The 112,523-nt window shown below is 68.4% G+C and carries 108 protein-coding genes, 2 pseudogenes and 1 riboswitch; of the genes and pseudogenes, 68 read left to right on the forward strand and 42 right to left on the reverse strand.

All coding sequences use genetic code 11. The features are described 5' to 3' along the window. Positions 1-77 precede the first annotated feature (77 nt). Positions 78-3,434, forward strand: a complete 3,357-nt coding sequence (locus ABZ909_RS08920) for an error-prone DNA polymerase (RefSeq protein WP_356997152.1) — start codon at positions 78-80, stop codon at positions 3,432-3,434. 97 nt (positions 3,435-3,531) lie between these two features. On the opposite strand, the gene ABZ909_RS08925 is transcribed toward ABZ909_RS08920, so the two are convergent. Beyond that, complete coding sequence (locus ABZ909_RS08925) at positions 3,532-4,485, reverse strand: hypothetical protein (RefSeq protein ID WP_356997154.1); 954 nt, start codon at positions 4,483-4,485, stop codon at positions 3,532-3,534. A 168-nt stretch (positions 4,486-4,653) separates the two neighbouring features. Between ABZ909_RS08925 and ABZ909_RS08930 the strand changes: the two genes are divergently transcribed. Continuing rightward, positions 4,654-4,884, forward strand: a complete 231-nt coding sequence (locus ABZ909_RS08930; RefSeq protein ID WP_040855679.1) for a DUF167 domain-containing protein — start codon at positions 4,654-4,656, stop codon at positions 4,882-4,884. 59 nt (positions 4,885-4,943) lie between these two features. Here ABZ909_RS08930 and ABZ909_RS08935 read toward each other — a convergent pair whose 3' ends face one another. After that, positions 4,944-5,408, reverse strand: a complete 465-nt coding sequence (locus ABZ909_RS08935) for a tRNA (cytidine(34)-2'-O)-methyltransferase (RefSeq protein WP_356997156.1) — start codon at positions 5,406-5,408, stop codon at positions 4,944-4,946. 38 nt (positions 5,409-5,446) lie between these two features. Here ABZ909_RS08935 and ABZ909_RS08940 point away from each other — a divergent pair, with 38 nt between their 5' ends. Further along, positions 5,447-5,764, forward strand: coding sequence for a DUF3017 domain-containing protein (locus ABZ909_RS08940; protein ID WP_356997157.1), 318 nt, complete (start codon positions 5,447-5,449; stop codon positions 5,762-5,764). Between the two features lie 88 nt (positions 5,765-5,852). Here ABZ909_RS08940 and ABZ909_RS08945 read toward each other — a convergent pair whose 3' ends face one another. The 4 genes from ABZ909_RS08945 to ABZ909_RS08960 form a co-directional block, all read right to left on the reverse strand. Beyond that, the gene (locus ABZ909_RS08945; RefSeq protein ID WP_169336776.1) at positions 5,853-6,014 is read right to left on the reverse strand and encodes a hypothetical protein; all 162 of its coding nucleotides are present in this window, start codon (positions 6,012-6,014) and stop codon (positions 5,853-5,855) included. A gap of 180 nt (positions 6,015-6,194) precedes the next feature. Further along, positions 6,195-7,358, reverse strand: coding sequence for a homoserine O-acetyltransferase (locus tag ABZ909_RS08950; RefSeq protein ID WP_356997159.1), 1,164 nt, complete (start codon positions 7,356-7,358; stop codon positions 6,195-6,197). Then, on the reverse strand, positions 7,355-8,704 hold the full coding sequence (locus ABZ909_RS08955; protein ID WP_356997160.1) for a bifunctional o-acetylhomoserine/o-acetylserine sulfhydrylase: 1,350 nt from the start codon (positions 8,702-8,704) through the stop codon (positions 7,355-7,357). Before ABZ909_RS08955 ends, ABZ909_RS08950 begins: the two co-directional genes overlap by 4 nt. Before the next feature lie 96 nt (positions 8,705-8,800). Next, positions 8,801-8,912, reverse strand: a riboswitch (SAM riboswitch). Between the two features lie 12 nt (positions 8,913-8,924). Then, positions 8,925-9,635, reverse strand: coding sequence for a TetR family transcriptional regulator (locus tag ABZ909_RS08960; RefSeq protein ID WP_356997162.1), 711 nt, complete (start codon positions 9,633-9,635; stop codon positions 8,925-8,927). Between the two features lie 138 nt (positions 9,636-9,773). Between ABZ909_RS08960 and ABZ909_RS08965 the strand changes: the two genes are divergently transcribed. The 10 genes from ABZ909_RS08965 (at position 9,774) to ABZ909_RS09010 (ending at position 21,763) form a co-directional block, all read left to right on the forward strand. Further along, the gene (locus ABZ909_RS08965) at positions 9,774-11,267 is read left to right on the forward strand and encodes an MFS transporter (RefSeq protein ID WP_356997164.1); all 1,494 of its coding nucleotides are present in this window, start codon (positions 9,774-9,776) and stop codon (positions 11,265-11,267) included. 353 nt (positions 11,268-11,620) lie between these two features. After that, positions 11,621-12,838: an NADP-dependent isocitrate dehydrogenase gene (locus ABZ909_RS08970; RefSeq protein WP_354830238.1), complete on the forward strand. Its 1,218-nt coding sequence runs from the start codon at positions 11,621-11,623 to the stop codon at positions 12,836-12,838. 330 nt (positions 12,839-13,168) lie between these two features. After that, a complete protein-coding gene (locus tag ABZ909_RS08975) occupies positions 13,169-14,569 on the forward strand; it encodes an FAD-binding oxidoreductase (RefSeq protein WP_356997166.1) in 1,401 nt (466 codons plus the stop codon). 205 nt (positions 14,570-14,774) lie between these two features. Beyond that, complete coding sequence (locus ABZ909_RS08980; protein WP_356997322.1) at positions 14,775-15,971, forward strand: MFS transporter; 1,197 nt, start codon at positions 14,775-14,777, stop codon at positions 15,969-15,971. Positions 15,972-16,143: 172 nt separating this feature from the next. Continuing rightward, positions 16,144-16,791: a TetR/AcrR family transcriptional regulator gene (locus tag ABZ909_RS08985; protein WP_356997168.1), complete on the forward strand. Its 648-nt coding sequence runs from the start codon at positions 16,144-16,146 to the stop codon at positions 16,789-16,791. A 208-nt stretch (positions 16,792-16,999) separates the two neighbouring features. After that, positions 17,000-18,205, forward strand: a complete 1,206-nt coding sequence (locus tag ABZ909_RS08990; protein WP_356997169.1) for a lipid-transfer protein — start codon at positions 17,000-17,002, stop codon at positions 18,203-18,205. A gap of 37 nt (positions 18,206-18,242) precedes the next feature. After that, entirely contained in the window at positions 18,243-18,680 is a 438-nt protein-coding gene (locus ABZ909_RS08995) for an SRPBCC family protein (protein ID WP_356997170.1), read from the forward strand. A 19-nt stretch (positions 18,681-18,699) separates the two neighbouring features. After that, complete coding sequence (locus ABZ909_RS09000; RefSeq protein WP_356997172.1) at positions 18,700-19,569, forward strand: MaoC/PaaZ C-terminal domain-containing protein; 870 nt, start codon at positions 18,700-18,702, stop codon at positions 19,567-19,569. A gap of 10 nt (positions 19,570-19,579) precedes the next feature. After that, the gene (locus ABZ909_RS09005; protein WP_356997174.1) at positions 19,580-20,458 is read left to right on the forward strand and encodes an SDR family oxidoreductase; all 879 of its coding nucleotides are present in this window, start codon (positions 19,580-19,582) and stop codon (positions 20,456-20,458) included. A gap of 18 nt (positions 20,459-20,476) precedes the next feature. Next, positions 20,477-21,763, forward strand: coding sequence for an acyl-CoA dehydrogenase family protein (locus ABZ909_RS09010; RefSeq protein WP_356997175.1), 1,287 nt, complete (start codon positions 20,477-20,479; stop codon positions 21,761-21,763). 86 nt (positions 21,764-21,849) lie between these two features. Here the strand turns inward: ABZ909_RS09010 and ABZ909_RS09015 are convergent, their stop codons facing one another. Beyond that, positions 21,850-23,196 carry a family 1 glycosylhydrolase gene (locus tag ABZ909_RS09015; protein ID WP_356997177.1) on the reverse strand — a complete coding sequence of 449 codons (1,347 nt, stop codon included), beginning with the start codon at positions 23,194-23,196 and terminating at the stop codon, positions 21,850-21,852. 192 nt (positions 23,197-23,388) lie between these two features. Here ABZ909_RS09015 and ABZ909_RS09020 point away from each other — a divergent pair, with 192 nt between their 5' ends. Beyond that, positions 23,389-23,745 (forward strand): immunity 51 family protein, encoded by a 357-nt coding sequence (locus ABZ909_RS09020; RefSeq protein WP_356997178.1) that lies wholly within the window; start codon positions 23,389-23,391, stop codon positions 23,743-23,745. A gap of 53 nt (positions 23,746-23,798) precedes the next feature. On the opposite strand, the gene ABZ909_RS09025 is transcribed toward ABZ909_RS09020, so the two are convergent. Together ABZ909_RS09025 and ABZ909_RS09030 are read right to left on the reverse strand one after the other, a co-directional pair. Further along, complete coding sequence (locus ABZ909_RS09025) at positions 23,799-24,617, reverse strand: SAM-dependent methyltransferase (RefSeq protein ID WP_356997179.1); 819 nt, start codon at positions 24,615-24,617, stop codon at positions 23,799-23,801. 268 nt (positions 24,618-24,885) lie between these two features. Beyond that, positions 24,886-25,740 carry an alpha/beta hydrolase gene (locus tag ABZ909_RS09030; protein ID WP_356997181.1) on the reverse strand — a complete coding sequence of 285 codons (855 nt, stop codon included), beginning with the start codon at positions 25,738-25,740 and terminating at the stop codon, positions 24,886-24,888. Positions 25,741-25,809: 69 nt separating this feature from the next. Here ABZ909_RS09030 and ABZ909_RS09035 point away from each other — a divergent pair, with 69 nt between their 5' ends. The 9 genes and pseudogenes from ABZ909_RS09035 to ABZ909_RS09075 all read left to right on the forward strand — a co-directional run bounded on the left by ABZ909_RS09035 (position 25,810) and on the right by ABZ909_RS09075 (position 33,662). Next, positions 25,810-26,616, forward strand: a complete 807-nt coding sequence (locus ABZ909_RS09035) for an exodeoxyribonuclease III (protein ID WP_356997183.1) — start codon at positions 25,810-25,812, stop codon at positions 26,614-26,616. A gap of 921 nt (positions 26,617-27,537) precedes the next feature. After that, positions 27,538-27,867 carry a hypothetical protein gene (locus tag ABZ909_RS09040; RefSeq protein WP_356997185.1) on the forward strand — a complete coding sequence of 110 codons (330 nt, stop codon included), beginning with the start codon at positions 27,538-27,540 and terminating at the stop codon, positions 27,865-27,867. Further along, positions 27,848-28,360: a DUF6879 family protein gene (locus ABZ909_RS09045; RefSeq protein ID WP_356997187.1), complete on the forward strand. Its 513-nt coding sequence runs from the start codon at positions 27,848-27,850 to the stop codon at positions 28,358-28,360. Before ABZ909_RS09040 ends, ABZ909_RS09045 begins: the two co-directional genes overlap by 20 nt. Continuing rightward, positions 28,357-29,193 (forward strand): helix-turn-helix transcriptional regulator, encoded by an 837-nt coding sequence (locus ABZ909_RS09050; RefSeq protein ID WP_356997188.1) that lies wholly within the window; start codon positions 28,357-28,359, stop codon positions 29,191-29,193. Before ABZ909_RS09045 ends, ABZ909_RS09050 begins: the two co-directional genes overlap by 4 nt. Before the next feature lie 260 nt (positions 29,194-29,453). Continuing rightward, a pseudogene (locus tag ABZ909_RS09055) lies at positions 29,454-29,576 on the forward strand (exodeoxyribonuclease III); the annotation flags it as partial. Beyond that, the gene (locus ABZ909_RS09060; RefSeq protein ID WP_356997190.1) at positions 29,573-30,079 is read left to right on the forward strand and encodes a ribonuclease domain-containing protein; all 507 of its coding nucleotides are present in this window, start codon (positions 29,573-29,575) and stop codon (positions 30,077-30,079) included. The pseudogene ABZ909_RS09055 and the gene ABZ909_RS09060, both read left to right, overlap by 4 nt. Further along, positions 30,080-30,586: a barstar family protein gene (locus tag ABZ909_RS09065; protein WP_356997192.1), complete on the forward strand. Its 507-nt coding sequence runs from the start codon at positions 30,080-30,082 to the stop codon at positions 30,584-30,586. Between the two features lie 115 nt (positions 30,587-30,701). Beyond that, positions 30,702-32,396: an alkaline phosphatase family protein gene (locus ABZ909_RS09070; protein WP_356997194.1), complete on the forward strand. Its 1,695-nt coding sequence runs from the start codon at positions 30,702-30,704 to the stop codon at positions 32,394-32,396. Between the two features lie 132 nt (positions 32,397-32,528). Then, a complete protein-coding gene (locus ABZ909_RS09075; RefSeq protein WP_356997196.1) occupies positions 32,529-33,662 on the forward strand; it encodes a PQQ-binding-like beta-propeller repeat protein in 1,134 nt (377 codons plus the stop codon). A 154-nt stretch (positions 33,663-33,816) separates the two neighbouring features. Here the strand turns inward: ABZ909_RS09075 and ABZ909_RS09080 are convergent, their stop codons facing one another. Beyond that, positions 33,817-34,455 carry a TetR/AcrR family transcriptional regulator gene (locus ABZ909_RS09080; RefSeq protein ID WP_356997197.1) on the reverse strand — a complete coding sequence of 213 codons (639 nt, stop codon included), beginning with the start codon at positions 34,453-34,455 and terminating at the stop codon, positions 33,817-33,819. A 113-nt stretch (positions 34,456-34,568) separates the two neighbouring features. Between ABZ909_RS09080 and ABZ909_RS09085 the strand changes: the two genes are divergently transcribed. The 3 genes from ABZ909_RS09085 (at position 34,569) to yhjD (ending at position 37,731) form a co-directional block, all read left to right on the forward strand. Beyond that, positions 34,569-35,513 carry an oxygenase MpaB family protein gene (locus tag ABZ909_RS09085; RefSeq protein WP_356997199.1) on the forward strand — a complete coding sequence of 315 codons (945 nt, stop codon included), beginning with the start codon at positions 34,569-34,571 and terminating at the stop codon, positions 35,511-35,513. A gap of 141 nt (positions 35,514-35,654) precedes the next feature. Beyond that, positions 35,655-36,680, forward strand: coding sequence for a tryptophan--tRNA ligase (gene trpS / locus ABZ909_RS09090; RefSeq protein WP_356997201.1), 1,026 nt, complete (start codon positions 35,655-35,657; stop codon positions 36,678-36,680). A 37-nt stretch (positions 36,681-36,717) separates the two neighbouring features. Further along, on the forward strand, positions 36,718-37,731 hold the full coding sequence (gene yhjD / locus ABZ909_RS09095) for an inner membrane protein YhjD (RefSeq protein WP_356997203.1): 1,014 nt from the start codon (positions 36,718-36,720) through the stop codon (positions 37,729-37,731). 4 nt (positions 37,732-37,735) lie between these two features. On the opposite strand, the gene ABZ909_RS09100 is transcribed toward yhjD, so the two are convergent. Both ABZ909_RS09100 and ABZ909_RS09105 read right to left on the reverse strand, forming a co-directional pair. Next, positions 37,736-39,076, reverse strand: coding sequence for a serine hydrolase (locus ABZ909_RS09100; RefSeq protein ID WP_356997205.1), 1,341 nt, complete (start codon positions 39,074-39,076; stop codon positions 37,736-37,738). Between the two features lie 84 nt (positions 39,077-39,160). After that, complete coding sequence (locus tag ABZ909_RS09105; protein ID WP_356997206.1) at positions 39,161-39,832, reverse strand: SnoaL-like polyketide cyclase; 672 nt, start codon at positions 39,830-39,832, stop codon at positions 39,161-39,163. Between the two features lie 240 nt (positions 39,833-40,072). On the opposite strand from ABZ909_RS09105, the gene ABZ909_RS09110 reads away from it, so the two are divergent. Then, a complete protein-coding gene (locus tag ABZ909_RS09110) occupies positions 40,073-41,587 on the forward strand; it encodes an MFS transporter (RefSeq protein WP_356997208.1) in 1,515 nt (504 codons plus the stop codon). Continuing rightward, positions 41,577-42,194, forward strand: coding sequence for a TetR family transcriptional regulator (locus ABZ909_RS09115; protein WP_356997210.1), 618 nt, complete (start codon positions 41,577-41,579; stop codon positions 42,192-42,194). The genes ABZ909_RS09110 and ABZ909_RS09115 overlap by 11 nt, the downstream gene beginning before the upstream one ends. A gap of 16 nt (positions 42,195-42,210) precedes the next feature. Here ABZ909_RS09115 and ABZ909_RS09120 read toward each other — a convergent pair whose 3' ends face one another. Both ABZ909_RS09120 and ABZ909_RS09125 read right to left on the reverse strand, forming a co-directional pair. Next, positions 42,211-43,101: a phenylalanine 4-monooxygenase gene (locus ABZ909_RS09120; protein WP_356997211.1), complete on the reverse strand. Its 891-nt coding sequence runs from the start codon at positions 43,099-43,101 to the stop codon at positions 42,211-42,213. Positions 43,102-43,306: 205 nt separating this feature from the next. Beyond that, the gene (locus ABZ909_RS09125) at positions 43,307-43,777 is read right to left on the reverse strand and encodes a hypothetical protein (RefSeq protein ID WP_356997213.1); all 471 of its coding nucleotides are present in this window, start codon (positions 43,775-43,777) and stop codon (positions 43,307-43,309) included. A gap of 127 nt (positions 43,778-43,904) precedes the next feature. Here ABZ909_RS09125 and ABZ909_RS09130 point away from each other — a divergent pair, with 127 nt between their 5' ends. After that, the gene (locus ABZ909_RS09130; RefSeq protein WP_356997215.1) at positions 43,905-44,528 is read left to right on the forward strand and encodes a PadR family transcriptional regulator; all 624 of its coding nucleotides are present in this window, start codon (positions 43,905-43,907) and stop codon (positions 44,526-44,528) included. Positions 44,529-44,637: 109 nt separating this feature from the next. Here ABZ909_RS09130 and ABZ909_RS09135 read toward each other — a convergent pair whose 3' ends face one another. The 5 genes from ABZ909_RS09135 to sdhC all read right to left on the reverse strand — a co-directional run bounded on the left by ABZ909_RS09135 (position 44,638) and on the right by sdhC (position 48,703). Then, positions 44,638-45,126, reverse strand: a complete 489-nt coding sequence (locus ABZ909_RS09135) for a hypothetical protein (RefSeq protein WP_356997217.1) — start codon at positions 45,124-45,126, stop codon at positions 44,638-44,640. Positions 45,127-45,318: 192 nt separating this feature from the next. Continuing rightward, on the reverse strand, positions 45,319-46,086 hold the full coding sequence (locus tag ABZ909_RS09140) for a succinate dehydrogenase iron-sulfur subunit (protein ID WP_356997219.1): 768 nt from the start codon (positions 46,084-46,086) through the stop codon (positions 45,319-45,321). Further along, positions 46,086-47,855: a succinate dehydrogenase flavoprotein subunit gene (gene sdhA / locus ABZ909_RS09145; protein ID WP_356997221.1), complete on the reverse strand. Its 1,770-nt coding sequence runs from the start codon at positions 47,853-47,855 to the stop codon at positions 46,086-46,088. Before sdhA ends, ABZ909_RS09140 begins: the two co-directional genes overlap by 1 nt. A gap of 15 nt (positions 47,856-47,870) precedes the next feature. Beyond that, positions 47,871-48,302 (reverse strand): succinate dehydrogenase hydrophobic membrane anchor subunit, encoded by a 432-nt coding sequence (locus ABZ909_RS09150; protein WP_354830186.1) that lies wholly within the window; start codon positions 48,300-48,302, stop codon positions 47,871-47,873. 8 nt (positions 48,303-48,310) lie between these two features. Next, positions 48,311-48,703, reverse strand: a complete 393-nt coding sequence (gene sdhC / locus ABZ909_RS09155) for a succinate dehydrogenase, cytochrome b556 subunit (protein ID WP_356997222.1) — start codon at positions 48,701-48,703, stop codon at positions 48,311-48,313. A gap of 301 nt (positions 48,704-49,004) precedes the next feature. Here sdhC and ABZ909_RS09160 point away from each other — a divergent pair, with 301 nt between their 5' ends. The 4 genes from ABZ909_RS09160 to ABZ909_RS09175 all read left to right on the forward strand — a co-directional run bounded on the left by ABZ909_RS09160 (position 49,005) and on the right by ABZ909_RS09175 (position 52,385). Further along, complete coding sequence (locus tag ABZ909_RS09160) at positions 49,005-49,406, forward strand: cytidine deaminase (RefSeq protein WP_356997223.1); 402 nt, start codon at positions 49,005-49,007, stop codon at positions 49,404-49,406. Between the two features lie 97 nt (positions 49,407-49,503). Next, complete coding sequence (locus tag ABZ909_RS09165; RefSeq protein WP_356997324.1) at positions 49,504-50,790, forward strand: thymidine phosphorylase; 1,287 nt, start codon at positions 49,504-49,506, stop codon at positions 50,788-50,790. Positions 50,791-50,809: 19 nt separating this feature from the next. Next, positions 50,810-51,163 carry an excalibur calcium-binding domain-containing protein gene (locus ABZ909_RS09170; protein ID WP_356997225.1) on the forward strand — a complete coding sequence of 118 codons (354 nt, stop codon included), beginning with the start codon at positions 50,810-50,812 and terminating at the stop codon, positions 51,161-51,163. Positions 51,164-51,293: 130 nt separating this feature from the next. Beyond that, positions 51,294-52,385: an adenosine deaminase gene (locus tag ABZ909_RS09175; RefSeq protein WP_356997227.1), complete on the forward strand. Its 1,092-nt coding sequence runs from the start codon at positions 51,294-51,296 to the stop codon at positions 52,383-52,385. A gap of 59 nt (positions 52,386-52,444) precedes the next feature. On the opposite strand, the gene ABZ909_RS09180 is transcribed toward ABZ909_RS09175, so the two are convergent. The 5 genes from ABZ909_RS09180 to ABZ909_RS09200 form a co-directional block, all read right to left on the reverse strand. Further along, the gene (locus ABZ909_RS09180) at positions 52,445-53,695 is read right to left on the reverse strand and encodes a primosomal protein (RefSeq protein WP_356997229.1); all 1,251 of its coding nucleotides are present in this window, start codon (positions 53,693-53,695) and stop codon (positions 52,445-52,447) included. Positions 53,696-53,764: 69 nt separating this feature from the next. Then, on the reverse strand, positions 53,765-54,064 hold the full coding sequence (locus ABZ909_RS09185; RefSeq protein ID WP_356997231.1) for a YbaB/EbfC family nucleoid-associated protein: 300 nt from the start codon (positions 54,062-54,064) through the stop codon (positions 53,765-53,767). Then, positions 54,061-54,402: a hypothetical protein gene (locus ABZ909_RS09190; RefSeq protein ID WP_356997232.1), complete on the reverse strand. Its 342-nt coding sequence runs from the start codon at positions 54,400-54,402 to the stop codon at positions 54,061-54,063. The genes ABZ909_RS09185 and ABZ909_RS09190 overlap by 4 nt, the downstream gene beginning before the upstream one ends. A 60-nt stretch (positions 54,403-54,462) precedes the next feature. Then, the gene (locus ABZ909_RS09195; RefSeq protein WP_356997233.1) at positions 54,463-55,620 is read right to left on the reverse strand and encodes an NlpC/P60 family protein; all 1,158 of its coding nucleotides are present in this window, start codon (positions 55,618-55,620) and stop codon (positions 54,463-54,465) included. Between the two features lie 94 nt (positions 55,621-55,714). Beyond that, a complete protein-coding gene (locus tag ABZ909_RS09200) occupies positions 55,715-56,053 on the reverse strand; it encodes a type VII secretion target (RefSeq protein WP_356997234.1) in 339 nt (112 codons plus the stop codon). A 124-nt stretch (positions 56,054-56,177) separates the two neighbouring features. Here ABZ909_RS09200 and upp point away from each other — a divergent pair, with 124 nt between their 5' ends. Next, entirely contained in the window at positions 56,178-56,801 is a 624-nt protein-coding gene (gene upp, locus ABZ909_RS09205) for a uracil phosphoribosyltransferase (protein WP_356997235.1), read from the forward strand. Between the two features lie 13 nt (positions 56,802-56,814). Here the strand turns inward: upp and ABZ909_RS09210 are convergent, their stop codons facing one another. Together ABZ909_RS09210 and ABZ909_RS09215 are read right to left on the reverse strand one after the other, a co-directional pair. Next, the gene (locus tag ABZ909_RS09210; RefSeq protein WP_356997236.1) at positions 56,815-58,371 is read right to left on the reverse strand and encodes a phospho-sugar mutase; all 1,557 of its coding nucleotides are present in this window, start codon (positions 58,369-58,371) and stop codon (positions 56,815-56,817) included. A gap of 10 nt (positions 58,372-58,381) precedes the next feature. Continuing rightward, positions 58,382-59,185, reverse strand: coding sequence for a purine-nucleoside phosphorylase (locus ABZ909_RS09215; protein ID WP_356997238.1), 804 nt, complete (start codon positions 59,183-59,185; stop codon positions 58,382-58,384). Between the two features lie 210 nt (positions 59,186-59,395). Between ABZ909_RS09215 and ABZ909_RS09220 the strand changes: the two genes are divergently transcribed. The 3 genes from ABZ909_RS09220 (at position 59,396) to ABZ909_RS09230 (ending at position 62,809) form a co-directional block, all read left to right on the forward strand. After that, positions 59,396-60,100, forward strand: a complete 705-nt coding sequence (locus ABZ909_RS09220) for an enoyl-CoA hydratase/isomerase family protein (protein WP_356997240.1) — start codon at positions 59,396-59,398, stop codon at positions 60,098-60,100. Between the two features lie 244 nt (positions 60,101-60,344). Further along, positions 60,345-61,553 (forward strand): M20 family metallopeptidase, encoded by a 1,209-nt coding sequence (locus tag ABZ909_RS09225; protein ID WP_356997241.1) that lies wholly within the window; start codon positions 60,345-60,347, stop codon positions 61,551-61,553. 86 nt (positions 61,554-61,639) lie between these two features. Further along, on the forward strand, positions 61,640-62,809 hold the full coding sequence (locus ABZ909_RS09230) for a M20 family metallopeptidase (protein ID WP_356997325.1): 1,170 nt from the start codon (positions 61,640-61,642) through the stop codon (positions 62,807-62,809). A gap of 83 nt (positions 62,810-62,892) precedes the next feature. Here ABZ909_RS09230 and ABZ909_RS09235 read toward each other — a convergent pair whose 3' ends face one another. Together ABZ909_RS09235 and ABZ909_RS09240 are read right to left on the reverse strand one after the other, a co-directional pair. Continuing rightward, positions 62,893-63,306: a PPOX class F420-dependent oxidoreductase gene (locus tag ABZ909_RS09235; RefSeq protein ID WP_356997242.1), complete on the reverse strand. Its 414-nt coding sequence runs from the start codon at positions 63,304-63,306 to the stop codon at positions 62,893-62,895. A 121-nt stretch (positions 63,307-63,427) separates the two neighbouring features. Continuing rightward, on the reverse strand, positions 63,428-63,907 hold the full coding sequence (locus ABZ909_RS09240) for a gamma-glutamylcyclotransferase (RefSeq protein ID WP_356997244.1): 480 nt from the start codon (positions 63,905-63,907) through the stop codon (positions 63,428-63,430). Between the two features lie 303 nt (positions 63,908-64,210). Here ABZ909_RS09240 and ABZ909_RS09245 point away from each other — a divergent pair, with 303 nt between their 5' ends. From ABZ909_RS09245 to ABZ909_RS09260, 4 genes are all read left to right on the forward strand, one after another. Further along, positions 64,211-65,614, forward strand: a complete 1,404-nt coding sequence (locus ABZ909_RS09245) for an NAD(P)H-quinone dehydrogenase (protein WP_356997246.1) — start codon at positions 64,211-64,213, stop codon at positions 65,612-65,614. A gap of 198 nt (positions 65,615-65,812) precedes the next feature. Further along, a complete protein-coding gene (locus ABZ909_RS09250) occupies positions 65,813-67,006 on the forward strand; it encodes a hypothetical protein (protein WP_356997247.1) in 1,194 nt (397 codons plus the stop codon). Positions 67,007-67,127: 121 nt separating this feature from the next. After that, positions 67,128-68,318 carry a hypothetical protein gene (locus tag ABZ909_RS09255; RefSeq protein ID WP_356997248.1) on the forward strand — a complete coding sequence of 397 codons (1,191 nt, stop codon included), beginning with the start codon at positions 67,128-67,130 and terminating at the stop codon, positions 68,316-68,318. A gap of 153 nt (positions 68,319-68,471) precedes the next feature. Beyond that, on the forward strand, positions 68,472-69,653 hold the full coding sequence (locus ABZ909_RS09260; protein WP_356997250.1) for a PLP-dependent aminotransferase family protein: 1,182 nt from the start codon (positions 68,472-68,474) through the stop codon (positions 69,651-69,653). Positions 69,654-69,731: 78 nt separating this feature from the next. Here ABZ909_RS09260 and glpK read toward each other — a convergent pair whose 3' ends face one another. After that, positions 69,732-71,228 carry a glycerol kinase GlpK gene (gene glpK, locus ABZ909_RS09265; RefSeq protein ID WP_356997252.1) on the reverse strand — a complete coding sequence of 499 codons (1,497 nt, stop codon included), beginning with the start codon at positions 71,226-71,228 and terminating at the stop codon, positions 69,732-69,734. An 82-nt stretch (positions 71,229-71,310) separates the two neighbouring features. Between glpK and glpD the strand changes: the two genes are divergently transcribed. After that, positions 71,311-73,047, forward strand: a complete 1,737-nt coding sequence (gene glpD, locus ABZ909_RS09270; protein WP_356997253.1) for a glycerol-3-phosphate dehydrogenase — start codon at positions 71,311-71,313, stop codon at positions 73,045-73,047. Here the strand turns inward: glpD and ABZ909_RS09275 are convergent. The 3 genes from ABZ909_RS09275 to ABZ909_RS09285 form a co-directional block, all read right to left on the reverse strand. Then, positions 73,029-73,172, reverse strand: a complete 144-nt coding sequence (locus ABZ909_RS09275) for a hypothetical protein (protein ID WP_356997254.1) — start codon at positions 73,170-73,172, stop codon at positions 73,029-73,031. The two genes, glpD and ABZ909_RS09275, sit on opposite strands and share 19 nt — an antisense overlap. A gap of 139 nt (positions 73,173-73,311) precedes the next feature. After that, positions 73,312-74,079: a DNA-formamidopyrimidine glycosylase family protein gene (locus ABZ909_RS09280; protein ID WP_356997256.1), complete on the reverse strand. Its 768-nt coding sequence runs from the start codon at positions 74,077-74,079 to the stop codon at positions 73,312-73,314. A 6-nt stretch (positions 74,080-74,085) separates the two neighbouring features. Next, on the reverse strand, positions 74,086-78,933 hold the full coding sequence (locus tag ABZ909_RS09285) for an ATP-dependent helicase (protein ID WP_356997257.1): 4,848 nt from the start codon (positions 78,931-78,933) through the stop codon (positions 74,086-74,088). A gap of 141 nt (positions 78,934-79,074) precedes the next feature. On the opposite strand from ABZ909_RS09285, the gene ABZ909_RS09290 reads away from it, so the two are divergent. Further along, complete coding sequence (locus tag ABZ909_RS09290; protein WP_356997258.1) at positions 79,075-79,620, forward strand: histidine phosphatase family protein; 546 nt, start codon at positions 79,075-79,077, stop codon at positions 79,618-79,620. 4 nt (positions 79,621-79,624) lie between these two features. Here the strand turns inward: ABZ909_RS09290 and ABZ909_RS09295 are convergent, their stop codons facing one another. Then, positions 79,625-80,233, reverse strand: coding sequence for a TetR/AcrR family transcriptional regulator (locus tag ABZ909_RS09295; RefSeq protein ID WP_356997260.1), 609 nt, complete (start codon positions 80,231-80,233; stop codon positions 79,625-79,627). A 69-nt stretch (positions 80,234-80,302) separates the two neighbouring features. Between ABZ909_RS09295 and ABZ909_RS09300 the strand changes: the two genes are divergently transcribed. Together ABZ909_RS09300 and ABZ909_RS09305 are read left to right on the forward strand one after the other, a co-directional pair. Then, a complete protein-coding gene (locus ABZ909_RS09300; protein WP_356997262.1) occupies positions 80,303-81,262 on the forward strand; it encodes a patatin-like phospholipase family protein in 960 nt (319 codons plus the stop codon). Beyond that, positions 81,259-82,104 (forward strand): SDR family oxidoreductase, encoded by an 846-nt coding sequence (locus tag ABZ909_RS09305; protein WP_356997264.1) that lies wholly within the window; start codon positions 81,259-81,261, stop codon positions 82,102-82,104. The genes ABZ909_RS09300 and ABZ909_RS09305 overlap by 4 nt, the downstream gene beginning before the upstream one ends. Positions 82,105-82,111: 7 nt before the next feature. Here ABZ909_RS09305 and ABZ909_RS09310 read toward each other — a convergent pair whose 3' ends face one another. Continuing rightward, positions 82,112-83,617, reverse strand: a complete 1,506-nt coding sequence (locus ABZ909_RS09310) for an aldehyde dehydrogenase family protein (protein ID WP_356997266.1) — start codon at positions 83,615-83,617, stop codon at positions 82,112-82,114. An 82-nt stretch (positions 83,618-83,699) separates the two neighbouring features. Between ABZ909_RS09310 and ABZ909_RS09315 the strand changes: the two genes are divergently transcribed. The 6 genes from ABZ909_RS09315 to ABZ909_RS09340 all read left to right on the forward strand — a co-directional run bounded on the left by ABZ909_RS09315 (position 83,700) and on the right by ABZ909_RS09340 (position 90,011). Then, entirely contained in the window at positions 83,700-84,152 is a 453-nt protein-coding gene (locus ABZ909_RS09315) for an Lrp/AsnC family transcriptional regulator (RefSeq protein WP_040855781.1), read from the forward strand. Positions 84,153-84,254: 102 nt separating this feature from the next. Next, positions 84,255-85,595 (forward strand): L-lysine 6-transaminase, encoded by a 1,341-nt coding sequence (lat, locus tag ABZ909_RS09320; RefSeq protein WP_356997268.1) that lies wholly within the window; start codon positions 84,255-84,257, stop codon positions 85,593-85,595. Between the two features lie 324 nt (positions 85,596-85,919). Continuing rightward, the gene (locus ABZ909_RS09325) at positions 85,920-86,948 is read left to right on the forward strand and encodes a YncE family protein (RefSeq protein ID WP_356997270.1); all 1,029 of its coding nucleotides are present in this window, start codon (positions 85,920-85,922) and stop codon (positions 86,946-86,948) included. A 246-nt stretch (positions 86,949-87,194) separates the two neighbouring features. After that, positions 87,195-88,832, forward strand: coding sequence for an acyl-CoA carboxylase subunit beta (locus ABZ909_RS09330; protein ID WP_356997272.1), 1,638 nt, complete (start codon positions 87,195-87,197; stop codon positions 88,830-88,832). 213 nt (positions 88,833-89,045) lie between these two features. Beyond that, positions 89,046-89,363, forward strand: a complete 318-nt coding sequence (locus ABZ909_RS09335) for an acyl-CoA carboxylase epsilon subunit (RefSeq protein WP_356997327.1) — start codon at positions 89,046-89,048, stop codon at positions 89,361-89,363. 6 nt (positions 89,364-89,369) lie between these two features. Then, positions 89,370-90,011, forward strand: coding sequence for a Maf family protein (locus ABZ909_RS09340; RefSeq protein ID WP_356997274.1), 642 nt, complete (start codon positions 89,370-89,372; stop codon positions 90,009-90,011). On the opposite strand, the gene ABZ909_RS09345 is transcribed toward ABZ909_RS09340, so the two are convergent. Continuing rightward, positions 89,955-90,647 carry a transcriptional regulator gene (locus ABZ909_RS09345; RefSeq protein ID WP_356997275.1) on the reverse strand — a complete coding sequence of 231 codons (693 nt, stop codon included), beginning with the start codon at positions 90,645-90,647 and terminating at the stop codon, positions 89,955-89,957. The two genes, ABZ909_RS09340 and ABZ909_RS09345, sit on opposite strands and share 57 nt — an antisense overlap. Positions 90,648-90,920: 273 nt before the next feature. Here ABZ909_RS09345 and ABZ909_RS09350 point away from each other — a divergent pair, with 273 nt between their 5' ends. From ABZ909_RS09350 to ABZ909_RS09375, 6 genes are all read left to right on the forward strand, one after another. Further along, positions 90,921-91,820, forward strand: a complete 900-nt coding sequence (locus tag ABZ909_RS09350; RefSeq protein ID WP_356997277.1) for a sulfurtransferase — start codon at positions 90,921-90,923, stop codon at positions 91,818-91,820. Positions 91,821-92,020: 200 nt separating this feature from the next. Beyond that, positions 92,021-93,814: an acetyl/propionyl/methylcrotonyl-CoA carboxylase subunit alpha gene (locus ABZ909_RS09355; RefSeq protein ID WP_356997278.1), complete on the forward strand. Its 1,794-nt coding sequence runs from the start codon at positions 92,021-92,023 to the stop codon at positions 93,812-93,814. 66 nt (positions 93,815-93,880) lie between these two features. Beyond that, a complete protein-coding gene (locus ABZ909_RS09360) occupies positions 93,881-94,306 on the forward strand; it encodes a DUF1707 domain-containing protein (RefSeq protein WP_356997280.1) in 426 nt (141 codons plus the stop codon). Next, on the forward strand, positions 94,306-94,650 hold the full coding sequence (locus ABZ909_RS09365) for a hypothetical protein (protein WP_356997281.1): 345 nt from the start codon (positions 94,306-94,308) through the stop codon (positions 94,648-94,650). Before ABZ909_RS09360 ends, ABZ909_RS09365 begins: the two co-directional genes overlap by 1 nt. A gap of 256 nt (positions 94,651-94,906) precedes the next feature. Continuing rightward, positions 94,907-95,239 carry a hypothetical protein gene (locus tag ABZ909_RS09370; protein WP_356997282.1) on the forward strand — a complete coding sequence of 111 codons (333 nt, stop codon included), beginning with the start codon at positions 94,907-94,909 and terminating at the stop codon, positions 95,237-95,239. Between the two features lie 86 nt (positions 95,240-95,325). After that, positions 95,326-96,126, forward strand: coding sequence for a biotin--[acetyl-CoA-carboxylase] ligase (locus ABZ909_RS09375; protein ID WP_356997283.1), 801 nt, complete (start codon positions 95,326-95,328; stop codon positions 96,124-96,126). A gap of 60 nt (positions 96,127-96,186) precedes the next feature. On the opposite strand, the gene ABZ909_RS09380 is transcribed toward ABZ909_RS09375, so the two are convergent. Beyond that, complete coding sequence (locus ABZ909_RS09380; protein ID WP_356997284.1) at positions 96,187-97,626, reverse strand: protein kinase; 1,440 nt, start codon at positions 97,624-97,626, stop codon at positions 96,187-96,189. Positions 97,627-97,685: 59 nt separating this feature from the next. Beyond that, a pseudogene (locus tag ABZ909_RS09385) lies at positions 97,686-98,206 on the reverse strand (acyl-ACP desaturase); the annotation flags it as partial. A 77-nt stretch (positions 98,207-98,283) separates the two neighbouring features. Here ABZ909_RS09385 and ABZ909_RS09390 point away from each other — a divergent pair. From ABZ909_RS09390 to ABZ909_RS09415, 6 genes are all read left to right on the forward strand, one after another. Then, positions 98,284-98,829, forward strand: coding sequence for a PH domain-containing protein (locus tag ABZ909_RS09390; protein WP_356997285.1), 546 nt, complete (start codon positions 98,284-98,286; stop codon positions 98,827-98,829). Between the two features lie 9 nt (positions 98,830-98,838). Further along, a complete protein-coding gene (locus ABZ909_RS09395) occupies positions 98,839-99,516 on the forward strand; it encodes a response regulator transcription factor (RefSeq protein WP_354830111.1) in 678 nt (225 codons plus the stop codon). 82 nt (positions 99,517-99,598) lie between these two features. After that, on the forward strand, positions 99,599-100,909 hold the full coding sequence (locus tag ABZ909_RS09400) for a HAMP domain-containing sensor histidine kinase (protein ID WP_356997287.1): 1,311 nt from the start codon (positions 99,599-99,601) through the stop codon (positions 100,907-100,909). Positions 100,910-101,022: 113 nt separating this feature from the next. Beyond that, entirely contained in the window at positions 101,023-101,424 is a 402-nt protein-coding gene (locus ABZ909_RS09405; RefSeq protein WP_356997288.1) for a hypothetical protein, read from the forward strand. A gap of 38 nt (positions 101,425-101,462) precedes the next feature. Then, a complete protein-coding gene (locus tag ABZ909_RS09410) occupies positions 101,463-102,155 on the forward strand; it encodes a response regulator transcription factor (RefSeq protein ID WP_356997289.1) in 693 nt (230 codons plus the stop codon). Next, positions 102,152-103,474 carry an ATP-binding protein gene (locus ABZ909_RS09415; protein ID WP_356997290.1) on the forward strand — a complete coding sequence of 441 codons (1,323 nt, stop codon included), beginning with the start codon at positions 102,152-102,154 and terminating at the stop codon, positions 103,472-103,474. The genes ABZ909_RS09410 and ABZ909_RS09415 overlap by 4 nt, the downstream gene beginning before the upstream one ends. Here the strand turns inward: ABZ909_RS09415 and ABZ909_RS09420 are convergent. Next, complete coding sequence (locus tag ABZ909_RS09420; RefSeq protein WP_356997291.1) at positions 103,440-104,009, reverse strand: GtrA family protein; 570 nt, start codon at positions 104,007-104,009, stop codon at positions 103,440-103,442. The two genes, ABZ909_RS09415 and ABZ909_RS09420, sit on opposite strands and share 35 nt — an antisense overlap. A gap of 146 nt (positions 104,010-104,155) precedes the next feature. On the opposite strand from ABZ909_RS09420, the gene ABZ909_RS09425 reads away from it, so the two are divergent. The 4 genes from ABZ909_RS09425 (at position 104,156) to ABZ909_RS09440 (ending at position 107,958) form a co-directional block, all read left to right on the forward strand. After that, positions 104,156-105,331 carry a 5-(carboxyamino)imidazole ribonucleotide synthase gene (locus tag ABZ909_RS09425; protein WP_356997329.1) on the forward strand — a complete coding sequence of 392 codons (1,176 nt, stop codon included), beginning with the start codon at positions 104,156-104,158 and terminating at the stop codon, positions 105,329-105,331. Beyond that, entirely contained in the window at positions 105,324-105,827 is a 504-nt protein-coding gene (purE, locus tag ABZ909_RS09430) for a 5-(carboxyamino)imidazole ribonucleotide mutase (RefSeq protein ID WP_356997292.1), read from the forward strand. Before ABZ909_RS09425 ends, purE begins: the two co-directional genes overlap by 8 nt. Positions 105,828-105,919: 92 nt before the next feature. Then, entirely contained in the window at positions 105,920-106,630 is a 711-nt protein-coding gene (locus ABZ909_RS09435; RefSeq protein ID WP_356997293.1) for a TetR family transcriptional regulator, read from the forward strand. 170 nt (positions 106,631-106,800) lie between these two features. Next, entirely contained in the window at positions 106,801-107,958 is a 1,158-nt protein-coding gene (locus ABZ909_RS09440) for an acyl-CoA dehydrogenase (RefSeq protein ID WP_356997330.1), read from the forward strand. A gap of 97 nt (positions 107,959-108,055) precedes the next feature. Here the strand turns inward: ABZ909_RS09440 and ABZ909_RS09445 are convergent, their stop codons facing one another. Then, positions 108,056-108,595, reverse strand: a complete 540-nt coding sequence (locus ABZ909_RS09445) for a hypothetical protein (protein ID WP_356997295.1) — start codon at positions 108,593-108,595, stop codon at positions 108,056-108,058. 311 nt (positions 108,596-108,906) lie between these two features. Between ABZ909_RS09445 and ABZ909_RS09450 the strand changes: the two genes are divergently transcribed. Further along, positions 108,907-109,227: a hypothetical protein gene (locus ABZ909_RS09450; protein WP_354830095.1), complete on the forward strand. Its 321-nt coding sequence runs from the start codon at positions 108,907-108,909 to the stop codon at positions 109,225-109,227. Here the strand turns inward: ABZ909_RS09450 and ABZ909_RS09455 are convergent. The 3 genes from ABZ909_RS09455 to ABZ909_RS09465 form a co-directional block, all read right to left on the reverse strand. Beyond that, a complete protein-coding gene (locus ABZ909_RS09455) occupies positions 109,224-109,514 on the reverse strand; it encodes a GNAT family N-acetyltransferase (protein WP_356997297.1) in 291 nt (96 codons plus the stop codon). The two genes, ABZ909_RS09450 and ABZ909_RS09455, sit on opposite strands and share 4 nt — an antisense overlap. Before the next feature lie 45 nt (positions 109,515-109,559). Continuing rightward, positions 109,560-110,879, reverse strand: a complete 1,320-nt coding sequence (locus ABZ909_RS09460) for an FAD-linked oxidase C-terminal domain-containing protein (RefSeq protein WP_356997332.1) — start codon at positions 110,877-110,879, stop codon at positions 109,560-109,562. Positions 110,880-110,986: 107 nt separating this feature from the next. Further along, positions 110,987-112,450: an MFS transporter gene (locus ABZ909_RS09465; RefSeq protein WP_356997299.1), complete on the reverse strand. Its 1,464-nt coding sequence runs from the start codon at positions 112,448-112,450 to the stop codon at positions 110,987-110,989. Positions 112,451-112,523 lie beyond the last annotated feature (73 nt).

Below are 112,523 nucleotides of genomic sequence, written 5' to 3' on the forward strand. Positions count from 1 at the left end.
CGTGCCGCTGTAGAGACCAATCGGTTTCGAATGTATGTTCGACATCGAGACCGGTCGGATTGTGGAGGAGGTGCGTCATGGGCTGGCACAACGGCCCGCCTTCGTGGGCCGAGATGGAACGGGTGCTGTCCGGACGGCCCGATCCGGCGCGCAAGCCGGTCGACGGCGACGGCGGCGACAGCCCGGCCTGGTCACGGAAGCGGGAGAAGTACGAGGCCGGGGAACTCGGGCGGGTCGCGCGATCGGCGGTGCCGTACGCCGAGCTGCACACGCATTCGGCCTACAGCTTCCTCGACGGCGCCAGCCAGCCCGAGGAGCTCGTGGAGGAAGCCGTGCGACTGGGCCTGGAGGCCCTCGCGCTGACCGACCACGACGGGTTCTACGGCGTGGTGCGGTTCGCGGAGGCGGCACGGGAATGGCGGATGCCCACCATCTTCGGGGCCGAGCTGTCCATCGGCACCGCGGCTCGCGCCGGTGCGCACCTGGCGCCCCGCGGGCGCCGGCGCGGCCGTGAATCCGAGTCGGACGCACTGAATTCCGAGCCGCGCACCGGCACACCCGACCCGGCCGGACCGCACCTGCTGGTGCTGGCGCGCGGACAGGAGGGGTACCGGCGGCTGTCGCGCGAGATGGCCGCCGCGCACATGGCGGCGGGGGAGAAGGGCATCCTGCGCTACGACCTGGAACGGCTCACCGCCGCGGCGGGCGGGCACTGGCACATTCTCACCGGCTGCCGGAAAGGGACGGTGCGACAGGCACTTCAGCAGGGTGACGCGGCGGCCGAGGCAGCGCTGCGCGATCTGATCGAACGGTTCGGACGCGAGCACGTGAGCGTGGAGCTCACCCACCACGGCATCCCCGAGGACGATGAGCGCAATGCCCGGCTCATCGCCCTCGCCGACCGGGTCGGGCTGCCCGTACTCGCCACCACCGGAGCGCATTTCGCGGCCCCGCCGCACCGGCGCAGAGCCATGGCGCTGGCCGCCATCCGGGCCCGCTCCAGCCTCGACGACATGGCCGGCTGGCTGGCCCCCACCGGCGGCGCGCACCTGCGCTCCGGCGACGAGATGGCGCGGCTGTTCGCGGCCTGCCCCGAGGCGGTGGCGAATGCCGTTGCGCTGGGCCGGGACTGCGCGTTCGACCTGCGGCTGATCGCGCCCCGACTGCCGCCCTTCGACGTGCCGGACGGCCACGACGAGAACTCGTGGCTGCGCGAGCTCACCCTCCGCGGCGCGGGCCGCCGCTACGGGCCTTGTGCCGGTAACCCGGACGCCTACCGGCAGCTGGAACACGAACTGGACGTGATCGCCACCCTGAACTTCCCGGGCTATTTCCTGGTCGTGCACGACATCGTCAGCTTCTGCCGCGACAACGACATCCTCTGCCAGGGCCGGGGTTCCGCGGCCAATTCGGCGGTCTGCTACGCCATCGGCATCACCAATGTGGACCCGGTCGCCAACAAGCTGCTGTTCGAGCGGTTCCTGTCGCCGGAGCGGGACGGGCCGCCGGACATCGACGTGGACATCGAATCGGATCGGCGCGAGGAGGCCATCCAGCACGTCTACGCCAAATATGGGCGCGAGTACGCGGCACAGGTGGCCAATGTGATCACCTATCGCGGGCGCTCCGCCGTGCGGGATGCCGCACGCGCCCTGGGCTTTTCGACCGGACAGCAGGACGCCTGGAGCAAACAGGTGAGCCGCTGGACGGGCGTGGCGGAAGAGCGGCACACCGACATCCCCGACGACGTGCTCGCGCTGGCCGGTGAATTGGAGGGGCTGCCGAGACATTTGGGCATCCACTCCGGCGGCATGGTGATCTGCGACCGGCCCATCGCCGACGTGTGCCCGACCGAATGGGCGCGCATGGCCGATCGCAGTGTGCTGCAGTGGGACAAGGACGACTGCGCGTCGGCGGGACTGGTCAAGTTCGACCTGCTCGGGCTGGGCATGCTGTCGGCGCTGCACTACATGATCGACCTGGTGGCCGAGCACAAGGGGCACACCATCGAACTGCACCGGCTGGACCTGGGCGAGGAAGCCGTCTACGACATGCTGTGCCGCGCCGACTCCGTCGGCGTCTTCCAGGTGGAGTCCCGCGCGCAGATGGCGACCCTGCCGCGCCTGAAGCCGCGAAATTTCTACGACCTGGTGGTGGAGGTGGCGCTCATCCGGCCGGGACCGATCCAGGGCGGGTCGGTGCACCCCTACATCCGTCGCCGCAATGGCAGGGAGAAGCCCGAATACGACCATCCGGCACTGGAGAACGCGCTGGAACGCACCCTCGGCGTGCCGCTGTTCCAGGAGCAGCTCATGCAGATGGCCGTGGACGTCGCCGGATTCACCGCCGCCGAGGCCGATCAGCTGCGCCGCGCCATGGGATCCAAACGGTCACCGGAGAAGATGGAACGGCTGCGGGCTCGCTTCTATCAGGGGATGAAGGACCTGCACGGCATCACCGGCGAGGTGGCCGACCGCATCTACGAGAAGGTGTACGCCTTCGCGAATTTCGGTTTCCCGGAAAGCCATTCGCAGAGTTTCGCCTCACTGGTCTTCTACTCGGCGTGGTTCAAACTGCATCACCCGGCCGCGTTCTGCGCCGGACTGCTGCGCGCCCAGCCGATGGGGTTCTACTCACCGCAGTCGCTGGTAGCCGACGCGCGACGGCACGGGGTGGTGGTGCACGGGCCCGACATCAACCACAGCCTGGCCGAGGCGACCCTGGAGGCACAGGGCTTGGAGATCCGGCTGGGGCTGGCCGCGGTCCGGCACATCGGCACCGAGCTGGCCGAACAGATCGTGGCCGCCCGCGAAATCGGGCTCTACACTACATTTCTCGACCTCACCGGGCGCGTGGAACTGAGCGTGCCGCAGGCCGAAGCGCTGGCCACCGCGGGCGCGCTGAACAGTCTCGGCGGCACCCGCCGCGAGGCGCTGTGGGCGGCGGGCGCGGCCGCCGGGGAACGACCCGACCGGCTGCCCGGCACTGGCGCGGCCACCACCGCACCCGCCCTGCCCGGAATGAGCGCGCTGGAACTGGCCGCCGCCGACGTGTGGGCCACCGGCGTCTCGCCCGGCAGCTATCCGACCGAATTCCTGCGCGAGCGCCTCGACGCGCTCGGTGTCATCCCCGCCGCGCAGCTGCTCGACATTCGCGACGGCACAAGGGTTCTCGTCGGCGGCGCGGTCACCCACCGGCAGCGTCCGGCCACCGCGGGCGGGGTCACCTTCCTCAATCTGGAGGACGAGACCGGCATGGTGAACGTGGTCTGCTCGGTCGGCCTCTGGGCCCGCTACCGGCGCCTGGCCACCACCGCGCCCGCCCTGCTCATCCGCGGGCGGGTGCAGAACGCCGAGGGCGCGGTCACCATTGTCGCCGACCATCTGCAGCGCATGGACCTGCGCATCGAGGGCCGTTCCCGCGACTTCCGCTGAAGGCGGCCGCCGGCACCATATTTCGGTTGGGCGGCGCGCCCCGCACCCGGGTGAGATACAGGGCGCGCCAAAGGTTGTCGCCTGGATCGGCGAACGGCTAGAAGTCGCCGCCTCCGGAATCGCCGCCGCCGAAGTCGCCGCCGCCGCCGAAGTCGTAGTCACCGCCGCCTCCGCCCCACTCCTGGGGGCCGGGGTCGTAACCGCCGTAGCCGCCGGACTCCGGGGGCGGGCCGTATTCCGGGCCGCGGTCGCGCTCGTGTTCGCCTTCCATCCGGCCGAGTTCGTAGCCGAGCAGGCCGCCGCCCAGGGCGCCGCCGGCCGCGCCGAGACCGGCCGCTGCACCGGGGCTCATGCCGGGACGGCCACCGCCGTAGGGCGGCGGGGGCGGGGCGCCGTAGCCCGGCCCGCCGGGGGCGTAGCCGCCGCCGAAACCACCGCCGCCGAACGGGGCGGGCGGCGGCGGGGTGCCGCGGCGACGGCGGAAGAACGCGACGGCCGCCGCGATGATGCCGCCGATGACCAGGATCGGGCACAGCAGGCCCAGCCAGCCCCAGCTGCTGCTCTTGCTCGCGGGCTTGGCGGCGGGCGGGTGCGCGGGAACCGGGTTGCCGGCCTTGGCACTGGTGGGCGCGCCCTGATCGGCGGCCGTCTTCAGAGCGCCCAGCGCGGCGATGGTCGCACCCGTGTAATCGCCGCTGCCGAGGGCATTGCCGAAAGCCGTTCCCGCCGACGAGGTGTCGCGGATGTGCGAGTTCGCGCCGGTGCGGATCGACAGCCACTTGGCCTTGGTGTTGATAGCCAGCACCACGTCGGTCGGATTCTTGACGTGGGTCTGGGCCCTCGCATCGAATGCGGCGCGATCGTTGGCGAGCTGTTCGGTGGTGAAGATCTGCACCGGATCCGACAGTTGCAGTGCCGCATTCGTCACCTTGGCGACATCGAGCACCTTCGAGTCGTCGTGCACGTCGACAGGACCGGCCATGGCCGTTCCCGTCGCCAGCAGGATCACCCCGGCCACGGCCGACAGTAGTAACAGCAAACGCTTGACCATCCGAACTTCCTTCCCGGGCGCCCGCCTTGCTCGCCAGGCATCGCTTGCGACCCTACGACGTCCCGGCCTCGATCGCCGCCCCTGATCCTGTGTGCTGTATCGCAGGCCCCACCTGTTAACTCGAATCCCGTCCGAGACAATGGGACCAGGTTCGGGAAGGAGTGCGGCATGGCCACAGTGGTCCGGGCGACCATCAAACCGGGGAGCAAGAAGGGGCCCCTGGTCGAGATCCTCGACGACGGGGCGCTGCAGCTGTACGTGCGCGCCCCGGCGGTGGAGGGCAAGGCCAACAAGGCCGCCATCGAGCTGCTGGCCGCCCACTACGGCGTCCCCAAATCCGCGGTCCGCCTGACCGGCGGCGCGACTTCCCGCTTCAAGCGCTTCGAAATCGACGACTGAATCGGACCCGCGTCCGGAAACTCGGACCGCGCCCGGTAACTCAGACCGTGCCCGGTAACTCACACCGCGCCCGGAAAACCCAGCTGCCGCCAGGCCTCGTACACGGCGACGGCCGCGGCATTGGACAGATTCATCGAGCGACGGCCCGGCAGCATCGGGATGCGCAGCTGCTCGGTGACGTGGGGATCGGCGAGCACCTCCTCGGGCAACCCGGTCGGCTCGGGCCCGAAGAGCAGCACATCGCCCGAGCGATAGGCGACATCGGTGCTGTGGGTGGTGGCCGTCGCGGTGAAGGCGAAAACCCGCTCGGGCCGAATGGAATCCCACGCGGCGGCGAGACTCTTGTGCACGGTGACGACGGCCAGGTCGTGGTAGTCCAATCCGGCCCGGCGCAGCTTCGGCTCGGACAGGTCGAAGCCGAGCGGTTCGATCAGGTGCAGTTCGCAGCCGGTGCCGGCCGCCAGCCGAATGGCATTGCCGGTATTCGGAGGGATGCGAGGTTCGAAGAACACGAGATGGAACACGGGCTCCAGCATCGCAGAGGGCCGGATAAGCTCGTGCGGTGAGTCCAGCCCATGCCGTACCCGAGAGCCGTAGCAGTCGTGCGGGGGGATTCGTCCGGGACAATCTGCCCATACTGCTGGTAGCGCTGGTGCTGGTGGTGGCCGTGGTCTTCCTCGCCTGGGACCGCTGGCGGCGCGGCACCTTCTTCTTCGGCGGCGGGACGCTGCTGGCGGCGGCACTGCGGCTGATTCTGCCGACCGACCGGGCCGGCCTGCTCGCGGTGCGCAGCAAGGGTTTCGACGTCGCCTGGCTGACGGTGCTGGGCGGCGCGATCATCGTGCTGGCCGCGACCATCAGCAGCCTCGGCGTCACCTAGACCGCGCCGAGGTCGGGGCCGCGACCGGAGTCGCGGCACTGAATATTCGATCGGAGGGTGGCCGCGAACCCGCGGCGCTGGGGGATTGCTAGACCGAGGTCATGCGGCGGCCGAGTTCACGGCGCAACACTTCCTGGTCGGGGAGTCTGTGCAGGACACGGAGTATGGCCGGGCGAAGTTCACGCTGCTCGTCCTCGGAGAGCAGATCGACGAGATCGCGTAGATCCATGTCATCGAATGCGGCGGTCATGCCTGAATACATTACGTGTGCCGAGCCTTGCGCACACGCATTCCGGGCCGCCGGTTACGGAGGTGTCATGTGCGCGAAACCGGAAGCGTGTCATGGCAATTCGCGTGAAACGGACACGATACGCGAGGTAACGCGCCTCCGGGTGAGGCAGCGGGGTTACAGCGGACGGGCAGTGTTGTTTCAGCGGTCGGACCCGCGCTGGGCGCGGGCCAGATCCATCGTCTCGAGCATGAGCTTGCCGACCGCCTCGGTCTCGGTCAGGAACCCGTCGTGGCCGTCCCTGGACCGGATGATCTCCAGCCCCTTGGAACCCGGCAGCAGATCGGCCAGCTCCTGCAGGGTGTGCAGCGGGAAGAGCCGATCCGAGTCCACCCCGCCGACCACGCACGGCACCGGTGTGGACCCCAGCGCCGCCGCGATACCGCCGCGACCACGGCCCACGTCGTGGCGGTTCATGGCCTCGGTGAGCAGCACGTAGGTGGCCGGGTCGAACCGCGAGACCAGCTTGTCGGCCTGGTACTCCAGGTAGCTCTGCACCGCGTAACGCCCACCCGCCCACGGGTCCTCATCACCCTGGGCATGGTTCCCGAAGCGGTGGTCGAGCTCGAACTCGGTGCGATAGGTCAGGTGAGCGATGCGCCGGGCGATGCCCATGCCGGTCATCGGGGCGCGCCCGGTGCCGTGGTAGTTGCCGCCCTGCCAGTTCGGATCGGCCGTGATGGCCGCGATCTGGGTGGTCTGGGTGCCGATCTGGTCGGCGGTGCCGCGCGGGCCGACCGCCAGCACCAGGGCCGCGCCGACCCGCTCGGGCCGGGCGATCATCCATTCCAGCACCCGCATGCCGCCCATGGAGCCGCCCACCACGGCGGCCAGGCGGTCGATGCCGAGCAGGTCGAACAGCGTGATCTCGGCGGCCACCTGATCGCGGATGGAGATCTCGGGAAACCTTGCGCCCCAGGGCTTTCCATCCGGCGCCAGCGAAGACGGCCCGGTGCTGCCCTTGCAGCCGCCGAGCACATTGGTGGCGATGACGCACCACTCCCGGGTGTCCACCGCCGCGCCGGGACCCACGATGCCGTCCCACCAGCCGGCCTGGCCGTGGTGCACGTCGGCCGGACCCACCACGTGCGAATCACCGGTCAGCGCGTGCTCCACGAGCACCACGTTGTCCGCGTTCGGCGATAGTTCGCCCCACCGCTGCACAGCCAGCGTCACATCGGGAATGACGGCACCGGTCTCGAGCTCGGCATCCCCGATCGCGATGCTGCCGAGCGTCCCGTCGGGCGGCGGCAGCAGCAGCTCCGCCGCGTGACGGGAGGTGCTCGATTCGATGTTCACGGTCAACTTGCCGCCGCCGTCAGTCCAGCGCGCAGATCCGCCAGGATGTCGCCGATCCCCTCGATACCCACGGCCAACCGCACCAGACCTGGTGTGACACCGGAAGCCAGTTGCTCGGCGGGCGTCAGCTGGGAATGCGTGGTGGAGGCCGGGTGGATGACGAGCGAGCGCACGTCCCCGATGTTAGCGACGTGGCTGTGCAGCACCAGCGCCTCCACGAACTTCTTGCCGGCGTCCACGCCGCCGGCCAGCTCGAAGGAGACGATGGCGCCGACGCCCTTGGGTGCCAACTGTTTGCCCCGCTCGAACCACGGGGAGCTGGGCAGCCCTGCGTAGTAGACCTTCTCGACGCCGGGCTGCCCGGCCAGGAACTCGGCCACGGCCTGGGCATTGGCCACGTGCCGCTCGACGCGCAGGCTCAGCGTCTCGATGCCCTGCGCGATGAGGAAGGCGTTGAACGGCGACACCGCCGCGCCCAGATCGCGCAGCAGCTGCACCCGCGCCTTGAGCGCGTAGGCCGGCGCGCCGAGATCGGCGAACACGGCGCCGTGGTAGCTGGGGTCCGGGGTGGTGAAACCCGGGAAGCGGGACTCGCCCGCCGCGTCCCGCACGGTCCAGTCGAAGTTGCCGCCGTCCACGATCACGCCCGCGACCGCGGAGCCGTGCCCGCCCAGGTACTTGGTGGCCGAGTGCACGACGATGTCCGCGCCCAGCCGCAGCGGCTGGATCAGGTACGGCGTGGCGACGGTGTTGTCCACGATCAGCGGCACACCCGCGGCGTGCGCGACCTCGGCGATGCCCGGGATGTCGAGCACCGAGCTGCTCGGATTGGCGACCGTCTCCCCGTAGAACGCCTTGGTGTTGGGCCGCACGGCCGTGCGCCACTGCTCGAGATCGTCCGGATCCTCGACGAAGCTGACCTCGATGCCCAGCTTGGGCAGCGAGTAGTGCAGCAGGTTGTAGGTGCCGCCGTACAGGTGCGGGCTGGCCACGATGTGGTCGCCGGCCTGCGCCAGATTCAGGATCGCGTAGGTCTCCGCTGCCTGGCCGGAGGCCAGCAGCAGCGCGGCCACACCGCCCTCGAGCGCGGCGATGCGCTGCTCCACCGCGTCCTGGGTGGGGTTCATGATGCGGGTGTAGATATTGCCCGGCTCGGCGAGCCCGAACAGCGCGGCGGCGTGATCGGTGTCGCGGAAGGCGTAGGAGGTGGTCTGGTAGATGGGCAGGGCGCGGGCTCCGGTGGCCGGATCGGGAGCCTGTCCGGCGTGAATCTGCTTGGTCTCGAAGGACCAGCCGGCCGGATCCAGGGTGCCGTCAGCCGCAACGGCCGCGGGCGCGGTCGAGTCACTCATGTGTTCTGCTCCAAAAACAAGGTCGCCGAATGGCGGAAGTTTGACGTTATCGAGAGGCGAATGGGCTTCGACAACAACACATTTCGGTGGACCTCCTAGTTGCGCTTGCGTTCGGCCTTCGAACGCCCGGTCTGCACCCGGAGCACCCCACCGCAGCTGGAGGGTTGCCGATCAGCAAGCCGGGGCCTTATCGCTGATGCTCTTGACCTGTTGCGCGATTCTAGCGGGCGGACGCCGCTGTTTCGGAAGTGGGGCTGGCCACAGCGGGCCCCGCGCAGGTGCGCACGAATTCGTGGTACGCGGTGACCACGGCCTCCGCCATGCGACGCGGTGACGCGATCAGACGCTCGTCGGCGAAGCCGGAATCGAGGTCCGACTCGGTGCCGGCCCGCATGATGGCGTGGAAGGTGCCGAGCAGCAATCGGACTCGCAGATCCTCGACGGTGGTGCCGAGGCGTTCGGCCAGCACCTGCGCGGTCTGCTCGGTCTTGTTCTCGGTGGCGGCCATGCTGCACGCCCGCACCGCGGCGGTGGACCGGATGATGCGCTGCATCTGCTGGAACCAGCGGAAGGGCAGCGGTTCGTCGTGGTCGACGACGCGGTCCACGATGGCCAGGAAGCTGTCCAGCAGCGCTTTCAATTCGTTGCCGGTGTTCGGCTGCTCGCGCAGCGCGTCCGCGTGTGCCCGCGCCCAGTCGGCGATGGGCGCGATGACGATGTCTTCCTTGCTGTCGAAGTACCGGTTCACGGTGCGCGGCGAGACGTCGGCCTCGTCGGCGATCTGCTCCACGGTGGTGGCGTCGAAGCCCTGCTCGTCGCACAGCCGCAGGGCGACGTCGATGATCCGCGCCCGGGTCTGTTCCTTCTTCCGCTCACGCAGACCCGGCCGGTGACGTGCGATCACACCGAGGTGACTTGACAACTCCGACATGCCTCCATGGTAAGCGTTCGAGCGCTTCTCCTGTCCCATTATGCCAACTGTCGCAGTGCGACAAATTTCTCTTGACGCCAATTGGCCGCAGGGGTCAAGATTGTCGGGGGTGTCCCGGACCATCCGTGAGGAGACGACATGACCGCCGCGACAACAACACTCGAAGACGAATCACAAAGCTCGGACCAGCGCGGACCTGCGCGCTGGTGGGCCCTGGGCGTACTCGCCATCGCCCAGTTGATGGTGGTGCTGGATGCCACCATCGTCACCATCTCCATGCCGTTCGCCCAGCGTGACCTGGGCATCAGTGACGGCGACCGGCAGTGGGTGCTCACCGCCTACACGCTGATCTTCGGCGGCCTGCTGCTGCTCGGCGGCCGTCTCGCCGACTACCTGGGCCGCCGCCGCATGTTCCTGATCGGCCTGGTCGGCTTCGCCGGGGCGTCGGCGCTGGCCGGGCTCGCGCAGAGCGGCGCGGAACTCTTCGCCGGGCGCGGGCTGCAGGGCGCGTTCGCCGCCTTGCTCGCGCCGGCCGCGCTGTCACTGGTATCGGTCACCTTCACCGAAGCCAGGGAGCGCGCTCGCGCGTTCGGTGTCTTCGCGGGTGTGTCCGCGGGTGGCGCGGCCATCGGCCTGATCGTGGGCGGCGCGCTCACCGAATACGCCAACTGGCGCTGGTGCCTGCTGGTCAACACCCCGATCGCGCTGATCGCCTTCCTGGGCGCGCTCGCCTTCGTGGTCCGGGACGTGCCCGCGCCGCGGACCGGCGGCTACGACCTGCCCGGCGCTGTGACCGCCACACTCGGCCTGGTCTCGGTGGTCTACGGCTTCAGCCGTGCGGCCTCCGACGGCTGGACCGCGAGCACCACCCTGGCCCTGCTGATCGCAGGTGTCGCGCTGCTGACCGCCTTCGTCGCCATCGAGCGTCGGTCCTCGAATCCGCTTCTGCCACTGCGTATTCCGGGGGAGATCAACCGGGGCGGCTCGTTCCTCGTGGCGCTGCTGCTGCCGATCGCCATGTTCGCCATGTTCATCAACATGAGCTACTACTTCCAGATCACGCTGGGCTGGTCGGCGCTGAAGGCGGGGGTGGCGTTCCTGCCCTTCCCGATCGGCATCGTCGTCTCCGCGGGCGTCGCGAGCGGGCTGCTGCCGCGGATCGGGCCGCGGCCGCTCATGATCACCGGTTCGGTGCTGGGCACGGCCGGGCTGCTGTATCTGTCGCGGCTGAGCTTCGGCGACAGCTATGCCGGGGGCGTGCTGCCGGCGGTGATTCTGATCGCACTCGGCATGGGCGGGCTGTTCGTGGCCATGCAGACCACGGCGCTGCACCAGGTCGAGGAGCGTGACTCCGGTGTCGCCAGCGCGCTGCTCAATGCCGCCCAGCAGGTGGGCGGCGCGATCGGCACCGCGCTGCTGTCGACGATCGCGGTGCAGGTGGCCGAGCGGTTCGCGCGGAACAATCCGGGCGTCGACCATGTGGTGGCCCGGGCCGCGATTCATTCCTATGACATCGCGTTCCTGATCGGTGCCGGATTCTTCCTGGTGACAATTCCGATCATCGCGTTCATGGTGCGGGACAAGCCGGAGAATCTGCTCGAAGGCGCCGAGCACGTGCACGTGGGCGTCTGACCGGCCGACTGTTCACCCGCGGGTCGCGACAACATATATCCCGCGGTCCGCGGGTTTGGGGTTGCCGCGAGCCGCGGGTTTTCGCATCCTGGAAAGTGCGGAAAGTCACGCGAAAAGCTACTAATCGGTAACCGCACTGAATCCCGCACAGCGGGGGCCACCCGAGCGGTGAGATCGATAGCAGCAGTACGCTTGTCTTGCTTGACGCCACAGCGTACGTGGACTTGGCACCACAGGTCCCGTGCCGAGCGCCATGCGTATACGTTGTCTGTTGAACAGCTGGGGTCCGCTACAAGCGGTGCTCACCGGCCGTGCAATGGGAGCACCACCTTCCTAGGAGGACACGAAGATCCATGTCCAAGATCAAGGTTGAAGGGACCGTCGTCGAACTCGATGGCGACGAGATGACCCGGATCATCTGGCAGTTCATCAAGGACAAACTGATCAACCCGTATCTCGATGTGAACCTCGAGTATTACGACCTCGGCATCGAGTATCGCGACAAGACCGATGATCAGGTGACCATCGACGCCGCCAACGCCATCAAGAAGCACGGCGTGGGTGTGAAGTGCGCGACGATCACCCCCGATGAGGCCCGCGTCACGGAGTTCGGCCTGAAGAAGATGTGGCGGTCGCCGAACGGCACCATCCGCAACATCCTCGGCGGTACCATCTTCCGCGCGCCGATCATCATCTCCAATGTGCCGCGTCTGGTTCCGGGCTGGACCAAGCCGATCATCATCGGCCGCCACGCCTTCGGCGACCAGTACCGCGCCACCGATTTCAAGGTGCACCAGGCCGGCACCGTCACCCTGACCTTCACGCCCGAGGACGGCTCCGAGCCGATCCAGCACGAGGTCGTCCGCATGCCGGAAGACGGCGGCGTGATCATGGGCATGTACAACTTCAAGGACTCGATCCGGGACTTCGCGCGGGCCTCGCTGAACTACGGCCTGCAGCAGAACTACCCGGTGTACATGTCGACCAAGAACACCATCCTCAAGGCCTACGACGGCATGTTCAAGGACACCTTCCAGGAGGTGTACGAGACCGAGTTCAAGGACGAGTTCGACGCGGCCGGTCTCACCTACGAGCACCGCCTCATCGACGACATGGTCGCCTCCGCGCTCAAGTGGGAGGGCGGCTACGTCTGGGCCTGCAAGAACTACGACGGCGACGTGCAGTCCGACACCGTGGCGCAGGGCTTCGGCTCGCTGGGTCTGATGACCTCCGTGCTGCTCACCCCGGACGGCCGCACCTGTGAGGCCGAGGCGGCGCACGGCACCGTGACCCGGCACTACCGTCAGCACCAGCAGGGCAAGCCCACCTCCACCAACCCGATCGCCTCGATCTTCGCGTGGACGCGTGGCCTGGCCCACCGCGGCAAGCTGGACAACACCCCCGAGGTGATCGGCTTCGCCCAGACGCTCGAGGATGTCGTCATCAAGACGGTCGAGTCCGGCCAGATGACCAAGGACCTCGCGCTGCTGGTCGGCGGCGACCAGGGCTACCTGACCACCGAGGAGTTCCTCGGCGTGCTGGACGCCAACCTGGCTCGCGAGCTGCGCTAGAAAACCCAACTCCGGGTGGACGTTTCGACGTCCGAGGAGAGAACGCGCCGACGAACGTGAACAGCGCGAAGCGGTGGAGATGGCGGCCGGGACCACAGTCCCGGCCAGGACCATCCACCGCGCCACACGGGCACCTGCCCCCACCGGAACCGGTGGGTGGGCGGGTGCCCGAATTGTTTTCGGGGTTGTCCCGGCCGTGATCACGAAACGTTCATACGGTCCTTGCCAGCATGGCCGCGTGCCGACGGGTTGACGCACCCGACCGGACGGTCAATATCCCTGTGACAGACGGGGTTCGGCTGCGGTACGCGCGGCGGCGAAGGAGGAGCGATGGCGGCGATCGGTGGCGAGCTGCGCACTGTGGTGCGGGGCCGGGTGCTGGTACCCGGGGACGAGGGTTTCGAACAGGCGAGTACCCCGTGGAATCTCGCCGTGCGGCAGCGAGTTTCGGCGGTGGTGGAGGTCGCGGACCCGGCGGACGCCGCGGCGCTGGTGCGGTTCGCGGCGGCGGCCGAGCTGCCGCTGAGCACGCGGGCGACCGGGCACAGCCCCTCCTCGGCGGCGGACGGGACCGTCCTGGTGACGACCCGGGCGTTGGACGGGATCGAGATCGACGCCGCGGCGCGGGTGGCGCGGGTGCAGGCGGGGGTGGCCTGGCAGCCAGTGCTGGAGCGGGCCGCCGCGTACGGATTGGCCGGAGCCTGCGGCAGTTCCGCGGTGGTCGGGGTGACCGGGTACATGCTGGGCGGCGGTGTCGGCTGGTTCGCGCGCAGCCGCGGCTACGCCGCGCACGCGGTGCGAGCGCTGGAGGTGGTGACCGCGGACGGTGATCAGCGCCGGGTGACGGCGGACTCCGAGCCCGATCTGTTCTGGGCTCTGCGCGGCGGTGGTGGCGATTTCGCGCTGGTGACCGGCATGGAATTCGAATTGTTCGACGCGACCGAGCTTTTCGGCGGCCGCATATTGTGGCCGGCCGAGCGGACCGAGGCCGTGGTCGCGGCCTTCCGGCAGGCCACTGCGGAAGCCGAAGAGGGACTGAGCCTTTGGCTGACTCTCATTCAATTCCCGCCGTTCCCCGAGGTCCCCGAGATGCTGCGCGGCCGGGCGATGGTGGCCGTGGACGTGGTTGCGCTGGGCGCGGTCACCGGTCCGCTGCGGTTGTTCGACGAGATTCCGGGCGCGGTGCTGGATACCCGGCGGCCGCTGGATCCCGCGCAGGTCGGCGGTGTCTGTATGGAGCCGACCGACCCCAGCCCGGCCCGGGTGCGCGGTGAGCTGCTCGCCGAGTTCTCCGCGCGGGTGAGCGATGCGCTGCTGGCCGCCGCCGCGCCGCAGGGCGGAGTGGGGCCGCTCGCGCTGGTCCAGGTCCGGCACCTGGGTGGCGCGCTGACCCGGCCGTGCGCCGAAGCCGGCTGCGCGGGCGGGATCGCCGAGCCGTACCTGTTGTCGTTGCTCGGCCCCGCGCCGACCCCGGACTTCGAGGCGGCCGTCGCCGAGCGCAGCGATGCCGTGGTGGATGCGCTGCGTCCATACCTGAGTGGCCGGAAACCGTTCACCTACTTGGATTCCGGTGAGACCCCGGCCGCGGTCTTCGATCCGGTCACCCTGGCGCGGTTGCTGGAGATCAAGGACCGGTACGACCCGGATGGCTTGTTCCGCAGCAACTTTCCCGTCATCCCGCCGCTCGGCGAGGAAGATCCCAGCCGGGTCGCCGCACCGGTCACGGTCTGACCGGGGTCGCGCGGGCAGCCCGCCGGGACCAGCGTCCCGGCGGTCGCGTGGCGTGGGCCGGCCCAGGATCCGGGCCGGTCGGTGAGTGAAATCACCAGACCGGGCGGTATCGGGACGGTTCGCCACTGTGTTGCGCTTGGTTGTGCCCGAATCCGTGTCCGCAGCCACCACCGCATCCGCTCCCGACGAGATGAACCCCGACGGGATGGACCGTCCCATCGGGCCACGCGAGCGGTGGCATGTGCCCGCCATGCTGGCGCTGGCCCTGGGCGGGTTCGGGATCGGTACCACCGAATTCGTCACCATGGGTTTGCTGCCCGATATCGCCGACTCCATGAAGGTCTCCGAACCGACTGCCGGACACATTGTTTCGGCCTACGCGCTGGGCGTGGTGATCGGCGCGCCGGTCATCGCGGCGCTCTGCGCGCGGGTCCCGCGCAAGCGGCTGCTGATGGCGTTGATGGCGGCATTCGCGCTGGGCAATGCGGCCAGCGTGATCGCACCCAGCTTCGCGACGCTGACCGTGGCGCGGTTCGTCTCGGGCCTGCCGCACGGCGCGTACTTCGGGGTGGCGTCGCTGGCGGCCGCGTCGCTGGCGCCGGTGGGGCAGCGCGCCAAGGCAGTTGCCGCAGTTATGCTGGGTCTGAGCGCCGCCAATGTCGTCGGCGTTCCTGCGGCCACCTGGCTGGGCCAGAACCTCGGCTGGCGAAACGCTTTCGTCGTGGTCGCCGTGATCGGCATCGCGACCGTCGCCGCCATCTCCCGCTTCGTGCCGGACCTGCACGGCATTCGCATGACCGACCCCCGCACCGAACTGACGGCCCTGCGTCGCCCCCAGGTGTTGCTGACGCTGCTGGTCGGGGCGGTGGGCTTCGGTGGCATGTTCGCGGTCTACACCTACATCACCACCACCCTCACCGATGTCGCCGGCCTGCGGGTGGGTCTGGTTCCGCTGGTGCTCATGCTCTTCGGCCTCGGCATGGTGGCGGGCAATATCGCCGGCGGCGTGCTCGCCGACCGCGGCGTCGACCGCGCGGTGTTCATCTCCCTGCTGGCCATGGTGGTGATCCTCGCCGGATACGTTGCGGCAGCGCACAACCCGTATACCGCGGCCCTCGGCGCGTTCCTGGTCGGCGCATCCGGCGCGGCCCTCGCCCCGGCGCTGCAGACCCGCCTCATGGATGTCGCCCACGACGCTCAGACCCTCGCCGCCGCCCTCAACCACGCGGCCTTGAACATCGCCAACGCGGCCGGCGCATGGCTCGGCGGCCTGGTGATCGCCGCGGGCCTCGGTTATACCGCCCCGGCGGCGATCGGCGCGGGCCTGGCGGTCGCCGGCACCGCACTCTTCGCGGTGACGGTCGTGGTGGGCCGTCGAAATGTGCACGGCACACCGGTGTGAACCTCACATTCAGGATCAAGGACTCAGCGTCATGACCGACACCGGCTGGTTCTGCGACGCCTGTCTGTACAACTCCGAGACGTAGTCTCGCCCGCAGTCACGGTGCGGGCCGGACCCCGCCCGCACCTGCGGCGCGAACATACACGAGTGTATGTAAGTGTAAGATCCTCCCATGACCAGCTCCGCCGTCTCGAAACCCCCGCGCCGCACCCAGGAACAGCGCAGCAGCGAGACCCGGACGCGACTGCTGGACGCCACCATCGACTGCCTCGTCGAGTACGGCTACACCGGGACGACGACGCCGCGGGTGGCCGAGCGCGCGGGCGTGACCCGGGGCGCCCAGGTGCACCATTTCGGTTCCAAGAGCGAGCTGGTGGTAGCGGCGATCAGTCATCTGGCGCAGCGGCGCACCGAGGCGGCGATGAAGGAGATCCGGCGGGTCCGCATCGGGGACGATCCGATCGGCGCCGCCCTGGAGGCCATGTGGGAGCTGCATCAGGGCCCGCTGTTCATCGCGGCCATCGAATTGTGGGTGGCCAGCCGCACGGATCGGGTGCTCGCGGTCGAGATGGAGAAGGTCGAGCCGTTCGTGAACAACGCGGTGCTGCTGGCCGTCGCGCAGTTGGTGCCGAATGAGCTGGACCGCAAGAACGTTCGCGATTTCGCCTACACCGCGATGGACACGCTGCGCGGAATCCTGGTGACCAACTTCATTTCTCCCGATCCCGAGCGGGCGCACCGGCGCTGGCTGCGGGCCTCGGCGCAGTTGCGCCTGGCGGCCGAGGCGCGAATGCCCGACTTCCGGGTCGCCGACGAATAGCTGATCGATTCGGCCCGAAGGCCCTCGTCGCTGTGTGCGGCGGGGGCCTTCGCCGTTTGCGCGGGTGGGGTCACCGCATCGGCAGTATGTCCCGGTATACCGGCCGGAGCTGCCGATCTTGTGCTCGATGCCGAGAACACCGCCGCCCCCTTGCCTAGTTACATACAGCTTTGTATGTTTGTTTTCGTTCCCCTATGTGAGGAGTTCGATGACGAACAAGGTCTACGTCGTCGGCGTCGGCATGACGAAATTCGAGAAGCCGGGGCGGCGCAAGAACGAGGACGGCAGTGACTGGGACTACCCGGACATGGCCCGGGAGTCGGGGACCAAGGCCCTCGCCGATGCCGGGATCGACTACCGCGAGATCGAGCAGGCCTATGTCGGCTACGTCTACGGTGAATCCACCTCCGGCCAGCGCGCCGTCTATGAACTGGGCCTGACCGGCATTCCAGTGGTCAATGTCAACAACAACTGCTCCACCGGCTCGACCGCGCTCTACCTTGCGGCACAGGCGATCCGGGGCGGGCTGGCCGACTGCACGCTGGCGCTGGGCTTCGAGAAGATGCAGCCGGGCTCGCTCGGCTCCACCTGGGACGATCGCGAACAGCCCATGGCGCGCCACATCATGGCGCTCGCGGAGATCTCCGAGGTGCTCTTTCCGGTGGCGCCGTGGATGTTCGGCGCGGCCGGACGCGAACACATGAAGAAGTACGGCACCACCGCCGAGCACTTCGCCAAGATCGGATACAAGAACCACAAGCACTCTGTGAACAACCCGTATTCACAGTTCCAGGACGAGTACACGCTCGACGACATCCTGGGCTCGCGCATGATCTACGACCCGCTCACCAAGCTGCAGTGCTCGCCGACCTCGGACGGGTCCGGCGCGGTCGTCCTGGCCTCGGAGGAATTCGTGGACCGCCACGATCTGTCGCGGCAGGCGGTCGAGATCGTCGGCCAGGCCATGACCACCGACTTCCAGTCCACCTTCGACGGCAGCGCCAAGAACCTCATCGGCTACGACATGAATGTCCGGGCGGCGGAGAAGGTGTACGCGCAGGCCGGGCTCGGCCCCGAGGACTTCCAGGTCATCGAGTTGCACGACTGCTTCTCCGCCAACGAGCTGCTGCTGTACGAGGCGCTCGGCCTGGCGAAGGAGGGCGAGGCCGGGCACCTCATCGACTCCGGCGCGACCACCTACGGCGGCAAGTGGGTGGTGAACCCCTCCGGCGGGCTCATCTCCAAGGGACACCCTTTGGGCGCAACGGGTTTGGCGCAGTGCAGCGAGCTCACCTGGCAACTGCGCGGCGCCGCCGACAAGCGGCAGGTCGGCAATGTCGCCGCCGCCCTGCAGCACAACATCGGGCTCGGCGGCGCGGCCGTCGTCACCGCCTACCAGCGCGCCGACCGCTGATCCTCCCCCGCCATCCCGACTAGGAAGAGGTAATCCCGTGGGACACATCGAAGCTTCCAAGGACCTGACCGCCACCCCCGACGGCCTGTGGGCCGTGGTCTCCGACCCACAGACCTGGGACAGGTGGTTCTCCATCCACGAGCGCTGGATGGAGGAGCCGCCGGCCGTGCTGGCGCCGGGCGCGAAGCTGACCGCCAAGATCATGATGCTCGGCATGGCCAACAAGATCGAGTGGGTGGTCGAGAGCGTCGAGACCCCGAACAAGCTGGTGCTCAGCGGCACCGGCATGGCCGGTGTGAAGGTGCAGTTCGCCTTCGACATCACCCCCGAGGGCGCGGGCAGCCGCTTCTCGGTGTCCGGTGATTTCGAGGGCGCGCTGATCAAGGGAGCGCTGGGCAAGGCGGTGGAGAAGGATGGCCTCACGCAGCTGGACAAGACTCTCGCCGCGCTCGACGCGCTCGCCACGGCGGCCTGACGGCGAGCGGGTACCCGAGATGGCTTCCACCGCTGTCGAATTCAACGGGTCCGGGCTGGGCTCCTGGTCCGACGAGGAGGCGTTCGACGTCACGCGCGAGCGGATCGCCGAATACGCCGCGGCCACCAATGATCCCATTCCCGCGCACCTGAAAGGCGATGCGGCCCCGCCGGTCTTCGCCATCGTGCCGGTCTTCGAGGCCATGATGATGCCGGTCATCGAGGTGGCCCCGATGAACATCTTCGGGCGGGTGGTGCACGGGGAGCAGGACTTCCACTTCCACCGGCCCATCCGGCCCGGTGACAAGCTGGTGTCCCGGGCCAAGGCCATCGGTTTCGAGGGCAAGGACAACGGCTCGACCATCACCATCCTCATCGAATGCCGTTCCGAGGCCGGGGAACTGGTCAACGAGCAGTATCTGACCGCCTTCTTCCGCAATGTCGACGCGGGCAAGCGGGTGGGCGATCAGGCCCCGGCGCACCGGTTCGATCCGGCACTGCTGGAGCAGGAGCCGCTGGCCACGGTGGCCGCGCACGTGGACGCCGACCAGACGTACCGGTACTCCCCGGCCTCCGGTGATCCGGTGCCGTTGCATCTGGACGATCAGTTCGCCCGGGACGCCGGTCTGCCCGGCATCATCGCGCACGGGCTCTGCACCATGGCCATGTCGTCGTGGGGGGTGCTGACCCAGGTCGCGGGCTCGGATGTGGCTCGGCTGCAACGGTATGCGGTGCGCTTCGCCAAGATGGTGTTCCCGAACGACGACCTGGAGACGCAGATCTGGAAGGTCGGCTCGGCCGACGGGGTCACCACCTACGCCTTCCGCACGGTCCGCGGCGACGACATCGTCCTCAGCGACGGCCTCGCCGAAATTTCCGACAACTCTTAGGGAGACATTCATGGGTGCACTCGACGGACGGGTCGCCATCATCACCGGAGCCGGCCGGGGGATCGGCCGGGAGCACGCGCTGCTGTTCGCGCGGGAGGGCGCGGCGGTCGTGGTGAACGACCTCGGCGGCAGCAATGCCGGTGAGGGCGCGGACACCGGCCCGGCGCACGAGGTCGCGGCCGAGATCGTCGCCGCAGGGGGGCGGGCGATCGCCAACACCGACAGCGTGGCCGACTGGCAGGGCGCGAAAAACCTGGTGGAGCAGGCGGTGTCGGAGTTCGGGCGGCTGGATGTCGTGGTGAACAACGCGGGCATCCTGCGCGACGCCTTCGTGGCGGGCATGAACGAGTCGCAGTGGGACGCGGTGCTGGCCGTGCACCTCAAGGGGCATGCGGCGGTGCTGCGGCACGCGGCCGGGTACTGGAAGGAGCAGTCAAAGGCGGGCAATCAGCCCGTTGCGGCGGTGATCAATACCGCGTCGGCGTCGGGCACCACGGTCCCCAATGCCGGGCAGGCGAATTACGGTGCGGCCAAGGCCGGTATCGCCGCGCTCACCCTGGTGGCGGCCGATGAGCTGGCCCGCTACGGGGTGCGGGTGAACGCCATCGCGCCGATCGCTCGCACCCGGCTCACGCTGGCCACGCCGGGCATGGGCGAGATGATGGCCGCGCAGCAGGCCGGACTGGAAGAAGGCGAGTTCGATGCCTTCAGTCCGGCCAATATTTCGCCGCTGGTGGCGTATCTTGCCACCGAGAAGTGCCCGATCACCGGCAAGGTGTTCGCGGTGCAGGGTGGCGCGATCTCCGAACTGGCGGGCTGGCACGACGTGAAGACCATCGAGACCGAGGGGCCCTGGTCCATCGACGATATCGCCGGGCGACTGCCGTAAACAGGAAGGCGGACAACGATGTTCGAATGGTCCGAGACCGATGAGCTGATCCGCGGCGCGGTGCGAAGCTTCATCGACAAGGAGGTGCGCCCGCACCTGGACGTCCTCGACAGCGGCGAGATGCTGCCGTATCCGATCATCCGGAAGCTGTTCGCCGAGTTCGGCATCGACGCGCTGGGCTCGGAGACGGTCGCCAAACTGCTTGCCAGGCAGCGCAAGCGGGAGGAGGCGCTGGCCGCCGGGGAGTCGCTGCCGGAGAAGAAGGCGAAGCCCGGCGGCGACGGCGGCCCCTTCTCCGGGCAGGAATCGCTGATGGCGGTGCTCGTCAGCGAGTTGTCCGGGGTGTGCATGGGGTTGGTCACCGCTCTGGGTGTGAGCATCGGGCTCGGTGCGACGACCATCCTCTCGCGCGGCACCCTCGCCCAGAAGGAGCGCTGGCTCGACGACATCGTGACCATGAAAAAGGTTGCGGCGTGGGCGATCACCGAGCCCGACTCCGGGTCGGACGCCTTCGGCGGGATGAAGACCCATGTCCGCCGCGACGGTGACGACTACATTCTCAACGGGCAGAAGACCTTCATCACCAACGGTCCCTACGCCGACACCGTCATCGTCTACGCCAAGCTGGACGAGGGCGACGGCGCCCCGGAGTCCAAGACGATCGCGGCCAAACGCGACCGCAAGGTGCTGACCTTCGTGCTCGACAAGGGCATGGAGGGCTTCACCCAGGGCAAACCGTTCAAGAAGATGGGCCTGCACGCCTCACCCGCCGGCGAATTGTTCTTCGACAATGTGCGATTGAGCCGGGACCGGCTGCTCGGCGAGACCGAGCAGCACGAGGGCGGCGACGGACGGGAGAGCGCCCGCTCGAGTTTCACCGCCGAGCGCATCGGCGTGGCCTTCATGGCGCTGGGCATCGTCAACGAATGCCACCGGCTCTGTGTGGATTACGCCAAGACGCGCAAGCTGTGGGGGCAGGAGATCGGCCGCTTCCAGCTGGTCCAGCTCAAACTGGCCAGGATGGAGATCGCACGAATCAATGTGCAGAACATGGTCTTCCACGCCCTGGAACGCTCCCGCGCCGGTAAGCCGCCGACGCTGGCCGAGGCCTCGGCCATGAAGCTGTACTGCTCGGAGATCGCCACCGAGGTCGCCATGGACGCCGTCCAGCTCTTCGGTGGCAACGGCTACATGTCCGAGTACCACGTCGAACAGCTGGCCCGCGACGCCAAGTCGCTGATGATCTACGCGGGCAGCAACGAGATCCAGGTGACCCACGTCGCCAAGGGACTGCTCGCCTACTAGGCGCGCGGGAAGTCCGGGGCCGCCACCAGTCGCCGGCGGCGGCCCCGGACGCCGGGGTTCGGCACGGCGCCGTTCGACGTAGCGATCTACGGGACGGAGACCGGGCGCAGGCAGCTCTCCAGGGGCAGGATGATCGAGCACAGGGCAGGTTTGCGGGTGGGGCGGTAGTCGGCGGGGACGCCGCCCTGGGCGGTGATGGATTTGAAGGCGGCGACGGCGTCGGTGGGGCGGCGGGTGAGGGTCGGGTCGGTCTTCGCGTCGACGGTGTAGAGGCCGAATCGCGGTGAGTAGCTGCCCCATTCGTAGTTGTCGGTGAGGCTCCAGTAGTTGTAGCCGATCACGTCGATGCCGTCCGCCTTGGCGCGTTGCAGCCAATAGACGGTATCGCGCAGGTGGTCGGCGCGGTCGTAGCCGTCGCTGCGCGGGGCGGCATTGTCGGTGGGAAGTCCGTTCTCCACCACGTAGATCGGCAGGCCCGGGAACTTCTCGGTATAGGTGCGCAGGTCGTAGTAGATGCCCTCGGGCTCGATGGCGTTCTTCCACAGTTCGTCGCCCAGCAGCGCGGTGCTCGGCAGGTGCGTCAGCGAGGCGCCGTAATAGAAGTCGACGCCGATGAAGTCGAGCTTGCCGCGGATACGGTCGGCGAACAGCAGGTCGGTCAGGTTCTGCACGATCGGGTACTGCGCGATATTGCTGGTCACCCGCGCGCCGGGCTGGCGGCTGTGGATGTAGTCGTAGATCGCGGTGTGCGCCTGCACCAGCCGGTCGAACATCGGCAGCGCGTCGAGCACGCCGATGTCGCCGATCTTGATCGACTGTGCGACATAGCCCATGGGCTCGTTGATGGTCACCCACATCGGGTCGTCGGGCGCATATCGGTCGACCACCTTGCGCATATTGGTGAGCCAGTCCGACACCATGCCCTGGTTCTTCCAGCCCCCGCGATCCGCCTCCCACCCGGGGATCACCCAGTGGTCGAGGGTCAGCATGGGCCGCATCCCCGCCGCGCGGATCTTCTGGATGACCTGGTCGTAGAAGCGGAACCCGTTCTCGTCCCAGGCATTCGGCTGCGGCTGCACCCGCGCCCATTCGATGCTGAGCCGGTACACCTTCAGGCCCATCCCGGCCGCCAGATCGATGTCCTCGGCGTAACGGTCGTAGAAGTCGACCGAATTGCCGTACGGGTCGTGCGCCTTGCCGGAATTCGCGTACCGGCTCCAGTTGCTGTCCGGCGCATGGCCTTCGGATTGGAATCCCGCCATGGCCACGCCCCACATGAAGTCGGGGCCGAGTGACGGCACGCTGGTCGGCGCACCGCCGGCGCTCCCGGTCCCGGATCCGCTGGCGCTGCCCGACCCCGAGCCGCTGGAACTCCCCGACCCCGAGCCGCTGTCGGCCGGCGCCGCCCCGGCCACGGCAGACCCGCTGGTCACGATGGCCAGGGCAGACAGGACCGAACACAGAACCCGCGCAGTTCTCATCTCAGCGAAATCTCCCACAGTGCTTCGGACGCGGCCCCTTGCCGCGCGGCCGGGTGGCCGTCCAGACTTTACTGGTCACACGTCCAACATGAGGGTGTTTCACTCAATATCGGTTTGTCGGGGGTCGTGGCTAGGGTTCGGGGCGTGACCGATCGCGAGAGTTTCGCTCCACTGGTGTTCTTCGAATACGACCACAAGCCCGGGCACCACTGCCTGATGCTGTCCGACAACCACATGCTCGCCACCGAACCCGTCTTCGCCGAATTCGGTTACGACGGAAACGGTTACGACTGGGCGGGAGTGGCGCGGTCGGCGGTGGCGACGCACGAGCCCGGGCTGGGGGAACGGGTGAGCTTCGACCCCGAGGCGGGCACGTTCGTCGCGTACGGCCAGGACGCGCCGGCGCTACGGGCACTCGGGGCGCTACTGCGGGACGCGCTCGCCGATCCGGCCGTCCTGCGCGAACTCATCGCCGCGGGCGATCCGGAGTGGTTCGACTGAACACCCGCTGATCGCGTGCTGCGATCAGCAGGCGGCGCAAGGGGTTTCGGGGCTCAGGGCTTGCGGGAGAGGGCGGCGGAGATCAGCTGCTCCCAGACGCTGAGATCGTGGTGGTCGCCGCCGATGCGGGCCATGCCCTCGGCGGTGGGTTCGGGGCGCCAGAGGGAGCAGGGCACCAGGCCCGGCTCCAGGATTTCGAGATCGCCGAAAAGGCCCAGGATCTCCTCGTCGGTGCGCCAGCGGCCGCGGCCGAAGGTGGACTGCAACTTCTGCTCGGCGACCCGCGTCTGCTCGTTGAAGCCGGACCGGAAGTGGGAGATGTAGAGCATGCTGCCGGAAGAGATCTGGTCGGCCCAGTAGCGGACCACCTGCTCGGGCTTCTCGTCATTGTTGAGGTGATGCAGGATGGCGCTGAAGATCACGGCCACCGGCTGCGAGAAGTCGATGAGCCGCTCCACTTCCGGATGGTGGCGGATGCCCTCGGAATCACGCAGATCGGCCTGGATAACGGTGGTGAACTCGTCGGTCTCCAGGATCGCGCGGCCGTGCGCCAGCACGATGGGGTCGTTGTCGACATAGACCACGTGCGGCTCGGACTGATGCCGCTGCGCCACCTGGTGCACATTGTCGGCGGTGGGCAGGCCGCTGCCGATGTCGACGAACTGCTTGATCCCGGCGCGCGAGATCTCGCCGATGGCGCGCACGAGGCAATTCCGATTCGCGTACGCGATATCCACCGAACCCGGCAGATCCTTGATGAAGAAGTCCCCGACCTCCCGGTCGGGCGCGTAATTGTCCTTGCCGCCCAGGAGATAGTCGTACACCCGGGCGATACTGGGCTTGGACTGGTCCACCTGCGGTTGTTGCGTCATTTCTCCACACACCCTGTCGATATCGAATTTGCCCTCCGCTTCGCTCCGGGGCGGGTTCGCGGCCCTGGAGGTCTCGTTCTTCCTCCGTGCGTTTCCCCGCTTCGCTCCTCGGCTCCGCTCGGTCCAGAACGAGTGCTCCATCGACCTGCGCTTGGGCCGCGAACGTGGCGACGTGGATTCGCCGTAATCCTATGTAACTGAACGAGTTCCGGTGCACCGTTCCAGGTAACGCCGAGCGTGCCGGAGAACGTGGGTGATTCGGGGCTCGTCAGACCGCCCGCAGGCGGGTGCGGCTGGCGTAGACGTGCTCGGCGATCAGCGTCGCGATGCGGTCGGGCGCCTCGAGCATGGGGACGTGGCCGACGTCGTGGACCAGGATGCGGTCCGCCGATTCCGGTAGTTCCTCCAGGAACCGGCGGGCGTACAGGCGATTCGGGATGATCCGGTCGTTCTCGCACATGAGCAGCCGCACCGGGGTGCGCAGCGTGGCCAGGTGCTCGAGGGCCGGGAATCGCAGGCCGCTCACCAGCATCGGCAGCATCGCCTTGCAGTGCATGGCCGAGGTGATGGCCGCCTCGATGCCCGCTCGCGAGGCCGCCTCGGTGTTCTTGGTGAGCAACAGCGCCACCACCTGCCGGACGAGCCCGCTGTAGGCGATGGCGGTCGGCAGATGCTTGCCGATCTCCACGAAAGGCACCATCGACAGGAACTTCAGCCCGACTCGAAGTTGCAGCGTGGAGGGGGTTTGCCAGCCGCCCGCGGGCGCGATAGCGGTGAGGGTGCGGGCCCGGCCCCGGCGGGCCAGCTCGAAGCCGACCCAGCCGCCGAGCGAATTGCCCGCTATATGGCAGGTGCGCCAGCCCATCTCGTCGAGCTGGTCCTCCACGCGGTCGGCCAGGGCGCTGACGTCGAGGTACCAGCCCTCGAGCTCGGGACCGCCCCAGTGCCCGGTGAAGGCCGGAGCGAACACTTCGCAATGGCTCGACATGCGCTGTGCCACCTGCTCCCAGCAATGCGGGGACAGCATGAATCCGTGCAGCAGGAGCAGTGGTTCGCCGGAGCCGGTGTGGAGCGCGCGGATGGGCGCGGGCGGGGCGGTGGGCCGGGTGGTGCCTGACGTCATCGTCGTCACCCCTTCCTGGACCTCGATGTCCGTGAAGAGAGTCGGTAAGCCGCATTGTACGGTCGTAAAGTGGCGAAAATCATCAGTACGTGCAACGTGAACGGGGTGCGTGCCGCGGCGGGCAAGGGATTGCTCGAGTGGCTGGCCGCGACCGAGGCCGACATCGTCTGCCTGCAGGAGACTCGGGCAACCGATGAGCAAACGCGTAGCGCGCTGGCGCCCGCGCTGGACGCCGGATGGTTCCTCAGCCATGCCGAACCGGGCCTGAAGGGGCGGGCGGGCGTGGCGATCCTGTCCCGGCACCAGCCCGACGCGGTGCGTGTCGGCGTCGGCCTGTTCCGGGACAGAAGCTGGTCTCCCGTCGAGGAATTCGCCACGCTCGGCCGCTATGTCGAGGCCGACTTCAACGATCTCACCATCGCGAGCGTCTACGTCCACACCGGCGAGGCCGACACCCCGCTGCAGGACGAGAAGTACCGCTTCCTGGACGCCATCGGTGCGCGCATGCTGGCCCATCCGGGCGAGTTCGTGATCATGGGCGACTGGAATGTCGCGCACACCGAGCTCGACATCAAGAACTGGAAGGGCAACGTCAAGAACGCGGGCTTCCTGCCGCAGGAACGCGCCTGGGTGTCGTCCATGCTGGCCGCCGGCTACGTGGACGTGGTCCGCGAACTGCATCCCGGCGTGCCCGGCCCCTACAGCTGGCACTCCTACCGCGGCCGCGCCTTCGACAATGACGCGGGCTGGCGCATCGACTACCAGCTGGCGCGCGGCGAGATCGCGGCCCGTGCCAAGCAGGCCGTGGTGGAGAAGGCCGCGACCTACGCCGAACGCTGGTCCGACCACGCGCCGGTGACGGTGCAGTACCGATGAAGAAGCTCTCCGAGCAGCAGAGCGCTGGTCGGTTCATGCGCCGGTAGCCGTGGAGTTCCACGGCAGCATGATCGGTCTTGTTCCAGTCGGCAAGCGTCGCCGTTCGTTGACAACGAAGAGCCCCCAGCCTTCTCCTGTGGCTGGGGGCTCCTGAAGACCCCGGAACGGTTGCAATCGGGGGCCGGGTCTTCCCGTGAAGTGCGTTCAATCGGTTATCGCCTCACCTCCTCTCGTGGCTCCCGAGCATCGGAATGGCCTTCGGGCGCTGGAGAACCAGCACTCTCCCCGGTGCTGTCCAGCGCCAGCGCTTCGGCCAACTCGCTGCGTGGCACCTTGGTCCGCCAGTGATGACACGCAGCAGGTTCGACGGTCTGAAGTTCAGCGAAAGCCGTTACACGCCTTGGGTTTCCGCCGACATGCGCAAGGTTTGGAGTTATCACCACCGCACAGTCGATCCGGCGCAGGAGCCGGTACAGCATCCCCATTCGGTCAGCGTCCGAGTTGTCGGCCACCAGTACCCAGCACACCCGGAGCCCTAGTTTGTGTGCACGTTGACGGCAGTAGAACTCCGCCCAGTCCAGATCAGCCTTGGTCGTCAGCAACGGCCGGAAGATGTAGATCACTGCTTTGTCCGGCCCAGCCATGGAACGCGCCATCTCGATTGCTTCCGTTAGGGATTCAGGCAATCCGTCTTCCGGCATCTCCGCCCCTGTCGTCGCCTGGTTGGTGAGGCGCCCAGGACAGGGCCTCTCTCACCGGCCCTGGACGCCTATACCGACGCTACGAACCGGCAAGCGTTCAGGTCCATGCTCGTGCTCATTCGTGCACATTTGGATTTCCCCACTACACAGCCAGCCTTGCCGCGCAACAATCGAATGGCTACGTGCAACAACAAGCACGGATCAACAGGGAGGACTGATCATGTCGTTACGTTTTCTGGGCAAGGGCGGAAGCACCAACAACGGATGCCCTTCCCTGCTGGTGGACGACCAGCGCGGTTATGTGGTCCAAGCGTGGAAGACCGACCGTGTCGGTACCGTCGAGTTGCCTCACCTGCTACTCGGGTTCTTGGAGCCGGATACGTTCATCGGTGCGACCTTGACCGACACCGGCCGGGGAACGTTCACCCTCCAAGGGGCCCTGGTCGCGGACGCAGAAACGTTGGGACAGTTGGACATTGCCGATGACGAGACTGTGATCCTGGTTCCCAGGCGTGAAAGGACGTTCTACGGTGCGGCTCCTACCCGATGAGGGTTTCCCGGACCTGCTTCGGTCCTGCAAACGGGAAGCGTTCCACCTCGAGGTACTCGACTCCTACGCTGAACCGTACGAGCACGAACCGTTGAGGCGTTTCCTTGCAGGGGAGCCCGACGATTACGCGTGGTTTCAGTCGTGGACTGAGCTTGTACAGGAAACGACCGGCCGTGGCGTAGCGGTTACCCGTGTCCGCATCGTCACCGAACCTCACACCGACTACACGAGGTTCGCGCTGGCGATTGCTGAGCTGAACATCAGGGCCGGGGAAGACATCCGGTATCTGCCCCGGCATCTGGCGGGGGAGGACGTACCCCCGGATGACTTCTGGCTGATCGATGATGAGCTAGTGATCTTCTCTGCGTTCGGGCAGGGCGGAGGCTCGTCGGGAGCGGTTACCACAGATCCGCATATTGCCGAGTACTGCAACCAACTCAAACAACGGTTCTGGTCGCTGAGTACGCCGTACACGGAGTACCACCGCCAGTGACTGAAACGATTCACCAACAGCGCGAATCTCTCGGGGCACGGCTTCGGGAGATTCGTTTTCATGCGGGTATCAGCGGTGCTGAGCTTGCCCGGCGTAGCCATTGGGACCCGAGCAAGGTTTCCAAGATCGAGTACGGCAAGGTCAAGCCTTCGCGTGAGGACCTGGAAGCGTATTGCCGGGAGTGCGGTGCTGAGGATCAGCTCTCGGATCTGGTTGCGACCCGGCAGCACATCGATACGGCCTACCTGGAGTGGCGGAAGGTGCTGAGTACCGGGACCCGGCGACGCCAGCAAGCGTCTATCAAATGGGAGTCGGAGGCTCGGATACTCCGCTGGCATGAACCGATGCTTGTTCCTGGGTTGCTGCAAACTGCCGACTACGCCGCAGGCATCCTGCGGAAATTGATCGAGTTCCAGCAGATACCGAATGATCTGGACCAAGGCGTGTCCAAGCGCATGGAGCGCCAGCAGGTGTTGTATCAGCGAGACCACTTGTTTCATTTCGTCATCGCTGAGCAAGCGTTGTACACCACGGTTGGTGATGATCAGGTCATGGCCGGCCAGATGGACCGCTTGCTGGCCGTCCAGGGGATGCCCCGGGTGACGTTGGGGATCGTCCCCCGCACTGCACCGTTCGAAACCGCCACAACAGGCTTCGTGATGTTCGATTCCAAAAAGGTTTTGGTGGAAGGGATTACGGCTGAGCTATCGATCACTCAGCCGCGAGAGATCAGGGTGTATCACCGGACGTTCGACGTTCTGGTCAACCAGTCGGTGACCGGTGAGCCAGCCCGGCGGCTGATCCGCCGAGCGCTCGAAACGCGGTCCCACTGAGGTTGCCGCGGACATCCGAGTGCGCGGCCACCTATTCAAGTGGCGAAACATTCAGGTCGGTGGTCGCCGCGGCCGCTGTCCGTTCCTCTCCAGCACACACGGTTCCGACGGTGCTCCAACTGCCGGGTGGTGACGTAGATTCGTCAGTCATGACGGATAGCCGAGCAACCAGTAAGGCGCTCAAAGGGGTCGGCAGCACGGTTTCTTACCCGGTCAACAGGGATTCTCTGGTTTGCGGAACCGAGTCGATCCGGTTGCCCATCGACTATCGACTGGCTCGTGGGGAGATCGCAGCCCGTGCCGAGCAGGCCGTGGTGGCGAGGGCCGCGACCTATGCCGAACGCTGGTCCGACCACGCGCCGGTGACGGTGCAGTACCGATGAAGAAGCTGTCCAAGCAGCAGAGCGCCTGGTTGACGCTGGGCGTGGCCGTGCTCGCGCTGATCGCCGCCATCGTCGCCAACCGGATCAACACCGACCATCCGCACAACACCGGCAGCGCCAAACCCGTTGTCACGTCGGTGGTCAAGACGACCGCCAAACCGGGCGGCGTCACACCGGCTCCCGGCATGGCCGATCAATCGGCCCCGCCTTCCAAGGTGCCCGGTGTGCCCGATCAGGCGTACAAGACCCTGGTCGAAATCGACGCCGGTCGCTGGCCGGGCTCCGCCAACGCGCCCGGCACCCACGGCGGCGACACCTGGAACAACCGGGACGGCAGCCTGCCCCGCAAGGACGCCTCCGGCAAGGCGATCAGCTATCAGGAGTGGGATGTGAATCCCAAGCAGCCCGGCCAGACCCGCGACGCCGAGCGCATCATCACCGGCAGCGACGGGTCGGCGTATTACACGGGGGACCACTACAAAACCTTCACGAGGATACGCTGAATGACCGAGCCGATGCCGCTGTCGCAGTTCCTCTCCGCCCCCGCCGCTGAAGTCGCCGAGCGCCGGGCCCCCGCTCCGGTGCTCGGGGTGCTGCCCATCGGCGCGGCCGAATTCTCCGGCGTCCGTTACCGGATTCCGGACGACTACCTCGCCCGGGAACTGCGCGGCCGCAAGATGCGTACGGTCACCGAGGTTTTCGACGAGTTCGCCGCCGCCTTCCAATTCCCCTACTACTTCGGGGAGAACAAGGACGCCTTCGACGAGTGCCTACGCGACCTCGACGAATTCGTCGGAGCCGCACAGGGATACGTGGTGGTGATCCGCAATGCCGCGCTCATGCTCGACCGGCAGCCCGACGAACGCGACTGGTTCGCCGAGGCCATGGCCGACTGCGCGACCATCTGGGCGGCCCGCGGCATCCCTTTCCGCGTGGTCCTGCAGGACGCCACCCCACCCGGACTGCCGGTGACACCCCTGGCTCTGGACCCCGAAACCGAAAATTCTTGATTCACCGGACTTTCCCCTTCAGTTAACCTGCGGTCGAACAAAACTGTCCTGGACGCTGCAATGGTTCCGCTATGCGATCGCGGCCTGACGCGATCCGGATCGACCTGGAGGTTCCATGCCTGCCTCGGCACGTCGTCGCCCAAGCCTGGCAGTCGCCCATAACCGTCGCCCAAGCCCGGCAGTCGCCCATGGCCGACGCTTCGGTGGACGAAGCCGCGCCGCCGCCGCCGCGTTCGCCGCGCTGCTCGCGCTGGGCGCCACCTCGTGTTCGTCGTCGTCCGACAAGGCGGCTCCGGACGCCGACACCGCGACGCCCATCAAGCACGTGGTGGTGATCTTCCAGGAGAACGTCTCCTTCGATCACTACTTCGGCACCTACCCGAACGCGGCCAACACCGACGGCACCACGTTCACCGCGCAGCCGAACACGCCGAAGGTGGACGGCCTCACGCCGGATCTGCTCACCAAGAACCCCAACAAGGCGCAGCCCGTGCGCCTCGGCGGTCCGAGCCAGCAGATCACCTGCGACCAGGACCACGAGTACAAGGACGAGCAGCTCGCCCTCGACGGCAGCAAGATGGACCAGTTCGTCGAGCACACCAACGTGTCCGAGGGCAGCGCCTGCAAGCCGCCGACCTACGGCCCGCAGGGCCTGGTCATGGGCTACTACGACGGCAATTCGGTGACCGCGCTGTGGAACTACGCGCAGCACTACGCCATGAGCGACAACTCCTGGACCTCCACCTTCGGCCCGTCCACCGTCGGCGCGCTGAACCTGGTCGCGGGCCAGACCCACGGCGTCACCAAGATGGAGCCGCCCAAGCCGGGCCAGCCCTTCCCGGTCGACACCGTGCTGGAGAACGCCGGCAACGGCCAGGGCACCGTGGTGGGCGACCCGCAGCCCTACGGCGACGACTGCTCCAACCGCGACACCGTTCAGATGAGCGGCACCACCATCGGCGACCTGCTCACCAAGAAGGGCGTCAGCTGGGGCTTCTTCCAGGGCGGCTTCAAGCCCACCGCCACCAAGGACGGCAAGGCCGTCTGCGGCGCCACCCACAATGTCGGTGTGGCGCTGGGCGGTACCGGCGCCAAGACCGGTGACAAGGGCTGGGACACCAAGGGCGACTACATCCCGCACCACGAGCCGTTCCAGTACTTCGCGTCGACGGCCAACCCGCACCACCTGCCGCCGACCTCGGTCGACAAGATCGGCCACGACGATCAGGCCAATCACCAGTACGACCTGACCGACTTCTGGGCCGCCGCCGACAAGGGCAACATGCCCGCTGTCAGCTACCTGAAGGCCCCCGGCTACCAGGACGGCCACGCCGCCTACTCCGATCCGCTGGACGAGCAGCAGTTCCTGGTGGAGACCATGAACCACCTGCAGAAGCTGCCGGAGTGGAAGGACACCGCGGTCGTCATCGCCTACGACGACTCCGACGGCTGGTACGACCACGCGGCCCCCAAGCTGGTCATGAACTCCGCCTCCGAACAGGACGGCTACAGCGGCCCCGGCGTCTGCGGTGACGCCAAGGCGAATCCGGCCAAGTACCAGGGCCGTTGCGGCTACGGTCAGCGCGTGCCGCTGCTGGTGGTCTCGCCTTACTCGAAGGCCAACTTCGTCGACCACGGCGTGACCGACCAGGCCTCGGTGCTGAAGTTCATCGAGGACAACTGGAAGACCGGCCGCATCGGCGACGACTCGTTCGACGAGAAGGCCGGCACCCTCGACGCCATGTTCGACTTCAAGGCCGCCGCGCAGCCGGCCCTGCAGCTCGACCCGAAGACCGGCGCCGCGAGCTAGCCCGGATTCGCAGACCGCCCGGCCCGATCCACTGGACCCGATCCATCGGAAAAGGCCGGGCGGTTTTGTATTCGGGCGAGGCCGGTTCCCCCTATAGTCGCTGACAGTGTGTCGAGCGAGTGGGGTTCGGTTGTGATCGGTCGTCGAAAAGTGTTGCGGGACGGGGCGATTCTCGCCCTCGCCGGGGTGGCGGCGGCGTGCGCCGCGCCGCGGCGGGTGGCGGGGACCGCGGCGTCCGGGAGCATCGCCTGGGAATACCAGGTCGACGGCGCGGTGCGAGGACTGCGATACGATGCCGGCACGGTGGTGGTGGAAACCGCCGCCGTGCTCACGGGGCTCGAGGCCCAGAGCGGCCGTGAGTTGTGGCGGTTCCCGATCACGACACCGGGAATCGGCCGTCACTCCTGCGTCTGGAGCAACGCTCTCGTAGTCTGCGGGGCCGAACCCGATGCCGCCGGAGACCGGGCCGTGGCCGTGGATCTGGCGTCGGGGAAACGGAATTGGTCCTTCGACGCACCCGAGGGGGTCGTGCTCGCCGGAGTCTTCGGTGTGCGGGACGGGGTGCTCTATCTGATCGCCTCCGATCACGACAAGGGCGGACGCGAGGCGTGGGCCGTGGACATGAAGAGCAAGGCCGCCCGGTGGCGGGTGCCCTGCGACGCCGAGGCGCTGTCGGTGCCCGACAGCGGTTCGCTCCTCTACAACCAGAATCCAGGGACCGGCGGCGATCTCGCCGCCATCGACCTGGGGACCGGTGCGACTATCTGGTCCCGCGCGGGCGACTCGGCGGTCTCGGCCAGCACCATCGCCTCCGGTCTGGTCCAGGGCGCCGTGCTGGCGACCGACGGCGCCCACATCGTCTCCGGCCTGGATCCGAAAACCGGTGCGGCGCTGTGGACCACGCCCGCTCTGCCCTACACGGCCGGCGCCGTCTTCGGTTCCGGCGACGCCTACTACCTGTGTGACGGTACGAGGCTGCATGCCATGACTCCCGGCGGCGAGGCGGCCAAGCTGTGGAGTATCGGCATCGCCGATCAGGGCGTCGCGGCCGATGTCGCCGGATACCCGAGCGCGGGGGCCTTCTACCTGCTGGCCGCTCGCACCCTACGCGCGATCGACGCACACACCAGTGCCATCCGCTGGACGCAATCGATTCCGGACAAGGCCGGATCGCAGGTGTCCTTCGCCGTCGGCGACGCCCACTGCTATGTCGAATCCACCGAGGACGACGCGGGTGCGTCCGCCGTGATCGCCATCGTGCGCTGATTCGGATTCCCCTGCGGTGGGCTACGATTCGGGCCGCAAGGGGAGTGGGAGTCGAGGAAGATCGATGGATGCCGCAGCCCGCCGCCGGCCAATTGCGCCGCGAACTGGAGATGTTTTCCCCGCGCGGAGATTCCCGAATGGATCAGCGCGTGGCTCAGCGGGGGATCCGCCGAGCCAGATCCTCGCCCAGCAGCACGAAAACGTCGGTGGTGGCGTCGATGAGTTCGTCGCGGGTCATGAAGATATCGCCCTGGAGCCAGGCCGCGAGGGTCTGGACCAGGCCGCCGACCAGGTAGGTGGCGCGGAAACCGATCACGGGCTCGGGGTCGCCCTCGGTGAGCCCGTAGAAGTCGATGCCCTCGGCCGCAACGATATTCGCGAACGCCTTGATGGTGTGCGTTGTGCGGGTGCGTAATTCGGGGGTGGCGGAGCTGACCACCAGGGCCACCCGGGCCTTGCGCGGATCGTCGGTGAGGACGTGGATGCCCGCGGTGATGGCGGCGTGCGCCTTGGCGCGCGGGTCGTCGGGGGCCGCGTGCAGTCCGGCGAGCAGGGCGCCGGCCAGCTCCTCGGCGATGGAGTCGAACAGTGCCGAGAGCACGGCGTCGCGGTTGTCGAAGTTCTCGTAGTAGTAGCGCTCGTTGAGGCCCGCACCGGTGCACAGGGCGGAGACGGTGAGCTTGTCGATGCCCTGGGTGCCGAGGATGTCGAGGGCGGCGTCGAGCAGGGCGGTGCGGCGCTGGGTGCGACGTTCGTCCGCGGAGATGCCGCCGTAGGTCCGTTGCCCGGTCACGAATCGATTCTGGCACGGCCGGGATTCTGGCAAAAGGTCTTGCCAGAATTAGAAATCTGGGGGATTCTATTTCCAGATGTGATGGCCCGCATCACACCCACCGGGAGGCAACGATGCCTGCACGCACGGCTCAGAGCGGCTACTTCTCCGACGACTCGATGATTCGCAGGGTCATGCGCAAGCGCGCGGTCGGACTCACCTACGGTCAGCGCGCGCTGGTGATCGGCGCGGTGCATCCGCTGCTCTATGTCGGAACCGCCGAGAACACCCAGCATCGGACCACGCCTTACACCCGGCTCGCCCTCACCGGCCGCCTGTTCGAGGCAGTCTCCCTGGGCACCCGCGAAGAAGCCGATCGCGCACGGGCTTTCACCCGCAAACGGCACGCCCCGGTCGACGGTGTGCTGCCCGAGGACGCGGGCGCGGCCAACCCGGCCGGCACCCACTACTCCGCGGCCGACCCGCATCTGATGTTCATGACCATGGCCTTCACCTTCGATTCCGCCGAGGTCATGCACGACCTGTTGGTCCGCCGCCTCACCCCGACCGAACGCGAAGGTCTGTACCAGGACTACGTGCGCTGGGGCGAACTGTTCGGCATGCCGCGCAGCGCCGCCCCCTACACCTACCGCGAATTCCGCGACTACTTCGACGGGTACCTGGCCTCCGACGAGCCCCACCTCACCGAGGAGGCCAAACTCGTGGGCTCCTACCTCATGGGCCAGCGCGTCCCCCACCCCCTACCGACCCCCATCCAGCAGGCCCTCACCGGCTTCTCCCTCCTGGTCCAGGGCAGCCTGCCCAAGCGCGTCCGCGACCTGTACGACCTCGACTGGGGCCTCCGCGAGCAGCTCGCCTTCCGCAGCCTGTCCCGCGCAGTCCGCACCGCCCACCTCTCCCCACCCCTGCTCGGCAACCCCCTGACCGCCCCCATGACCGGCCCCAGCTACCCCCTCTACAAACTGGCCACCCGCCGAGAACAACGCCTGGTCGGCTCCGGCCGCCCCTCGATGCCCGGCATCGACCCCCGCCCCCTCTCCGACCGGCTCGGGGCGTAAACGCCCGATCAGCAGCGGGTGCCGCCGGGGGTCGGTCAGTGGCGGGCGGTGACGGGGATGGGGTGGCGGAGGTCGACCATGGTCGCGATGGGGAAGGAACCCGCCCCGGAACGAGGTGGAGGCGCAATTTAAGCTCAGCTCATGTCGAGTTCTGAGCCGGTCGCTGAGCGTAAGCAGCGGGTACTGTCCGGAATCCAGCCCACCAGCGATTCCTTCCACCTCGGCAACTACCTTGGCGCGCTGCAGTATTGGGTGCGGTTGCAGGACGACTACGACGCCTTCTATTTCATCCCGGACCTGCACGCCATCACGGTGCCGCAGGACCCGAAGCAGCTGCGTACGCGGGTCAAGATCTCGGCCGCGCAGCTGCTGGCCCTGGGGCTGGACCCCAAGAAGTCCACGCTCTTCGTGCAGTCTCAGGTGCCCGAGCATGCCGAGCTGGCGTGGGTGCTGAACTGCATCACCGGGTTCGGCGAGGCGAGCCGGATGACCCAGTTCAAGGACAAGTCGGTCAAGCAGGGCGCGGACAATGCCACCGTCGGGCTGTTCACCTACCCGGTGCTGATGGCCGCCGACATCCTGCTCTACCGCGCCCAGCTGGTGCCGGTCGGCGAGGACCAGCGCCAGCATCTGGAGCTGACCCGAAACCTGGCGCAGCGCTTCAACACTCGCTACAAGAAGACCTTCGTGGTGCCCGAGCCGCACATCGTGACCGGCACCGCCAAGATCTACGACCTGCAGGATCCCACCGCGAAGATGAGCAAGTCGGCGAACTCCGACGCGGGCCTGCTCAACCTGCTCGACGATCCCAAGGTCTCGGCGAAGAAGATTCGCTCCGCGGTCACCGACACCGAGCGCGAGATCCGCTACGACCCGGAGACCAAGGCGGGCGTCAGCAATCTGCTGGTCATCCTCAGCTCGCTGACCGACACCCCCATCGTCACGCTCGAACAGGACTACGCCGGCAAGGGCTACGGTGACCTGAAATCGGACACCGCCGACGCGCTCATCGAGTTCGTGACGCCGCTGCGCGCGAAGGTGCAAGAATACATGTCCGACCAGGGTGAACTCGACCGCATCCTCGCCGCCGGGGCCGAGCGGGCGCGGGAGGTCGCCGGGAAGACTCTCGCGCAGGTGTACGACCGGGTGGGCTTCCTGGCCCGCTGAACCGGCCGCCGCGCGTCCGGTGTGCGGAGGTGGCGGTGTGTTCGGGAACGTGAAGGCGTGGATCGCGCGGCAGATCGAGCACCGTCCCTGGCTGGATCACCTGGTCCGCGCGGGCGGGCGCTATCAGCGTCAGCGCGGTGACTACTACGCCGCGGGCATCACCTATTTCACGGTGCTCTCGCTGTTTCCGCTGCTGATGGTGGGTTTCGCAGTGGCCGGCTTCGTGCTGTCGCGGAATCCGCAGTGGCTCACCGATATTCAGAACAAGATCGTCGAGAACATTCCCGGCGACGCGGGCAGCCAGATCAACGACCTGATCCACCGGGCCGTGGAATCGCGGACCGGCGTCGGCTCCATCGGTCTGGTGACCGGCGCCTACGCCGGGCTGGGCTGGATCGGCAACCTGCGGGCAGCGCTCACCGAGCAGTGGGATCAGCCCACTAAAAAGCGAAGCTGGTTCTTCGCCAAGGTCTCCGACCTGCTGGCGCTGATCGGGCTGTTCCTCGCCATCCTCGTCTCCATCGGCCTGTCCGTGCTGGCCTCCGGCGGCCTGCTCACCCGCCTGCTCGACCGCATGCATGTGCACGAGTCGGCCTGGGCGAAGATCCTGCTCACTGTGGCGTCGCTGGGGCTGGCGGTGGTGGCGAACTGGGCGGTGTTCGTCTGGATCATCGCCCGCCTGCCGCTGCACCCCGTCACCTTCCGCAGCGCCGCCCGCGCGGCCATGATCGCGGCGGTCGTCTTCGAGGCGTTCAAGCAGCTGGCCTCGGTCATTCTGCGATCGGTGGTCAACGGCCCGGCCGGGGTGGTCTTCGGGCCGATCATCGGCCTGATGGTCTTCAGCTACTTCACCGCGCGGATCATCCTCTTCGCCACCGCCTGGGCCGCAACGGCCTCGGACAGCGACGTGCCCGCCGAGATCCCGCCACCCGCCCCGGCGATCATCCGCCCCCGGATGACCGCGGGCGGATTCTCCACCGGAGCGGGTGCGGCCTGGTTCGGCGCGGGAGCCCTTGCGGCGACACTGCTCTCGACACTCCGCCGCCGCTGACCGCTCAGCGGCGGCGGCTCATCCGGCGCGCGCTCAACAACAGCACCGGGACCAGGATCACGCCGCCGGCCATCAGGGCGATCCGCAGATCGCTATGGTCGGAACTCGAACCGGAAATCGCGGCCGGGGCGAGATCGGCATCGGTCCGGGCGGGCGGACTCGCCAGCGCCACCGAGGGATTCGCACCCCCGGAGCTGCCGTCGGGCATGCTGCCCACGGCCGCGCCGGCCGGCAGCGCGAAGGCGTAGTCGAGCAGTCTGGCCGCCTGCTCCCACGGCCGGAAGGGCCGCACGTCCGCTTTGAGCAGTGTCACCACATAGCGGTGGCCATTGCGCTGCGCGGCCGCGACGAAGGTCTGCCGGGCGTCGTCGGTGTAGCCGGTCTTACCGCCGATCGCGCCGTCGTACTCGTAGAGCAGGTGGTTGTCATTGGCGATCGGGAAGCCCGGATGATCCTTGTCGTCAGGGTTTTTCGGGTCTGCCGGGTAGCCGGGGAAGTCCACCTGTTCGGTGTGGATCAGTTCCGCGAACAGTGGCAGCGTCATCGCGTGCCGGAACAGCAGCGCCAGGTCGTAGGCCGAGATGCTCATGCCCGGCCCGTCCAGCCCCGAGGGCGTGGCGGCCCGGGTGTCCAACGCCTGCAACTGCTTCGCCAGCGCGTTCATCGTGGCGACGGTGGCGTCGTCCCCGCCCAGCTGCGTCGATATGGCATGCGCCGCATCATTGCCCGATGCCATGATCAGCGCCTGGAACAGCTGCTTGTTGGTGTAGTGCCCACCCGGTCCGATGCCGACCCGGGTGCCGTCGGCATTGCCGTCGTCCTGGGTGCCGATCACCGTCTTGTCCAGGTCCAGCGCCGGGATCGCCACCGACGCCAGCAGTACCTTGATGGTGGAGGCGGGCCGGTAGCGCCCGTGCGGGTCCTTGGCCGCGATCACCCGCCCGGTATCCAGATCCGCCACCTCCCAGGCGGTGGCCGAGATCCCTTCCGGCAGCGGGCCCGCCCCCGACGGCAGGATCACGCCGCACCCGCTCAGCTGCTTGCCCCCGATCGGCGGATCCGGAATCGGCAGCGCCGCCGGCGCCGTCTGCCCCGGCTCGGGCGCCTCGGAGGTGTCGATGGGCGGCGGCGGGGCCGCCTTGTTCGGGCAGCTGTCGGTATCGGGCGTGGTGAACGGCGTTGTCGTGGTGGACGGTTGGGCCTGTGCCGCGCCCGATAGCGGCCCGAAGGCGACCCCGGCGAACGCGGTGAGACCGGCCGCCAAGGCCGCGACGGCGACAAGGGTGGCGCGCCTGCGACCAGCGGCCGGGCGCGCGGTTCGGCGCGAATACCTGCGGATACTCATCGGGCCCGACTCTATAGCCGACAGGTCCCCTCGGCGCGCGATGTCGCGCGCTGAGGTCGCGACCGTGTCGGCCGGGGAAGCGGGCTAGTTCGCGGTGTGGGTGACCGGGCAGCCGTGGGCCAGGGGGCCGAGCAGCTTGTTGTTGTCGTAGAAGTGCTCGAGCTCGAGGATGCGCAGGTCCTCGGAGACCTTGGCGATGGTGACGCCGGTCATCTCGATGAGCTCGCCGGTGGGCTGGTGGCCCTTGTACTCGCCCTCGTAGCGACCCCAGTGGCGCCACTTGAAGGTGACGGTCGGCGGGCCCGACAGCACCTCGAGCACCTCCCAGAAGAAGCCGCCCGGGAACGCGGTGTGGAAGATCTTGTGCGAGGTCTCGAAGGTCTCGCCCGCGGCGTCGTAGAAGGGGTTCTCGCCGATCAGGATGTTGTAGGACCCGATGCTCGCGAATTCCTCTGCGTCCTGCCAGTTTCCGCCGTTGACGCGGCCGCGGTAGTGCTCGGCCACCAGCGAGACCCAGGTGGCCGGGTCCTTCTTGTGCGAGACCTCCATCTCGAAGACCTTCACCAGCTCTTCGACGATGTGCTCCAGTGAATCCGGCGCGTGCTGGGTGGTGCGCTCGACCGGGATGACTTCCTTGCTCAGGTGGTAGTCGGGCGCGCTCTCGCGCCAATCCTCCGGCGCCGCAGCGGCGATGACGGCGTCACGGCCCTGCAGGTGCAGCGGGGTCTCGACGGATTCGGTTGCTTGGTCGGTCATTTCGTGCCTCACGTGTCCAGACCCATTGGGGGGTCGACGATCTCAGAAACGGACCGCATGACGGTAACAGCACGGGGACTTCATGTCGCGACAAGTATTTGGGACTCCAGTACCAGATAGCGGAATGGTGATGCACCCCATCCCGGCCCGCCCCGACTCATGACACGACAAGAATTGACAGGCTCTACTAAATGAGAGACTCTCTCATTATCGAGAAGATCCCAAATGATTGGAGCTGTCATGAAAGCTCAGGGAGTGCGCCGCTGGCTGGCGCTGGGAGCCCTGGCGGTCGCCATGCTGACCATCGGCCTCGATGTCACCGTGCTCACCGTCGCCTTGCCCACCCTCGCGGTCGACCTGCACGCCGATATCGCCGCACTGCAGTGGTTCAGCAGCGCGTACACGCTGGCCCTGGCCGCCTTCATGCTCCCGGCGGGAGCCCTCGGCGATCGCTACGGACGGAAGAAGTTCCTGCTCGCCGCGCTGCTGCTGTTCGGCGTGGCCTCGGTGGCGTGCGCCTTCGCCACCTCCTCCGGCCAGCTCGTGGCGGCCCGTGTGGTGCTCGGGCTCGCGGCCGCGGTCATGATTCCACTGTCCATGGCGGTACTGCCCGCCCTCTTCCCGGAGCAGCAGGAGCGGCAGCGGGCCCTCACCATCTGGGTCACCTCCACTGCCATCGGCCTGCCGCTCGGCCCGATCGTGGGCGGCTGGCTGCTGCAGCACTACTGGTGGGGCTCGGCCTTCCTGATCAATGTGCCCCTGGTGATCGTCGGCGCGATCGCCGTGGCCCTGCTGGTGCCGGAATCCAAGAGCGAGAGCATCTTCCGCATCGATCTGCCCGGCGCGCTGCTGTCCGCGGCCGGAATGCTCGGCGTCACTTACGGTTTCATCCGCTGTGGCCAGGAAGGCTGGGGCGACGCCGTGGCCTGGACCGCCATTGCCGCAGGCCTGGTGCTGGGCGGAGTGTTCGTGCTCTGGCAGCGCCGCACCGTCCACCCGCTGGTCGACCTCGGTCTGTTCGGCGAGTCCGGATTCCGCTGGGGCACGGTGTTCATGGTGCTGGCCAATTTCGCGATGTTCGGCCTCTTCTTCACCATGCCGCAGTACTTCCAGGCAGTACTCGGCGCGGACACCCTGGGCAGCGGTGTGCGGCTGCTGCCGCTCATCGCCGGACTCCTCGTCGGCACCCGGCTCGTCGACAAGCTGCTGCCGAAATTCGGGGTGCGCGCGGCGGTAGTGGCCGGATTCATCCTGCTCGCGGCGGGCATCGGCATGGGGGCCATGATCACCGTGGACAGTGGCTACGGATTCGTGGCCGGATCGCTCGTCCTGCTCGGCATCGGAATGGGATTCGTCCTGCCCTCGGCCATGGGCCTCGCCATGAACGCCCTCACCCCCGAGCGGGCGGGCTCCGGATCGGCGCTGCTGCAGGCGCTCCGGCAGGCGGGCGGCACCATTGGCGTCGCCATCCTCGGCACCGTGCTCTCCACCCAATACCGCTCCGGCCTGGGCGAACTGGACCGCGGGCCCATCTCCGACGGCGTGAACGCCGGTGTCGGTGTGGCCCGCAAGCTCGGCGACCCAGCCCTGCTGACCCACGTGCAGAGCGCGTTCATCGACGGCATGAGCGCCATGCTCTGGGTATGCACCGCCACCTGCGCGGTCGCGGCGGTGCTGGCCGCCTTCGTGATCCGCGGCAAGGCTCCGGTCGTGACCACCGATCTCGATGCGGGACAATCGGTCCATGTCGGCTGAGACTGCCTCCGCGACGCCTCCGGCCCCGGTGAAGACCGCGGCCGGAGGCGGTCTGCGCGAACGCAAGAAGGAACGCACCCGCCGCACCATTCGTATGGAGGCGTTCCGGCTGTTCCGGGAACAGGGCTACACCGAGACCACGGTCGAGCAGATCGCCGCGGCCGCCGACATTTCGCCCAGCACGTTCTTCCGCTACTTCCCGTCCAAGGAACAAGTGGCGATGGCCGACGATCTGGACCCGTTCATGATCGAGGCATTCGAGTCCCAACCCGCGAACCTGTCGGTTCTCGCGGCCTTCCGGCAGGCCACCGCGGAGTCGTTCGCCGCCCTCAGCCCCGAGGAGCAGGAGTTCGAGCGGCAGCGAGTGGAGCTGTTGTCCTCGGTGCCGGAATTGCGGGGTGCGGTCGCGCGGGAACTGGAGCGCAGCAACGACCTGATCGCCGAATTGGTCGCGCGCAGAACCGGGCGGTCACCCGGCGATTTCGAAGTACGCATCTTCGCCGGAGCGCTGAGCGGTGCGATGCTGAGCTTCATCGACCGCGAGACCTTCAGCCCGGAACAAATTGTTCGGGTCATCGAGTTCCTCGAAGCCGGGATGCCGTTGTAGCCGAGGCGTGCTCGCCTCAGACCTGCTTCACGCTGACCAGCCGCGCCACCGTTTCATCGGTCATGGTCTCGAAGAACCCGCCGACCACATCCTCGATCTCGCCGACGGATTCGGCGCAGTACAGAATCGGCTGGTAGTGGGTGATGTCGTAGGCGATGGTCCCCATGGCATGAATGTCCAGCGGTCGCAGCTCGGCCTGACGGAACTCCTCGATCTCCCCGAACGATGACAGCAATCCCGCACCGTAGCAACGCACTTCGCCGTGCTCGCGCAGCACCCCGAACTCCATCGAGAACCAGAACACGTCGGCCAGGAACTTCAGCGCCCGCTCGGTCTCCAGCCGGGCCACCGCCGCGCCGACTGTCTCGTACACGGCCGCGAAGCGCGGGCTGGCCAATTGATTGGCGTGCCCGAGGATTTCGTGCACGGCGTCCGGCTCCGGCGTGTAGAGCGGCGCGGAGTGGTGGCGAATGTACTGGGTGGAGTGGAAGATCCGGTCGGCGAACGATCCGAAGAACTCCCGCAGCGGCACCAGTCCGGCCGCGGGCGCGTACCGGAATCCGGTGAGCGGCACCAGCTTCGCGGTCACCTCGTCGAGTTGCGGAATGTGGTCCGATGGCAGCCCGAGGCGCTCGGCGGCCGCGATCACCTCCGCGCACGCGTAGCGCTCCCGCTTGCGCGCCAGTTCGGCGGAGACGATCCGCCAGACCTGCTGCTCCTCCGCGGTGTAGTCGATGTGCGGCACCCGGGCCCCGGGGTGGTACTCCAGCGCCATGGCGGCGATCGCATTGCGACGGGCCCGGTACACGGGGTCGTGCACACCCGGATGCTCGTCGCTCAAGTGCACTGTCACATCGCCGTCGGCCCCCTTCGTGACCGGCGAGTACAACTGAGCCTCGCTGAACATACTTCGATGCAAGCACCGGTATGTGATCTAGACAACGAAAAGCCGCCCAGCTGGTCAGATTGACCAGCTGGGCGGTCTCGGTGTCGGCAAACGACGAGCGGCGAGCCGCTGTCAGGTAGGCATTCGTACCCGTATCGAACGCGGCGACGAATGTCCGGTCTCCCGCCGGGCCCGTTTGCAGCCGGGCCCGGCGGAGAGGCGGTGATCAGCGCGGCGCGTTGGCCGGGTCGAGCAGGGTCGGGGTGCGGCCCTCGCGGTGCGCCTGCTTGGCGTCCTCGAAGAACTCGCGGCTGAACAGGGCGGAAAGCACCGCGATGCCGCCACGGTGGATGCGGAACTCGCTCTTGGTGCTGGAACCGATGAGCCGGATGACGCGGCCGGCGGCGTCCTGCGGGCGGGCCATGTCCTTGACCCGGCCGCGACCGGTCCAGGCCAGCTCGGTCTGGTCGATGACCGCGTCCTCGGGGACCAGCAGCTTGACCATGGCGTGGTCGAGGTCGGCGTGCACCACGATCTCCTGCTCGCCCTCGATCCAGGGCGAGCGCAGGTCGATGACGACGCTGCCGTAGCGGGCCTTCACCTCGAACGAGGAGGAGTGGGTCCAGTCGCCCAGGTGCTTGGTGGTGGCGTGGTCGGTGTGGATCTTGACGGTGTTGGTGGTGTCGTTGGCGTTCATGGCCCTGTCCTCTCGGAGGTGGTGGTGCTGGTCGGGTTCGCCTGCTCTTCAATAGTGACACATGAACTAGTTACTACGCAACTAGTTCTTAGAAACTAGTTTTTGGGCACCTAGTAAGATGGGTGGCATGACAGCATCGACGCAGGCCACGCAGTTCAAGCGCTCGCCCCTGGCCATGGCGGTGCTCGGCATCCTGCATCTGGAGCCGATGCACCCCTACGCCATCCAGCGCCGCATCAAGGAGTGGGGCAAGGACAAGGTCGTGAACGTGGGGCAGCGCGCGCAGCTCTACAAGACGATCGCTCGCCTGCAGGAGGCCGGACTGGTGGCCGTGCGCGAGACGGGGCGCGATCAGCAATACCCGGAGCGCACCGTCTACGAGATCACCGACGCGGGCCGGACCTCATGCATCGCCTGGATCAACGAGATGGTCAGCACGCCGCGCAACGAATTCCCGGAATTCCCTGCGGCACTGTCGTTTCTGATGCTGCTCACCCCCGCCGCCGCGCGCGCCGAACTCGAGAAGCGGGCCGCCGCCCGGCGCGCCGACCTCGAGGCGATCGACGCGGGCATGGCGCAGGCCGGGCAGTTCGGGCTGCCGCGCATCACCATGCTCGAGGACGAATACCAGCGCGCCCTCATCGCCGCCGAATCGCATTGGCTGGACGGCGTTCTCGCCGACCTCGCCGACGGCAGTCTGACCTGGTCGTGGGAATCCCTGGCGCGCTTCCAGGATCAGACCACGGTGTAGGCGAGGAGCGCGGTACCGCAGCGAAAGGCGTCGGCCCGCAGTAGAACAAGGCCGCCCGCATCTGGAAGATGCAGGCGGCCTTGATATTTCGGTCAGCAATGGCGACGGGTCAGAAGAAGCCGTCGTCGTCGTTGTTGTAGTCGTCGCCGTTGTAGTCGCCACGGCCGGCGTCGTCGAATCCGCGTTCGTAGGCGCGCTCTTCGTCGCGCTCGTCATCGTCGGACATCATCTCGCCGATCAGCATGCCGCCCACCAGACCGGCCGCACCCGCCCCGATCACGGCGCCGGTGCTATGGCCCGGGCGCGGCGGCGGGGGAGCGTACCCCGGCTGCGGGGCGTATCCCGGCTGGGGCGGATACCCGGGTTGCGGCGGATATCCCGGCTGCGCGGGGTAACCGGGCGGCGGATACCCGGGCTGCGCCGGATACCCCGGCTGCGGATAACCCTGCTGCATCGGCTGATAGAACGGCGGCTGCGTGGTCTGAATACGCTGCGCACAGAATTGGCAGACCTCGACGGTACGGGCTACCCCCCACTGCGGCTGCCACGTCACTTGCATGGCGGCCGGGCCGTGAGCCGGGTCGAAGAAGCAGATCACAGACTTTCCTCTACGTGCGCGCCCGGCAGCGACCGGGCTTGGTGCCTTCGAAGTGGGAACGCCCGAACCCGCCGCCCCGGTTCCCGTGTCCTTCGTCTCACAGGAAAGGCCGCCCGCATCCGAAGATGCGGGCGGCCTTCGAGATTCGCCCCGGGGGCTTTCAGCCCTGAGGGGCCCGGGAGTGGGTAATCCTCACCGCGTGAACAGGAGGGCGCGCTTGACCTCCTGAATCGCCTTCGTGACCTCGATGCCACGGGGGCAGGCGTCGGTGCAGTTGAAGGTGGTGCGGCAGCGCCAGACACCCTCGACATCGTTGAGGATGTCGAGGCGCTCGCGGGCGCCCTCGTCACGGCTGTCGAAGATGAAGCGGTGCGCGTTCACGATCGCGGCCGGGCCGAAGTAGCTGCCGTCGCTCCAGTACACGGGGCAGGAGGTGGTGCAGCAGGCGCACAGGATGCACTTGGTGGTGTCGTCGAAGCGGGCGCGGTCGTGCTGGGACTGGATGCGCTCGAATGTCGGCTCGTTGCCACGAGTGATCAGGTACGGCTTGACGGCCTTGAAGGCGTCGAAGAACGGCTCCATGTCCACCACGAGGTCCTTCTCCACGGGCAGGCCGCGGATCGGCTCGACGGTGACCGTCAGCTCCTTGCCGCCCTTGGGCAGCATGTCCTTCATGAGGATCTTGCACGCCAGGCGGTTGACGCCGTTGATGCGCATGGCATCCGAGCCACACACGCCGTGCGCGCAGGAGCGGCGGAAGGTGAGCGTGCCGTCCAGGTAGGACTTGATGTAGATCAGCACGTTCAGGAACCGGTCGGTCGGCAGCACCGGAACCTTGAATTCGTCCCAGTGCTGGCCCTTCCCGTCCTCCGGGTTGAAGCGGGCGATCTTGACCGTGATCATGGTCGACCCGTCCGGCACCGGAGCCGGCTTCTGCGGCGTTTCAGCGACAGCAGTCATCAGTACTTACGCTCCATCGGCTCGTAGCGGGTCTGCACCACCGGCTTGTAGTCCAGGCGGATGTCGGAGATGAGCTCCGGGCTGGTCTTGTAGGCCATGGTGTGCCGCATGAAGTTGACGTCGTCGCGGTCCGGGTAGTCCTCGCGTGCGTGGCCGCCGCGGGACTCCTTGCGGTTCACCGCACCCGCCACGGTCACCTCGGCCAGCTCCAGCAGGAAGCCCAGCTCGACGGCCTCGAGCAGATCGCTGTTGTAGCGACGGCCCTTGTCCTGCACGGTGATCCGCGAGTAGCGCTCCTTGAAGACCTGGATCTCCTCGAGCATGGACTTGAGGCTCTCCTCGGTGCGGTACACACCGGCCTTGTCGTCCATGGAGTTCTGCAGCTCGGTGCGGATGTCGGCGACGCGCTCGTTGCCGTGATCGCCGAGCAGACCGGCCAGCCAGTCCTGCACCATCTGCGCCGGGTTCTCCGGCATGTCCACGAACTCGGCGCGCTGGGCGTACTCGGCGGCGGCGATGCCCGCGCGCCGGCCGAACACGTTGATGTCCAGCAGCGAGTTGGTGCCCAGACGGTTGGCGCCGTGCACGGAGACACAGGCGCACTCACCGGCGGCGTACAGGCCCGGCACGATGTCGGTGTTGTTGCGCAGCACCTCGCCGCGGATGCGGGTCGGGATGCCACCCATCACGTAGTGACAGGTCGGCATGACCGGCACCGGCTCCTTGACCGGGTCCACACCCAGGTAGGTGCGGGCGAACTCGGTGATGTCGGGGAGCTTCTCCTCGAGCACGTCCTCACCGAGGTGGGTCACGTCGATGAGCACGTAGTCCTTGTTCGGACCGGCGCCGCGGCCCTCGCGGACCTCGAGCACCATGGAGCGCGCGACGATGTCACGCGGCGCCAGGTCCTTGATGGTCGGCGCGTAGCGCTCCATGAACCGCTCACCGGAGGCATTGCGGAGAATGCCGCCCTCACCGCGCACGGCCTCCGAGATCAGGATGCCCAGGCCCGCGAGGCCTGTCGGGTGGAACTGATGGAACTCCATGTCCTCCAGCGGAAGTCCCTTGCGGAACACGATCGCCATGCCGTCACCGGTGAGGGTGTGGGCATTGGAGGTGGTCTTGTACATGCGACCCGAACCACCGGTGGCGAAGATGATCGCCTTGGCGTGGAACACGTGCAGCTCACCGGTGGCCAGCTCGTAGGCGACCACACCGGTGGCGACGGGGCCGCGGTCGGTGTCGGTGAGGATCAGGTCCAGCACGTAGAACTCGTTGAAGAACTGCACGTCGTGCTTGACGCAGTTCTGGTACAGCGTCTGCAGGATCATGTGGCCCGTGCGGTCCGCGGCGTAGCACGCGCGGCGCACCGGGGCCTTGCCGTGGTCACGGGTGTGACCGCCGAAGCGACGCTGGTCGATCTTGCCCTCGGGCGTGCGGTTGAACGGCAGGCCCATCTTCTCCAGGTCGAGCACGGCGTCGATGGCCTCCTTGGCCATGATCTCCGCGGCGTCCTGGTCGACCAGGTAGTCACCACCCTTGACGGTGTCGAAGGTGTGCCACTCCCAGTTGTCCTCTTCGACATTCGCGAGCGCGGCGCACATACCGCCCTGCGCCGCACCGGTGTGCGAGCGGGTCGGGTAGAGCTTGGTCAGCACGGCGGTGCGTACCCGAGGACCGGCCTCGATCGCCGCACGCATTCCAGCGCCACCGGCACCGACGATCACGACGTCGTAGCGGTGCTCCTGAATCGGTCGGGATTCACTCATCGAGGTGGCCTGTTCCTAACTGATGTTGGGGTCGAAGGTGAAGATCACGTAGGTGCCGGTGACCATGACCAGGATCATGGACACGACCAGCAGCGTCTTCAGCCAGAAGCGGGTGGAGTCCTTGCGCGCGTAGTCGTCGATGACGGTGCGCAGGCCGTTGCCGCCGTGCAGCTGGGCCAGCCACAGCATGGTGAGGTCCCAGATCTGCCAGAACGGCGAGGCCCAGCGGCCGGCCACGAACGCGAAGTTCAGGCGGTGCACACCGCCGTCGAGCATCAGCATGATCGTCATGTGGCCGATGACCAGCACGACCAGCAGCAGGCCGGAGGCACGCATGAACAGCCAGGCGTACTTCTCGAAGTTGTTGCCGCCGACGCGACGGGGGGCGCGCGGAGCGTCGAGGGAGGCGGGGCGGTCGTAGGACTTGCCGAGAACGGGTGCGGTCATATCGGCTCTCAATTCGTCAGCAGGTAGAAGAACTGGCGGCCGACACCGGCGCCGGCGACGACGATCCAGATCGCGAGCACGACCCAGAGCATCTGCCGCTGATAACGCGGGCCCTGCGACCAGAAGTCGATCAGGATGACGCGGACGCCGTTGAACGCGTGGAACAGCACGCAGACAACGAGGGCCATCTCCATCAGGGCGACGACGGGGTTCTTGTAGGTCTCGATCGCGTGGTCGTAGGTGTCCGGGCTGACTCGCACCAACGCGGTATCGAGGACGTGGACGAACAGGAAGAAGAAGATCGTCACGCCGGTGATGCGGTGCAGAGCCCAGGACCACATGCCGGGGTCGCCTCGGTACAGGGTCCGCTTCGGCTTGGCCGGAGCTTCTAGCGTGGTCATAGAGTGCGGTGCCTCCAACGTCGTTGATGGACCCGGTCAGAATCCGGCGCGGAGCCTTCGGACTGTCGAAACCACCTGCTCACGAGCGGAATCACACGTCCGGTGGCAGTGCTGCAGGCCCGCTTCGGGTACCTGAACCGATCTGTCGTGAACTCTAAACCCAGCTTTGAGGGGGAACTAATTCGGCGTGCCGCTCGTTGGACCAAATTGTTGTGAGTTAGGTTTGCCTTTCCTGATTTTCGCGACCAGGCAGAACGCCTATCACGCGGGTGTCGCCACGTCCATGGGAGGATGGTCCGAAATGTCGGATATTGACTGGAAATCCCTGCGCACCAAGGCTTTTGAAGTCATGCAAGAGGCTTATGCCCCTTACTCTCGATTCCCCGTCGGGGCCGCGGCTCTCACCGCCGACGATCGCGTGGTGAGCGGCTGCAATGTGGAAAATATCTCATACGGTTTGGGCCTCTGTGCCGAATGTGTACTGGTCGGTAACTTGATTTCGACCGGAGGCGGGCGACTCCGGGCGGTCTCGGTCTGTGACTCCCGCGGCGCCGTGCTCATGCCCTGCGGACGCTGCCGGCAGATCCTGCTCGAACACGGCGGCGGCGAGTTGCTCGTCGATCACCACGGCGGCCCCGTCACCCTGAACACCTTGCTGCCGGACTCCTTCGGCCCCGGCGACCTTGCCGCGGGGCAACTCTGACCCGCGGTGCTCGACGGCTATAACCGCTGATCGCCGTGGCGCGAGCGGGAATCCGTGCATATCGGGCCGGGCGCATGCCAGGGTGGAGGGTGTGAGTGTGCACTCGGCGGTGGACGTGATTCGGGCCAAGCGCGACGGCGGCGAACTCAGCGACGCGCAGATCGATTGGGTGGTGGACGCGTTCACGCGCGGAGAGGTGGCCGACGAGCAGATGTCGGCGCTGGCCATGGCCATCGTGTGGCGCGGCATGACGCGGCGCGAGACCGCGCGCTGGACCCGGGCCATGATCGACACCGGGAAGCGTTTGGACTTCACCGATCTGGGCCGCCCGACCGTCGACAAACACTCCACCGGCGGGGTGGGTGACAAGATCACGCTGCCGCTGTCGCCGCTGGTCGCGGCGTGCGGGGCCGCCGTGCCCCAGCTCTCCGGGCGCGGATTGGGACACACCGGAGGCACTCTCGACAAGCTGGAGGCCATTCCCGGCTGGCAGGCCGACATTCCGGTGGACCGCATGCGGAAACTGCTGTCGGATCCCGCCGTCGGGGCCGTGGTGTGCGCCGCCGGGGCCGACCTCGCGCCCGCCGACAAACGGCTCTACGCGCTGCGTGACGTGACCGGGACCGTGGAATCCATCCCCCTGATCGCCAGCTCCATCATGAGCAAGAAGATCGCCGAGGGCACCGGGGCGCTGGTGCTGGACGTGAAGGTCGGGCGCGGGGCCTTCCTGAAACAGCTGGACCAGGCGCGCGAACTCGCCACCGCCATGGTCGAACTCGGCACCGACGCGGGCGTGCGGACGGTGGCGCTGCTCACCGCCATGGACACCCCGCTCGGCCACACCGCCGGAAACGCCCTGGAGGTCTGCGAATCCCTGGACGTGCTGGCGGGCGGCGGCCCCGCCGATGTCGTCGACCTCACCCTCGCCCTGGCCCGGGAGATGCTGGCGCAGGCCGGGATCACCGATATCGACCCGGCCGACGCCCTCGCCGACGGCCGCGCCATGGACCACTGGCGCGCCATGGTGCGCGCCCAGGGCGGCGACCCGGACGCGCCGCTGCCGCAGGCCCGCCACACCGAAACCCTGCGCGCCGCCGCCGGGGGCACGTTGACCCGCCTCGACGCCCTCGATGTCGGGCTGGCCGCGTGGCGGCTGGGTGCGGGCCGGGCGCGGCAGGGCGACCCGGTGCAGGCCGGGGCGGGTATCGAAATGCATGCCAAGCCAGGCGATTCCATTGTTCCGGGGCAGCCGCTGCTGACCCTGCACACCGATACTCCGGAGGCGTTCCCGGTCGCGCTCGAGATCCTGAAGAGCGCGTACACGATCTCCGAGACCGATCCGGTGGAGCAGCAGCCGCTGATCCTGGGCCGCATCACCACCTGACCCGGCCTAGCCTGGGATTGTGAAGTACAGAACCGATTTCCGAGGCAGGGCCGCGGCCGCTGCCGCGCTGGGCGTGTTCGGCATCGTCGCGCCGCTGGGCGCGGTGCTGCCCGCCGCGTGGTCGCCGGCGCCGGTCGCGCAGGCCTCGCCCGGGGAGGATATTCCGTCCGATCCGTCCGGAGACCATCGGCCGAATTCGCTCTCGCGCGGCGATGTCACGCCGCCCTCGACCGAGAAGAAGGCCAAACCGTCGCCCGTCTATACCAACTGTGAACAGGTGTGGGCGCAGGGCGGGGGCCCGATCTACCAGGGCCAGCCCGGGTATTCGGTGCTGCTCGATCCGGACGGGACCGGCGTCGCCTGCTCCCGCTAGGTGCTCGCCGGTGCCCGGTAGGTGAAGGATTCCTACTGGTCAGCAACGTGACGGCAACGACATGCCGAACTGTGGGGTGAGTCCGATCAACCGCCCTGCTGCCGAACGGGAATGCGGCTAACGTTGCTACATGACTGGACCGATGCCCCTCACTCTCGCTTCGATCCGCCAGGCTCCGAAGGCGGTCCTGCACGATCACCTCGATGGCGGGCTGCGACCCGCGACCGTGCTGGAGCTGGCTCTCGCCTGCGGCTATGACCAGTTACCGGCAGGCGATGCCGCCACGCTGGCGGACTGGTTCCGGGACGCGGCCGACAGCGGCTCGCTCGAGCGCTATCTGGAGACCTTCGCGCACACCGTCGCCGTCATGCAGACCCCCGAGGGCCTGCGCCGGGTGGCCCGCGAATGCGCCGAGGACCTCGCCGCCGACGGTGTCGTCTACGCCGAGGTGCGGTTCGCGCCCGAGCAGCACCTCGAGGCCGGGCTCACCCTCGACGAGGTGGTCGAGCACACCATCGCCGGCTTCCGGGAGGGCGAGGCGCTCGCGGAAGCCGCCGGCACCCCGATCCGGATGGTCTGCCTGCTCACCGCCATGCGGCACGCGGCCCGCTCCCGCGAGATCGCCGAGCTCACCGTGCGCTGGCGCGACCGCGGCGTCGGCGGGTTCGATATCGCGGGCGCTGAGGCGGGCTATCCGCCCAGCCGCCACCTGGACGCCTTCGACTACATGCGGGCCAACCTGGCGCACTTCACGATTCACGCGGGCGAGGCCTTCGGGCTGCCGTCCATTCACGAGGCCGTGGCGTTCTGCGGCTGCGAGCGCCTCGGCCACGGCGTGCGCATCACCGACGACATCACCGATTCGGCCGACGGCCCCAGACTCGGCGTGGTCGCGAACTATGTGCGGGACATGCGAATCCCGCTCGAACTGTGCCCGTCGTCCAATGTGCAGACCGGCGCGGTGCCCTCGCTCGACAAGCACCCCTTCGATCTGCTGGCCCGCCTGCGCTTCCGCGTGACGGTCAATACCGACAACCGATTGATGAGCGACACGACCATGAGCAAGGAGATGCTCAAACTGTCGGAGACCTTCGGCTACGGCTGGAGCGATCTGGAACGCTTCACCATCAATGCCATGAAGTCGGCGTTCATCCCGTTCCCGGACCGCCTGCGCCTGATCGACGAGGTGATCAAGCCGGGTTACGCGGTGTTACTGGGATAGATTGTCCGGCAAAGCAATTCGGGCCGCACCCGGAGGTGCGGCCCGAATGTTGTCCCGGGTCAGCCCTTTTGCAGGCGACCCTCGAAGGCCGACTCCAAGACCTTCCAGGCATCCGCTTCCGCCGCGAACGGCGGGTTGGGGGCCATCCGGGTCGGGTCGGGGTTGAGCAGGTAGGAGACGTACCAGCCGAGCGGGGTGGACACGGCCAGGGCCGATTCGACCGAGTCGTCCTCGGCGTAATCGGCTGCGTCGGTGAACAATTCGACGGCCAGGTCGAGCTGGTCGGTGTCCACGGACGTGGGGCCGGCCGCCAGATCCTCGGACAGGCCGGGCAGGACGTAGACGTTCTCCTCGTCGACCTCGACATCGAGGGAGCCGTCCACGGCGGCGGTCTGTACCTCGCCGTAGGTGCTCACCCGGGCCAGATCATGGTCGTGGTCGTCGGCCAGGTAGCGGGCCAGGGCGCGCTCGGAACCGAAGACCGTGATGCTGCCGTTCTTGCCCAGGAAGATGGGCTCGTCGTCGACATAGCAGCGCAGGGTGAAGACGGTGCCGTCGGAGGTGACGATCTTGACCGGGTCGATGCCGACTTCGTGCCAGAACGAGAGTTCCTCGTCCTCCTCGTCCTCCTCGTCTTCGTCCAGGTCAACGGCCTCGATCTCGTCGTCATCGCTCTCAGCCGCGTCCTCGGCGTCGACGATGTTCTCCTGCGCCGCAAGCAGTTCCGCCTCGGCGACCGAGACCGCGTCGGCGTCCACCTCCGGGATCGTCACCACCGAGTCGATGGCGTCGATGACCGCTTCCCAATCCTTGGCGATGGCCGCGCCGACCTGGTCCCACAGTTCCTCACCCTCGCGCCCGGTGAAGGCGCCCACGCCACCGGCCAGCGCGCCCAGCACCGGGTGCGAGCCGAAGAACTTGGTGACGGTGTCGAGTTCGCACACGTCGCCGATATTGCGGACCATCTCGAGGGTCTCCTCGAGCTCGGAGACCACCTCCGGGTCCGGGTCGTCGGCGGCCAGCTCGGGCACGCCGACCAGATCGAAGACGTACTGCTCCTCCGGCTCCAGTTCGGCCGCCGACAATCCGGCGATGATCTTCCAGGCCGGATGATCCACCAGATCGTTGTCGGAGTTGGTGCGAATGAACGCGGCCAGCTCCGCGACGGACTCGAATCCGTACAGGTCTTCCTCGTGACCGAGGAACGCCTGCCACTCATCGTCACCGTCTCGCCAGCGGGGTGCCCAGAGGGTGACAAGATCGCCTTTGGTCAGGCCGAGCGCGATCGGGACGATGTCTCCAGAAGCCATGACCGGAAGCCTATCCAGTCGCCGCGTCAGGCACTATCCGGGCCGCCCCCCAACATTTCTCGAGGCGTCTCAGCCGGACAGTGAGTCGTTCAATCGGGCAATGATTCGGGAGCGCTGCGCGGTCGCCTCGGCGGCCGCCTGCTGGCACACCCGGAGGATCAGCCGCGACACCTCGGCGGGAGCGTGCGAGGTCACCGACTCGGCCAGCCACAGCCCGGTCAGCGCGCCGTCGCCATCGACTTCGGCGGTGACCGAACCGTCCTGGGATGTGCGGCGGCCGCGAATCCGGGACAGCCCGTGCAGCGTGGCCTCGAGCGCTTCCAGCTTGTCGCTGACGCCCTTGACCAGGGCGTCCATCTCAGCGCTCATCGGTTCCGCAGCCAACTGGTCTGTCCGGTATCGGCGTTGTCGAGCCGATCCAGCTCGTCCACCGCGGCCTGCCGGGTGGGCAGGCCCAGCCGGTCCAGCATCGCCTCCGGGACGCCCACCTCGGCCAGCTGTTCGCGCCGCCGCGACCGGGCCACGATCGCCGAGCGCTGGGTGAGCCGCAGAATCTCGGCGGCGAGAGCCGGTGCGCCGTACCGGTATTCACCGCGCTCGAACCGGATCTCCACCGGCATCCCCTGATCGGTGGCGCGCACCGCCACTGTGCCGGATCGATTGGCGGCCGCGGCGACAGTCACCGCCGGAACCTGTGGTCGCGTCATCCTGTCTCCTTCGAAATGCCTGTTCGTGGCCCGAATGCTCGAGCTGTGGGCCGATAGAACCTAGGCGGTGGGCCGATAGAAACCGAGGAACCGCATCCCGCTGTTCTCGGTCCGGATCGGCCCGACCTGAACCGGATCACCCGCTTCGACCAGCTGCCCGTTCCCGATCACCATCGCGACGTGGCCGTCCCACACCGCAAGATCTCCGGGCATCAAGTCCCCTGGACCGACCTGCTGGTGCCCGTAGCCCTGCTCCTGAGCCATTCGCGGCAGCGAAACACCCGCCTGCGCATAGGCCCACTGCGTCAGTCCACTGCAATCCATCCCCGCCCCGGGCGTCTCCCCACCCCACACATACGGTGTCCCCACCGCGCTCAACGCATTCCGAACCGCATCCGCCGCCCGCTGATTCGGCGCTTCTACGGTGCTCCCATCCGGCAGCGTCACCGCCACCCCATTCCCTTGCGGCCGTGTGACCGCCGAATCATGGCCGTGATCAGGCGTCTTCGGTGTCGTCACCGATGCCGGGCCGGTGTGCGGGCCGCCCGGTGAGAGCGCGGACCCGAGCAGTGTGTCCCCGGCCGCCGCGACCGCGCCCCCGGCGGCCGCGAGGCTCGTTCCGGCCTGCGCCGCACCACCGTCCGTCGGTACGCTCGCCGCCGGCACGACCACCGCATCGCCCGGCTCGGCCGGCGCGGGCGTCACCTGGCCGGGCGCCGGGACAGGTCGCGCCAAATCCCGCATAGCCGCAGCCTCCGAATCCAGTTCGGCCCGCACCCGCTCGACCACCCGCATGGCCCGCCCGATGTGATCGATCGCCGACTCCACCAGCGCGGTGACCCCACCCGCGGTGAACCCGGCCGCACCCATGGCCTCGACCTCCGCCGTGAACGACCGCAGAATCTCCTCCACCTCCCGCCGCCCGGCGGCGACCTCCGCATCCGCCCGCTCCACGACCACCGCCATGCCGCGCCCCCGCTCCGATGCCATTGCGGCCGAGGTCTGCACCCGCAGCGCCTCGTCCACGGCCGCATCACCGGCCCGCCCCCGCCACTCCTCATACATCCGGTCGACAGTCGCCCGGCTCTCGGCCTGAACCTGGTCCACTGCAGCGGCCGTCTCCCGCAGCACCTCGGCGGTCCCGCCCCGCCCGGACCCGAAGCTCCGCAGCAGCTCGACCATCGGCTCCGCCAGCGCTCCGACCGCCTCCGCGCTCATCCGCCCACTCCCGTCCGAGTCCTCCCGCACTGCAACCTCTTTCGATCCGCCCCGCCGCGCCGCCTTGCCGCCCAGCGGATCTCGGGTGCGGGCGTCATGCGCTCAACTCCGCACCGGCGGTGCCCAGCGTGGCGGCATACGCGCTGTCGTGGTCGGTGTAGGCGACCGTGGCGGTGGCGGTGGTGGCGCTCATGGCGGCGAGGATGGTCGAGACCTCGTCGAGAGTGGTCACGTGGGCGCCGTGCGCCGCGGCGTAGGCGGTGAGGAAGTCGGCGCCGATGAGGCCGAACGCGGGCACGAGTAGTTCGGGGGCGGCGGTGGCGGCATGCGCGGCGGCGGCCGCGAGATCTGCGGCGAGGTCGGCGGTGGTCGTCGCGTAGGCGGTGAGTCCGTCGGGATGGATCGAGATGCGGTCCATGAATGCCCCCTTCATGCCGGTCACGGGATGGATGTGTGCTGCACGGGGTTGGACGCGGGGCGGGGCCGGGCGGTTCCCGGGGCGGAAGAATTCCGGTGGGCGGGGATCGTGGACGACGGTGCTGACCTATGGTTTTCGTATGCGCACACTCGTCGTGGACCATCCGCTCGCTGCCGCTTTGCTGACCACCATGCGAGATGCCCGGACGACCAATCCGACATTCCGGGCCGCGCTCCGGGACCTGACCGTGATTCTGGTCTATGAGGCCATGCGGGAAGCCCCGGTGGAGCGATTCCCGATCGCCACGCCGGTGGCCGCCGCGGAGGGGACGCGGCTGAATGCTCCGCCATTGCTGGTTCCGGTGCTGCGCGCGGGGCTGGGCATGGTGGAGACCGCGGCGAACCTGATTCCGGACGCTCGGATCGGGTTCGTCGGCCTGGCCCGCGACGAGGAGACGCATCAGCCGACCCCGTACATGGAGTCGCTACCTGACGACCTGTCCAGCACCTCGGTCATGGTGCTCGACCCCATGCTCGCCACCGGCGGCTCCATGGTCTACACCCTGGACCTGCTGGCCACCCGCAATGCCCGCGACATCACCGTGCTGTGCGTGGTCGCCGCACCGGAAGGCATTGCCGCCCTGGAGAAGTCGGGTCACGCCGTGCGCCTGGTCACCGCCTCGGTGGACCGCGGCCTCAACTCCGACGCCTACATCGTCCCCGGTCTCGGCGACGCCGGCGACCGTCAATTCGGCCCGCGCTGAACCACTCTCGGGTTCAGAGCTTCTCGCAGAACATCCGGATCTCGGAGAGCCGCTGCGCCGCAGCGGCCTCGGCGGTCGGAAGTCCGTTCCGATCGGCCACGGGCACGAACGTCTCCAGATAGCACTTGAGCTTCGGCTCGGTACCGGACGGCCGAACCACGACGCGCAGCGTCGGTCCCTCGAAAACCAGTGCGTCGGTACGCATCTGCCCGCGCAGCCGCGCCATATCGGTGCAGCTCACCGCTTCCCCGGCGATCTCGGTCGGCGGCAGCTCGCGCAGCCGGGCAACCACGGCCGCCGCCTCGCTCACATCCGGCAGCCGCAGCGACACCTGATCCCCGGCGTGCACACCGAATTCGACCGCGAAGTCGTCGAGGACGTCGAAGAGCGTCCGCCCCTCCGCCTTCACCTGCGCCACCAGATCCGCCGCGACGACCGCCGCGGAGATACCGTCCTTGTCGCGTACCGCGGCCGGGTCCACGCAGTGGCCGATCGCCTCCTCGTACGCGTACACCAGGCCCGCACCCGCCCGGGCCAGCCACTTGAACCCTGTCAGTGTCTCCGCGTACCGCGCCCCGCGCGCCGGAGCCAGCTTGCTCAACAGCCGCGACGACACGATGGTCGTGGCCACCAGGGAGTCCGGCGCGGCCGTCCGCAGCACGAAATCGCCCAGCAGCACCCCGGTTTCGTCGCCCCGCAGCATCCGCCACCCGTGCGGTCCCCGCACCCCGAGCGCACACCGATCCGCATCCGGATCCAGCGCGATGGCGATATCCGCGTCCAGCCGTTCGGCCAGCCCCAGCAGCAGATCCGCCGCCCCGGGCTCCTCGGGATTCGGAAACGCGACCGTCGGAAAATCCGGATCCGGCGCGAACTGCTCGGTGACCACCAGCACCTCGGAGAACCCAGCCCCCCGCAGCGCGGCCACCGCCAATTCCCCGCCGACCCCGTGCATTGCGGTCAGCGCGATCCGAATCTCACTGCGCCGCCGGGTCGCGGACTCGCCGCCGATCAGGGTGGGCAGCAGGGTGACTCGGGCCAGATAGCGGCGGACGATCTCCTCGCCCAGCTCTTCGACGGGGGTGTCCGCGGGTAGTCCGAGAATGCTCGGGTCCGGGGCGGTCGGACCGGGATCGGTGCGGGGGATCTGGCCGGTGACGGCGTCGATGCAGCGCTCGATCTCGGCGTCGGCGGGCGGGATGAGCTGGGAGCCGCCGTCGAGGTAGACCTTGTATCCATTGTCGGTGGCGGGGTTGTGGGAGGCGGTTATCTGCACTCCGGCAACGGCTTTCAGTTCACGGACCGCGAAGGCCACCACCGGTGTCGGCAGCGGACGGGGGAGCATCAGCACCGAGAAACCGGCCGCCGCAAAGACTTCCGCCGTCGCGGCGGCGAATTCGGCGGAGCCGTACCGGGCATCGCGGCCCACGATCACCAGTCCGCCGCCCAGGCAGCGGTCGCGCAGCCAGGCGGCGATACCGGCGGAGGCCCGCGAGACGGTGTCCACGTTCATGCCGTCCGGGCCGTCCTGGAGCGGACCGCGCAGTCCGGCGGTTCCGAAGCGCAGCATCCCCGCGCGCCTAGAGGCGTTCCAGCACGCCGCGCAGCAGTTTGCCCAATCGCGGTGCGGCGGCGTGGCCTTCGGCCAGCACCTCCGCGTGCGAGAGGTGCGCGCCGGTGACCCCGGCGGCCAGGTTGGTGACCAGCGAGATGCCGAGCACCTTGGCCCCGCCCTCGCGGCAGGCGATGGCCTCCAGCACGGTGGACATGCCGACCAGGTCGGCGCCCATGGTGCGGAGCATGCGGATCTCGGCGGGGGTCTCGTACTGCGGCCCGGTCAGGCCCGCGTACACGCCCTCGGCCAGGCTGGGGTCGATTTCCTTTGCCAGCGCCCGCAATGCGGGATCCCAGGCATCGACCAGGTCGACGAAGTTCGCGCCCTCGATGGGGGTGCGCCCGGTCAGGTTGATGTGGTCTGAGATGAGCACCGGCTCGCCGACCGACAGCCCGTCGCGAATCCCGCCCGCGGCATTGGTGAGCAGTACGGTCTGCGCGCCCGCGGCCAGCGCGGTGCGCACATTGTGCACGACCTGGCCGGGCGTGTGGCCCTCGTAGAGATGCTGGCGGCCCATGAGTAGCAGCACCGGCGCGTCACCGACCGTGACGGAATGAATGGTGCCCTGATGCCCCTGGGCCGTGGGCGATCCGAACCCCGGCACCTCGGCCATCGGAATGGAGACGGCCGGTTCGCCGATCTCGGCGGCAGCTTCCTGCCAGCCGGACCCGAGCACCACGGCAATCCGGTGCTGCTGCACTCCCGTTCGTTGCGCAATGGCTTCGGCGGCTAGTTCGGAAACCCCGCCCGTGGCCTTCTCGGCTAGCATGTCGCCCACCCTAGCTCTGTTTGATTGCCTCCGCCTTTAATTGCCTCCGCTTCGCTCCGGCTGTTCGCGGCCCTGCAAGCTCGATTCTTCCCTCCTCCGCTCCTCCGCTTCGCTCCCCCGCTCCGTCAGTCCAGAATCGAGCCGGGCCGCGAACCTGCCTGGTTGCTACCCGCGAGTAGAAACACCTGTTGGGAGCGTTACCCTCTGCCCATGCCGTATTTGAAGCGTGATGGGGATGTGTTCGTGCTGTACCTCGGGACCGAGGGTCAGGCCACCGACAGCGAGAACCGCTTCCACCCCGACTGGATCACCGAGGTCCACGCGCTGCTCGACGAGGTCGAGGCGTCCGAGGGCCCGGCCGCCCTGGTTGTCACCGCAGACGGCAAGTTCTTCTCCAACGGTCTCGACACCGACTGGCTGTTCGGCAACTTCGACAAGAACTGCTGGTACCTCGACCGCGTGCACTCGCTCTACAGCCGCCTGCTGGCCTTCGGCCTGCCCACGGTCGCCGCGGTGAACGGCCACGCCTTCGGCGCCGGCGCCATGCTCGCCACCTCCTGCGACTTCCGGGTCATGCGCGCCGACCGCGGCTTCTGGTGCCTGCCCGAGGTACACCTGGGCATGCCGTTCACCGTCGCCATGAACGCGCTGCTCACCAACCGCCTGGTCAACCAGGTCGCGGTCGAGGCCATGACCACCGGCCGCCGCTACGCCGCCGATGACGCCATGGCCGCGGGCATCGTGGACGCCAAGGCGGATGCGGACGTGTTGCTCGCCACCGCGGTCGCGCGCGCCGACATGCTCAAGGGCAACCGCAAGCCGAACCTCCCGGTCATCAAGCGCGCGCTGCACCAGCAGGCGCTGGCCGGGCTGGCCGTGGAGACGACCCCGGAGAATCTGGCCTTCAATCCGTAAGGGTCCGATCCTTCTGCTTTGCGGGGGTTCAGGGGTTCGCCCTCGAACCCCCGATTTCTGAGCGTGCCGCGATGATTTCTGCGTGTCCCGCACTCTGTCGGAAATTTTCCGGCTTACCTGCTGCGACAGAGTTGCGCGGCAGTGCGAGACTGTTGGGATGTCACCATCGCGCAACGGCGATGACCGAAGATCTTGCGTACCGATCGGTCGGCACGACTCGTCCGTGCCGTCCTCGAATGCTGCCGTGGCATCGGCGGATCCGGCCCTGCTCGCCGCGGCCGATGCGGCCGTCGCCGGGTACCGCGATCAGCTGATCGCACTCTCCCACGACATTCATGCGGAACCCGAGCTGGCCTTCGAGGAATTCCGCAGCGTCGCAAAGACAATCGAGCCGTTGCGGGAACGCGGATTTCGTATCGAATCCGGCGTGGCGGAACTGCCGACCGCATTCACCGCCGAATACGGCAGCGGAGACCTGGTAGTCGGAATTTGTGCCGAGTATGACGCCCTCCCCGAAATCGGCCACGCCTGCGGCCACAACATCATCGCCGCCGCCGGGGTCGGCGCGGCACTGGGCCTGGCCGCGGTCGCCGACGCCTGCGGCATCACGGTGAAGGTGCTGGGCACGCCCGCCGAGGAGTCCGGCGGCGGCAAGGTGCTCATGCTCGAGCGCGGCGTCTTCGACGATGTCGCCATGGCCATGATGGTGCACCCGGGCCCGGAGGATATCGCCGGTGCGCATTCGCTGGCCCTCGCGGATTTGTCGGTGGTTTTCCACGGCCGGGAATCGCATGCCAGCGCCGCGCCGCAGTACGGGCGAAATGCCCTCGATGCCGTCACCGTCGCACAAGTTGCTCTAGGTTTGCTGCGGCAACATCTCCTGCCCGGGCAGCAACTCCACGGTATAGTCGGGTCGGGCGGCGTCGCCCCCAATATCGTGCCCGGACACGCGGAACTGCTGTATTACCTACGGGCGGTCGACTCCGCGACCCTCGATGATCTGATGCAACGAGCATCGGCATGTTTCGAGGCAGGTGCCCTGGCGACCGGATGCACACATGAAATCCGGAAGCTTGCGCCGACATACACCGAGCTCACTCCCGATAGCGCGATACTGTGCGCCTATCGCGAGCAGATCACCGCACTCGGCCGCGAGCCCATCGCCCCGGAGTTCGAGGCGGCACGGCCGCTGGGCAGCACCGATATGGGCAATGTCACCAATGTCATCGCCGGTATCCACCCGGTCATCGGCATCGATGCGGGCGGCGCGGTGACCCACCAGCCCGCGTTCGCGGCCGCCGCCGTGAACGCGTCGGCCGATCGCGCCGTCCTGGACGGGGCAACGGCACTGGCTCGCACCGCGATACATATCGCAGGCGACAAATTGCACAGGGACAGGTTGTCGGAACGAGTCATACAACGGCAGTTTCAGCGACAGGAGGACATTCGGTGAGCACAACCGGCCGGTCCGCGGCGCGCGTCAACGGACCACTGGCGGCGTCGTGCGTGAACAACACGCAGACGCCGGCCGGCGCCGCGATGGAACCGGCGACCGGGCACGAGATAGTGGAGTCGTGGCTCGCGGAGCACATGGACGACCTCACGTCGTGGCGTCGCCATATCCACGCCAACCCGGAGCTGTCCCGAACCGAGTTCGGCACCACCGAATTCGTGGAGTCATGGCTGGTCAAGGCCGGGCTCGAGCCGCGCAAGCTACCGAGCGGCACCGGCCTGATCTGTGACATCGGCCCCGACGGCCCGCGCATCGGCCTGCGCGCCGACATGGACGCGCTGCCGTTGCAGGAGTACACGGGGCTGCCGTTCGCCTCCACCGTGCCGGGCGTCTCGCACGCCTGCGGGCACGACGCGCACACCACGATTCTGCTCGGCACCGCGCTGGCGCTGGCCGAGATCGAGGACCTGCCGGTCGGCGTGCGGCTGGTGTTCCAGCACGCCGAGGAGGTCATGCCCGGCGGCGCCGTCGACATGGTCGCCGCGGGCGCCATGGAGGACGTCTCGCGCATGTTCGCGCTGCACTGCGACCCGCGGCTGGAGGTGGGCCGGGTCGGTATCCGGGTCGGCCCGATCACCTCGGCCGCCGACACCGTCGAGCTGGTGCTGGACTCGCCCGGCGGCCACACCTCCCGCCCGCACCTGACCAGCGACCTGGTCTATGCCATCGGCACGGTCATCACGGGCCTGCCCGGCCTGCTCTCCCGCCGCATCGACCCACGCACCAGCACGGTCATGGTGTGGGGCGCGGTATCGGCGGGCAAGGCGCCCAACGCGATTCCGCAGACCGGCATGCTCACCGGCACCGTCCGCACCGGCGATCACGCCACCTGGTCGCTGCTCGAGCCCATGGTCCGCGAGATCGTCGAGGGCCTGCTGGCTCCCACCGGCGTCCGCTACCAGCTCAACTACAAGCGCGGCGTGCCGCCGGTGGTCAATGACGAGCAGTCCGTACGCATGTTCGAGGACGCTATCCGCGGTCTCGACCCCGACGCCCTCGCCGACACCCCGCAGTCCGGCGGCGGCGAGGACTTCTCCTGGTATCTGGAGGAGGTCCCCGGAGCCATGGCCCGCCTCGGCGTCTGGTCCGGTCAGGGCGAGCAACTCGACCTGCACCAGCCCACCTTCGACCTCGACGAGCGCGCCCTCGCCACCGGTGTCCGGGTCTTCACCAACATCGTGCTGAACGCCCGCTGACCCAGCGACAACAAAGCCGGGCCGCACTGGAAAGTGCGGCCCGGCTTCACGTTTCGGGGAACTGCCTCGCCTTGTCGGCGGAACTACTTCACCTTGTTGGCGATGTCGCCCCAGGCGTGCCAGCGGTCGATCTCGATCCAGGCGGAGACGCGCTTCTGGTCGCGGACCGGGTAGTCGCTGCCGACGTAGTGCTGGGCGATGCGGTCGATGACCGAGGAGTCGGGGTCGTTCTCGATGGAGACGATGCGGCCCTGGATGCTGACGTGGCTGTACCAATTGTCACCGTCGAGAACGGTGAGGCTGATGCGGGGATCCTCGCGCAGGTAGTCCAGGCGCTTGCGGAAGTCCGCCAGGTTCACCAGGATTCGGCCGTTCTCGTACAGATACCAGGTGGCGACCGAAACCGGCTGGCCGTCCGGGCGATTCGAGGCGAAGATCGCCGGATTGGGGCGGGACAGGAATTCGGCGATCGGGGCGGGCACAGGGGTGGCGGGCATCGGCTGCTCTCTCTCGGCGGTTCGACGATCGTTTCCGGTTCCCGTAACAGCGGTGCCGTGCCGAATGTTCCGGCCCCGGCCCCGCTGGTCCGTCCGTACCGCGTCCGATGCGCCGCGCGTCCTACGGCCCGAAGGTGCCGGGGCCGACGTTCTTGCTGTTGCGGGTGCGTAGCGCGTGCGTGTAATCGTTTGGCGCACCGGCCTTCTCGGCGGCGTCGGCGATCACGCCCAGGTAGCGCGCGGAGGGCAGCCCGCCCTCGTAGGCGTCCAGGACGTAGAGCCAGGCCAGCACCGGCTCGCTGCCGGTGCCCGCGTTCGGGGTGACGCGCAGGCGGATCTTCTTGTGGATGCCGAAGTCCGACCCCTCCCAGCGGTCGAGACTCAGCTCGTCCTCGCCGGGAACGTCGTAGAGCACCACGAAGACCCGTTGCCCGGCCTCTTCGACCACCGTCGCCAGCGGTCCCTCCCAGCCGATGTCGTCCCCGGCGAAGGTGAGTCGCCACCCCTCCAACCAGCCGGTTCCGTACACCGGGGAGTGCGGACAGCGCTTGAGCATCTGCTCGGGATCCATGTTGGACCCATAGGCGGCGTAAATCGGCACCAGGAAAGCCTATCGAACAAACCCGGAAGACCATCCCCGATCCCGATCACAAGGCGGTTCGCGCGGGCCCGATCGATTGCCGCGGAGTCGCCGGAGGACCCGTCCGCCCCGCTCGACGCCGGTTCTGCCTGGGGTGACGGCGAGTTCGCGCGCCCGCCCGTCATGACACGCCGCCTCCCCGAATGGAATGCGCCACAGTGCGAAAATTGTCCGGAGACGCGGTTAAAGCTGTAGGTAGCTGCGGGGATAACGTTAGAGACCGGCACCGGAGATCCCGGGCGCCGACCTGAAAGCGGAGGAACAATGACCCGCATTGCGATCATCGGTGGCGGCCCCGCCGGATATGAAGCGGCGCTGGTGGCGGCACAGCACGGGGCGCCGGTCACGCTGATCGACAGTGACGGCATCGGTGGCGCGTGCGTGCTGTGGGATTGCGTGCCGTCCAAGACCTTCATCGCCTCCACCGGCGTGCGTACTGATCTGCGCCGCGCCCGTGACCTGGGCATCACCGTGCATCCCTCGCAGGCGCAGGTGCGCCTGGCGGAGGTGAACTCCCGCGTGAAGGCGCTCGCGCAGGCCCAGTCCTCCGATATCCGCGTCAAGCTGCAGACCGCCGGCGTGACCGTGCTGTCCGGTTACGGCGAACTCATCGACCAGGCCCCGGGTCTGGCTACGCACCTGGTCAAGGCCACCCTCGCCGACGGCCAGGAGCGGGTTATCGAGGCCGAGGTGGTGCTCATCGCCACCGGTGCCAGCCCGCGCGTGCTGCCCGGCGCGGAACCGGACGGCGAGCGAATCCTGAACTGGCGTCAGCTCTACGACCTCAAGGAGCTGCCCGAGACCCTGGTGGTCGTCGGTTCCGGTGTGACCGGCGCCGAATTCGTCTCCGCCTATACCGAGATGGGCGTGCAGGTGAAACTCGTCTCGAGTCGTGACCGTGTGCTGCCCGGCGAGGATGCCGACGCCGCCCTGGTGCTGGAGGATGCGCTGGCCGAGCGCGGCGTGGAGCTGGTCAAGCACGCCCGCGCCGACGCGGTGGAGCGCACCGCCGAGGGCGTCGTGGTGAAGCTGTCCGACGGCCGCAATATCAGCGGCACCCACGCGCTCATGACCGTCGGTTCCATTCCGAACACCAACGGGCTGGGCCTGGAACGGCTCGGGATCGAGCTGGACAAGGGCGGATACCTGCGGGTGGACCGGGTTTCGCGGACCACCGCGCCCGGCGTCTACGCGGCCGGCGACTGCACCGGCCTGCTGCCGCTGGCCTCGGTGGCCGCCATGCAGGGCCGCATCGCCATGTACCACGCGCTGGGTGAGGGCGTGCAGCCGATTCGCCTGAAGACCGTTGCCTCCGCGGTGTTCACGCGCCCGGAGATCGCGACCGTCGGCGTCTCGCAGACCGCCATCGACAATGGCGAGGTCCCGGCCCGCACGGTCATGCTGCCCCTGAACACCAACCCGCGCGCCAAGATGTCGGGCCTGCGACGGGGTTTCGTGAAGATCTTCTGCCGCCCCGCCACCGGCGTGGTGATCGGTGGTGTCGTCGTGGCCCCTATCGCCTCCGAGCTGATCCTGCCGATCGCGCTGGCCGTGCAGAACAACCTCACGGTGAACGATCTGGCGCAGACGTTTTCGGTGTATCCGTCGCTCACCGGATCGGTCACCGAGGCCGCGCGTCAGCTCATGCGGCACGACGATCTCGACTAGCCGCAACACGTTTCGGGCCCATTTGTTACCGGCCCGTCTTGCTGCCTTGTCTCCCTTGTGATTAAGTTCGCGGCGGAAGCGATCGGCAGGGCGATCGCGAGCGTTACGTAACGGGGGGTTCTCAATTCCCCTCCGATGCGAGGCTCTTCGATGCCCGGAGCGATCGTGCCGCCGAGGGACGAAGGAATTGAGCGAAACGTGAAGCACCGCAAGCCGAGTCGGATCAAGGCGAGCACCTCCCTGACGCTGGCCGGTGCGGCCGCGGTGGTGTCGCTGCTGTCCGCGCCCGCCAATGCCGCCCCCGCCGACCCGGGCGCGGTCCCGGCGGATCAGCAGCAGCCCGACGGCACCCAGCCGCCCACCGAGTCGCCGGCCCCGGACGCGAAGGCACAGGTCGTGCCCGCGCCCAAGCCGGAGAACGTGCAGCCGGGCACCACCAAGCCGCAGCAGAGCCAGCCGGGCGTCACCACCCCGACCACGCCGAACACCCCGGCGCCGGACAACGGTGCGGCCAAGCCGGATTCGGGCCAGCCGCAGGGCGCCACCCAGCCGGACGGCACCACCCCGAAGCCGGACGCCAACGCGCCCAAGAGCGATCCGAACGTGCAGCCTGCCGGCACCGACCCGCAGCCCGCGCAGCCCAAGTCGGTGCGGCCCTCGCAGCCGGGTGTGACCGTGCCGCGCGTGGCGCCGCTGCCGGTGCCGGGTCAGTCGACCCAGGCCCAGCCTGCGGTGACCACCCCGCAGCCGAACCAGCCCGCTCAGCCGGGCCAGCAGACCCAGCCGGGTCAGCAGGGCGCCCAGCCGGTGAAGCCGAACGACCAGAACGCGCAGCCGGCCGTCACCACCCCGAACCAGGACCCGGCCGTGGACACCATGACCGGCCAGCCGACCGTCACCCCGCAGCAGCAGCCGCACTGGCAGTCGCCCGCGGTGGACACCGCCCCGGCCGCGCCGGTGGTCGAGATGACCGGCCCGCACACCGAGCTCGGCGTCAACCTCGACGGCGGCGCGGTGCTGCCGGGCTGGGCTGCCAACACCCACCACTTCAGCAACCTGGACGGTTACGTCGGCACCATCGGGTACACCACGCCGGGCGGCATCGGTGAGGCCGGCATGTCGCTGGACTTCACCACGGTCAACCAGATCAAGGTGACCGCGTTCGCCGGCAATGGTCCCGACAACGACCAGAAGATGGAGTTCGTGCTGGACACGGCCGCGGCAAATGCGGCAAAGGCCGATGCCGAGAACTTCATCCGCCTGCTTCCGGGCGGCGCTACCGTCCTGGAGGCCGCGGCCCAGATTGGTAGGCTCCCCGAGGGTGACCGGCCGTCGCAATCGGTCGACGTCGCCGGGGTGACCGCGCAGGTGGGCGGTTCGGTTCAGTACTGAGCGGTTCGGTTCAGTACTGACAGATCCGTCGGGGACCGGATACGGTGCCGGCAGGAGCAGTGTTGTCGCGTGGGGCGGTCGGGAGCGACCGCCCCACGCGTCTGTGGCGAAAGGACGGGTGATGGCTTCGGGCAAGGACGAATCCGCCGACCGCCAGGTATCCGAGCGCGGGCAGCCGGAATCGGCCGGGCAGCCGGATTCCGGGTTCGGGCCCTCGCTCAACGACTTCGGGCCGTCTCTCAACGATTTCGGCCCCTCGCTGAACGACTTCGGTCCCGCGCCCACCGCCGAGGCCCCGAGCTGGAGTCCCGCACCCGCTCCGCAGAGTCCCGATCTGGCCTGGCGGCCCGCGGGCGCGCCGCCGCAGTTTCGCGCGCCCGACACCTGGCAGCCGGTCACCGGTCAGTACCCGCCCGTCACCGGCATGTCCACGGGCCAGTATCCGGCCGTGGACGGCGCCGGGCAGCCCGCGGGTACTGCCGACATCGAACAGACCGTGAGAATCCCGCCTGGCGGGTCGCAATCGGCCGCCGCGGACGCGGCGGCGACGCCCCGCGGCGCTGATCCGGCGGCCGCCGAACGAAATTCGGCGGGCGGCGACGAGACCGCCGAGCCGGACGGGCCCGTGGATTCCTGGTGGCGCTCCGCGCCCAGCGGCTTCCCGCCCGCGCCGCCGTCGGAATCCGCTGCGGCCCAAGGGGAATCGCTGTCCTGGGCAGACGATCCGATCGCCAAGGCGCTGGCGCCGAAAACCCCTGTGCCGGAGCGTAAGCCGGAGTCCGAGGGCCCGCCCTGGCGCCGGATCGGCCTGATCGCGGGCGCGGCGGTGCTGGTGCTGGCGGTGGCCGGCGCCGCGGTCTTCGCGGTCACCCGCGGCAAGGACGACACGGCGGCGGGCGGTGCCACCACCACCGGAGCGGCCGCGCCCACCGCGACCGACGCCGCGCTGAGCTGCCCGGCCAAGCAGGACGGCAAGCTGACCATCGGCAACGGCGCGGGCGGCACCGGCAGCAGCGTCGACGCGATCCTCGGCTTCGAGCACGCCTTCTACGTGGACCGCAACGGCGCCAAGGCGCGCACGTTCGTGGTGCCCGAGGCGACGACGGTCCAGCCGGCCGATGTCATCCAGCACAAGGGCATCGATCCGCTCAAACCGGGCACCACCTACTGCCTGAAGATCGTCGAGGTCGCCCCGGAGTCCTATGACGTGGACATCACCGAGCATCACGCGGACGGCACCACCGATGTCTACTCGGAGCACATCATGACCACGGTGCGTGACGGCAAACACCTGATCATGTCGATCGAGTAGCCGGACCTGGGCGTCTTGCGGAAGCCGGGGCCGGTCCACCAGCGCCGAAGTGGACCTATCGTCCCATGATTTGGGAATGGGATTTCATATCCTGGTAGCCGTGTGACATGGTGGAATTTCGCATACCCCGGCATTGCCTTCGGAGGTGTTTTCATGTCCGCGACCTTCCCACCCCTCGCGCGGCGTCTCGACGGCCTGCAGAGCTCGGCGATTCGTGACCTGCTCAAGCTCACCTCGCGCGCGGACATCATCAGCTTGGCCGGAGGTTTGCCGGACGCCGAACTCATGCCCCGCGACCGCATCGCGGTAGCCGCCGACGCGGCACTGTCCGACCGCTCCCGGCTCCAGTACACCGAGTCCCCGGGCTGGGGCCCGCTGCGCGAGGTGCTGGCCGCCCGCGAGTCCGGCCGGCTGGGCCGCGCGGTCCCGGTCGAGGAGATCTTTGTGACCCACGGCTCGCAGCAGGCACTGTCGCTGCTGTCGGAGGTGTTGCTGGATCCGGGCGCGCTGGTCGTGGTGGAGGATCCCGCGTATGTCGGTGCGCTGCAGGTCTTCCGGGCCGCCGGGGCGCGTATCGTGGCCGTGCCCCTGGACTCCGAGGGCATGCGCGTGGACGCCCTGCGTGAGCTGCTGGCGGCGGGGGAGCGCCCGGCCGTGGTCCACACGGTCAGCAACTTCCACAATCCGGGCGGGGTCACGCTGAGCCCCGAACGCCGCTGCGAGCTGGCGGATCTGGCCGAGCAGTACGGCTTCTGGATCATCGAGGACGACCCGTACGGCGAGCTCTGGTTCGACCGGCCCTCGCCCGCGCCGGTGGCAACCTACTCGCCCAACGTGATCCGCCTCTCCAGCGCCTCCAAGATCCTGGCCCCCACCCTGCGCGCGGGCTGGATGATCGCCCCCGCCCCGGTCTGCCGCGCCGTCGAGCTGCTCAAGCAGGGTGCGGACCTGTGCGGTTCGGCGCTGACCCAGCAGATCACCGCGGACCTGCTCGCCGATACCGAATGGCTTGCCGCCCACGTGGATTCGGTCCGCGAGATCTACGGCACCCGAGCCAAGGCCCTCGTCGACGCCGTGCGCGGCCGCTTCGGCGACCGCGTCTCCAGCACCGACGCCGCGGGCGGCATGTTCGTGTGGGTCGACTTCACCGACGGCACCGATACCACCGCCCTGCTGTCCCGGGCACTCGATGCGGGCGTCGCCTACGTGCCCGGCAATGCCTTCGCCGTCTCCACCGATTACACCCACTCGATGCGGCTGTGCTTCACCACCTCCGATGAGGCGACGCTCGCGGAAGCCGTCGACCGGCTGGCCAAGGCGCATGCGTCCGCGTAGCTCCGAATGCCTGTGCGTAGGTCCGAACGGTGAAAAGCCCGGCGCGACAACCACGCCGGGCTTTTCCGCGCCCGGGTCTCACACCCAGTTGTAGGTGCGTTCCACCGCCTTGTTCCACTCGCCCATGAGGTGGTCACGGTCGGCGGCCGGCATGGCCGGGGTCCAGCGCTTGTCCTCTGCCCAGTTGGCGCGGATGTCGTCGGTGGAGGACCAGTAGTTCACCGCGAGACCGGCCGCATAGGCGGCGCCCAGGGCGGTGGTCTCGGTGACGACCGGCCGGACCACGGTGGCGTCGAGGATGTCGGACTGGAACTGCATGAGCAGTTCGTTGACCACCATGCCGCCGTCGACCTTGAGGGTGACCTTCTCGACATCCAGGCGCTGCGCGCCGGCGTCGGCGCGCATGGCGTCGATGACCTCACGGGTCTGGAAAGCGGTGGCCTCCAGCACGGCTCGGGCCAGGTGACCCTTGGTGACGAAGCGCGTCAGGCCCGCCACCACGCCGCGCGCATCGGGCCGCCAGCGCGGGGCGAACAGACCGGAGAAGGCGGGAACCACGTACGCGCCGCCATTGTCGGCGACCGTGCGGGCCAGCGGTTCGATCTCCTCGGCGGCGGAGATGATGCCCAGATTGTCGCGCAGCCACTGCACCAGCGAGCCGGTGACCGCGATGGAGCCCTCCAGGGCGTAGACCGCGGGCTGATCGCCGAGCCGATAGCAGACGGTGGTGAGCAGCCCGTGCTCGCTGAAGACCGGGGTGGTGCCGGTGTTCATGAGCATGAAATTGCCGGTGCCGTAGGTGTTCTTGGTGTCGCCGGGGGACAGGCAGGCCTGGCCGAAGGTGGCGGCCTGCTGGTCGCCGAGAATGCCGGCCACCGGGACGCCGGCCAGGGCGCCGGTGGTGATGGGCGCGTAAACCTCGGAGCTGCTGCGGATTTCGGGCAGCACGGCCATGGGCACGCCGAACTCGGCGCAGATCTGTGGATCCCATTGCAGCGTGCGCAGATCCATCAGCATGGTGCGCGAGGCATTGGTGACATCGGTGATGTGCAGGCCGGTCAGGTTCCACAGGATCCAGCTGTCCATGGTGCCGAAGCACAGTTCCCCGGACTCGGCGCGCGGCCGCGCGCCCGGCACGGTGTCGAGGATCCAGCGCAGTTTCGGCCCGGCGAAATAGGTGGACAGCGGCAGGCCGGTGCGGTCGGCGTAGCGGTTCGGGCCCTGATCACCGGCGAGTTCCGCGGTGAGGTCGGCGGTGCGGGTGTCCTGCCAGACGATGGCGTTGTGGATGGGCTTGCCGGTGGCACGTTCCCAGACCACGGTGGTCTCACGCTGATTGGTGACACCGACGGCCGCCACCTCCGCGGGGCCGATGCCGCAGCTCTGCAATGCCTCGGCGATCACCGATTCGGTGTTGCGCCAGATGGATTCGGGATCGTGTTCGACCCATCCGGGTCGCGGGAAGATCTGTTCGTGTTCCCGCTGAGCGACTCCGGCGATTCGGCCATGATGATCGAAGACGATGCACCGACTCGACGTCGTGCCCTGATCGATGGCGGCCACATAGCGACGCATTGATCGAGGCTAACCGACCGGTCCTACTACTGTGGGCTACGGTAGCGCTGGGTAGCCGAAAATTAGCCCGGAGGAGTCTCGCATGACGAATCAACCGCGATCGCAGTTCCTCGGCCCCGAGCAGCGCGAGGCTGCCTGGGGGCGGCTCGGCAAGGACACCTTCGACCTCATCGTCATCGGCGGCGGCGTGGTCGGCGCTGGGATCGCGCTGGACGCCGCCACCCGGGGCCTGGAGGTTGCGCTGGTCGAGGCCCGTGACCTGGCCTCCGGTACCTCCAGCCGCTCCTCAAAGATGTTCCACGGCGGTCTGCGCTACCTGGAGATGATGGAATTCGGGCTGGTCCGTGAGGCTCTCAAGGAGCGCGAGCTGGCGTTGTCGACACTGGCGCCGCACCTGGTGAAGCCGCTGAAATTCCTCTACCCGCTCACGCACCTCGGCTGGGAGCGTCCCTACGTGACCGCGGGCCTGGTGCTCTACGACACCATGGGCGGCGCGAAATCCGTTCCCGGACAGCATCATCTGACCCGCTCGGCCGCGCTGCGGCAGGCCCCCGGCCTGAAGCGCGACGCCCTCACCGGCGGGGTGAACTACTACGACACCGTCGTCGACGACGCCCGCCACACCATGACCGTGGCCCGCACCGCCGCCCACTACGGCGCGGTCATCCGCACCTCCACGCAGGTGGTCGGCTTCCTGAAGGAGGCAGACCGGGTGGTCGGCATCAAGGTGCGCGATACCGAGGACGGCCGCACCACCGAGGTGCGCGGCAATGTCGTCATCAATGCCACCGGTGTGTGGACCGACGAACTCCAGGCGCTCGCCCAGCAACGCGGCCGATTCCATGTGCGCGCGTCCAAGGGCGTGCACATCGTGGTGCCGCGCGACCGCATCGCCAGCGATACCTCGCTCATCCTGCGCACCGAGAAGTCCGTGCTCTTCGTCATCGCCTGGAACACCGACCACTGGATCATCGGCACCACCGACACCGACTGGAACCTCGACCTCGCGCACCCGGCCGCCACCAAATCGGATATCGACTACCTGCTCGAACGCGTCAACAAGGTGCTGGTCACCCCGCTCACCCAGGCCGATATCACCGGCGTCTACGCGGGCCTGCGGCCGCTGCTGGCGGGGGAGAGCGACCAGACCTCCAAGCTCTCCCGGGAACACGCGGTGGCCCGCATCGCCCCCGGCCTGGTCGCCATCGCCGGCGGCAAGTACACCACCTACCGGGTCATGGCCTACGACGCGGTCGACGAAGCGGCACAGTATATTCCGCAGCGGGTGCCGCCCACCATCACCGAGAAGGTGCCGCTGCTGGGCGCGGACGGCTACCACGCGCTGATGAACCAGACCCCGCACCTGGCCGAGAAGTACGGCGTGCACCCGTACCGGATCCAGCACCTGCTCAACCGCTACGGCTCCCTCATCGACGAGGTGCTCGGCCTCGCCGACGGCAAACCCGATCTGCTGCAACCGATCACGGACTCACCCGGTTACCTGCGGGTGGAGGCCGTCTACGCGGCCGCCGCCGAGGCCGCCCTGCACCTGGACGACATCATGGCCCGCCGCACCCGCATCTCCATCGAATACGCCCACCGCGGTGTCGATTCCGCCGACGAGGTGGCGCGGCTGGTGGCCCCGGTGCTGGGCTGGTCGGAGGCCGATATCGAGCGGGAGGTGGTGGTCTACACCGCCCGGGTCCGGGCCGAGATCGAATCCCAGACCCAGCCCGACGACGCCTCCGCCGACGCGCTGCGCCTGGAGGCCCCGGATGCACGCCGGAAAGTGCTGGACACTCAGCGCACCAACCTGTAGTTGAACTCCGTGGTGCCCGGTGCCCATGAGCCGGACACACAGCGGCACGGTGCCGTGCGCGCGGTGCTGATATCGCCGAGGTCGATGATGGCGCGCCAGCCGAACTCGCGCAGCAGGCCGGTCACGGTCTCCTCGACTCACCAGGATCGCGACCTTCATGTCCGCAACCCTAGGCCCGGAAACCAGGCCCGGGAACGCATTTCGACATCGACGAATTGTGCCTGTCGCGTGAGATATCGGGCCACGGCCTGCCGCCGACCGTGGTCAGCGGTGGGTTGGCTGGCAGCGCGGGCAGAAGTAGACGCCGCGTTCGGCGCGGGTGGCGTTCGCGTCGTCGCTGAGCAGGTGGACGACCAGGGCCGTGCCGCAGCGGGGGCAGGGGCGGCGCTGGCGGCCGTATGCCTGTGCGCGCCAAGGTGGTTCGTGGGCCGCTTTGACCAGGACACGGTGGGCCTCGTCGACCAACGCGGGCAGGTCGTCGATCTCGCCGACCGGGGTGGCGGGATGGACGCGGCGGAGGAAACAGACTTCGCTGCGATAGATATTGCCGATTCCAGCGAGGTTGGTCTGATCGAGCAGGGCCAGGCCGATGGGACGGCCGGGGTCGCCGGACAGGCGGCGGACCGCCTCCGCGGGATCCCAGTCCGGGCCGAGCAGATCGGGGCCGAGATGGTCGATCGCGGTGTGTTCGTCGGGACGGCGGAGGACTTCGACCAGGCCGAGGGAGAAGCCGACGGCTTCGGCGTCCGCGGTGGCCAGGACCAGGCGCGCGGTGAATCCCGGTCTGGTCCACCGCTGTCCGGGCGCATAAACCCGCCACTCGCCTTCCATCCTGAGATGGGTGTGGATGCTCAGGTCCGGGGTGCGGACGAAGAGATGCTTGCCGTAGGTCCCGACACTCTCGATCTCCCGGCCCGTCAGGTCGAGGGTCGCGTATCTGGGCACCCGGAAGTCGCTGCGGGTCAGCACCTTGCCCGCCAAGGCCTTTCGAAGCCGGTTGGCGGTGAGAAAGACCGCGTCGCCCTCAGGCATGCGTGCTCACGGGCGGCTCCGTAGTCGGAAGCCCTTCGGGGTCGTCGCGAAACCGGCCTCGGCGAGGAAGCCGGCGAAGGTGTTGCCGTGCACCGATTCCCCGTTCACCCGGTCGATGACCAGCGAGTCCACCCGGCGGTCGTGGACCAGGGCGGCCAGGGCGGTGGCCGCCGCGGTGCGCACCGCCGGGTCCTCGGTGAAGGTGAGCAGGGTCTTACCCCCGCGCTCCAGATACAGCGCGAGTTCGCCGTCGACCAGGACCACCAGCGCACCCGCCTTGCGGCCGGGGCGGTGTCCCGCGCCCTCGGCCGCCGCCTTGGGCCAGGGCAGCGCCGCACCGTACGGATTCGCCGGATCGCAGGCCGCCAAGGCGACCGCGATGCCGACCGGCTCGGCCGAGAAGCCGTCGCCCGCCGCGCGAGTGCGATCGGTGTCGAAGGAACGCAGGCGGTCCACCACGTCGGTGGTCGAGAACTGTGCGCCGCCCAGCGAATCCACGAAGTATCCGCGGCGGCAGCGGCCGCGATCCTCGAACTCGGTGAGTACCCGGTACATGAGCGCGAACCCGCCCGGCACGCCTTCGCTCTGCACCGAGCCGCGGGTCAGCACGCCGTACCGCTCCAGCAGCACGTCGGCGGTGGCGTGGGCGCGAATCGTGGTGTCGGCCACTCGTTCCGGCAGCAGCGACCAGCGGCCCGACACCTGTGGCGAGGCGGTGCGGGCGGGCATTCCGGTGCGCGGCAGGTACATTCGCCCGCGCGGTGCCCGGCGCGGCGTCCGGTGCGCGGTGGTGGTGCGGGTGGTGCCGGTCAGCAGGGCGCGCACGGGCGCGAAGGTGTCGCCGCCGATGTGCCCGGCCCACACCAGATCCCACAGTGCGGCCGTCACGGTGGCCTCGTCGTCGGAACCGGCACTGTCCACCAACTGCCGGAAGAAGTACGCGCCCCCGGTGCTGCCCGCGACCACCTGGTATTCGCCCTTCGGCAGTGTGGTGCCGACCGGCTCCTCGCCCTCCGCCCCCGCGACCCGCGCGGCCGCATCGACGGTGCCGCCGATCACGGTGGCCCCCAGGGTCGTCAGCAGCCCGATGTGCCGCTCGGTGAGATCGATGTCATCGGGCGGCGGTAGCGTCAGTCCCGCCTGCTCGGCCGGGTGCAGGGCGATCCAGCCGTCCTTGGCGGTGATCGAGCCGTGCCCGGACCAGATCACCTCGCCGGTGGCCATGAGCTCGTCCAGCATGGCGGGGGAGTAGTCGCGCACCCGCTGCGGCAGAATCAGCGATTCCCACGCCGAGGCCGGAATCGGCACGCCCGCAAGCTGTTCCACTACCGCAGCGACACCGTCCACGCCGCGTAGCTCCCCGGAACCGACATGCTGCCAGGACGGCAGGAAGCGGCCCAGCGCGGCGGTCGCCACCGGTTCCACCTCCTTGCGGGCGGCGGCCAGCGAGCGCCGGCGCAGGCGGCGCAGCACCTCGCTGTCACACCACTCCGCGCCCGCCGCGCCGGGCGTGAATTCGCCCTCCACCACCCGCTTCTCGAGCCCGAGGCGGTGCAGCGCGGTGGCCGCCACGGCCGGACCCAGCCCGAAACGATGCGCCGCCTGCGTCAGGGTGAACGGTCCGTGCGTGCGCGCGTAGCGGCCGATCAGATCTCCCAGCGGATCGGCGACCGGCTCGATGAAGGCCGCCGGGACCCCGATGGGCAGCGGCACGCCGAGGGCGTCCCGCAGCCGCGAGGCGTCCTCGATGGCCACCCACCACTGCGACCCCGCGAAGGAAACCTCCAGCGCCCGGCGCGATTTCACCAGCTCTGCGAACCACTCCCGGGGCTCGGCCACGCACCGTTCGGCCGCCTCCGCGGCCGTCAGCGGGCCCAGCAGCCGCAGCAGATCGGCCAGCCCTTCCAGATCCCGCGCCTGCCGCTCGGGCGTGAGCCGCTGCAATTCCCGCTCGGTCTGCTCCAGCACCCCGGCATCCAGCAGCTCCCGCAGCTCGACCCGGCCCAGCAGCTCCGCCAGCAGGCTGGAATCCAGCGACAGCGCCGCCGCCCGCCGCTCGGCCAGCGGGCTGTCGCCCTCGTACATGAACTGCCCGATGTAGTCGAACAGCAGGGAATTCGCGAACGGCGACGGCGCGGCCGTCTCCACCTCGACCAGCCGGATCTGCCGCCGTGCCACCCGGCCCAGCAGGTCCCGCAGCGAGGGCAGGTCGTAGACGTCCTGGAGGCACTCCCGCACGGTCTCCAGCAGGATCGGGAACTCGGGGAACTTGCGCGCCACGTCCAGCAGCTGCGCCGCCCGCTGCCGCTGCTGCCACAGCGGCGCGCGTTTGCCCGGATCCCGCCGCGGCAGCAGCAGCGCCCGCGCGGCGCACTCTCGGAACCGCGACGCGAAAAGCGCGGAGCCGCCGACCTGTTCGGTCACCAGATCGTCGATCTCGTCGGTCTCGAACACGAACAGCTCGGCCCCCGGCGGATCATCGGTGGTGTCCGGCAGACGCACCACGATCCCGTCGTCCGACGGGGTGGGCGCGGCATCCACCCCGAACCGCTCCCGCAGCCGGGCCGCGACCGCCAGCGCCCACGGCGCGTGCACAGGCAGCCCGTACGGCGAATGCAACACCACCCGCCAGTCGCCCAGCTCGTCCCGGAACCGCTCCACCACCAGTGTCTTGTCGGTCGGCAGCTGGCCGGTCGCCTCCCGCTGCTCGGCGAGTAGCGCCACCAGATTCCCGGTCGCGTTCTCGTCCAGGCCCGCCGCCCGGGAGACCCGCTCGAGTTCGGATTCCGGCGTGGACTTGCGCCCGGCGGCTTTCGAGGCACGTGCTTTCGAAGCAGCGGCTTTCGGGGAGTCCGCCGCGGTGGCTTCGGGATCGTGACCCGCGGCGAATTCGGCCAGGGCCTGTGCCAATTCGGCGGGAGCCCGCCCCTTGGATTTCCCGGTCGCCTGCCGTCCGGCCGCCGGGGGCTCGGCCGTGGCTCGGCCGGACGCGTGGTGCTGTTCGACGGCCTGCCCGGCGAGGCGCACGAATTCGCCCAGCGCCGCACCCAATTCGGCCGGGCGGCCCAGTGAATCGCCGTGCCAGAAGGGAAGCCGGCCGGGGAGCCCGAAGGCGGGTGTCACCAGCACTCGATCGAAGGTGATCTCCTCGATCCGCCAGCTCGTCGCACCCAGGGCGAAGACATCGCCCACCCGCGACTCGTAGACCATCTCCTCGTCGAGTTCGCCGACGCGGGAAGCCTTTTCACCGACCATGAAGACCGGGAACAGGCCGCGGTCCGGGATCGCCCCGCCCGAGGTCACCGCCAGCCGTTGCGCGCCGGGGCGGCCGGTGAGGGTGCCCGCGTCGCGGTCCCAGACGATGCGCGGCCGTAGTTCGGCGAACTCGTCGGAGGGGTAGCGTCCGGCCAACAGGTCCAGGACCGACTCGTAGGCCGAACGGGGCAGTGCCGCATAGCTTCCCGTGCCGCGGACGGTATCGAACCAGGCGTCGGCGTCGATCGGCTCCAGGGCGCAGGCCGCCACGGTCTGCTGGGCGAGGATGTCGAGCGGGTGGGCGGGGACCTGGAGTTGTTCGATCTGCCCGGCCGTCATGCGCAGGGACGCCACCGCGCAGTGGATGACATCGGTGCGGTGCTTGGGGAAGATCACACCCCGCGAGATCTCACCCACCTGGTGTCCGGCCCGGCCCACCCGTTGCAACCCGGAGGCCACCGACGGCGGCGCCTCTACCTGCACCACCAACTCGACCGCACCCATGTCGATGCCGAGTTCGAGGCTGCTGGTGGCGACCACACAGCGCAGCCGCCCACTCTTGAGGTCGTCTTCGATGAGCGCCCGCTGTTCCTTGCTCACCGACCCGTGATGGGCGCGCGCCAAAAGCGCCGACGCGCCGTGGATGACCTCCGTCGAGGCGCCCAGCTGCGCGGGCGGCGCGTGCTCGGTGTCCACCGCCTCGCCGATGCGCGCCGCGTACGCCTCGTTCAGGCGCGCCGTGAGCCGCTCCGACAGCCGCCGCGAATTCGCGAACACGATCGACGACCGGTGCTCGAGCACCAGGTCCACGATGGCCTCGTCCACGTGCGGCCAGATCGAGCCTGGCTGATCCGAATCCTCCGCGCCCGCATCGGGTTCGGTCATGTCGGGCACCGGCACTCGCACCGACAGGTCGAAGGTCTTGGGCGCGGGCGGCGCGACAACGGTGATGGGCGCGCTCCCGACCAGGAACCGCGCCACCTCCTCCGGCGGCCGCACCGTCGCCGACAGCCCGATCCGCTGGGCGGGCGATTCGGTGAGCAGGTCCAGTCGTGCCAGTGAAAGCGTCAGGTGCGCACCGCGTTTCGAGCCCGCGATGGCGTGCACCTCGTCCACGATCACCGTGTGCACCCCGCTCAGCGTTTCCCGCGCCGCCGAGGTCAGCATGAGGAACAGCGATTCCGGCGTGGTGATCAGAATGTCCGGCGGCGTGCGCTGCATGGTGCGCCGATCCGCGGCGCTGGTGTCACCGGAGCGCACCCCCACGCGAATCTCCGGTGCTGCCACACCCAAACGCTTGGCCGTCTGCGTGATCCCGACCAGCGGCGCCCGCAGATTCCGCTCCACATCCACGGCCAGCGCCTTGAGCGGAGAGATATAGAGCACCGACGTCTTGCGCGGCCCCACGCCTGGTTCCCGGGTGGCCAGCCGGTCGATGGCCCACAGGAACGCCGACAGCGTCTTGCCCGACCCGGTGGGCGCGATGACCAGCGTGTGCTGCCCCGCCGCGATCGATTCCCACGCCCCCAGTTGCGCGGCCGTCGGTGCGGCGAACGCACCGTCGAACCACTCTCTGGTAGCGGGTGAGAACCGATGCATTGCCCCAGTCTGCACCCGCGCACCGACAGACCCGGCCACCGTGTCCGATTCCGGTCGAGGTCGGGGCGCCCCTGGCCGCCGCGGGAGCGAGGGGCGAGCAATCGTGATACGCCCTCCGATGCCACGCGTAGGCTTCGGACCGTGCAGAAGGTGCTCCAACTCGACCTGGTCAGTCACGGTATGACCGAGGCGATGCGCAGAGCACGATTCCCGGTCGACGAACCTCTGACGGAAGCGGGCCGCCGCGCGGTGTCCGCCTGCGGCCGCCTGAACGCCACCCGGGTGATCACCGCCCCCGAGCGCCGCACCATCGAAACCGCCACCCTCATGGGACTCGCGGGCGACGAGGACGATCGGCTACGCGATCTCGACGCCGGGGCCTGGCGCGGCGGCGAACTCATGTCCGTGCCCAAGGAAGACCTCTATCTCTGGCTCACCGACCCGGGCTACCGCGGTCACGGCGGCGAGGCGGTGGTCGACGTCATCGAGCGCACCGGCGAATGGCTCGCCGATATCGCCCTCGACGGCGAACCCACCATCGCCGTCACACACCCCGCGGTTATTCGCGCCGCGCTGCTGGTCACCCTCGAAGCCCCGGCAAAGTCCTTCTGGCGCATCGATGTTCCGCCCGTCAGCGTCATCCGGCTGCACTATCGGGGCGAATGGACGCTCCACTTCCGCTCGTGACCGACTAGCTCTGCGGGATGCGCTGTGCGGCGGCCAGCATGGCCCGCACGGCGTCGGTGATCAGGCGGGCCGAGATCCCGGGGTCCACGGCGCGTTGAATGCCAAGGCCCAGGCCGAGACTCAGCAGCGTGGTCGCGGCGTCCTCGGCCGACATGGGCAGAGTCAGGTACATGGAGTCGGCCAGCGCCTGCAGCTGAACCGCGACCGCGCCGCGCATCATGCTCAGGCTGGAGACCAGCGCGGCCTGCAGATCCGGGTCGTCGCGGGCCACGATTGCGAACTCGAATTCCAGCAGGGTCCAGCCGACATCGCCGAGCGTGCGCTCGGCCCAGCCCTGGAAGCGTTCCATCCGCGCCTCCAGGTCGTCCTCGCCGGCGAGCAGGTCGCTCAGCTCGGTGAACTTGGTCTCGTGAATGAGCGCCAGCACCTCGAGGCAGAGCGCGGATTTGGTCCGGAAGTTCGAGTAGACCGCGCCCTTGGAGTACCCGGCCTCCTCGGCGACCCGTTCCAGGCTGGTCTTGGCATACCCGTCCGTCAGGAACATCTCGCGCGCGGTGGCGAGCAGGTCCGCGCGGGTGCGCGCCTGGCTCTCGGTCCTGGTCAGTCGTGCCATGGCCACGATTCTATGTACTCCAGGATTTGGGATACCGACGGTATGTGAAAACTGCTAGTCTGCGAAACCATGAGTAACAGGAACGGGTCACAGCGACGTGGCCTGGCCATCGGGTGCGGCGGCACGGTCGGCATGGCGTGGATCGTCGCCGCGCTGGTCGCGGTGCAGGAGGTGCTCGACTGGGACCCGCGCACCGCCGACGTCATGATCGGCACCTCAGCGGGCGCGGAGGCGCTGACCATGCTGGGCAGCGGCGTCGGGGTCGACGACCTGGTCGCCATGCAGCGCGGGACCTCGACGAACCCGATCCTGTCCGCCCATATGCGTTCGGAGCCAGGGCGATTCCCGCCGCTGCCGCGCCCGCGCCTGGGCGCGCCCGGCCGTGCGGTCCGGGAACTGCTGGCCCGTCCCGGAAACGGTCACGCTCTGCTCACCGCGGGCAGTGGGTTGCTGCCGCAGGGAAGCGGCGACCCCGCCTGGCTCCAGCGACTGGCCGAGCACCTGAACCCCGGCCGGGACTGGGTCCAGCACCCGGCGACCTGGCTGGTGGCCATGGACAGTGGCTCCGGCGAGCGGGTGGCCTTCGGCTCCCCGTCCGCACCGGCCGCGAATCTCAGTGCGGCCCTGCGTGCTTCGTGGGCGGTGCCCGGCTGGTTCCCGGCCGTCCCGATCGCGGGTCGCCGGTTCATCGACGGCGGCGCGGCCTCCACCGCGTCCGCCGACCTGCTCGTCCCGGCCGGCCTCGACGAGGTCGTGGTGATCGCCCCCATGGCCTCGACCGGCCGCCTGCCGGTCACGGGCCCCGGCCACCTCCTGGAGCGCCAGCTGCGAAACCGTATGAGCGAGAAGCTCGATGCCGAGATCGCCCTGCTGCGCGCCAGTGGGGTACGGGTGCTGCGCATCGACGCCACGGCCGGGGATCTCGCGGTCATGGGGCCCAACTTCATGGACGGCCGCCGCCGTCTCGACACCTTCGAACACAGCCTGGGCAGCACCCGCCGCCAGGTCGAGCAGGGAGAGTTCAGATGAGCATCTTCGGAAACGGCTATCCCGCCATCGAATTGACCGGCGCCCGGGTCCTGATCACCGGCGCGGGCCGTGGCATCGGCCAGTGCACCGCCGAGCTCTTCGCGAGCAAGGGCGCGCAGGTCGCCATCGCCGATGTGGACGCCGCCGCCGCGCAGGCGGCCGCGGCCGCCCTGGACGCCGCGGCGTTCGAGCTCGACGTGCGCGACCGGACCCGGTGGGACAAGGTCGTCGCCGACTTCGGTCCGGTCGACATCCTGGTCAACAATGCGGGCGTGATGCCTGCGGGCGCCTTCCTCGACGAACCGGACGCGGTGGGCCACACCACCATGGACGTCAATGTCTGGGGCCTCATCCACGGCATGCGCGCCGTCGTCCCCGGCATGATCGAGCGCGGCCGCGGCCACGTGGTGAACGTCGCCTCGCTGGCCGGCAAGATCCCGATTCCGGGCCTGGCCGTCTACAACGCCAGCAAGTTCGCGGCCGTGGGCCTGTCGGCCGCCACGCGTCTGGAGTTCGCGCCGCACGGCGTCAGCGTCAGCTGCGTCATGCCTTCCGCCGTGCGCACCCGCCTGTCCTCGGGCCTGGCGCTGGGCGGCGGCATGCCGACCGTCGACCCGGAGGACGTGGCCGAGGCCGTGCTCGGCACCGTGCGCACCCGTCGCGCCGAGGTCGCCGTCCCGAACTACCTGGGCCCCATCGACGTCGCGCTGGCCGCCGCGCCCGAGCCCGCGGTCCGCCTGGTGCGCAGGCTCTTCAACGGCGACCGGGCGCTACACCCGGCCGACGAGCGGGTGCGCGCCCGATACGAGGAACAGGTGCGCGCCATCGCCACCGACGAGTAGTCGATGGTCATTCGAACCGAATGCCTTGCGCCAGCGGCAATTCGGCAGAGTAGTTGACGGTGTTGGTGGCCCGGCGCATGTACGCCTTCCAGGAGTCCGACCCGGACTCCCGGCCACCGCCCGTCTGCTTCTCGCCGCCGAACGCGCCGCCGATCTCGGCCCCCGAGGTGCCGATATTGACATTGGCGATACCGCAGTCCGACCCGTCGGCGGCCAGGAACCGTTCCGCCTCGCGCTGGTCCCGGGTGAAGATCGACGACGAAAGTCCCTGCGGCACACCGTTGTGCAGCTCGATGGCGGTATCCAGGCGATGGTAGGTGAGCACGTACAGGATCGGCGCGAAGGTCTCCTCCCGGACCACCTCGGTCTGCGCGGGCATGCGCACCAGGGCCGGCCGGACGTAGCAGGCGTTCTCGCCCGGCCCCTCGATACGCTCACCACCGCAGATCAATTCACCGCCGTCGGCCAGCGCGCGCTCCAGCGCCGCCCGCATTGCGTCGTAGGACCGCTCGGTAATGAGCGGCCCGACGAGAACGCCCTCCTCGAGCGGGTTACCCACGCGCAGTTGGCGATACGCCGCCGAAATCCGATCCAGCAGCGGCCCGGCCACATCCACGTGCACGATCAGCCGCCGCAGCGTCGTGCACCGCTGGCCCGCGGTGCCCGCCGCCGCGAAAACGATTCCTCGCGTGGCCAGGTCGAGATCCGCCGAGGGTGTGACGATCGCCGCGTTGTTGCCGCCCAGCTCCAGCAGGCAGCGACCGAACCGCGCCGCCACCCGCGGCGCTACCTGCTGCCCCATCCGCACCGATCCCGTCGCACTCACCAGCGCCACCCGCGGATCGTCCACGAGCTGCTCGCCGATCGCCGCCGGGCCCTGGATCAGCTGGTGCACTTCGGGATCCGCGCCCACCTCCCGCGCCGCCCGGCGCAGCAGGGTGTGACAGGCCAGCGCGGTCAGCGGCGTCGCCTCCGACGGCTTCCACACCACGGTGTCCCCGCACACCAGCGCGACCGCGGTATTCCAGGCCCACACCGCGACCGGGAAGTTGAACGCCGAGATGACCCCCACCACCCCCAGCGGATGCCATGTCTCCATGAGCCGGTGCCCGGGCCGCTCCGACGGCATGGTCCGCCCGTACAGCTGCCGCGACAGCCCGATAGCGAACTCGCAGATGTCGATCATCTCCTGGACCTCGCCGCGCGCCTCCGCGCCGATCTTGCCCGCCTCCACGGTGACCAGTTCGCCCAGCTCGTCCCGGTGTGCGGTGAGCAGCGCCGCCAGCCGCCGCACCACCGCGGCCCGCTGCGGCGCCGGTACCGTGCGCCAGCTCCGGAAGGCGGTCTCGGCGCGGGCGATGGCGGCGTCGACCGCGGCGGAATCGCTCGCGCGCAGGGTGATCAGCTCGTCGCCGGTGATCGGGGTCCGGGCCGAGAGTTCACCCGGTTCGGGCGTTTCGACGCCGAGGCGTTGCAGCAACTTCTCCGTCTGCTCACGGAGCTCACGGGTCACCCCGTCTGACAGTGCGTGACTCATTACATGCTCCAGGTTGGGTTCCGGCACCGAGTTCGGTTCGCTGCGTTAGCCTTCGCTGATGGCGGATACACCGGCGAAACTTGTACTCGACGACATCGATCGACTGCTGATCCGTGAGCTGATTGCCGATGGTCGCGCCACTCTGTCCAATCTGGCAGAGAAGGCCAACCTTTCGGTGTCCGCGGTGCAGTCGCGGGTGCGGCGGCTCGAGGCGCGGGGCGTGATTCGCGGCTACACGGCGAATGTCGACCCCGAGGCGCTGGGCCAGATGTTGTCGGCTTTCGTCGCGATCACTCCTCTCGACCCGTCTCAACCTGATGACGCACCCGCACTGCTTCAGCACATTCCGGGTATCGAAGCGTGTCACTCGGTCGCCGGCGATGAGAGCTACATGCTGATGGTGCGGGTGGCCTCGCCCAGGCACTTGGAGCAGCTGCTGCAGGAGATCCGAGCGACGGCCAACGTCCGGACGAGAAGCACCATCATTTTGCAGACATTCTATGACAAGTAAGGGTCGTGGCGGCCGCAGACATTCAGGTTTCTGGCCGGTCACGAGCGTAATTATTCCGGAACTTACAGGCATTGCCGTAAAAGTTCATTTACGCTTGATGGTGTGACCCTCGAACTCGATCGGCTCGGGGCGGCCGCCGAAACCACCCTTGTCACCCCCGCCCGGGTGCATGAGATTCTCGCCGGGAGCATTCTCGCCGACGGCTTCGACCTGGTACTGGACCTGCGCAAGTCCCGCGGCCGCCGGCTCGTGGACGCCCGCGACGGCACCGCGTACCTGGACATGTTCGGCTTCTTCGCGTCCTCGACGCTGGGCATGAACCACCCGGCCCTGCTGGATGACAAGCCCTTTCTGGCCGGCCTCAGCGCGGCCGCGCTCAACAAGCCCAGCAACTCCGACGTCTACACCGTCGAAATGGCGCGCTTCGTGGACACTTTCGTGCGCGTGCTCGGTGATCCGCGGCTGCCGCACCTGTTCTTCATCGACGGCGGCGGCCTCGCCGTCGAGAACGCCCTCAAGACCGCCTTCGACTGGAAGTCCCGGCACAACGAAATGCACGGGCGCCCAGGCGAACTCGGCACCAAGGTGCTGCACCTGACCGGGGCGTTCCACGGCCGCACCGGTTACACGCTCTCGCTGACCAACACCGATCCGGTCAAGACCGCGCGTTTCCCCAAGTTCGACTGGCCCCGCATCGACACCCCGTATGTCGGACCCGATCATCCCGACATCGAGGCCGCCGAACGGCACGCGCTCGACCAGGCGCGTCGCGCCTTCGCTGAAAACCCGTACGACATAGCGTGTTTCATTGCCGAGCCGATTCAGGGGGAGGGCGGCGACCGGCATCTGCGCCCGGAGTTCCTGCGTGCGATGCAGCAGCTGTGCCACGAGCACGACGCGCTGTTCATTCTCGACGAGGTGCAGACCGGCGTCGGCATGACCGGCAGCATGTGGGCCTATCAGCAGCTCGGCCTCGAACCGGATGTCGTGGCCTTCGGCAAGAAGACCCAGGTCTGCGGCATCATGGCGGGCGGCCGGGTGGACGAGGTGCCCGACAATGTCTTCCACGTCAGCTCGCGTCTGAACTCCACCTGGGGCGGCAATCTGGTCGACATGGTCCGGGCCCGGCGGGTTTTCGAGGTGATGGAGCACGAGGATCTGGTGGGCCGTTCCCGGGAGCTGGGCCCGTACCTGCTCGCCCGGCTGACCGAATTGCCCACCGCCCATGCGGAAGTCACCGATCCACGCGGCCGGGGCCTGATGTGCGCCATCACCCTGGCGACTCCGGAACTGCGCAACGAGGTGGTGGACCGGCTGCGGGAGCAGGAGCACGTCCTGATCCTGGGTACCGGCGAGCGCGGTATTCGTTTCCGGCCGCCGCTGACGGTAACCGAGGCGGAGCTGGACGAGGCCGTGGACGCGCTCGATCGCGTATTGGGTTGAGCCGCAACCCGACCGGTTGGGTCCGAGTTGCCCGCGTTTGCTGAATAGTCGCTTTTGTCCGAACAGCGTGGCGCGGTGCGACACCCCGTGATTGCGCCGCGAACCCCCATGTCGCCGCCTACCATTCGACGATATGTCAGCTCACCGCAATGCCATCCTGGCACGGTGCACCCTGTGATCGCGCGCCGTGCACGTCTGGGTCTGATCATCTCCGTCGTAATGCTGTCTGGTTGCTCGAGCGGTTGGTCTGGCACCGCGCCGCGCCCTTCCGCACCCCCGGCCATCCCGCCCGGTACGGCGGCGGCGCCGGACCTGTTACCCGGCATGCCGCCGCCGCTCTCGCCCACCGACGTCTACGCGGCCACCCGCGAACTCAGTCCCGCCGTGGCCGACCAGCCCACCCGCGTCTACGTCCCCAACAGCGAATCCGACACCATCACCGTCATCGATCCGGACAGCTTCCAGGTCATCGACACCTTTCCGGCCGGTGGCCGCGAACCCCAGCACGTCGTTCCCGCCTACGACCTGCAGATGCTCTACGCCAACAACGATCTCCCGATCGGCAGCGGCAGCCTGCTGCCCATCGACCCCCGCACCGGCAAGGCGGGCGACCCGATCCCGGTCCGCGATCCGTACAACATGTACTTCACCCCGGACGGCAAGTACGCCCTCGTCGTCGCCGAGGCCGACCGCTCCCTGGACTTCTACGACCCGCACAGCTGGGCGAAGCTGCACGACATCGCGGTCCCCGACTGCGCGGGCGTCAACCACCTGGACTTCACCGCCGACGGCCGCACCGCCCTGGTCAGCTGCGAATTCAGCGGGCGCCTGGCCGTGGTCGACATCGCGGGCCTGCGCCTGCTGCGCATGATCGACCTGCCCGGCGGCCGCGCCGGCATGCCGCAGGACGTCAAGCTCGCACCCGACGGCCGCACCTTCTACGTGGCCGACATGATGGCCGACGGCATCTACGTCTTCGACGCCAAGACCTTCGACAACACCGGCTTCATCGAAACCGGCGCGGGCGCCCACGGTCTCTACGTCACCCGCGACTCCAAACAGATGCTCATCACCAACCGCAAGGAGGGCAGCATCTCGGTCCTGGACTTCGCGACCGGACAGCTGGCGAGCAAGTGGCGGATCCCCGGCGGCGGCAGTCCGGATATGGGAAATCTCTCCGCCGACGGCCGCGTCTTCTGGGTCTCCGGCCGCAACAACAGCGAGGTCTACGCCATCGACATCGTCGAGTGGAAACTGCTCGCGCGCATCCACGTCGGCCGCGGCGCACACGGTCTCACCATCTGGCCCCAGCCGGGCAGATACTCGACCGGTCACACCGGCGTCATGCGTTGAGCCCCTCGGCTTTCCGAGGCGCGCGCGGGCCGGAATCCTGTCGGCCCGCGGTGTGTGGACCCGGCCAAAACCGGGCCGGGATGACTGGGGGAATTTGCTATTGAACAGCGTTCGAGTCCCGCCGGTGCCGCGCCCCAATCGAGCTCTCTACCTGCGGCTTTCTACTGGCGAGTAGTCAATAACCGTACTCGCGAGTAGCCCTGTCTGGATTACGAGGGGGGTCTGGTACTGGTTACACTCCCCGTCATGACGAGTGTCCAGCAGCAGCCTTCGCCGGGGTCGGCGGGCGCCCCTGATATCCACACCACCGCCGGCAAGCTGGCTGACCTGCGCAATCGGCTGGAAGAGGCCAAGCACCCGATGGGTGAGGCCGCGGTCGACAAGGTTCACGCCAAGGGCAAGATGACCGCGCGCGAGCGCATCCTCGCCCTGCTGGACGAAGGCTCGTTCGTCGAACTCGATGCCCTGGCCCGCCACCGCAGCGTGAACTTCGGCCTGGAGAACCAGCGTCCGCTGGGCGACGGCGTGGTCACCGGCTACGGCACCATCGACGGCCGCGACGTCTGCATCTTCTCCCAGGACGTCACCGTCTTCGGTGGTTCCCTCGGTGAGGTCTACGGCGAGAAGATCGTCAAGGTCATGGACCTGGCGCTCAAGACCGGCCGCCCGCTGATCGGCATCAACGAGGGCGCCGGCGCGCGCATTCAGGAAGGCGTTGTCTCCCTGGGCCTCTACGGGGAGATCTTCCACCGCAACATCCAGGCCTCGGGTGTCATCCCGCAGATCTCGCTGATCATGGGCCCGGCCGCCGGCGGTCACGTCTACTCGCCCGCGCTGACCGACTTCGTGGTCATGGTCGACCAGACCTCGCAGATGTTCGTCACCGGTCCCGACGTCATCAAGACCGTCACCGGTGAAGAGGTCACCATGGAGGAGCTGGGCGGCGCCCACACCCACATGGTGAAGTCCGGTGTGGCGCACTACGTCGCCTCCGGCGAGCAGGACGCCCTGGACTACGTCCGCGATCTGCTGGGCTACCTGCCCAGTAACAACCGCGCCGAGGCCCCGCGCTTCCCGGCCACCGCCGCCGCGGGCGCCATCGAGGAGAACCTCACCGAGGCCGACCTCGAGCTGGACACCATCGTCCCGGACTCGCCGAACCAGCCCTACGACATGCACGAGGTCATCAAGCGCCTGGTGGACGACGAGGAGTTCCTCGAGGTCCAGGCCGAGCGCGCGATGAACGTGATCGTCGGCTTCGCCCGGATCGACGGCCGCAGTGTCGGTTTCGTCGCCAACCAGCCCTCCCAGTTCGCGGGCTGCCTCGACATCGACGCCTCGGAGAAGGCCGCGCGCTTCGTGCGCACCTGCGACGCCTTCAACGTCCCGATCATCACCCTGGTCGACGTGCCCGGCTTCCTGCCCGGCACCGGCCAGGAGTACAACGGCATCATCCGGCGCGGTGCCAAGCTGCTCTACGCCTACGGTGAGGCCACTGTGGGCAAGATCACAATCATCACCCGCAAGGCCTACGGCGGCGCATACGACGTCATGGGTTCCAAGCACATGGGCGCCGACGTGAACCTGGCGTGGCCGACCGCGCAGATCGCCGTCATGGGCGCCTCGGGCGCCGTCGGTTTCGTCTACCGCAAGCAGCTGCAGACCGCGGCCGCCGAGGGCAACGACGTCGACGCGCTGCGCCTGGAGCTGCAGAACGAGTACGAGGACACTCTGGTGAACCCGTATGTGGCGGCCGAGCGCGGCTACGTCGACGCGGTCATCCCGCCGTCGCACACCCGCGGCCAGATCGTGTCGGCGCTGCGGCTGCTGGAACGCAAGATGGTGTCCCTGCCGCCGAAGAAGCACGGCAACATTCCGCTCTGATAATGCGATATGCGCGGTGTGGGGCGCACACTGTCGAATAGGGCAAAGGGCTCGTACCGCGCACGATCGCCTCATCCGAGCGAAGATGTTCATGAATGGCCCTCGCCGTCGAGGGTTGTATCGAATATCGTTTGCGGCCCCGACAATCACGGGCCGCCGAACGCGCCGCACACCCTGCGGCGAACGGACAGGAGGACTGGCGCTGTGACGACCATGGCCGATGAAGAAGTACTGCGCGCCGCCGAACTGGATCTAGCAACCGTCGATGAACTGGCGGACGCCGTCGACACGGCCGTCACCGAGGTCGCACCGTCGAGCACCGACCCGGTCATCCGGGTCCTGAAGGGCAACCCGACCGACCTCGAGCTCGCCGCCCTGCTCGCCGTATTCGCCGCCGCGTCCGCGAGCGCCGCGGCCGCACCGGCCGACACCGGCCCGGCCGACAACTGGGGCGTGCCGACCCTGTTGCACCGCGGCTCTTCGCCCTTCTCTCCCTACGCTTTTCCGGCGCTGTCGCATCTGCGCGACTGACGGCCTGTGACCGTCTTCGTACTAGCGTCTCAATCTCCGGCCCGGCTCGGCGTCCTGCGCAATGCGGGCGTCGAGCCGGTCGTCCGGGTGTCCCATGTGGACGAGGACGCGATGGCCGCGGCGCTGCCCGCGGATACCGCGCCCGATCGTGTCGTCATCGAACTGGCCCGCGCCAAGGCGCGTGAGATCGCCGGTCAGCTGGCGGCCGATCCCGCCTTCGCCGATTCCGTTGTGGTGGGCTGCGATTCGATGCTGCTCGTGGACGGCGTACTCCAGGGCAAACCCCTGACCCCCGAGGTCGCCCGCGCGCGCTGGGCCGAGATGGCCGGGCGGAGCGCCGATCTGCTCACCGGGCATTGCGTACTGCGCCTGTGTGCCGGTGAGGTCACCGCCGAGGCCGCCGACTGTTGTTCCACCACGGTGCATTTCGCCAAGCCCGAACCGGATGAACTCGACGCGTACATCGCGACGGGGGAGCCGCTGCAGGTGGCCGGATCCTTCACCCTGGACGGCCTGGGCGGCTGGTTCGTGGACAGGATCGATGGTGATCCGTCGAGTGTGATCGGTATCGGCCTGCCGCTCGTGCGCCGGCTACTGGCCGAAGTAGGCGTCGGTATTGCGCAGCTGTGGGTCGGTGGCCGCGTGTAGCTGCGGTTCGGTGGCGGTCCGCAATTGCGGTGCGATACGGCTGGTCGATGGCGCTAGTCGAGGCTCGCCGGACTCGGCCCGACCCTCCTGCCCGGCCTCGCCGGCGCGCCCCTGGAGTAGTTCCAGACGGGCGACGCATAGTTCGGGTTCCACGAACGGGTGTAGGCGCACGGTCACGCTCTCGCGACCGCCGTTGCGGTCCAGTGCTTCTCGCATGAGTCCCAGATGCACGCCGCACACCACCTCGGAGTGGGTACGGGCCAGTTCGCGTAGCGGGCAGGCGGTCATGCGGATCAGGGCCGACTCTTCGGTCTCGCTGGCGTGGTCGCGTTCGGGGGCGAAGCCGAGCTCCGACATCAGGGTGACGGTGAGGTCCTTGGCGTCCTCGAGTGATTCGACGGGCTGGTCCGCCGTTTCCAGTTTCGAGCCCCAGGCGCGCCCGGCCGCGATGGCGGCCTCGGAACGGCGGCGCGGGTCGCTGCCCAGCTGATCGGCCAGCACCTGCGCCAATTCCTGATAACCCACCGATCGCTGTACAGCGGTATAGCCGATGCGCGGGCGACCGCGGCCGCGCGGCGGCTGCTGAAATTGGCGGACCAGCGATTCCCGGGTGAGGACGTCCAAATGAAAACGCACTGTAGTCACATGTTGTCCGGTGACGCGCGCCAGTTCCTGGGCGTCGAGAGGCTCGCTGGCGCCACGTAGGATCGCAAGCAGTCGCCGTCGCGGCCAAGAATCGGACATAGCTCACCCCTCCTCTTGAGAGACTTTATCGGATGAAGCTGCGCTTAATTCGCTCAATCATCCGATTCGTAATCTGAAACGAGTTACGTAACCGCCACATGCCTACGATCGGTGTCGAGATTCGAACCGCCAATACCTAACCCACCACGCGTGAAGGACCACAACGTGCCCGTCGCTCCGGATCCGCATCACTCGTTCGGCTCCTACGCACATCCTCACCGACTAGTAACCACAGAGTGGCTGTCGGCAAACATCGGCACGCCGGGACTCAGGATCATCGAGTCCAACGAGGACATATTGCTATACGACGTCGGGCATGTCCCCGGCGCCATCAAGATCGACTGGCGCACCGAGCTGATCGATCCCCGTACCCGCGATGTCGTCGACGGCGTGGCCTTCGCGAACCTCATGCGGGTCAAGGGGATCGAACGCGACGACACCGTGGTCATCTACGGCGACAAATCCAATGGCACCGCGGCCGCCACCCTGTGGGTGTTCTCCCTCTTCGGACATGAGGACGTGCGCCTGCTGGACGGCGGCCGCGACGCCTGGATCTCCGAGGCCCGTGACACCACCTTCGAGGTGCCCGCGGCCGGGCTGGGGGACTATCCGGTGGCCGATCGCGACGACAAGTCCGCCCGCGCGTTCCGTCAGGACATGCTCGCGCACTTCGGCGGTCCGCTCATCGATGCGCGTGCCTTCCACGAGTACACCGGTGAGCTGGTCGTTCTCGATCGCCCCGAGGAGCAGGCGCTGCGCGCGGGCCATATCCCCACCGCGGTCAATATTCCGTGGACCTCCTCGGTCGGCGCGGACGCCCGCTTCCGGCCGCGGGCCGAACTCGATGTCATCTACGGCGCGGTGGTCACCGGCGTTGCGCCGCTGGTCTACTCGCGGGTCGGCGAACGGTCCGCCCTGACCTGGTTCGTGCTGACGTATCTGCTGGGTGTGCACGGTGCGCGCAACTACGACGGCTCCTGGACCGAGTGGGCCAATGCGGTCGGCGCGCCGATTGTGATCGGCGAAGAACCCGGCGAGGCGCCCTCGGTCGTGGCAAGCTCGTAACGCCCAGGCCCCTCCCCGGGTATGCACAGGAGTAAGTCTCGGTAGAGTCTGGTAGAACAGGTTCTAAAAAAGGCCGTTCGGAGAGTCGCATTGCTCACTCTTCGGGCCTACTCTTCGGTAGCCCTATCCTCGGTTCGGTGATTGTTGGCACGATGCCTACACTGCCGACAGACGAAAGTATCCAGAGCACAGGAGGCTCAGTGCCCAACCATGCCGACGCGCAGATCACAAAGGTCCTCGTAGCCAACCGAGGCGAGATCGCCGTGCGCGTGATCCGGGCCGCCAAGGACGCCGGTATCGCCAGTGTGGCCGTATACGCCGAACCGGACGCCGATGCGCCGTTCGTCAAGCTCGCCGACGAGGCGTTCGCCCTGGGCGGCCAGACCTCGGCCGAGTCGTACCTGGTGTTCGACAAGATCCTCGACGCCGCCACCAAGGCCGGCGCGGACGCGATCCACCCCGGTTACGGCTTCCTCTCCGAGAACGCCGATTTCGCGCAGGCCGTGATCGACGCCGGGCTGATCTGGATCGGCCCCTCGCCGCAGTCGATCCGCGACCTGGGTGACAAGGTCACCGCCCGCCACATCGCCGAGCGCGCCAACGCGCCGATGGCCGCGGGCACCAAGGACCCGGTCAAGAACGCCGACGAGGTCGTGGCGTTCGCCAAGGAGTTCGGCGTCCCGGTGGCCATCAAGGCTGCCTTCGGTGGTGGCGGTCGCGGCATGAAGGTCGCGCACACCATCGAGGAGATCCCCGAGCTGTTCGAGTCCGCGACCCGTGAGGCCATCGCCGCCTTCGGTCGCGGCGAATGCTTCGTGGAGCAGTACCTGGACAAGGCCCGTCACGTCGAGGCGCAGGTCATCGCCGACAAGCACGGCAATGTCGTGGTCGCCGGCACCCGTGACTGCTCGCTGCAGCGTCGCTTCCAGAAGCTCGTCGAGGAGGCCCCCGCGCCGTTCCTGTCCGACGAGGTGCGCTCCAAGATCCACGAGTCCGCCAAGCGGATCTGCAAGGAGGCCGGTTACTACGGCGCCGGCACCGTGGAGTACCTGGTGCAGGGCGAGACCGTCTCGTTCCTCGAGGTGAACACCCGCCTGCAGGTCGAGCACCCGGTCACCGAGGAGACCGCGGGAATCGACCTGGTGCGCCAGCAGTTCCGCATCGCCGAGGGCCACGAGCTGTCGATCAAGGAAGACCCGGCTCCGCGCGGCCACTCCTTCGAGTTCCGCATCAACGGTGAGGACGCCGGTCGCGGCTTCCTGCCCGCCCCCGGCCCGGTCGTCGTGTACAAGGAGCCCGCGGGCCCCGGTGTCCGTGTCGATTCCGGTGTGGTCGAGGGCTCGGTCATCGGCGGTCAGTTCGACTCCATGCTCGCCAAGCTGATCGTCACCGGCGAGAACCGCGAGCAGGCGCTGCAGCGTGCCGCTCGCGCGCTCGACGAGTACCAGATCGAGGGCCTGGCCACGGTCATCCCGTTCCACCGCCACATTGTCGAGAACCCGGCGTTCGTCGGTGACGGCACCAAGTTCGACGTCTACACCAAGTGGATCGAGAACGAGTGGGACAACCATATCGAGCCCTACGCCGGCGCCCAGCCCATCGATGACGAGGACGAGGCGCCCCGCCAGAAGGTGGTCGTCGAGGTCGGCGGCCGTCGCCTCGAGGTGTCGCTGCCGGGTCAGTTCTCGGTCGGCGCGGCCGCTTCCGGCAATGGCGTGGGTGCGGTGCGCAAGAAGCCGAAGCCGCGCAAGCGCGGTGGCGCCGGCGCCGGTGCCGCCTCCGGTGACGCCGTGACCGCCCCGATGCAGGGCACCGTCGTCAAGGTCGCCGTCGAAGAAGGCCAGTCCGTCGAGGCGGGCGACCTGGTGGTCGTGCTCGAGGCCATGAAGATGGAGAACCCGGTCACCGCCCACAAGGCCGGTGTCATCACGGGTCTCTCGGTGGAGGCGGGCGCCGCCATCACCCAGGGCTTCGTCCTGACCGAGATCAAGTAGCGCAACACAATTCGCCGAGTGGCCGCTCACCTGCAGGTGGGCGGCCACTCGCGCTAATGTCATGGCATGGCTGAACCACCCGAGATCCGTATTGGCACCGCCGAGCGTGAGGACGCGATGAAGCGGCTGTCCGATCATTTCGCGGCTGGGCGGCTCAGCGTGGCGGAGTTCGACGAGCGCAGCGGGGTCGTGGCCGCCGCCCTGACGCGCGGTGATCTCGAGCGGGTGTTCACCGATCTGCCGGAGCCGGTGGCGGAGAAGAGCGTTCCGGCGCAACGGGAGTCGCGGTTCGGTGCGCACTGGCGCGATCGGGTCATGCCGGTCGTCCCGATCATCGCGCTGATCCTGTTCTTCGTGACCCACCAGTGGTGGATGTTCCTGTTGATCCCGTTGGCGGGCGCGGTGCTGTACGGCGGCGGCAATCCGGGGCAGCGGCGGGACCGTCGGGATCGCCGGCGGCAGCGGCGACTGGATCGAGGATCGGAGGACTGATGGAGCCCATCGAGATCAATGCGGGCAGTTGGTATCTGCGCGCCCTGCGCGCGGACGAGCGCATCGACGACCGGCCGGCCCTGGCCGACGCCGGCATCACCGAGGCCGACTATGTGGCCCGGCGCAGCGCCGAATGGGCCGACGAGACCCACTTCTCGTGGGCCGTGTGCATCCCCACCACCGCGGAGATGGTCGCCGAGATCGGTGTGCGGCCCAATGCCGACGGGACCGCCACCGTGACCGGTTGGGCCCGTGCGGGATACGACTCCGCGCTGGCGGACGGCCTGGTGACCGTACGCCGATTCACCGCCGGCGCCCTCGGCCTGGAGCCGGTCGACGCCTGAATCCGGACCGCCGGACCCGTCGCGCGGTCCGGTCCGGACACCGATCTGTGCCGTGAAAGTTTGCCTTCACCAGCCGTAATGTCGTCCGCGCCCGAAAAAATCGGTCGTGCCCGGCCCCGGTCGTGGGTCACTCTGGAGTCGCATCCGAAACCGACGACCTGGGGAGGCGGTTATGTGGAGCTGGAGTGGACACCAAGCAGATCGGGCAGCGGCGGCATCGTTCACCGCGTGGCGGATCCGTGACCCGGAGCCGACAGTGACCGATCCGGAATTCAGTGAAACCTCGGACGACGACCGCGCGAGCGGCGGCGGACGCAACGCCCCGCTCGCCGGCGACGGCCGCACCGGGGGTGGCGGTGAAACGACGGGGGACGCCGCCGCTCCCGAGTACGCGGAGATGGCGTGCGCGGGCCGGGCGATGCCGGTCCCGGGTATCCCGGTGGCGGGCGCGGGTACCCCGGTACTCCTGGCCGCCGGCGTCGAGTCCGACGCGACCGAGGTTGCGCGCGAGGACATTTCCGAGCATGTGCTCACGGGCATGTTCGATGCCCTTGCGGGCATGTTGCAGGCCGTGGCCTCGGCGCGGTAGCGCGCCGGGGGACAGGGGCGGGTCCGATCCGGACCCGCCCCTTCTCGTTGCCGTGTGGATGCGGGTGGGGGAGTAGCGTGCGGGGCATGGACAGGTCGCCGCTGGATGTTGACGTGCTCAGCCGGAGTGTTGCCGAGGTGCCCGAACTGGGTTTCTTCTCGGCCGTCGAGGTGGTCGAGTCGACCGGATCGACCAATGCGGATCTGGTTGCGCGGGCCGCGGATTCGAGTGCCGATCGGCTGGTACTGATCGCCGAGTCGCAGGAGCACGGCCGCGGCCGCCACGACCGGCGGTGGCTGAGCCCCGCGCGGGCGCAGATCGCCATGTCGCTGCTGGTGCGGGTGCGCGGGATCGATCCCGCAGTGCTGGGCTGGCTGCCGCTGCTCACCGGCGTGGCCGTGGTGGATGCGGTGCGCGCCGTGGCGGGGGTGAAGGCCGTGCTCAAGTGGCCCAATGACGTGCTGGTGGACGGCCGCAAGCTGGCCGGGATCCTGGCCGAGATCGCCGCCTCGGGTGCGGAGCCGGCGGTGGTGGTCGGGGTCGGGCTGAACGTGTCCCTCACCGAGGCCGAACTGCCTGTCCCGCACGCCACGTCACTGCTGCTGGCCGGGGTTCCCGAGCTCGATCGCACGGTGCTGGTGCAGGCGATGCTGCGGGAGTTCGCCCGCCGCTTCACCGCCTGGGAGGCGTCCGGCTGGGATATCACCGAGCTGTCCGCGGCCTATCGCGACCGGTGTGCCACCCTCGGCGCGCAGGTGCGCGCGGAGCTGCCCGGCGGGGAGGTTCTCACCGGAATTGCCACGGGCATAGACGAATACGGCAGGCTGCTGATCGGTGATAGCGCCGTCTCCGCTGGCGATGTCACCCACCTGCGCGCCGAGTACTGACGGAAACGCGTTTCCCGCAACCTGATTCGCGCCAGTTCTCGAACAGGTTCGGCGCGAGGACTATTGGCTGTTCTGTCCATAGGGGCGGCCGCCGTGGTGGTTGCCGCTATTGGACCGGTTGCCGCCTGCGGGCCCGGGGAAGCCGGGAAGGGTGAAGATCGGGCCGGGGAAATTGGGACCGGGGATTTCGAGTCCGGGTAGCCGCGGGCCGGCCGGGTCGTCGATGGTCGGCGGTACGGCGGGGGCCAGCGTGTCGTCCGGCGTCGGGGTGACGGATTCGGCTGCGGGATCCTCGGGAGGCTCGGTCGTCGGCTCGGTGGACGGTGGAATCGCCGCCTGGACAGTAACTTTCGTGGTCGGGACGGCCGTGGTCCGGGCGCGTCGGTCGGGCTGTGGTTCGGTGGCCGGGCCCGTGAACAAAGCGGCGCCGATCGCGATGGTGGCGACGGCGAAGCCCGTGGCGGTGAGCAGTCGCCGCCGGGGCCAGCGGCGAGCGGGCAGGCCCAGATCGGTTTCCTCGGACAGCGCGACCGTACGAACATCCATTCCGGCCGGGATTGCCACGGCGGGCGCAGGGCGCGGGATGGCGGTGGTGGGCGCGTCGGTGCCGGCCGGGCTCGGGACGGCCACGGTCACCTGCGCTTCGAGGCCGGGCTCGGCTGGAACGGCGGGCGCGGTGAGGGCGGCCTTGGCGGCGGCCGCGAATTCGCCTGCGGTGGAATACCGTTCGCAGGGTTGCTTGGCCAGGGCACGCAGGACGACGGCGTCGAGGGCGGCCGGAACGCTCGTGTCGATCGTGGACGGCGGCTTGGGCGTGAGGTCGAGGTGGGCGCGCATGAGCTGCGCCGGATTACGCACCCGGAAGGGCCGCTGCCCGGTGAGACATTCGTAGAGGACGCAGCCCAGGGCGTAGATGTCGGAGCTCGGTGAGGCGGCGCCCGCGAATCGTTCCGGCGCCATGTAAGCAGGGGTGCCGATCAGCATGCCGGTCTGGGTGATGGCGCTCTGGCCGTCCTGCAGGGCGGTGCCGAAGTCGATGAGGTAGGCGACGTCGTCGGGGCCGACGATGATGTTCTGGGGTTTGACGTCCCGGTGGATCAGCCCGGCGGCGTGGGCGTCGTCGAGCGCGGAGGCGACCTGGGAGATGAGGTCGACGGCCGCGTCCGCGGTCATCGGACCCTCCCATTCGAGCAGGGCCTCGATATCGAGGCCGTCCACGAATTCCGAATCGATGTACAGCCGGCCCTCGAGCTCGCCGTAGCTGTGCACGGGCACCACGTGCGGTCCGTGCAGCAGTGCGGCGGCCCGGGCCTCCCGCTCGAAGCGCTGCCGGTATTCGGGATCGGCGGTCAGTACGGGTGCCAGCATTTTGAGCGCGACGGTGCGGTCCGCCACGGTGTCGTGCGCACGCCATACTTCCGCCGACCCGCCGCTGCCGAGCAGTTCGTCGAGGCGGTATCGGCCCAGGTAGCCATCCCCCAACGGATTTCCTCTCGTCACACTGGGGGACACCTTAGCGAACCGAATTTATTTCAATCGCACCCAACGCACCGCTGGTGTCAGACCGTTTGCAATTCGCCGCGGGCGGCTTCCCGGGCGACCATGCGGTGGCGCTGTTTCTCGAACTTGACGACGTCCTGGCCAAGTTTGTCCATATTGGCGGCCAGTTCCTCGCGCGCTTTCTCGCTGCCCGGCCCGAAGCCGTTGCGCTCGAAGATAGTCCAATTCCTCAGCACTGCACCGACGACTTCCTCCAGGTACCGGCGCAGGTCGTAGATGCCATGCTTGGTCATCATGACCCGGTCATGTGGATCATGCGGGCCTGTTCCAGCGCCACCGGATCCACGCTAGGGGCGACCACCAGGTAGTCCCGACGATGCCGTGCCGGTTCTCCTGGGCGGTCCAGCAGCCCACCCAGGTGCCCCAGGCACCGTCCTGGGGGAAGTTCTCGGCGATCTCGCGGTGGTGGGAGGGCAGGTTGTCCTCGGTGAGCAGATTGGTGCTCATCGCGACCTTTGGCGACCTCGGTCAGCCGCGACTGCGAGGGTTCCCGGTCCTCGCCGCCCATGGTGGCGAAATTGCTGTGACCGCACGATTGTGCCCCGGCCCCAGGTCGCCGTGCGGCATTCCGACATCTGGCCGCGATAGGGTTTCGGCATGGGTTATCCGGAGGAGGCATTGGCGCCCGAAGAGGTGCTGCTGCTACACCGCCATCCGCATTGGAAGATGTTGTTCTGGCCCGCTGTGACTTTCATCCTGATCACCGCATTGGCTGGATTTGCCGCGGGGGTGGCGGCGCGCAATGCCGGCGGCACTCTCCAGACCGGTTTACTGCTCGGCATTCTGGCGCTGTGGCTGGGGATCGTGCTGTGGCGCAGCGTCGCTCCGCTGATCCGGTGGAAGTCGACGCATTTCATCGTGACCGATCGGCGGGTGCTGATCCGGCAGGGCGTGCTCACCCACACCGGCATCGACATTCCGATGAACCGGATCTCGAATGTGCAGTTCCGCCATGGGTTGTTCGATCGCATGCTGGGCACCGGCACGCTGATCATCGGCTCGTCGTCGGAGGATCCGCTGGAGTACGACGACATTCCGCATGTGCAGCGGGTGCACGCGCTGCTCTACCACCAGGTCTTCGATGTGGTGCAGAACAATCCGAACGGTGGCGGCTTCTACGGATCGACCGGGGCGTACCCGTAGTCTGGTGCCGTGACCGCTGTACTGCTGGCCGAAGACGACGAGGCCATTGCCGCCCCGCTGTCGCGGGCGCTGGGCCGTGAAGGCTATTCGGTGACCGTGGAGAGCTATGGTCCCGCCGTGCTCGAGCGGGCCCTCGAGGGTGGTCACGATCTGCTGATCCTGGACCTCGGCCTGCCCGGCATGGACGGGCTGGAGGTGTGCCGTCAGGTGCGGGCGCGCGGCGCCGAGCTGGCCGTGCTCATGCTCACCGCGCGCACCGACGAGGTGGACTTCGTGGTCGGCCTGGACGCCGGCGCGGACGACTATGTGGGCAAGCCGTTCCGGCTGGCCGAGCTGCTGGCCCGGGTGCGGGCGCTGTTGCGCCGCAGCGGAATCGGGGACGAGGCCGTGGAGGTGGGTGGCATCCGGCTGGAGCCGGCCGCGCGGCGGGTGCTGGTGAACGGCATCGAGGTGAACCTGGCGAACAAGGAGTACGAGCTGCTGAAGGTGCTCATCGATCGCGCCGGTCAGGTGGTCTCGCGCGAGATGATCCTGCGCGAGGTGTGGGGTGACGCCGATCTGCGCGGCTCCAAGACCCTGGACATGCACATGTCGTGGCTGCGCCGCAAGATCGGAGACGAGGGGCCGGTGGCCGAGCGGCGTATCGTGACCGTCCGCGGCGTAGGCTTCCGGTTCAATACCGATTAGCCGCTCAGTTCGAAATCCTTTTGTTGTGCCGTTCCGCACGCGTCCGAACCCCGAAGACCCGGCGAATCGAGGCATCTCGACGATGAGACGCAGGATCCTGCTGTCCATGGTGGCCGCCTTGACCCTCACCACCCTGGTTCTCGGTGTGCCGCTGGCGTTCACGGCCTGGCAGTGGGTCGAGGACATCAACCGCAATGAACTGCGCAACCGCCTCAACGGCATCTCCGAGGAGGTGACGCGGCAGGAGCGCGACGGCGTGGTGTACGGCGAGCTGGACACCAAGGCGGTGCGGCTGCTGATCCCCGCAAACGGCAAGCTGACCATCATCTATCCGACGCCGACCGAGCCCAACAAGCGGGTCGACATCGGCGCGGACACGGTGCGCGATCCGCTGTCGGAGTCCTGGTCGATGGGTATCGACGGCTCGCTGCGGCTGGAAGTGCCCTCGGCCCCAATGCATTCCATGCAGCGGCAGGCGCTCGGCGCGGTGCTGGGCCTGGTGCTCATCTCGCTGGGCGCGGGCATCGCGGTGGCGGTGGTGACCGCGCGCCGGGTGGCCGACCCGCTGCGGGACGTGGCGGCCCGCGCGGCGCGGCTGGCCATGGGCGACTTCCGCGCTGATCCGCGCCGCCACGGCATCACCGAATTGGACCGGGTGTCCGACGTCCTGGATTCGGCCACCGTGGAGATTGCGGGCCGGCTGCAGCGCGAGCACGCCCTGGTGGCCGATGTCTCGCATCAGCTGCGCAGCCGGCTCACCGCCGTGCGCCTGCGCCTGGACGAGCTGTCCGCGCACGCCGACCCGGCGGTGGTGCACGAGGCCGAAGAAGCCATGGCACAGGTGGATCGGCTCACCGATGCCATCGACGAACTGGTGCGCGCCTCCCGCGACGAGGGTGCGGCCGAACGCGATCCCCTGCCCGTGGTCGCCGAATTGCGCAGTGTCGTCGCGGAATGGCGGCATCCCTTCGCTGAGGCCGGACGCAAGCTGGTGCTGCTCGGCGACCCGACTCTCAAAGCACCCGTGACGGGTTCACGCCTGCGCGAGGCGCTCGCGGTGCTGGTCGACAATGCCCTCATGCACGGCGGCGGCACCTGCACGGTGTCGGTGCGCACGGTGACGGGACGCCTGGACGACCGCGAGCCGCTGGTGGTCGTCGAGGTCGCCGACGAGGGCGACGGCGTGCGAGATGAACTGGCGCCGCACATCTTCGACCGCGGCTTCTCGGCGGCGGGCTCCACCGGCGTCGGGCTGGCCCTGGCCCGCGCGCTGATCGAAGCCGACGGCGGGCGACTGGAACTCCAGCGTCGCCGCCCCGCCCTGTTCGCCGTGTTCCTCGGCTCCTCGGGTGTGGCGTCGCGGCCGATCGCGGTCGGCACCGAGCCGCGCTGATCTTCTGTCCGTTCTCTAACCGTTCGTTATCCGGACTCGAGAATCCGCTTCCTACCTTCGGATTCGTCAACCGGAACCGGCACGCCATCGCCGGTGAGCGAACAGGAGACGCCATGCCGACCTTCACAGACGCGATGCCGACCTTCACCGGCCGCCGCACCGTGACCGCCGCGGTCCTCGGGGCCGCCGCCCTCGGGGTGCTGGCACTGCCCGCGGTGGCGCAGGCCGCGACGCCGGATTCGATTGCCGGACTGGCGGATACGGGCAGTAGCGAGCCCGCCGCCCCGGCCGCCCCCACCGGTCCGGGCGTGCTGATCATCAAGGATCGCGACGGCAATGTGACTGTGCGCCAGGCCGAGCCGGGTATGCCGCCAGGCCCGGACGCCGTGCCGGCCCTCCCGTTGCGGCCGGGCGTGCCGGCGCCCAGCGTGGTGACTGTGCAGCCGGGCGACCCGGGCGTGGCGATCCCGCCCGGCAAATCGTCGCAGAACATCGTGGTGTACCCGGCTCGCTGAGGCTCCGCTCTCAGCTCGCGTCAGTATCGTCTGATCATGTGACGGGTCCCCGGATTCTGATTGTGGACGACGATGTCAGGGTGCTGTCCTCGGTGGCGCGGGGGCTCCGGATGTCGGGTTTCGACGTCGAAACCGCGGCAGACGGGGCCGCCGCGCTCCGCCAGATCGCCGCCTATGCCCCGCAGGCCATGCTGCTCGACCTGAACATGCCGAATCTGGATGGCGTGCAGGTCGTTACGGCACTGCGCGCGCTGGGCAACGACATCCCGATCTGCGTGCTCAGCGCCCGCGCGGAAGTCACCGATCGCATCGACGCCCTGGAGGCCGGGGCCGACGACTACCTCACCAAGCCCTTCGACCTGGGCGAACTGGTGGCCCGGCTGCGCGCCATGCTGCGCCGCGCGCCCGCCCCGGCCCACGTCACCGACGATCACATCACCGTGGGCCCGCTGACCGTCGCACCCGGCGCGCGGCGCGCATGGGTCGACGGCACGCCCCTCGACCTCACCAAACGTGAATTCGATCTGCTCGCCGCGCTGGCCTCGGCGCCCGGGCAGGTCTTCTCCCGTGCCCAGCTCCTCGACCGGGTCTGGGGCTACGACTTCGAAACCCAGACCAAGGTGGTCGATGTGTTCGTCTCCTACCTCCGCCGCAAGATCGAGGCCGCGGGATCCCCGCGGCTCGTCCACACTGTCCGCGGCGTCGGCTTCGTCCTGCGGACCGAGCCGTGAAAAGGCTGCCGCGGCGGCCGGTGTCGCTGCGCGCCCGGGTCGCGCTGGCGAGCGCCGCGACGGCCGCGGTGGTGGTCGCCGCCATGTCGGTGGTGCTGTTCGCGTTCGCGCCGAACGACGCGGCGAATCAGGTCGGCCGGGTGGTCAGCGCGATCGTGCTCGCCCCCGCCCAACTGCAACCCGGCCGGTCGCTGCCGGAACCCGTGCTGCCGAGCGCGCCCTTGCCCGGCGGAACGGATGCAGCCGAGCCGGGCGTGCCCGCCGTCACGAAACCCGGGGTGCTCACATTGCGCGGCGAACCGGGCAGTCCGGAGCCGGAGTACTCGCGCACGGTGGCGCTCGACGGCCATCCGGTGGCGGTGACCGTGTCCACCGACGTGGCCTCGGATTCGGCTGCGCAGCAGCGGATCCGGATCGTGCTCATCGGACTGGCCGCGGTGCTGCTGGCGGCAGTGCTGGGCTGGTATTTCGCTCATCGGGCGGTGGTCCCGCTGCGACGGCTGACCGCGGCGACGGCCGAGCTGGGGGAGGGGCTGGCCCTGCAGACCTCGCGTCATCCCGCGGCGAGCGAGACGACGGAGTTGGCCGAGGCCATGAACACCATGCTGGGGCGCATCGCGACCGAGCGCCGGCACACCGACGAAGCACTGGTCACGGCACGCGATTTCGCCGCCACCGCCGCGCACGAGCTGCGCACACCCCTGACGGCCATGCGGACCGACCTGCAGGTGCTGCGGTCCATGCCCCTGCCGGATGCCGAGCGCGCGGAGATTCTCGACGAGATCCTGAGTGCGCAGAGTTCGGTCGAGGCCACCCTGCAGGCCCTGGAACGGCTGGCGGTGGGCGATCTGGCCACCGAATCCGAGCGGGAGGATCTGGAGCTGGGACAGCTCATCGATCAGGTGGTGGATGACGCCCGGCGCTCGAATCCCGGCGTGATCATCGACACCGAGGCGGTGGAGCCCATCGTGCTGCGCGGGCAGGCCGTGGGGCTGCGTTCGATCGTCGACAACGCGGTGACCAATGCCATCCGGCACGGCGGGGCGCAGCGTATCGAGATCGCGATGCGCCGCGACGACGATCACGTCGTCCTCACCGTCGACGATGACGGTCGCGGCATCCCGGCACCGGATCGGGAGCGCGTCTTCGAGCGGTTCTACCGGGCGAGCACCACGCCGGGCAGCGGTCTGGGTCTGGCTTTGGTCGCGCAGCAATCCCGCTTACACGGCGGTACCGCGACCATCGGGGAAAGTCCGGCGGGCGGTGTCCGCCTGACCGTCACTCTCAGCTGTGACCCAGCTGCTCCTCGTTCTCGTTGACGAGATCTTCGTTCTCGTTGACGAGGTCCTCGAATTCGGTTTGCAGTTCCTGCATTTCGTCGGGGAACACCCACCGCTTCATGGCCCAGAATCGGAATGCCATTTGCAGCAGGTTGCCGATGATGAAGGCGCTGAAGAAGTCGGCGACGTTCTCGACGGTGAAACTCACATTGGGCTGCCGGAGATCGAACACGTAGCTCGACACCCACAGCGGCAGCGCGGCGAGTCCGACGCCGATTCCGCTGACCAGGAAGAACAACAGCGCTTCGTGGTGCTTCTCGCGGCCACCGCGCTTGTCGAAGGTCCATTCCCGGTTGAGGATGTAGGACACGATGACCGCGATGGTGCCCGACATGATGCGGGCCACGGTCGGCTTGGTGTCCATGATCGTCCATTTCAGGACGTAGAAAATGCCGAGATCGATGACGAACGTGGTCGCACCGACTATCGCGAACTTGAGTAGTTCGTAGTGGCGGTCCGCGAGGGCCCGCAGGGGTGTGGGCAGGCGGTTGACCACTTTGTCGACAAATGACACGGTGCGAGTCTACGTCTCTGGTCCACACGCTGTCCGGCCGGTACAAATCGGGGCAGATACCTGTCAGGCGACCCGCGGGTCGGTCGCCCGTAGGTGTCATGACAACATGGTGCAGCGTGAGCGCCCGTTCCTTCGATTCCTCCGCGATGCCCACCGTCACCATGATCGGCGGTGGTCAGCTCGCGCGCATGACCCATCAGGCGGCCATCGCGCTGGGCCAGCGGCTGCGCGTGCTCGCCGAGCGACCCGACGACCCGGCCGCCCAGGTGACGCCGGACGTGGTCCTCGGCAGCCACGACGATCTGGCCGCGCTGCGCAAGGCCGCCGTCGGCTCCTACGCGCTGACCTTCGACCACGAGCATGTGCCGACCGCGCACCTGGAAGCGCTCATCGCCGAGGGCGTGAACGTGCAGCCGCCGCCGCAGGCGCTGATCTACGCCCAGGACAAGCTCCGGATGCGGCGCAAGCTGACCGAGCTGGGCGTGCCGATCCCGGCCTACACCGAGGTGACCTCGGTCGCCGACGCGGTGACCTTCGCCGACGAGCACGGCTGGCCCTTCGTGCTCAAGGCGGTGCGCGGCGGCTACGACGGCCGCGGCGTGTGGATGCCCGCCGATGCCGCCGAGGTCGCCCCGATCATCGAAGACCAGCTGGCCCACGGGGTCTCGCTGATGGCCGAGGCCAAGGTGGACCTGAAGCGGGAACTGTCGGCCATGGTGGCGCGCTCCCCGTTCGGGCAGGCCGCCGCGTGGCCGGTGGTCGAGACCGTGCAGCGGAACGGCCAGTGCGCGGTGGTCATCGCGCCCGCGCAGGACCTGAACGAGGCCAGGGCCACCGAGGCCGAGGCGCTCGCCCTGCGCCTGGCCGCGGAGCTCGGCGTGACCGGCGCCATGGCCGTGGAGCTGTTCGAGACCCACGCCGGCGAGCTGCTGGTCAACGAGCTGGCCATGCGCCCGCACAACTCCGGCCACTGGGGCATGGACGGCGCCTGCACCGGCCAGTTCGAGCAGCACCTGCGCGCGGTCCTGGACTACCCGCTGGGCAGCACCAAGCCGCTGGCTCCGGTCACCGTCATGGCCAATATCCTGGGCGCGCCGCAGGCCCCCGAGATGTCCATGGACGAACGGCTGCACCATCTTTCGGCCCGCATCCCCGAGGCCAAGGTGCACCTCTACGGCAAGGGCGAACGCCCCGACCGCAAGATCGGCCACATCAATATCCTCGGCGACGACGTGGCCGAGACCAGGGAGAAAGCCGAGCGGGCGGCGCACTGGATGTCGCACGCGATCTGGACCGACGGATGGGATCCGCACCATGACTGACACCGCACAGGTTGGCCTCATCATGGGGTCGGACTCCGACTGGCCCACCATGGAGGCGGCCGCGGAAGCCCTGGCCGAGTTCGGCATTCGCTTCGAGGTCGGCGTGGTCTCCGCGCACCGTACCCCGCAGCGCATGCTCGACTACGCCAAGAATGCGGCCGACCGCGGCGTCAAGGTGATCATCGCGGGGGCGGGCGGCGCGGCTCACCTGCCCGGCATGGTCGCCTCCGCCACCCCGCTCCCGGTCATCGGCGTGCCCGTGCCGCTGAAGTACCTGGACGGCATGGACTCCCTGCTGTCGATCGTCCAGATGCCCGCCGGCGTCCCGGTCGCCACGGTCTCCATCGGCGGCGCCCGCAATGCCGGCCTGCTCGCGGTCCGCATCCTCGCCGCCGCCGACCCCGAATTGCGTTCCCGCATGGAACGTTTCCAGGCGAGCCTGGAAAAGCTGGTCCTGGAGAAGGACGAGGCGCTCCGGACCAAGCTGCTGGGCTGACGCGCCATCGTTCTCCTGAACTGACGTCACCGTTCCGCGCGCCGTCGGCCGTGGTGTGCGGAGCGGTCCGCCCGGGTCGCTACCGTTGGCGGATGCCTATCGACCAGCCCGCACGGCCGCGCGCCGACGCGGATTCGACCCAGCGCCGTCTCACCGTGGTGGATCAGGCGCTCCGGCTGTTCGCCGAAAAGGGTTACGAGGCAACGACGGTCGATGAGATCGCGGAGGCGGCGGGGATTTCGCGACGGACCTTCTTCCGGCAGTTCCGGTCCAAGGAAGATGTGGTCTTCGCCGATCACGAGTCGCAGCTGGCGCAGGCGCGGGAGTTCCTGGAGGCGGCGCAGGGGGATCCGTGGGATGCCGTGTGCGAGGCCGTGGTCGAGGTGTTCGAGCGGTTCACGCAGTGGCGGGAGATCGCGGCCCGGCGCTACGGGGTGGTGCGACAGGTGCCGACGCTGCGCGAGCGGGAGATCGTGACGGTCTTCCGGTACGAGCGGTTGTTCACCGACTATCTGCGCCGGCGGTCGCCGGGGAGTGCGGATCTGGCGCTGGTGCAGTTCACGGCGGCGGTGACGGCGACGCACAACTATCTGCTGCGGCGCATGGTGCGCGGCGAGTCGGCGGCGAGTCCCGCGGATCTGCGGGCGGCACTGGCGGCGATTCCGCGCGGGGGCGCCGCGCGGGACGCCGCGACAGGGTCGGATCAGATGGTGGTCGCGGTGTTCCCCCGTGATCTGTCGCCCCGGCAGGTCGCCGACCTGCTGGCCCGACAGCTGGCTGTGCCTCCGAAAAATGCGCAGTGACATGTCGGCAGTGGCCAAAATGACACTGCGTGCCACAGATTGTGGGTAAGTACTCGCACGTAACCGCGATATCGCGGCGTATACTCGACTTCAACTGGCACTGAGTGCCGCATAAGTTGGCGATGCTGGGCAACCAGCGGCGATACCCCGACAACCAGGAGACAAACCCCATGGCGGGCAACCCCGATTTCAACCTGTTCCAGCTCGAGGACTTCCACCACGAGCTGCGCGAGGCCATCCGCGGCCTGTCCGAGAAGGAGATCGCCCCCTACGCGAAGGACGTGGACGGCAACGCCCGCTTCCCCGAGGAGGCGCTGACCGCCCTCAACGCGGCCGGCTTCAATGCCGTGCACGTGCCGGAGGCCTACGGCGGCCAGGGCGCGGACTCGGTCGCCACCTGCATCGTGATCGAAGAGGTCGCCCGCGTCTGCGGTTCCTCCTCGCTCATCCCGGCCGTCAACAAGCTGGGCACCATGGGCCTGATCCTCAACGGCTCCGAGGAGCTCAAGCACAAGGTGCTGTCCGACATCGTCGCGGGCAAGATGGCCTCCTACGCCCTGTCCGAGCGTGAGGCCGGCTCCGACGCCGCCTCCATGCGCACCCGCGCGCGTCAGGACGGCGACGGCTGGATCATCAACGGCTCCAAGTGCTGGATCACCAACGGCGGCCGGTCCGACTGGTACACCGTCATGGCCGTCACCGACGCCGACAAGGGCGCCAACGGCATCTCCTCGTTCATGGTCCACAAGGACGACGAGGGCTTCGTGGTCGGCCCGCTGGAGCACAAGCTGGGCATCAAGGGTTCCCCGACCGCCGAGCTGTACTTCGAGAACTGCAAGGTCCCCGGCGACCGCATCGTCGGAGAGCCCGGCACCGGTTTCAAGACCGCGCTGCAGACCCTGGACCACACCCGCCCGACCATCGGTGCGCAGGCCGTCGGCATCGCCCAGGGCGCCCTGGACGCCGCGATCGCCTACACCAAGGACCGCAAGCAGTTCGGCAAGGCCATCGCCGACTTCCAGAACACCCAGTTCATGCTGGCCGACATGGCCATGAAGATCGAGGCCGCCCGCCTCATGGTCTACACCTCGGCTGCCCGCGCCGAGCGTGGCGAGAAGAACCTCGGCTTCATCTCCGCGGCCGCCAAGTGCTTCGCCTCGGACGTGGCCATGGAGGTCACCACCAACGCCGTCCAGCTCTTCGGCGGCGCCGGCTACACCACCGACTTCCCGGTGGAGCGCATGATGCGCGACGCCAAGATCACCCAGATCTACGAGGGCACCAACCAGGTCCAGCGCGTCGTCATGTCGCGTCAGATCCTGCGCTGATCGTTTCTCGATCTCGGCAAACTATTGGAGGCGGCTCCGAGTTTCGACTCGGGGCCGCCTCCAACTGTTCTGCTCGGCCCTGCCGGACCGATTGCCCCTACTGTCCTGTGGTGGAGGAGGCGGACAGGCTGCTGAGCAGGTTGCTGAGGAGGGAGCCGAGGCTTTGGCTCGCGCTGCCGGTGCCGAGGGTGGACGGGGAGCAGGTGGTGCCGGAGGGGGCGGTCTGCACGACGGTGACCGAGAGGGGGCCCTCGGCCGCGGCGGCGACGCCGGACTCGGTGACGTAGAGGTTCCAGGAGCCGACCGCGGAGGCGGAGGCGGGGACCGACGAGGACGGGGTCCACTGGAAGGTCACGTCCTGGCCGGAGGTGGAGGTCACCGGCGCCGACCACCAGGTGAAGTTGCCGGTGGTGTTGGTGGCTTCCAGGACGAAGTTGTTGGCACCGTACTGCGACGCCATGGCCGCGGCGTCGGCCGCGGGGAAGGTGATCGTGTAGGTGGTGCCGGCGCAGTAGGCCGTCGAGGTGGTGATGGCGAGCTGCGCGGAGGCGGCGGGGGCCATCGCGATGGTGAGCCCGGCTACGGCCGCCGCTCCAACGATTCCGGCGCTGGAGCGAGCAAGGACCGACTTCTTCATAAGGTCTATATCTCCCCGATTGTTGAAAACCCCTAGGTCAAGGGGCTTTTGGACCCTAACGGGCCGGCGTGCCCGAAAGCTATGAAATGCTGGCTTTTCACAGACGACTGCCAGCTCCATACCGGTTCCTGCCGGGATGTCGCCACGACCCTACGCCGAAATCTGTTCAGTAGCTGGAGAATTGCCCTACGGATCGGTTCGCCGTCGATGTGCGGCGGAACAGTTCGCCGGAGCTTCTCTTCCCGGCTTCCCAAGGTAAAGCGCGGGTTTCAGGGCTGTTCGGGTGGGGATGCCGGGGGCACTATGGAGCCATGGCCGGAGTCGAAATCAACGACACCTTCGTCCGGCGCACACTGGCCGACGGACGGGTGGAAGAGGTCGCGTGGACGGAACTGGCAGAGGTACGGATCATTACGGCGGCCGACGGCCCGTTCGCGGGGGACGTGTTCTTCGTATTGATCGGGGCCACCGGTAAGGGGTGTGTGGTGCCCTACTCGGCCGCCGACACCGCGTTCCTGGCCAAGCTGCAATCACTACCGGGGTTCGACGACGCGAAGGTGGGGGAGGCGATGGTGGGCAGCGCAGACCGGCACTTCCGGGTCTGGCAGCGCCGGCACCACCGCGCGAATTAGGCCACCAGGTTGGCGTATTCGGGGTGCTCCCCGATGTACTTCTCGACGTACCAGCACGTGGGAATGATCGAGAAACCATCCGTGCGCGCGTCGTTCAGCGCGAACTCCACCACCTGTGCGGCCACGCCGCGGCCCCGGAACTCGGGAAAGGTGAGGGTGTGCTGGATGTCGCGGACCTTGGTATCGCCGTCCACCCGCTCCGCGTAGTCGGCGTAGCCCGCGAGAGTGCCGTCCAGGTAGATCTCGTAGCGGGTCGCGTCGGCATTGTGTTCCAGCTTGGTGCTCATGACCGGTGTGAACTCCCTTGTGATGTGGATTGTTCCGGCGGCCGGTCAGAGGACCGCGCCCGGATTGAGTATCCCGTGTGGATCCAGCGCGTCCTTGATCAGGCGAGTGAGTGCCATCACGTCGGGGCCGAGCTGATCGGGTAACCAGGCCTTCTTCAGCCGGCCCACGCCGTGTTCGCCGGTGATGGTGCCGCCCAGGCCGATGGCCAGGTCCATGATCTCGCCGAACGCGAGGTGCGCGCGCTCGGATTCCTCCAGGTCGTCGGGGTCGTGGACGATCAGGGGATGGGTGTTGCCGTCGCCCGCGTGCGCGATGACGGAGATGAGCACCCGCCGATGCGCGGCGATCTCGGCGATGCCGGTGACCAGGTCGCCGAGCCGGGGCAACGGCACGCCCACGTCCTCGAGCAGCAGCGGCCCTTTGCGTTCCACGGCGGGGATGGCGAATCGCCGTGCCGCGCAGAAGGCTTCGCCCTCCTCGGGATCGTCGGTGCGGAAAGCCTCGGTGGCCCCGGCCTTTTCGCAGGCGGCCAGCATGATGTCCGCCTCGTGCCCGGCGTGTTCGCCCGGGGCGTCGGACCGCGCCACCAGCAGCCCCGCCGCGTTCCGGTCGAGTCCCATGCGCAGCTCGTCCTCGACGGCATTGATGGCCACCGAATCCATGAATTCCAGCATGGAGGGCCGCAATTGGCCGGTGATGGCCAGAATCGCGTCGGTCGCCGCGGTGAGTGTGGGGAAGGTGGCGACCACGGTGGACTGCGGCGGTTGCGCGGGCAGCAGCCGCAGGGTGAGCTCGGTAATGATCCCCAGCGTCCCCTCGCTGCCCACGAACAGTTTGGTCAGCGACAGTCCCGCGGAGTCCTTGAGCCGCGGCCCGCCCAGCCGCACCGCGGTCCCGTCGGCCAGCACGACCTCCATACCGAGCACGTAATCGGTTGTGACGCCGTATTTCACGCAGCACAGCCCGCCGGCGTTGGTGGCCGCGTTCCCGCCTATGGAGCAGATCTCGAAGGAGGACGGATCCGGCGGATACCACAGCCCGTGTTCGGCCGCGGCCCGCTTGACCTCGGCGTTCAGCAGTCCCGGCTGTACCACCGCGGTCCGCGTCACGGTGTCGACGCTGATCTCCCGCATCTTCTCGGTGCTCAGCACCAGCGCCCCTGGTTGCGCGGTGGCCCCCCCGGACAGTCCGGTCCCGGCCCCGCGTGGCACGATCGGCACCCGATGCTCGGCCGCCCACCGCACAGTGGTCGCGACCTGCTCGGTTGTCATCGGCCGCACCAGCGCGAGCGCGGTCGCGGCGTCCGGATCCAGCGCCCGATCCTGCCGATATCCGGCGAGCACATCCGGATCGGTCACCACCATGCCTGTCGGGAGCAGACCGCGCAGTGTGTCGAGATCGATGTCCACACTCAGGAAGCTACGGGCTTCCGGCTGATTTGTCCGGAAGCCCGTGCGACAAGCGTGAGTTATCAGCGTGCGGTGGCGGCCTTCGGCAGTGCGAGTGCGGCGGTGAGCACGACGGCCAGCACCGCGGCTCCGCCCAGCGCGGCCATCTCCATGGCGGTCACGTAGCCGCCGGTCCCGTGGTGGGCGCCCAGGGCGCTGAAGAAGATCACTCCGAGAACCGTTGCGCCGATGGCGTTTCCGAACTGCTGCGAGGTGGTCAGCACGCCGGCCGCCATCCCGGCCTGCCGCGCCGGAATCCCCGACGACAGCACCGCCCCGACCACCGAGGGAATGGTCAGCCCATTACCGGTGCCGACGATCATCATGCCCGGGATGAGCGCGAGCACGCTCACGTGCTGGCCCATGGTGGCCAGCACGGTCAGGGTCAGTGCCAGCCCGGTGAGGCTGGTGAGCGTCCCCACCACCATGACCCGATTGCCGATGCGGGCGGCGACCCGCGGCGCGACGAAGAACGAGCTGCCCGCGAAGCACAGTCCCAGCGGTGCGAAGGCGAGCCCGGCGGTGAGCGGTGAGAGCCCGAGTCCGTTCTGCAGCATGAGCGTCAGGCACAGCATGAATCCGGCGAAGAAGGTCAGGTACCCGCCCGCGATCACCAGTCCGAGGCTGAACCCGCGTTCGCGCACCATGGCGGTGTCGAGGACGGGTTCGCCGCCGCGTGCGGCCAGCCGGTTCTCGTAGCGCAGGGTAAGCAGCAGCATCGGGATCGAGGCGAGCATGCTGACCCAGGTCCACACCGGCCAGCCCTCGGGCCGGCCCAGCGTGATCGGGACCAGCAGCAGCGCCAGCGCGGCCGAGATGCCGAGCGCGCCGATCGGATCCAGTTTCGGCCGGTGGGTCTGCTCGTGCCGGGGCAGCCAGCGCGCGGCCAGGGCGGCGGCGATCAGCCCGATCGGCACATTGATGTAGAAGATGGTGCGCCAGCCCCACCCGAACAGGTCGGCGTCGAGCAGCACCCCGCCCAGCACCTGACCCGACACCGCGCCGATGCCGATGGTGGCGCCGAAAGCGGCCATGGCCCTGGGCCGTTCGTGTGGCGGGAAGAGCGTATTGATGAGCGCGAGCATCTGCGGCACCATGAGCGCCGCGGTGCCGCCCTGCAGAATGCGGAAGGCGACCAGCGCCCAGGCATTGGGCGCGAGCCCGCACAGCAGTGAGGCGAAGGTGAAGGCGAGCATGCCGATCACGAACAGCCGCCGGTGTCCGTGCAGGTCGCCGAGCCGGCCGCCGGTGATCAGGCCCGAGGCGTAGGCGAAGCCGTAGCCGCCGACGATGAGTTCCAGCGCCGATTCACCGGCGTGCAGGTCGTGTTGCAGCGAGGAGGCGGCGACGTTGACGACGAACCAGTCGAACATCGCCATGAACATGGCACTGAGGATGACGGGCAGTGCGCGCCAGCGGGCGGCGAACTCGAGGGGGCCGGGCGCGCCGGGGGCCGTTGCGGCGGGCCGGTTTTCGAGGGTGGTCACGTCGTTCTCCCGAGTGTGAAAGGCGGAATGGGGGTGGCGGGCGCGCCGTTGCGCCGGAAACTCGAGTGTTGTA

Source organism: Nocardia sp. NPDC046763, from assembly GCF_040645495.1.
In the GTDB taxonomy this organism is placed as follows: Bacteria; Actinomycetota; Actinomycetes; order Mycobacteriales; family Mycobacteriaceae; genus Nocardia.

What these genes read in the sequence shown, in the direction of transcription:
- glpD (WP_356997253.1), top strand. Translation starts at nt 71,311, where the DNA reads ATGACGAATCAACCGCGATCGCAGTTCCTCGGCCCCGAGCAGCGCGAG.
- trpS (WP_356997201.1), top strand. Translation starts at nt 35,655, where the DNA reads ATGTCGAGTTCTGAGCCGGTCGCTGAGCGTAAGCAGCGGGTACTGTCC.
- ABZ909_RS09425 (WP_356997329.1), top strand. Translation starts at nt 104,156, where the DNA reads ATGCCCACCGTCACCATGATCGGCGGTGGTCAGCTCGCGCGCATGACC.
- ABZ909_RS09455 (WP_356997297.1), bottom strand. Translation starts at nt 109,514, where the DNA reads ATGAGCACCAAGCTGGAACACAATGCCGACGCGACCCGCTACGAGATC.
- ABZ909_RS09325 (WP_356997270.1), top strand. Translation starts at nt 85,920, where the DNA reads ATGCCGCCGCCGCTCTCGCCCACCGACGTCTACGCGGCCACCCGCGAA.
- ABZ909_RS09245 (WP_356997246.1), top strand. Translation starts at nt 64,211, where the DNA reads ATGACCCGCATTGCGATCATCGGTGGCGGCCCCGCCGGATATGAAGCG.
- ABZ909_RS09200 (WP_356997234.1), bottom strand. Translation starts at nt 56,053, where the DNA reads ATGAAGGGGGCATTCATGGACCGCATCTCGATCCATCCCGACGGACTC.
- ABZ909_RS09140 (WP_356997219.1), bottom strand. Translation starts at nt 46,086, where the DNA reads ATGACTGCTGTCGCTGAAACGCCGCAGAAGCCGGCTCCGGTGCCGGAC.
- ABZ909_RS09025 (WP_356997179.1), bottom strand. Translation starts at nt 24,617, where the DNA reads ATGACGCAACAACCGCAGGTGGACCAGTCCAAGCCCAGTATCGCCCGG.
- ABZ909_RS09335 (WP_356997327.1), top strand. Translation starts at nt 89,046, where the DNA reads ATGGCCGATGAAGAAGTACTGCGCGCCGCCGAACTGGATCTAGCAACC.
- ABZ909_RS08965 (WP_356997164.1), top strand. Translation starts at nt 9,774, where the DNA reads ATGACCGCCGCGACAACAACACTCGAAGACGAATCACAAAGCTCGGAC.
- ABZ909_RS09360 (WP_356997280.1), top strand. Translation starts at nt 93,881, where the DNA reads ATGGCTGAACCACCCGAGATCCGTATTGGCACCGCCGAGCGTGAGGAC.
- ABZ909_RS09185 (WP_356997231.1), bottom strand. Translation starts at nt 54,064, where the DNA reads ATGAGCGCTGAGATGGACGCCCTGGTCAAGGGCGTCAGCGACAAGCTG.
- ABZ909_RS09005 (WP_356997174.1), top strand. Translation starts at nt 19,580, where the DNA reads ATGGGTGCACTCGACGGACGGGTCGCCATCATCACCGGAGCCGGCCGG.
- ABZ909_RS08975 (WP_356997166.1), top strand. Translation starts at nt 13,169, where the DNA reads ATGGCGGCGATCGGTGGCGAGCTGCGCACTGTGGTGCGGGGCCGGGTG.
- purE (WP_356997292.1), top strand. Translation starts at nt 105,324, where the DNA reads ATGACTGACACCGCACAGGTTGGCCTCATCATGGGGTCGGACTCCGAC.
- ABZ909_RS09190 (WP_356997232.1), bottom strand. Translation starts at nt 54,402, where the DNA reads ATGACGCGACCACAGGTTCCGGCGGTGACTGTCGCCGCGGCCGCCAAT.
- ABZ909_RS09105 (WP_356997206.1), bottom strand. Translation starts at nt 39,832, where the DNA reads ATGACCGACCAAGCAACCGAATCCGTCGAGACCCCGCTGCACCTGCAG.
- sdhC (WP_356997222.1), bottom strand. Translation starts at nt 48,703, where the DNA reads ATGACCACGCTAGAAGCTCCGGCCAAGCCGAAGCGGACCCTGTACCGA.
- ABZ909_RS09280 (WP_356997256.1), bottom strand. Translation starts at nt 74,079, where the DNA reads ATGCCTGAGGGCGACGCGGTCTTTCTCACCGCCAACCGGCTTCGAAAG.
- ABZ909_RS09010 (WP_356997175.1), top strand. Translation starts at nt 20,477, where the DNA reads ATGTTCGAATGGTCCGAGACCGATGAGCTGATCCGCGGCGCGGTGCGA.
- ABZ909_RS09300 (WP_356997262.1), top strand. Translation starts at nt 80,303, where the DNA reads ATGAGTAACAGGAACGGGTCACAGCGACGTGGCCTGGCCATCGGGTGC.
- ABZ909_RS09220 (WP_356997240.1), top strand. Translation starts at nt 59,396, where the DNA reads ATGCCGTATTTGAAGCGTGATGGGGATGTGTTCGTGCTGTACCTCGGG.
- ABZ909_RS09445 (WP_356997295.1), bottom strand. Translation starts at nt 108,595, where the DNA reads ATGAAGAAGTCGGTCCTTGCTCGCTCCAGCGCCGGAATCGTTGGAGCG.
- ABZ909_RS09285 (WP_356997257.1), bottom strand. Translation starts at nt 78,933, where the DNA reads ATGCATCGGTTCTCACCCGCTACCAGAGAGTGGTTCGACGGTGCGTTC.
- ABZ909_RS08980 (WP_356997322.1), top strand. Translation starts at nt 14,775, where the DNA reads ATGGACCGTCCCATCGGGCCACGCGAGCGGTGGCATGTGCCCGCCATG.
- ABZ909_RS09365 (WP_356997281.1), top strand. Translation starts at nt 94,306, where the DNA reads ATGGAGCCCATCGAGATCAATGCGGGCAGTTGGTATCTGCGCGCCCTG.
- ABZ909_RS09405 (WP_356997288.1), top strand. Translation starts at nt 101,023, where the DNA reads ATGCCGACCTTCACAGACGCGATGCCGACCTTCACCGGCCGCCGCACC.
- ABZ909_RS09400 (WP_356997287.1), top strand. Translation starts at nt 99,599, where the DNA reads ATGAGACGCAGGATCCTGCTGTCCATGGTGGCCGCCTTGACCCTCACC.
- ABZ909_RS09000 (WP_356997172.1), top strand. Translation starts at nt 18,700, where the DNA reads ATGGCTTCCACCGCTGTCGAATTCAACGGGTCCGGGCTGGGCTCCTGG.
- ABZ909_RS08970 (WP_354830238.1), top strand. Translation starts at nt 11,621, where the DNA reads ATGTCCAAGATCAAGGTTGAAGGGACCGTCGTCGAACTCGATGGCGAC.
- ABZ909_RS09305 (WP_356997264.1), top strand. Translation starts at nt 81,259, where the DNA reads ATGAGCATCTTCGGAAACGGCTATCCCGCCATCGAATTGACCGGCGCC.
- ABZ909_RS09120 (WP_356997211.1), bottom strand. Translation starts at nt 43,101, where the DNA reads ATGTTCAGCGAGGCTCAGTTGTACTCGCCGGTCACGAAGGGGGCCGAC.
- ABZ909_RS09030 (WP_356997181.1), bottom strand. Translation starts at nt 25,740, where the DNA reads ATGACGTCAGGCACCACCCGGCCCACCGCCCCGCCCGCGCCCATCCGC.
- ABZ909_RS09435 (WP_356997293.1), top strand. Translation starts at nt 105,920, where the DNA reads ATGCCTATCGACCAGCCCGCACGGCCGCGCGCCGACGCGGATTCGACC.
- ABZ909_RS09175 (WP_356997227.1), top strand. Translation starts at nt 51,294, where the DNA reads ATGACTGGACCGATGCCCCTCACTCTCGCTTCGATCCGCCAGGCTCCG.
- ABZ909_RS09315 (WP_040855781.1), top strand. Translation starts at nt 83,700, where the DNA reads ATGGCGGATACACCGGCGAAACTTGTACTCGACGACATCGATCGACTG.
- ABZ909_RS08920 (WP_356997152.1), top strand. Translation starts at nt 78, where the DNA reads ATGGGCTGGCACAACGGCCCGCCTTCGTGGGCCGAGATGGAACGGGTG.
- ABZ909_RS08985 (WP_356997168.1), top strand. Translation starts at nt 16,144, where the DNA reads ATGACCAGCTCCGCCGTCTCGAAACCCCCGCGCCGCACCCAGGAACAG.
- ABZ909_RS08955 (WP_356997160.1), bottom strand. Translation starts at nt 8,704, where the DNA reads ATGAGTGACTCGACCGCGCCCGCGGCCGTTGCGGCTGACGGCACCCTG.
- ABZ909_RS08945 (WP_169336776.1), bottom strand. Translation starts at nt 6,014, where the DNA reads ATGACCGCCGCATTCGATGACATGGATCTACGCGATCTCGTCGATCTG.
- ABZ909_RS09375 (WP_356997283.1), top strand. Translation starts at nt 95,326, where the DNA reads ATGGACAGGTCGCCGCTGGATGTTGACGTGCTCAGCCGGAGTGTTGCC.
- ABZ909_RS08930 (WP_040855679.1), top strand. Translation starts at nt 4,654, where the DNA reads ATGGCCACAGTGGTCCGGGCGACCATCAAACCGGGGAGCAAGAAGGGG.
- sdhA (WP_356997221.1), bottom strand. Translation starts at nt 47,855, where the DNA reads ATGAGTGAATCCCGACCGATTCAGGAGCACCGCTACGACGTCGTGATC.
- ABZ909_RS09450 (WP_354830095.1), top strand. Translation starts at nt 108,907, where the DNA reads ATGGCCGGAGTCGAAATCAACGACACCTTCGTCCGGCGCACACTGGCC.
- ABZ909_RS09070 (WP_356997194.1), top strand. Translation starts at nt 30,702, where the DNA reads ATGCCTGCCTCGGCACGTCGTCGCCCAAGCCTGGCAGTCGCCCATAAC.
- glpK (WP_356997252.1), bottom strand. Translation starts at nt 71,228, where the DNA reads ATGCGTCGCTATGTGGCCGCCATCGATCAGGGCACGACGTCGAGTCGG.
- ABZ909_RS09330 (WP_356997272.1), top strand. Translation starts at nt 87,195, where the DNA reads ATGACGAGTGTCCAGCAGCAGCCTTCGCCGGGGTCGGCGGGCGCCCCT.
- ABZ909_RS09130 (WP_356997215.1), top strand. Translation starts at nt 43,905, where the DNA reads ATGACAGCATCGACGCAGGCCACGCAGTTCAAGCGCTCGCCCCTGGCC.
- ABZ909_RS08960 (WP_356997162.1), bottom strand. Translation starts at nt 9,635, where the DNA reads ATGTCGGAGTTGTCAAGTCACCTCGGTGTGATCGCACGTCACCGGCCG.
- ABZ909_RS09460 (WP_356997332.1), bottom strand. Translation starts at nt 110,879, where the DNA reads ATGGTGGTGACCGATCCGGATGTGCTCGCCGGATATCGGCAGGATCGG.
- ABZ909_RS09115 (WP_356997210.1), top strand. Translation starts at nt 41,577, where the DNA reads ATGTCGGCTGAGACTGCCTCCGCGACGCCTCCGGCCCCGGTGAAGACC.
- ABZ909_RS09255 (WP_356997248.1), top strand. Translation starts at nt 67,128, where the DNA reads ATGGCTTCGGGCAAGGACGAATCCGCCGACCGCCAGGTATCCGAGCGC.
- ABZ909_RS09230 (WP_356997325.1), top strand. Translation starts at nt 61,640, where the DNA reads ATGGAACCGGCGACCGGGCACGAGATAGTGGAGTCGTGGCTCGCGGAG.
- ABZ909_RS09100 (WP_356997205.1), bottom strand. Translation starts at nt 39,076, where the DNA reads ATGAGTATCCGCAGGTATTCGCGCCGAACCGCGCGCCCGGCCGCTGGT.
- ABZ909_RS09295 (WP_356997260.1), bottom strand. Translation starts at nt 80,233, where the DNA reads ATGGCACGACTGACCAGGACCGAGAGCCAGGCGCGCACCCGCGCGGAC.
- upp (WP_356997235.1), top strand. Translation starts at nt 56,178, where the DNA reads ATGCGCACACTCGTCGTGGACCATCCGCTCGCTGCCGCTTTGCTGACC.
- ABZ909_RS09260 (WP_356997250.1), top strand. Translation starts at nt 68,472, where the DNA reads ATGTCCGCGACCTTCCCACCCCTCGCGCGGCGTCTCGACGGCCTGCAG.
- ABZ909_RS09150 (WP_354830186.1), bottom strand. Translation starts at nt 48,302, where the DNA reads ATGACCGCACCCGTTCTCGGCAAGTCCTACGACCGCCCCGCCTCCCTC.
- ABZ909_RS08925 (WP_356997154.1), bottom strand. Translation starts at nt 4,485, where the DNA reads ATGGTCAAGCGTTTGCTGTTACTACTGTCGGCCGTGGCCGGGGTGATC.
- ABZ909_RS09215 (WP_356997238.1), bottom strand. Translation starts at nt 59,185, where the DNA reads ATGCTAGCCGAGAAGGCCACGGGCGGGGTTTCCGAACTAGCCGCCGAA.
- ABZ909_RS09160 (WP_356997223.1), top strand. Translation starts at nt 49,005, where the DNA reads ATGTCGGATATTGACTGGAAATCCCTGCGCACCAAGGCTTTTGAAGTC.
- ABZ909_RS09125 (WP_356997213.1), bottom strand. Translation starts at nt 43,777, where the DNA reads ATGAACGCCAACGACACCACCAACACCGTCAAGATCCACACCGACCAC.
- ABZ909_RS09040 (WP_356997185.1), top strand. Translation starts at nt 27,538, where the DNA reads ATGTCGTTACGTTTTCTGGGCAAGGGCGGAAGCACCAACAACGGATGC.
- ABZ909_RS09440 (WP_356997330.1), top strand. Translation starts at nt 106,801, where the DNA reads ATGGCGGGCAACCCCGATTTCAACCTGTTCCAGCTCGAGGACTTCCAC.
- ABZ909_RS09180 (WP_356997229.1), bottom strand. Translation starts at nt 53,695, where the DNA reads ATGGCTTCTGGAGACATCGTCCCGATCGCGCTCGGCCTGACCAAAGGC.
- ABZ909_RS09390 (WP_356997285.1), top strand. Translation starts at nt 98,284, where the DNA reads ATGGGTTATCCGGAGGAGGCATTGGCGCCCGAAGAGGTGCTGCTGCTA.
- ABZ909_RS09060 (WP_356997190.1), top strand. Translation starts at nt 29,573, where the DNA reads ATGAAGAAGCTGTCCAAGCAGCAGAGCGCCTGGTTGACGCTGGGCGTG.
- ABZ909_RS09210 (WP_356997236.1), bottom strand. Translation starts at nt 58,371, where the DNA reads ATGCTGCGCTTCGGAACCGCCGGACTGCGCGGTCCGCTCCAGGACGGC.
- ABZ909_RS09110 (WP_356997208.1), top strand. Translation starts at nt 40,073, where the DNA reads ATGAAAGCTCAGGGAGTGCGCCGCTGGCTGGCGCTGGGAGCCCTGGCG.
- ABZ909_RS08990 (WP_356997169.1), top strand. Translation starts at nt 17,000, where the DNA reads ATGACGAACAAGGTCTACGTCGTCGGCGTCGGCATGACGAAATTCGAG.
- ABZ909_RS09235 (WP_356997242.1), bottom strand. Translation starts at nt 63,306, where the DNA reads ATGCCCGCCACCCCTGTGCCCGCCCCGATCGCCGAATTCCTGTCCCGC.
- ABZ909_RS09065 (WP_356997192.1), top strand. Translation starts at nt 30,080, where the DNA reads ATGACCGAGCCGATGCCGCTGTCGCAGTTCCTCTCCGCCCCCGCCGCT.
- ABZ909_RS09195 (WP_356997233.1), bottom strand. Translation starts at nt 55,620, where the DNA reads ATGAGCGCGGAGGCGGTCGGAGCGCTGGCGGAGCCGATGGTCGAGCTG.
- ABZ909_RS09085 (WP_356997199.1), top strand. Translation starts at nt 34,569, where the DNA reads ATGCCTGCACGCACGGCTCAGAGCGGCTACTTCTCCGACGACTCGATG.